Annotated in this window: 109 protein-coding genes (1 of these 109 running past the window's edge); 56 read left to right on the top strand and 53 right to left on the bottom strand. The window is 31.2% G+C overall.

Going from position 1 to position 115,343, the window contains the following annotated elements:
* The 7 genes from KQA_RS0207040 to KQA_RS0207005 form a co-directional block, all read left to right on the top strand.
* Window positions 1-147, top strand: the end of a protein-coding gene (locus KQA_RS0207040) for an ion channel (protein ID WP_010179498.1). Its footprint begins 774 nt before the window's first position; the window shows 147 of its 921 coding nt (coding positions 775-921); the start codon falls outside the window, past its left edge; it ends in the stop codon at window positions 145-147.
* 85 nt (window positions 148-232) lie between these two features.
* Complete coding sequence (locus tag KQA_RS0207035) at window positions 233-1,039, top strand: outer membrane protein assembly factor BamD (RefSeq protein ID WP_010179496.1); 807 nt, start codon at window positions 233-235, stop codon at window positions 1,037-1,039.
* Between the two features lie 8 nt (window positions 1,040-1,047).
* Entirely contained in the window at window positions 1,048-1,398 is a 351-nt protein-coding gene (locus KQA_RS0207030; RefSeq protein ID WP_010179495.1) for a DNA-directed RNA polymerase subunit omega, read from the top strand.
* A gap of 8 nt (window positions 1,399-1,406) precedes the next feature.
* Window positions 1,407-2,618, top strand: a complete 1,212-nt coding sequence (gene coaBC / locus KQA_RS0207025) for a bifunctional phosphopantothenoylcysteine decarboxylase/phosphopantothenate--cysteine ligase CoaBC (protein WP_010179494.1) — start codon at window positions 1,407-1,409, stop codon at window positions 2,616-2,618.
* The gene (gene porD / locus KQA_RS0207020) at window positions 2,611-3,498 is read left to right on the top strand and encodes a type IX secretion system protein PorD (protein ID WP_010179493.1); all 888 of its coding nucleotides are present in this window, start codon (window positions 2,611-2,613) and stop codon (window positions 3,496-3,498) included. Before coaBC ends, porD begins: the two co-directional genes overlap by 8 nt.
* Before the next feature lie 130 nt (window positions 3,499-3,628).
* Complete coding sequence (gene recN, locus KQA_RS0207010) at window positions 3,629-5,287, top strand: DNA repair protein RecN (protein WP_010179492.1); 1,659 nt, start codon at window positions 3,629-3,631, stop codon at window positions 5,285-5,287.
* Between the two features lie 96 nt (window positions 5,288-5,383).
* A complete protein-coding gene (locus KQA_RS0207005; RefSeq protein WP_010179491.1) occupies window positions 5,384-6,199 on the top strand; it encodes an enoyl-ACP reductase FabI in 816 nt (271 codons plus the stop codon).
* An 82-nt stretch (window positions 6,200-6,281) separates the two neighbouring features.
* On the opposite strand, the gene xylA is transcribed toward KQA_RS0207005, so the two are convergent.
* From xylA to fdhD, 3 genes are all read right to left on the bottom strand, one after another.
* On the bottom strand, window positions 6,282-7,607 hold the full coding sequence (xylA, locus tag KQA_RS0207000) for a xylose isomerase (protein WP_010179490.1): 1,326 nt from the start codon (window positions 7,605-7,607) through the stop codon (window positions 6,282-6,284).
* Window positions 7,608-7,617: 10 nt separating this feature from the next.
* Window positions 7,618-9,108, bottom strand: coding sequence for a xylulokinase (locus KQA_RS0206995; protein ID WP_010179489.1), 1,491 nt, complete (start codon window positions 9,106-9,108; stop codon window positions 7,618-7,620).
* A 456-nt stretch (window positions 9,109-9,564) separates the two neighbouring features.
* A complete protein-coding gene (gene fdhD, locus KQA_RS0206990) occupies window positions 9,565-10,395 on the bottom strand; it encodes a formate dehydrogenase accessory sulfurtransferase FdhD (RefSeq protein ID WP_010179488.1) in 831 nt (276 codons plus the stop codon).
* A 235-nt stretch (window positions 10,396-10,630) separates the two neighbouring features.
* Here fdhD and KQA_RS0206985 point away from each other — a divergent pair, with 235 nt between their 5' ends.
* Window positions 10,631-11,194, top strand: a complete 564-nt coding sequence (locus tag KQA_RS0206985) for a hypothetical protein (protein ID WP_010179487.1) — start codon at window positions 10,631-10,633, stop codon at window positions 11,192-11,194.
* Window positions 11,195-11,200: 6 nt separating this feature from the next.
* A complete protein-coding gene (locus KQA_RS0206980) occupies window positions 11,201-11,875 on the top strand; it encodes a TrmH family RNA methyltransferase (RefSeq protein WP_010179486.1) in 675 nt (224 codons plus the stop codon).
* Window positions 11,876-11,881: 6 nt separating this feature from the next.
* Here the strand turns inward: KQA_RS0206980 and KQA_RS0206975 are convergent, their stop codons facing one another.
* A complete protein-coding gene (locus tag KQA_RS0206975) occupies window positions 11,882-12,304 on the bottom strand; it encodes a LexA family protein (protein WP_010179485.1) in 423 nt (140 codons plus the stop codon).
* Window positions 12,301-13,551, bottom strand: coding sequence for a Y-family DNA polymerase (locus KQA_RS0206970; RefSeq protein WP_010179484.1), 1,251 nt, complete (start codon window positions 13,549-13,551; stop codon window positions 12,301-12,303). Before KQA_RS0206970 ends, KQA_RS0206975 begins: the two co-directional genes overlap by 4 nt.
* Window positions 13,552-13,737: 186 nt before the next feature.
* Between KQA_RS0206970 and KQA_RS0206965 the strand changes: the two genes are divergently transcribed.
* Window positions 13,738-14,976 (top strand): cytochrome-c peroxidase, encoded by a 1,239-nt coding sequence (locus KQA_RS0206965; RefSeq protein ID WP_010179483.1) that lies wholly within the window; start codon window positions 13,738-13,740, stop codon window positions 14,974-14,976.
* Between the two features lie 75 nt (window positions 14,977-15,051).
* Here KQA_RS0206965 and KQA_RS0206960 read toward each other — a convergent pair whose 3' ends face one another.
* The 8 genes from KQA_RS0206960 to KQA_RS0206925 form a co-directional block, all read right to left on the bottom strand.
* The gene (locus KQA_RS0206960; protein WP_010179482.1) at window positions 15,052-15,519 is read right to left on the bottom strand and encodes a hypothetical protein; all 468 of its coding nucleotides are present in this window, start codon (window positions 15,517-15,519) and stop codon (window positions 15,052-15,054) included.
* 157 nt (window positions 15,520-15,676) lie between these two features.
* Window positions 15,677-16,945: an MSMEG_0569 family flavin-dependent oxidoreductase gene (locus tag KQA_RS0206955; RefSeq protein ID WP_232285863.1), complete on the bottom strand. Its 1,269-nt coding sequence runs from the start codon at window positions 16,943-16,945 to the stop codon at window positions 15,677-15,679.
* Window positions 16,946-16,952: 7 nt separating this feature from the next.
* Window positions 16,953-17,231: an MSMEG_0570 family nitrogen starvation response protein gene (locus KQA_RS0206950; protein WP_010179480.1), complete on the bottom strand. Its 279-nt coding sequence runs from the start codon at window positions 17,229-17,231 to the stop codon at window positions 16,953-16,955.
* A gap of 3 nt (window positions 17,232-17,234) precedes the next feature.
* The gene (locus KQA_RS0206945; protein WP_232285862.1) at window positions 17,235-18,212 is read right to left on the bottom strand and encodes a sll0787 family AIR synthase-like protein; all 978 of its coding nucleotides are present in this window, start codon (window positions 18,210-18,212) and stop codon (window positions 17,235-17,237) included.
* Between the two features lie 12 nt (window positions 18,213-18,224).
* The gene (locus tag KQA_RS18650; protein ID WP_010179478.1) at window positions 18,225-18,845 is read right to left on the bottom strand and encodes an MSMEG_0567/Sll0786 family nitrogen starvation N-acetyltransferase; all 621 of its coding nucleotides are present in this window, start codon (window positions 18,843-18,845) and stop codon (window positions 18,225-18,227) included.
* Entirely contained in the window at window positions 18,842-19,960 is a 1,119-nt protein-coding gene (locus KQA_RS0206935) for an MSMEG_0568 family radical SAM protein (protein ID WP_010179477.1), read from the bottom strand. The genes KQA_RS18650 and KQA_RS0206935 overlap by 4 nt, the downstream gene beginning before the upstream one ends.
* Before the next feature lie 60 nt (window positions 19,961-20,020).
* Window positions 20,021-21,013 (bottom strand): Nit6803 family nitrilase, encoded by a 993-nt coding sequence (locus KQA_RS0206930; protein ID WP_010179476.1) that lies wholly within the window; start codon window positions 21,011-21,013, stop codon window positions 20,021-20,023.
* Window positions 21,014-21,163: 150 nt separating this feature from the next.
* Window positions 21,164-21,646 (bottom strand): MSMEG_0572/Sll0783 family nitrogen starvation response protein, encoded by a 483-nt coding sequence (locus tag KQA_RS0206925; RefSeq protein WP_010179475.1) that lies wholly within the window; start codon window positions 21,644-21,646, stop codon window positions 21,164-21,166.
* Between the two features lie 325 nt (window positions 21,647-21,971).
* Between KQA_RS0206925 and KQA_RS0206920 the strand changes: the two genes are divergently transcribed.
* Window positions 21,972-22,892: a helix-turn-helix domain-containing protein gene (locus KQA_RS0206920; RefSeq protein WP_040396159.1), complete on the top strand. Its 921-nt coding sequence runs from the start codon at window positions 21,972-21,974 to the stop codon at window positions 22,890-22,892.
* Window positions 22,893-23,026: 134 nt separating this feature from the next.
* On the opposite strand, the gene KQA_RS0206915 is transcribed toward KQA_RS0206920, so the two are convergent.
* The 7 genes from KQA_RS0206915 to KQA_RS0206885 all read right to left on the bottom strand — a co-directional run bounded on the left by KQA_RS0206915 (window position 23,027) and on the right by KQA_RS0206885 (window position 30,167).
* A complete protein-coding gene (locus tag KQA_RS0206915) occupies window positions 23,027-25,309 on the bottom strand; it encodes a lytic polysaccharide monooxygenase (RefSeq protein ID WP_010179473.1) in 2,283 nt (760 codons plus the stop codon).
* A 519-nt stretch (window positions 25,310-25,828) separates the two neighbouring features.
* Window positions 25,829-26,527 (bottom strand): SCO family protein, encoded by a 699-nt coding sequence (locus KQA_RS0206910; protein WP_010179471.1) that lies wholly within the window; start codon window positions 26,525-26,527, stop codon window positions 25,829-25,831.
* On the bottom strand, window positions 26,517-27,068 hold the full coding sequence (locus tag KQA_RS0206905; RefSeq protein ID WP_010179469.1) for a toxin-antitoxin system YwqK family antitoxin: 552 nt from the start codon (window positions 27,066-27,068) through the stop codon (window positions 26,517-26,519). The genes KQA_RS0206910 and KQA_RS0206905 overlap by 11 nt, the downstream gene beginning before the upstream one ends.
* Window positions 27,069-27,319: 251 nt before the next feature.
* Window positions 27,320-28,186 carry an OmpA/MotB family protein gene (locus tag KQA_RS0206900; RefSeq protein WP_010179467.1) on the bottom strand — a complete coding sequence of 289 codons (867 nt, stop codon included), beginning with the start codon at window positions 28,184-28,186 and terminating at the stop codon, window positions 27,320-27,322.
* A 60-nt stretch (window positions 28,187-28,246) separates the two neighbouring features.
* The gene (locus KQA_RS0206895) at window positions 28,247-29,257 is read right to left on the bottom strand and encodes a glycosyltransferase family 2 protein (protein WP_010179465.1); all 1,011 of its coding nucleotides are present in this window, start codon (window positions 29,255-29,257) and stop codon (window positions 28,247-28,249) included.
* 29 nt (window positions 29,258-29,286) lie between these two features.
* Window positions 29,287-29,709, bottom strand: a complete 423-nt coding sequence (locus tag KQA_RS0206890) for a GNAT family N-acetyltransferase (protein WP_232285861.1) — start codon at window positions 29,707-29,709, stop codon at window positions 29,287-29,289.
* Window positions 29,710-29,720: 11 nt separating this feature from the next.
* A complete protein-coding gene (locus tag KQA_RS0206885) occupies window positions 29,721-30,167 on the bottom strand; it encodes a type I restriction enzyme HsdR N-terminal domain-containing protein (RefSeq protein ID WP_010179462.1) in 447 nt (148 codons plus the stop codon).
* 73 nt (window positions 30,168-30,240) lie between these two features.
* Between KQA_RS0206885 and holA the strand changes: the two genes are divergently transcribed.
* The 20 genes from holA (at window position 30,241) to KQA_RS0206780 (ending at window position 47,756) form a co-directional block, all read left to right on the top strand.
* Complete coding sequence (gene holA / locus KQA_RS0206880; protein WP_010179460.1) at window positions 30,241-31,245, top strand: DNA polymerase III subunit delta; 1,005 nt, start codon at window positions 30,241-30,243, stop codon at window positions 31,243-31,245.
* Window positions 31,246-31,326: 81 nt separating this feature from the next.
* The gene (locus KQA_RS0206875; protein WP_010179458.1) at window positions 31,327-32,238 is read left to right on the top strand and encodes a 1,4-dihydroxy-2-naphthoate polyprenyltransferase; all 912 of its coding nucleotides are present in this window, start codon (window positions 31,327-31,329) and stop codon (window positions 32,236-32,238) included.
* A gap of 29 nt (window positions 32,239-32,267) precedes the next feature.
* The gene (locus tag KQA_RS0206870; protein WP_010179456.1) at window positions 32,268-33,311 is read left to right on the top strand and encodes an o-succinylbenzoate synthase; all 1,044 of its coding nucleotides are present in this window, start codon (window positions 32,268-32,270) and stop codon (window positions 33,309-33,311) included.
* A gap of 89 nt (window positions 33,312-33,400) precedes the next feature.
* Window positions 33,401-34,312, top strand: a complete 912-nt coding sequence (locus tag KQA_RS0206865; RefSeq protein ID WP_010179453.1) for a CPBP family intramembrane glutamic endopeptidase — start codon at window positions 33,401-33,403, stop codon at window positions 34,310-34,312.
* 102 nt (window positions 34,313-34,414) lie between these two features.
* Window positions 34,415-35,533, top strand: a complete 1,119-nt coding sequence (locus tag KQA_RS0206855) for an AMP-binding protein (RefSeq protein ID WP_010179452.1) — start codon at window positions 34,415-34,417, stop codon at window positions 35,531-35,533.
* A gap of 108 nt (window positions 35,534-35,641) precedes the next feature.
* Window positions 35,642-36,178, top strand: a complete 537-nt coding sequence (pyrR, locus tag KQA_RS0206850; RefSeq protein ID WP_010179450.1) for a bifunctional pyr operon transcriptional regulator/uracil phosphoribosyltransferase PyrR — start codon at window positions 35,642-35,644, stop codon at window positions 36,176-36,178.
* A gap of 7 nt (window positions 36,179-36,185) precedes the next feature.
* Window positions 36,186-37,112, top strand: coding sequence for an aspartate carbamoyltransferase catalytic subunit (locus KQA_RS0206845; RefSeq protein ID WP_010179448.1), 927 nt, complete (start codon window positions 36,186-36,188; stop codon window positions 37,110-37,112).
* 2 nt (window positions 37,113-37,114) lie between these two features.
* Complete coding sequence (locus KQA_RS0206840; RefSeq protein ID WP_010179446.1) at window positions 37,115-37,447, top strand: hypothetical protein; 333 nt, start codon at window positions 37,115-37,117, stop codon at window positions 37,445-37,447.
* Window positions 37,448-37,667: 220 nt separating this feature from the next.
* The gene (locus KQA_RS0206835; RefSeq protein ID WP_010179443.1) at window positions 37,668-38,576 is read left to right on the top strand and encodes a ribonuclease Z; all 909 of its coding nucleotides are present in this window, start codon (window positions 37,668-37,670) and stop codon (window positions 38,574-38,576) included.
* A gap of 62 nt (window positions 38,577-38,638) precedes the next feature.
* On the top strand, window positions 38,639-39,283 hold the full coding sequence (gene pdxH, locus KQA_RS0206830; protein WP_010179442.1) for a pyridoxamine 5'-phosphate oxidase: 645 nt from the start codon (window positions 38,639-38,641) through the stop codon (window positions 39,281-39,283).
* A 17-nt stretch (window positions 39,284-39,300) separates the two neighbouring features.
* Window positions 39,301-39,786, top strand: a complete 486-nt coding sequence (locus KQA_RS0206825) for a SixA phosphatase family protein (protein ID WP_010179440.1) — start codon at window positions 39,301-39,303, stop codon at window positions 39,784-39,786.
* A gap of 25 nt (window positions 39,787-39,811) precedes the next feature.
* Entirely contained in the window at window positions 39,812-41,914 is a 2,103-nt protein-coding gene (ppk1, locus tag KQA_RS0206820) for a polyphosphate kinase 1 (protein ID WP_010179438.1), read from the top strand.
* A gap of 6 nt (window positions 41,915-41,920) precedes the next feature.
* Window positions 41,921-42,814 carry a Ppx/GppA phosphatase family protein gene (locus tag KQA_RS0206815; RefSeq protein ID WP_010179436.1) on the top strand — a complete coding sequence of 298 codons (894 nt, stop codon included), beginning with the start codon at window positions 41,921-41,923 and terminating at the stop codon, window positions 42,812-42,814.
* Window positions 42,815-42,942: 128 nt separating this feature from the next.
* A complete protein-coding gene (locus KQA_RS0206810; RefSeq protein WP_010179433.1) occupies window positions 42,943-43,560 on the top strand; it encodes a porin family protein in 618 nt (205 codons plus the stop codon).
* Between the two features lie 147 nt (window positions 43,561-43,707).
* On the top strand, window positions 43,708-44,307 hold the full coding sequence (hisIE, locus tag KQA_RS0206805) for a bifunctional phosphoribosyl-AMP cyclohydrolase/phosphoribosyl-ATP diphosphatase HisIE (RefSeq protein ID WP_010179432.1): 600 nt from the start codon (window positions 43,708-43,710) through the stop codon (window positions 44,305-44,307).
* A gap of 136 nt (window positions 44,308-44,443) precedes the next feature.
* Window positions 44,444-44,635, top strand: coding sequence for a cold-shock protein (locus KQA_RS0206800; protein WP_010179430.1), 192 nt, complete (start codon window positions 44,444-44,446; stop codon window positions 44,633-44,635).
* A gap of 318 nt (window positions 44,636-44,953) precedes the next feature.
* Window positions 44,954-45,253: a thioredoxin gene (gene trxA / locus KQA_RS0206795; protein WP_010179427.1), complete on the top strand. Its 300-nt coding sequence runs from the start codon at window positions 44,954-44,956 to the stop codon at window positions 45,251-45,253.
* Window positions 45,254-45,259: 6 nt separating this feature from the next.
* Entirely contained in the window at window positions 45,260-45,937 is a 678-nt protein-coding gene (locus tag KQA_RS0206790) for an SDR family NAD(P)-dependent oxidoreductase (RefSeq protein WP_010179425.1), read from the top strand.
* 52 nt (window positions 45,938-45,989) lie between these two features.
* The gene (locus tag KQA_RS0206785; protein ID WP_010179423.1) at window positions 45,990-46,469 is read left to right on the top strand and encodes a peptide-methionine (S)-S-oxide reductase; all 480 of its coding nucleotides are present in this window, start codon (window positions 45,990-45,992) and stop codon (window positions 46,467-46,469) included.
* A gap of 24 nt (window positions 46,470-46,493) precedes the next feature.
* The gene (locus KQA_RS0206780; RefSeq protein WP_010179421.1) at window positions 46,494-47,756 is read left to right on the top strand and encodes an NAD(P)/FAD-dependent oxidoreductase; all 1,263 of its coding nucleotides are present in this window, start codon (window positions 46,494-46,496) and stop codon (window positions 47,754-47,756) included.
* Window positions 47,757-47,805: 49 nt separating this feature from the next.
* Here KQA_RS0206780 and KQA_RS0206775 read toward each other — a convergent pair whose 3' ends face one another.
* A complete protein-coding gene (locus tag KQA_RS0206775; protein ID WP_010179419.1) occupies window positions 47,806-48,279 on the bottom strand; it encodes a hypothetical protein in 474 nt (157 codons plus the stop codon).
* A 365-nt stretch (window positions 48,280-48,644) separates the two neighbouring features.
* Window positions 48,645-49,532: an AraC family transcriptional regulator gene (locus tag KQA_RS0206770; protein ID WP_010179417.1), complete on the bottom strand. Its 888-nt coding sequence runs from the start codon at window positions 49,530-49,532 to the stop codon at window positions 48,645-48,647.
* A 134-nt stretch (window positions 49,533-49,666) separates the two neighbouring features.
* On the opposite strand from KQA_RS0206770, the gene KQA_RS0206765 reads away from it, so the two are divergent.
* Window positions 49,667-52,228 carry a glycoside hydrolase family 2 TIM barrel-domain containing protein gene (locus KQA_RS0206765; protein WP_010179415.1) on the top strand — a complete coding sequence of 854 codons (2,562 nt, stop codon included), beginning with the start codon at window positions 49,667-49,669 and terminating at the stop codon, window positions 52,226-52,228.
* Window positions 52,229-52,288: 60 nt separating this feature from the next.
* Window positions 52,289-52,570: a DUF1272 domain-containing protein gene (locus KQA_RS0206760; protein ID WP_010179413.1), complete on the top strand. Its 282-nt coding sequence runs from the start codon at window positions 52,289-52,291 to the stop codon at window positions 52,568-52,570.
* A gap of 65 nt (window positions 52,571-52,635) precedes the next feature.
* On the opposite strand, the gene KQA_RS0206755 is transcribed toward KQA_RS0206760, so the two are convergent.
* Window positions 52,636-53,535, bottom strand: a complete 900-nt coding sequence (locus KQA_RS0206755; protein ID WP_010179411.1) for an EamA family transporter — start codon at window positions 53,533-53,535, stop codon at window positions 52,636-52,638.
* Between the two features lie 217 nt (window positions 53,536-53,752).
* Between KQA_RS0206755 and KQA_RS0206750 the strand changes: the two genes are divergently transcribed.
* Window positions 53,753-54,451 carry a TetR/AcrR family transcriptional regulator gene (locus KQA_RS0206750; RefSeq protein ID WP_010179409.1) on the top strand — a complete coding sequence of 233 codons (699 nt, stop codon included), beginning with the start codon at window positions 53,753-53,755 and terminating at the stop codon, window positions 54,449-54,451.
* Window positions 54,390-54,875, top strand: coding sequence for an Mpo1 family 2-hydroxy fatty acid dioxygenase (locus tag KQA_RS0206745; RefSeq protein WP_029209497.1), 486 nt, complete (start codon window positions 54,390-54,392; stop codon window positions 54,873-54,875). Before KQA_RS0206750 ends, KQA_RS0206745 begins: the two co-directional genes overlap by 62 nt.
* Window positions 54,876-54,973: 98 nt before the next feature.
* Here KQA_RS0206745 and KQA_RS0206740 read toward each other — a convergent pair whose 3' ends face one another.
* The 3 genes from KQA_RS0206740 to KQA_RS0206725 form a co-directional block, all read right to left on the bottom strand.
* Window positions 54,974-55,615 (bottom strand): response regulator transcription factor, encoded by a 642-nt coding sequence (locus KQA_RS0206740; RefSeq protein ID WP_010179405.1) that lies wholly within the window; start codon window positions 55,613-55,615, stop codon window positions 54,974-54,976.
* Window positions 55,602-56,363 (bottom strand): sensor histidine kinase, encoded by a 762-nt coding sequence (locus tag KQA_RS0206735; RefSeq protein ID WP_010179402.1) that lies wholly within the window; start codon window positions 56,361-56,363, stop codon window positions 55,602-55,604. The genes KQA_RS0206740 and KQA_RS0206735 overlap by 14 nt, the downstream gene beginning before the upstream one ends.
* 632 nt (window positions 56,364-56,995) lie before the next feature.
* Window positions 56,996-57,520, bottom strand: coding sequence for a hypothetical protein (locus KQA_RS0206725; protein ID WP_010179397.1), 525 nt, complete (start codon window positions 57,518-57,520; stop codon window positions 56,996-56,998).
* A 250-nt stretch (window positions 57,521-57,770) separates the two neighbouring features.
* Between KQA_RS0206725 and KQA_RS19520 the strand changes: the two genes are divergently transcribed.
* Both KQA_RS19520 and KQA_RS0206715 read left to right on the top strand, forming a co-directional pair.
* Window positions 57,771-60,467, top strand: coding sequence for a BspA family leucine-rich repeat surface protein (locus tag KQA_RS19520; protein ID WP_010179395.1), 2,697 nt, complete (start codon window positions 57,771-57,773; stop codon window positions 60,465-60,467).
* 239 nt (window positions 60,468-60,706) lie between these two features.
* The gene (locus KQA_RS0206715; protein WP_010179393.1) at window positions 60,707-62,779 is read left to right on the top strand and encodes a S8 family serine peptidase; all 2,073 of its coding nucleotides are present in this window, start codon (window positions 60,707-60,709) and stop codon (window positions 62,777-62,779) included.
* 124 nt (window positions 62,780-62,903) lie between these two features.
* On the opposite strand, the gene KQA_RS19870 is transcribed toward KQA_RS0206715, so the two are convergent.
* The 7 genes from KQA_RS19870 to KQA_RS0206680 all read right to left on the bottom strand — a co-directional run bounded on the left by KQA_RS19870 (window position 62,904) and on the right by KQA_RS0206680 (window position 71,605).
* Window positions 62,904-63,074 (bottom strand): T9SS type A sorting domain-containing protein, encoded by a 171-nt coding sequence (locus tag KQA_RS19870; protein WP_010179391.1) that lies wholly within the window; start codon window positions 63,072-63,074, stop codon window positions 62,904-62,906.
* Between the two features lie 120 nt (window positions 63,075-63,194).
* Window positions 63,195-63,764: an L-threonylcarbamoyladenylate synthase gene (locus KQA_RS0206705; RefSeq protein ID WP_010179389.1), complete on the bottom strand. Its 570-nt coding sequence runs from the start codon at window positions 63,762-63,764 to the stop codon at window positions 63,195-63,197.
* A gap of 94 nt (window positions 63,765-63,858) precedes the next feature.
* Window positions 63,859-65,313: a LamG domain-containing protein gene (locus KQA_RS20515; RefSeq protein ID WP_010179387.1), complete on the bottom strand. Its 1,455-nt coding sequence runs from the start codon at window positions 65,311-65,313 to the stop codon at window positions 63,859-63,861.
* A 484-nt stretch (window positions 65,314-65,797) separates the two neighbouring features.
* Window positions 65,798-66,778, bottom strand: a complete 981-nt coding sequence (locus KQA_RS0206695; RefSeq protein WP_010179385.1) for a Gfo/Idh/MocA family protein — start codon at window positions 66,776-66,778, stop codon at window positions 65,798-65,800.
* Window positions 66,765-68,444: a sodium:solute symporter gene (locus KQA_RS0206690; protein ID WP_040396154.1), complete on the bottom strand. Its 1,680-nt coding sequence runs from the start codon at window positions 68,442-68,444 to the stop codon at window positions 66,765-66,767. Before KQA_RS0206690 ends, KQA_RS0206695 begins: the two co-directional genes overlap by 14 nt.
* A 104-nt stretch (window positions 68,445-68,548) precedes the next feature.
* Window positions 68,549-71,026, bottom strand: coding sequence for a PIG-L family deacetylase (locus KQA_RS0206685; protein ID WP_010179381.1), 2,478 nt, complete (start codon window positions 71,024-71,026; stop codon window positions 68,549-68,551).
* 27 nt (window positions 71,027-71,053) lie between these two features.
* Window positions 71,054-71,605, bottom strand: coding sequence for a thioredoxin family protein (locus KQA_RS0206680; protein ID WP_010179379.1), 552 nt, complete (start codon window positions 71,603-71,605; stop codon window positions 71,054-71,056).
* Between the two features lie 228 nt (window positions 71,606-71,833).
* On the opposite strand from KQA_RS0206680, the gene KQA_RS0206675 reads away from it, so the two are divergent.
* Window positions 71,834-73,339, top strand: a complete 1,506-nt coding sequence (locus KQA_RS0206675; protein WP_010179377.1) for a DEAD/DEAH box helicase — start codon at window positions 71,834-71,836, stop codon at window positions 73,337-73,339.
* Window positions 73,340-73,423: 84 nt separating this feature from the next.
* On the opposite strand, the gene KQA_RS0206670 is transcribed toward KQA_RS0206675, so the two are convergent.
* Together KQA_RS0206670 and KQA_RS0206665 are read right to left on the bottom strand one after the other, a co-directional pair.
* Window positions 73,424-73,864 carry a thioredoxin family protein gene (locus KQA_RS0206670; protein WP_010179375.1) on the bottom strand — a complete coding sequence of 147 codons (441 nt, stop codon included), beginning with the start codon at window positions 73,862-73,864 and terminating at the stop codon, window positions 73,424-73,426.
* A gap of 70 nt (window positions 73,865-73,934) precedes the next feature.
* Complete coding sequence (locus KQA_RS0206665) at window positions 73,935-74,567, bottom strand: NAD(P)H-dependent oxidoreductase (protein ID WP_010179373.1); 633 nt, start codon at window positions 74,565-74,567, stop codon at window positions 73,935-73,937.
* 192 nt (window positions 74,568-74,759) lie between these two features.
* Here KQA_RS0206665 and KQA_RS0206660 point away from each other — a divergent pair, with 192 nt between their 5' ends.
* Window positions 74,760-75,830 (top strand): eCIS core domain-containing protein, encoded by a 1,071-nt coding sequence (locus KQA_RS0206660; RefSeq protein ID WP_010179371.1) that lies wholly within the window; start codon window positions 74,760-74,762, stop codon window positions 75,828-75,830.
* Between the two features lie 3 nt (window positions 75,831-75,833).
* Window positions 75,834-76,406: a DUF6714 family protein gene (locus tag KQA_RS0206655; RefSeq protein WP_010179369.1), complete on the top strand. Its 573-nt coding sequence runs from the start codon at window positions 75,834-75,836 to the stop codon at window positions 76,404-76,406.
* Window positions 76,407-76,415: 9 nt separating this feature from the next.
* On the opposite strand, the gene nhaC is transcribed toward KQA_RS0206655, so the two are convergent.
* A complete protein-coding gene (nhaC, locus tag KQA_RS0206650) occupies window positions 76,416-77,873 on the bottom strand; it encodes a Na+/H+ antiporter NhaC (protein WP_010179367.1) in 1,458 nt (485 codons plus the stop codon).
* A 97-nt stretch (window positions 77,874-77,970) separates the two neighbouring features.
* On the opposite strand from nhaC, the gene KQA_RS0206645 reads away from it, so the two are divergent.
* Entirely contained in the window at window positions 77,971-78,603 is a 633-nt protein-coding gene (locus KQA_RS0206645) for a CPBP family intramembrane glutamic endopeptidase (protein ID WP_010179365.1), read from the top strand.
* 7 nt (window positions 78,604-78,610) lie between these two features.
* On the opposite strand, the gene KQA_RS0206640 is transcribed toward KQA_RS0206645, so the two are convergent.
* From KQA_RS0206640 to KQA_RS0206625, 3 genes are all read right to left on the bottom strand, one after another.
* Window positions 78,611-80,902 carry a penicillin-binding protein 1A gene (locus tag KQA_RS0206640; protein WP_010179363.1) on the bottom strand — a complete coding sequence of 764 codons (2,292 nt, stop codon included), beginning with the start codon at window positions 80,900-80,902 and terminating at the stop codon, window positions 78,611-78,613.
* Between the two features lie 14 nt (window positions 80,903-80,916).
* Complete coding sequence (locus tag KQA_RS18635; protein ID WP_010179361.1) at window positions 80,917-81,696, bottom strand: DUF1853 family protein; 780 nt, start codon at window positions 81,694-81,696, stop codon at window positions 80,917-80,919.
* 292 nt (window positions 81,697-81,988) lie between these two features.
* The gene (locus KQA_RS0206625) at window positions 81,989-82,312 is read right to left on the bottom strand and encodes a YbaB/EbfC family nucleoid-associated protein (RefSeq protein WP_010179357.1); all 324 of its coding nucleotides are present in this window, start codon (window positions 82,310-82,312) and stop codon (window positions 81,989-81,991) included.
* 247 nt (window positions 82,313-82,559) lie between these two features.
* On the opposite strand from KQA_RS0206625, the gene KQA_RS0206620 reads away from it, so the two are divergent.
* The 6 genes from KQA_RS0206620 (at window position 82,560) to KQA_RS0206595 (ending at window position 90,165) form a co-directional block, all read left to right on the top strand.
* On the top strand, window positions 82,560-84,620 hold the full coding sequence (locus KQA_RS0206620; protein WP_010179354.1) for a S9 family peptidase: 2,061 nt from the start codon (window positions 82,560-82,562) through the stop codon (window positions 84,618-84,620).
* A gap of 87 nt (window positions 84,621-84,707) precedes the next feature.
* Window positions 84,708-85,748: a PLP-dependent cysteine synthase family protein gene (locus KQA_RS0206615; RefSeq protein ID WP_010179352.1), complete on the top strand. Its 1,041-nt coding sequence runs from the start codon at window positions 84,708-84,710 to the stop codon at window positions 85,746-85,748.
* A gap of 339 nt (window positions 85,749-86,087) precedes the next feature.
* Window positions 86,088-87,674, top strand: a complete 1,587-nt coding sequence (locus KQA_RS0206610) for a T9SS type A sorting domain-containing protein (RefSeq protein ID WP_157366612.1) — start codon at window positions 86,088-86,090, stop codon at window positions 87,672-87,674.
* Window positions 87,675-88,029: 355 nt separating this feature from the next.
* Window positions 88,030-89,139, top strand: a complete 1,110-nt coding sequence (locus tag KQA_RS20510) for a trypsin-like serine peptidase (RefSeq protein ID WP_010179348.1) — start codon at window positions 88,030-88,032, stop codon at window positions 89,137-89,139.
* A 106-nt stretch (window positions 89,140-89,245) separates the two neighbouring features.
* Window positions 89,246-89,536 carry a peptidase associated/transthyretin-like domain-containing protein gene (locus KQA_RS0206600; protein ID WP_010179345.1) on the top strand — a complete coding sequence of 97 codons (291 nt, stop codon included), beginning with the start codon at window positions 89,246-89,248 and terminating at the stop codon, window positions 89,534-89,536.
* A 56-nt stretch (window positions 89,537-89,592) separates the two neighbouring features.
* Complete coding sequence (locus KQA_RS0206595) at window positions 89,593-90,165, top strand: DUF4251 domain-containing protein (protein ID WP_010179343.1); 573 nt, start codon at window positions 89,593-89,595, stop codon at window positions 90,163-90,165.
* Window positions 90,166-90,780: 615 nt separating this feature from the next.
* Here KQA_RS0206595 and KQA_RS0206590 read toward each other — a convergent pair.
* The 11 genes from KQA_RS0206590 to KQA_RS0206525 all read right to left on the bottom strand — a co-directional run bounded on the left by KQA_RS0206590 (window position 90,781) and on the right by KQA_RS0206525 (window position 101,270).
* Complete coding sequence (locus KQA_RS0206590; RefSeq protein WP_010179341.1) at window positions 90,781-91,071, bottom strand: type II toxin-antitoxin system RelE/ParE family toxin; 291 nt, start codon at window positions 91,069-91,071, stop codon at window positions 90,781-90,783.
* Window positions 91,058-91,315, bottom strand: coding sequence for a type II toxin-antitoxin system ParD family antitoxin (locus KQA_RS18625; protein WP_010179339.1), 258 nt, complete (start codon window positions 91,313-91,315; stop codon window positions 91,058-91,060). Before KQA_RS18625 ends, KQA_RS0206590 begins: the two co-directional genes overlap by 14 nt.
* Before the next feature lie 1,074 nt (window positions 91,316-92,389).
* Complete coding sequence (locus KQA_RS0206580) at window positions 92,390-93,490, bottom strand: DUF4238 domain-containing protein (RefSeq protein ID WP_010179337.1); 1,101 nt, start codon at window positions 93,488-93,490, stop codon at window positions 92,390-92,392.
* Between the two features lie 28 nt (window positions 93,491-93,518).
* Window positions 93,519-93,929, bottom strand: coding sequence for a hypothetical protein (locus KQA_RS0206575; RefSeq protein WP_010179335.1), 411 nt, complete (start codon window positions 93,927-93,929; stop codon window positions 93,519-93,521).
* 3 nt (window positions 93,930-93,932) lie between these two features.
* Window positions 93,933-94,142, bottom strand: a complete 210-nt coding sequence (locus KQA_RS0206570) for a hypothetical protein (protein ID WP_010179334.1) — start codon at window positions 94,140-94,142, stop codon at window positions 93,933-93,935.
* A 157-nt stretch (window positions 94,143-94,299) separates the two neighbouring features.
* On the bottom strand, window positions 94,300-95,637 hold the full coding sequence (locus KQA_RS0206560) for a nucleotide-binding domain-containing protein (RefSeq protein WP_010179329.1): 1,338 nt from the start codon (window positions 95,635-95,637) through the stop codon (window positions 94,300-94,302).
* Window positions 95,634-96,149: a Pycsar system effector family protein gene (locus KQA_RS0206555; RefSeq protein ID WP_010179327.1), complete on the bottom strand. Its 516-nt coding sequence runs from the start codon at window positions 96,147-96,149 to the stop codon at window positions 95,634-95,636. Before KQA_RS0206555 ends, KQA_RS0206560 begins: the two co-directional genes overlap by 4 nt.
* Window positions 96,150-96,512 (bottom strand): LexA family protein, encoded by a 363-nt coding sequence (locus tag KQA_RS18620; protein ID WP_262482134.1) that lies wholly within the window; start codon window positions 96,510-96,512, stop codon window positions 96,150-96,152.
* Window positions 96,513-97,264: 752 nt separating this feature from the next.
* Window positions 97,265-98,923: a S41 family peptidase gene (locus tag KQA_RS0206540; protein ID WP_029209494.1), complete on the bottom strand. Its 1,659-nt coding sequence runs from the start codon at window positions 98,921-98,923 to the stop codon at window positions 97,265-97,267.
* 515 nt (window positions 98,924-99,438) lie between these two features.
* Window positions 99,439-100,200 (bottom strand): LytR/AlgR family response regulator transcription factor, encoded by a 762-nt coding sequence (locus tag KQA_RS0206530; protein WP_010179319.1) that lies wholly within the window; start codon window positions 100,198-100,200, stop codon window positions 99,439-99,441.
* A 5-nt stretch (window positions 100,201-100,205) separates the two neighbouring features.
* Complete coding sequence (locus KQA_RS0206525) at window positions 100,206-101,270, bottom strand: sensor histidine kinase (RefSeq protein ID WP_010179317.1); 1,065 nt, start codon at window positions 101,268-101,270, stop codon at window positions 100,206-100,208.
* Between the two features lie 656 nt (window positions 101,271-101,926).
* On the opposite strand from KQA_RS0206525, the gene KQA_RS0206520 reads away from it, so the two are divergent.
* The 6 genes from KQA_RS0206520 to KQA_RS0206495 all read left to right on the top strand — a co-directional run bounded on the left by KQA_RS0206520 (window position 101,927) and on the right by KQA_RS0206495 (window position 108,458).
* The gene (locus tag KQA_RS0206520) at window positions 101,927-102,229 is read left to right on the top strand and encodes a hypothetical protein (protein WP_010179315.1); all 303 of its coding nucleotides are present in this window, start codon (window positions 101,927-101,929) and stop codon (window positions 102,227-102,229) included.
* A 557-nt stretch (window positions 102,230-102,786) separates the two neighbouring features.
* Entirely contained in the window at window positions 102,787-103,476 is a 690-nt protein-coding gene (locus KQA_RS0206515; RefSeq protein ID WP_010179313.1) for an ABC transporter ATP-binding protein, read from the top strand.
* A 4-nt stretch (window positions 103,477-103,480) separates the two neighbouring features.
* Complete coding sequence (locus tag KQA_RS0206510; RefSeq protein ID WP_010179311.1) at window positions 103,481-105,979, top strand: TonB-dependent receptor; 2,499 nt, start codon at window positions 103,481-103,483, stop codon at window positions 105,977-105,979.
* Window positions 105,980-105,981: 2 nt separating this feature from the next.
* Window positions 105,982-106,188, top strand: coding sequence for a hypothetical protein (locus KQA_RS0206505; protein ID WP_029209493.1), 207 nt, complete (start codon window positions 105,982-105,984; stop codon window positions 106,186-106,188).
* Window positions 106,189-106,615: 427 nt separating this feature from the next.
* Window positions 106,616-107,818, top strand: coding sequence for a BamA/TamA family outer membrane protein (locus tag KQA_RS0206500; protein ID WP_050858529.1), 1,203 nt, complete (start codon window positions 106,616-106,618; stop codon window positions 107,816-107,818).
* A 28-nt stretch (window positions 107,819-107,846) separates the two neighbouring features.
* A complete protein-coding gene (locus KQA_RS0206495; protein ID WP_010179307.1) occupies window positions 107,847-108,458 on the top strand; it encodes a DEAD/DEAH box helicase in 612 nt (203 codons plus the stop codon).
* 227 nt (window positions 108,459-108,685) lie between these two features.
* Here KQA_RS0206495 and KQA_RS0206490 read toward each other — a convergent pair whose 3' ends face one another.
* From KQA_RS0206490 to KQA_RS0206480, 3 genes are all read right to left on the bottom strand, one after another.
* Window positions 108,686-111,271 carry a phosphoenolpyruvate carboxylase gene (locus KQA_RS0206490; RefSeq protein WP_010179305.1) on the bottom strand — a complete coding sequence of 862 codons (2,586 nt, stop codon included), beginning with the start codon at window positions 111,269-111,271 and terminating at the stop codon, window positions 108,686-108,688.
* A gap of 26 nt (window positions 111,272-111,297) precedes the next feature.
* Entirely contained in the window at window positions 111,298-111,780 is a 483-nt protein-coding gene (locus KQA_RS0206485) for an Lrp/AsnC family transcriptional regulator (RefSeq protein ID WP_010179303.1), read from the bottom strand.
* 69 nt (window positions 111,781-111,849) lie between these two features.
* Window positions 111,850-113,007, bottom strand: a complete 1,158-nt coding sequence (locus KQA_RS0206480) for a M14 family zinc carboxypeptidase (RefSeq protein WP_010179301.1) — start codon at window positions 113,005-113,007, stop codon at window positions 111,850-111,852.
* Between the two features lie 356 nt (window positions 113,008-113,363).
* On the opposite strand from KQA_RS0206480, the gene KQA_RS0206475 reads away from it, so the two are divergent.
* From KQA_RS0206475 to KQA_RS0206465, 3 genes are all read left to right on the top strand, one after another.
* Window positions 113,364-113,822, top strand: a complete 459-nt coding sequence (locus tag KQA_RS0206475) for a helix-turn-helix domain-containing protein (protein ID WP_010179300.1) — start codon at window positions 113,364-113,366, stop codon at window positions 113,820-113,822.
* Between the two features lie 208 nt (window positions 113,823-114,030).
* Entirely contained in the window at window positions 114,031-114,411 is a 381-nt protein-coding gene (locus KQA_RS0206470; protein WP_010179298.1) for a hypothetical protein, read from the top strand.
* On the top strand, window positions 114,411-115,208 hold the full coding sequence (locus KQA_RS0206465; protein ID WP_010179296.1) for a TerC family protein: 798 nt from the start codon (window positions 114,411-114,413) through the stop codon (window positions 115,206-115,208). The genes KQA_RS0206470 and KQA_RS0206465 overlap by 1 nt, the downstream gene beginning before the upstream one ends.
* The last annotated feature ends 135 nt before the right edge of the window (window positions 115,209-115,343 follow it).

Raw genomic sequence — 115,343 nt, 5'->3', positions numbered from 1 at the left:
TTTAATCAAGAACTTCATACGGTACATTCTTATTTATTTAAAAATATAAAAGTAGGCTACAAGTTCAAAAAAGCATTTCATTTTAATGATGAAGGAAAACTAGTTCTTAATCATGCTTTAATCGATGAAATTGAACCCGAATCGTAGAAAATTGTAACGAAAGCCTGTTAGCAACGTTAGTATAGTTCAAATTTATCTTTTTTAATCATACAGAAAAACTTACTTTTGCAGAATGTTTTTATACCACATAAAAAAAATAGTACCTATAGTAGTTGTTGCCTTAATGCTAAATTCATGTAGTGAATTCCAGCAAGTATTGAAAAAAGGCGATTTAGCAACTAAATTGAGTACTGCCGAAAAGCTTTACAAAGAAGGAGAATACAAAAAGGCTTTGCGCGTTTTTGATTTGATTACTCCTGCGTACAGAGGTAAACCTCAAGCAGAGCGCGTATTGTTTTATGAGGCAGATACGTATTATAATTTGCGTGATTATTACATAGCAAGTTATAAAATGGAACGTTTTGTGGCGGCATTTCCCAAAAGTGATAAGGCAGAGGAAGCATCTTTTAAAGCAGCAAGAAGTTTGTATGAACTTTCACCACGTTATAGTTTAGATCAAAAAGAAACGCTTGACGGCATTGATAAACTTCAGAATTTTATTAATGATTATCCTGAAAGTGAGTATTTAGAACAGGCAAATACCTATGCAAGTGAATTGCAAACTAAATTAGAAAAAAAGTATTATAGTATTGCTAAACAACAACACCATATGGAGTTGTACAAGTCGGCAATAAAATCTTTTACAAATTATTTGTTGGCATATCCAGGATCCGCATTTATTGAAAAAGCCTTGTTTTACAGATTGGATTCTGCTTATACATTGGCAATAAATAGTTATGAAGATTTAGTTTCAGAGCGTTTAAAAGAAGCTAAGGAATATTACGAAGCTTATGAAACGCATAGTAAGGATGAAGATTTAAAAAAGAAGGCTCAGAAAATTTTTGAGGATATTACAAAAAGGCTACAAGCTATTAATTAATACAGCGTATGGATCTTAAACAAAGTTCAGCATCAGTAAGTACATCAACGATTGATAAAAATTTAGTTGATGCGCAAACAGACAATATTTACGAAGCAATTTCAATTATTGCTAAACGAGCAACTCAAATTAACGCAGATATTAAAAAAGAGTTAATAGACAAGTTGGATGAATTTGCTACTTATAATGATAGTTTAGAAGAGGTTTTTGAAAACAAAGAGCAAATTGAAGTATCTAAGTTTTATGAAAAGCTACCTAAACCACATGCATTAGCAGTAGAAGAATGGTTAGATCAAAAAATCTACCATAGGAATACAGCTATAGAAAGTAACGAAGAAGTTTCAGGAGAAACGATCTAAGTTATTCTATGTCAGTATTAAAGAGTAAGAAAATTTTATTAGGAGTAACAGCAGGCATTGCAGCGTATAAAGCTGCAATGCTTGTTCGTGCTCTTATTAAAAAAGGAGCCGAAGTTAAAGTGGTAATGACTCCAGCGGCTAAGGATTTTGTTACGCCACTAACACTTTCCACACTTTCTAAAAATCCAGTACATTCCACTTTTTATGAAAAAGAAGATGAAAATGAACTGTGGAACAATCATGTCGATTTAGGGCTTTGGGCGGATTATTTTATAATAGCTCCGGCTACCGCTAATACCTTGTCTAAAATGGCTCATGGGAAAAGTGATAATTTATTATTAGCCACTTATCTTTCTGCCAAATGCCCTGTGTATTTTGCACCTGCTATGGATTTAGATATGTATAAGCATCCATCAACAGCCGAAACTTTTGAAAAACTGATTACTTTTGGTAATATTATGATCCCGGCAACTTCGGGGGAATTAGCAAGTGGGTTAGTTGGTCAAGGTCGTATGGCAGAGCCAGAAGCTATTGTTGAATTTGTAGAAAATGATATATTAGGGAAGTTACCATTAAAAGGAAAACATTTTTTAGTAACTGCAGGACCTACATATGAAGCTGTCGACCCAGTTCGTTTTATAGGAAATCATTCTACAGGCCGTATGGGTATTCAAATAGCAGAGGCTGCTGCAAATTTAGGAGCACAAGTTACTTTGGTTTTGGGGCCATCGGTATTAAAAGCTACCCATGATCAAATTCATACAATTAATGTAGTTAGTGCTGCTGATATGTTTATGGCAGTAAAAGAGGTTTATAATAAGGTCGATGTAGCTATAGCTTCAGCAGCAGTTGCGGATTACAAACCTAAAAATAAATCAGACCAAAAAATTAAGAAAAAAGAAGGTGATATGTTCATTGAATTAGAACGTACAACCGATATCTTACATTGGATGGGACAGCAAAAAGAAAAACAATTTTTGGTTGGTTTTGCCTTAGAAACTCAAAATGAACTCACGAATGCTAAAGGCAAATTGACGCGTAAAAATTTAGACTTAATTGTTTTAAATTCGCTGAATGATAAAGGTGCTGGTTTTAAAAATAAAACAAACAAAGTAACTTTTGTAAATCATAAATTAGAGACTAAAGCGTTTGATTTAAAAACAAAGGCCGAAGTTGCTGAGGATATTTTAAAAGAAATACAAGAACTACATTATGCGTAATATTTTCTGTTTGTTATTTTTATGTGTTTCAACACTAGTAGGAGCACAGGAGTTTAATGCTAAAGTGACTATTAACGCTGAACAGACAGGACAACCTAATTTAGCTATTTTTAAAACTTTAGGCACGTCACTTGAGGAGTTTATTAATAAGACTAGATGGACCGATGTGGAGTACCTGCCTCAGGAACGTATAGATTGCGGTTTTTTTATAAATGTTACTGCTTATAATAATAACTTTTTTGAAGCCACCATTCAAATACAATCATCTAGACCAGTTTACGATTCAGGTTATCAAAGTACTTTAGCTAATTTTAATGATAAAGATTTTTCTTTTGATTATTTAGAATACCAACCTTTGGTTTATAACCCAAATTCTGATCAAGGAAATTTAATTTCTGTTATTTCATATTATTTATATACCCTTTTGGGCATTGAAGCAGATACTCTTGAAAAATTATCTGGTACAGAACATTACCAAACGGCAAAACAAATAGTGAATATTGCCCAATCATCTGGAGGTAAAGGTTGGAGTGCATCTTCTGGAACAACATCACGCTACCGTTGGAATGAAGATATATTGTCGGGAACATTTAATGATTATCGTGAAGCTTTGTATACTTATCATATGGAAGGCTTAGATAAAATGTCATCAGATGCCAAGCAAGCAAAAAAGAAAATAATTGAAGCTATAGATGTCCTTGGTAAAGTAAATAAAAAGCGTTCCAATTCTTATGTAATGCGTACTTTTTTTGACGCAAAGTCTATTGAACTTTCTAGATTATTTTCAGGTGGTCCAAAAGTAGATATTTCAAAAACACTCGATCTTTTAAATTTTATGGCCCCTTCATATAAAACGGAGTGGTCTAAAATTGAAAATTAAGATTACTTTTTCAAAAACATAAGAAGAGGTTGTGTATAAAAAGTAAGGTTTTAATAAGCAAAAATGCGATCTACATTTTTTGTGTCAACATATTCTATAGTATCTTTAGCCTTCAAATAATTTAAAAAAAGTGCTTCAAACATTAACCATTCAAAATTTTGCATTAATTGAATCGCTACACGTTAATTTTACTAGTGGCTTGTCAACCATTACTGGAGAAACGGGAGCTGGAAAATCATTATTATTAGGAGCTTTAGGTTTAATTATTGGCAAACGAGTAGATACTTCAGTAATTAAAAATGCAGAAAAAAAATGTGTAGTTGAAGCTTATTTTAATGTATCCGATTATGAGTTGACTGCTTTTTTTGAAGAAGAGGATTTAGATTATGAAGAAGAAACCTGCATAAGGCGAGAAATCCTTCCATCGGGTAAATCCAGAGCTTTTGTAAATGATACTCCAGTTACTTTAAAGGTATTACAAAGTTTAGGTGAACAATTAATTGATATTCATAGTCAACATCAAACATTGGAAGTTACGCAACCCGAATTTCAGTTCTATATTTTAGATGCGCTAGCAAAAACGACTAAAGAGTTGGCTTCCTTTACCAGAGGACTGAAACAACTTAAATTGGCTAAAAAAGAACTTAAAGCGTTGCAAGAAAATGAATTGCGATTTAAAGAAGAATATAATTATAATTCACACTTATTAACCGAATTACTTGAAGCAGCTATTAAAGTTGAAGAGCAATCGGAATTAGAAGAATTACTTGAAAAATTAAGTAACACTGAAGAAATTCAAGAGCGTTTGGCATTTGCAGTAGGCAGTATAACTGCCGAAAGTCATGGTGCATTTGATCAGCTAACAGAGGCAAAGAATAGTATGCAAAAAATAGCATCCTATAGCTTAGCATATGATGAGTTGTTCAAACGTTTAGAAAGTGTGTGTATCGAGTTAGATGATTTGCGTTCTAGTATGGAACAGCAGGCGGAATTGGTTGATGCTGATCCACAAAAATTAGGATCAGTTAATGATCGATTACAATTACTCTATAATTTACAGAAAAAACATAGTGTTGGAACAAACGAAGAATTATTAAACGTTCAAAAAGTTTTACAAGAAAAAGTATCTGTAACCGAAAACATGCACGAAGCTATAGAAAAAGCACAGTTAGCAGTTTCGGATGTAGAGCGTAAATTAAACAGTTTGGCAGATAAAATTCATACTAAAAGAACTAAAGTGCTTAAGGGATTAACCAATAAGCTCGAAGATATTCTTGCCCAATTAGGTATGCAAAATGCTACTTTTAAGCCTGTTTTAGAACGTATTGATACATTTAATTCCTTTGGTGGGAATAGTTTTGAATTATTGTTTTCTGCAAATAAAGGAGGGCAATTTGGGACATTAAAAAAAGTGGCTTCTGGGGGAGAATTATCTCGTATTATGCTAGCTGTAAAAATGTTATTGTCGCAGTATATAAAATTACCTACAATTATATTTGATGAAATAGATACAGGAGTTTCGGGTGAGGTGGCACAAAAAATGGCTAATTTATTATATGATATGAGTGCTTCTCAACAGGTGTTTAGCATAACTCACTTGCCACAGATTGCCGCAAAAGGAAGTATTCAATATAAAGTATTTAAAGAGGATATAGATAATGTTACTTACACTCAATTAAAACAGCTTAATGAGTTAGATAGAATTGCTGAAATTGCAGAAATGATAGGAGGAAAGCAATTAACTGAAGCTGCGCAAGCACATGCGAAGTCCTTATTAGCAATTCAATAAAAATAGAATTAAAGTAGAATTAAAATAGTTAGGTTAAGAGTGTAGTGGTTTTACTATATTTGATCTATAAATTTGAGAACAATAACTTAAGATATCATGTCGTATAACTTATTAAAAGGAAAAAGAGGAATCATTTTTGGTGCATTGGATGAAAATTCAATTGCTTGGAAAACTGCTGAGCGTGTTTTTGAAGAGGGTGGTTCATTTGTACTAACAAATGCTCCAGTGGCCATGCGTATGGGGAAAATTAATGAGCTAGCAGAAAAAACAAATGCTCAAGTAATTCCAGCGGATGCTACTTCAATCGATGATTTAGAAAATTTAGTAGACAAGGCTACTGAGATTTTAGGTGGAAAAATTGATTTTGTACTGCATTCTATAGGAATGTCGGTGAATGTACGTAAAGGACGTCATTATACAGATTTAAACTATTCTTTTAGTGAAAAAGGATGGGATGTATCGGCATTATCGTTTCATAAAGTAATGCAAACACTTTATAAGAAAGATGCTATGAGTGAGTGGGGAAGTATTGTTGCATTGACTTATATGGCTGCACAACGTGTTTTTCCTGATTATAATGATATGGCAGATAACAAAGCATATTTAGAATCGATAGCACGTAGTTTTGGTTACTTTTTTGGAAAAGAAAAGAATGTACGTGTGAACACTATTTCACAATCGCCAACGCCAACAACAGCAGGTCAAGGAGTAAAAGGTTTTGATGGATTTATTTCTTATGCCGATAAAATGTCGCCATTAGGAAATGCCACTGCAATGGATTGTGCCAATTATACTGTTACTTTATTTAGTGATTTAACTAAACGAGTAACCTTACAAAACTTGTATAATGATGGTGGTTTTTCTAATGTAGGAGTAAGCCAACAGGTAATGGAACATTTTGTAGAAGAATAGATCAGACTTCACAACAATAACAAAAAAGCTATCCAATTTTGGGTAGCTTTTTTGTTTTACTAGGTTTTTATAAGTAGTATTATTAAACAAACTGACCTAAAATATTTTCAAAAAGTTCTTGTTTTCCACTTGTTGTTGCTAATTCACCATTTTTGTGAGCTATATCATATAAGTCTTCAAAAGAGAGTTGTCCATTTTCAAAAGCTTTTCCATTTCCAGAATCAAATGAGCTATAGCGTTTATTGCGTAATAGTCGATAATCCGATTCATTAATAATACGATCAGCAGCCAATAAGGCTCTAGCAAACGTATCTGCCCCTCCGATATGTGCTAAAAACAAGTCTTCCATATCAGTGGAGTTTCTTCTTATTTTTGCATCAAAATTAATACCTCCACCTTGTAGGCCACCAGCTTTTAAAAATACCAACATTGCTTCAGTAGTTTCTAGGACATTATTGGGGAATTGGTCTGTATCCCAACCATTTTGATAATCACCTCGATTGGCATCTATGCTTCCTAACATTCCGGCCTGAGCAGCTACATCCATTTCATGCTGCATGGTGTGATTAGCTAAAGTCGCATGATTAACTTCTAAATTTAATTTAAAATCGTTTTGTAAATCATGTTTATTTAAAAAACCAATAACTGTAGCGGCATCAAAATCATACTGATGTTTTGTTGGCTCCATAGGTTTGGGTTCAATAAAAAAGTTTCCTTTAAACCCTTGTTTACGTGCATAATCCTTAGCAGATTTTAAAAACTGTCCCATATGATCGAGTTCTCTCCCCATATCGGTATTTAATAAGGACATATAACCTTCTCGACCACCCCAAAACACATAGTTTTCTCCATTGAGTTCCATAGTAGCATCAAGGGCACATTTTACCTGAGCAGCAGCTCGGGCTAGCACGTTAAAATCGGGATTAGTGGCAGCTCCATTCATATACCTAGGATTTGAAAAACAATTGGAGGTTCCCCATAATAATTTTACACCACTAGTAGCTTGTTTTTGTTTTAAATAAGCAACAATTTCTTTTAACCGATCCTCAGATTCTTGAATGCTAGCTCCTTCGGCTACCAAATCAAAATCGTGGAAGCAGTAATATTCAAATCCCATTTTAGTAATAAATTCGAAGGCGGCATCAGCTTTATCCTTTGCTGCTTGTAAAGGGTCTGTAGCTTGATCCCATTCAAAATTTTGGGTGCCAGCACCAAAAGGATCTGCACCCTGACCACAGAATGAGTGCCAATAGGCTACAGAAAATTTAAAATGTTCACGCATGTTTTTGCCGGCTACGAGTTGATCGGGGTTATAAAATTTAAAGGCTAAAGGGTTTTTAGAGGTGCTTCCTTCAAATTTTATTTGATTAATACCTTTAAAATATTCTTTATTTCCTAGTGTTATCATTATTTAAGCTTTAATTAGTTTGATTAATTTTTGAGTTGAGTTCTTTTTTCCATGTGTTATATGCATGGGTGAGTTGTGTTTTTAACTCTTTTTTTGGGGTGTATTTTTTTACGAAATCATTTTTGTTCGATAGTGTATCCATCGAATTTTTATTGCTCTTTATGAAGGTTGCAGCTCGTGCAGCTCCAATGGCACCTGTAGTATTGTAAAGTTCAATATCAGTATTGATAAGCGTAGCAATGCTTGTCGAAAATATTTCGGATTGGAATAGGTTATCATTACCCGCTTTTAATACTTTAATGGGAGTATGATCATTTTTCATTATATCTATTCCATATACAAAAGCAAAAGCAATACCTTCAAGTGCAGCACGGCAAAAATGTGCTTTGTGATGCCTATTTAAATCAATATTTATAAAATGAGCTCCAATGTGTTTGTTTTTAAGCATGCGTTCAGCGCCATTTCCAAAAGGAAAAATAAGTAATTCATTACTTCCTATTGGGATTTTTTCAGCTAGGCTATTCATTTCATTATAACAGGAAACGTCAAAATTTTCTTTAACCCAACGATATAAAATACCCGCTCCATTTACACAAAGGAGTTTCCCTATTCTTGGATTATCAAACGTATGATTTACATGTGCAAAATTATTAATGCGTTCGTATTCATTGTTTTTTAAATTATCTGTTATAGCATAAACTACGCCAGATGTACCACCTGTAGCGGCTACTTCACCTGGATGTAGCACATTTAAGGCAAGTGCATTATTGGGTTGGTCACCTGCTCGGTATGCTATTTTTGTTCCAACGGCTAAACCAGTACTTTGGGCTCCTTTATTATTTATTGTGGCTTGCGTTCCAAAGGTTGATACAATAGTAGGAATCAATGTTTCTGGAATACCGTAGTGTTTTAATAAGGTTTTAGAAATTGAATGGGTTTTATAATCCCAAATAACACCTTCGGAAAGACCAGAAATAGTGGTGTTAATTTCTCCGCTAAGGCGAAAAGCTATATAATCGCCGGGTAGCATAAATTTATGAATTTGCTTAAAAATTTCAGGTTCATTTTCCTTAACCCATTTTAATTTTGATGCGGTGAAATTCCCTGGAGAATTTAATAACGATTCTTTACAATAATTTGTTCCGAGTGTTTCAAAAGCTTGTTTTCCAATAGCAACAGCTCTACTATCACACCAAATAATGGCAGGTCTAAGTAGGTTTCCTTTCTGGTCAACTAAAACTAGCCCATGCATTTGATAAGCGATACCTATAGATGTAATTTGATTGGGGAGTATACCGTTTTTCGTTAATAAGCGTTTGGTTGCATTACATACATGCTCAAACCAAAGTTCGGGATCTTGTTCGGCCCATCCATTTTGTAATGCAGTAATGTGCATTTCATTTTTAGGCTCTTGAATAATATCTAGGCAATGTCCCGTTTTATGATCGACTAATGCGGCTTTTATGGATGAACTTCCAATATCATATCCAATACTATACATTATTATTTATTTTTTAGCGCTCCATGAAAATAGTCTTTTTAATGAATGCTTGAAAATATTATAAACGACTAATGATTTATTTATCAGTAAGTATGCCTTTTTAAACCATTTGTTATAGGTTGGATTAGTTGAATATTATCAGGGAGAGACAATGATTAATTAATTTACAAGTATATAGCACAAAATAATTTTGGTTTATTTGACAAAGTGTGGTTTAAAAACTTATAGAGTGACTCAAATGTAAGTTGATTATCAATTTTTATATGATATTTATTTAGGTTTATATTGCCTTATTATGAAACTGAATTATTAGTTTTCAAATGGATCGAAATCTGGAATAATTGAGAAGAATGTATGCTATCTATACAAGGAATAAAACTTTAGTCTAATTTGAGCAAGAAATTAATAATCATAACATAGCAATATAAATTTTATTTTTTACAAATTTGTTTTAAGTCAAGTTTCAATATAATCAGGATTAGTATATATATTTAAGCTAGTACTTTTTACAAAACCAATTAAACAAATTCCAGCTTGTTGTGCAATATCAATAGCCAAACTAGTAGGAGCGCCGATAGCAACAATAATTGGAATACCTGCTTTTGCCGCTTTTTGAGCCATTTCATAGCCTATACGGCCGCTTAACACTGCTATTGTATTTTGAAAGGATTCTTTTTTTGTGAGTTGATATCCTATTAACTTATCAAAAGCATTATGCCTCCCTATATCTTCTTTTACGGTGAGTAAACTTCCGTTAGAAGTTACTAAAGCACAAGCATGAATCCCTCCAGTATGTTTAAAGAGTAATTGTTCCGATTTTAAAATTTGAGGCAATTTTAAAATAAGATCAATAGGGACTTTTCGAGTAAAAGTTTGTGTAGGTAGTATTTCGCATAATTGTGATAATAGTTGTTTGCCACACAAACCACAGCTGGAGTTACTTAAAAAGTTACGTTTTATATGATCTAAATCAACAACAACCTCTGGTTTAAGCGTGATTTTAAGCTTATTTTTTTGATTTTCTTCATTTGAGCTGTTACAGTACCTAATATGTTCTATATCATCAATTGTGCTAATTATCCCTTCGCTGTAAAGCAAACCAATTGCCAATTCATAATCATTACCAGGACTACGCATAGTAATAGTAAGTGGAGCCTCTTGATCTTTTCCACTATGTATAAGTACAATTTGCAAGGGTTCTTCGATAGCAATTAAATCATCTGTTTGATGCTTATTTCCATTGGAATACTTAATAATACTATAGTTTTTTAATGCTATTGATGACATTGATCGTTTTTTGAGGTTAAGCCTGAATTGTGAATCAATTTTTTATTAGTTGTAAAATGTATTTTTAACTAGGGTTAAAATTAATCTTTTTGGAATTCTTTTTTAGACAACTTTTTATCCATTTACTTACCTTTATTTTCTTTACAGTTTCAATTTTTAGTTTTAAAATTGTATATTATAGGGTTTATTGAATTTTGTCAGAATAGTAGTATATTTACGGCTTAAATTCTGCTTTATGAAAAAGATTATTTTAGTAACGTTAGCTTTTGTGACTAGTTTAACATCTTTTAGTCAATTAGCAAATACTGATCCTTTACTGGTGAATGCTTCTATTTTAAGGAGAACCCTAAAAAAGGATACGCTTGAAAAAAAGATTCCCAAAAAAGAGACTTCAGCAAAAGAAGAAATTAAAAGATCAACATCTAATAAAACAGCAGTAACTCCAAAGTTAAACGAAGCCCCGAAAGAAAAGCCTGCATTAATCGAAGCGAAAAAAGAAAAAGCAGTAGTTGCTGTTGAAAAAAAAGGACTTCAGCTTTTAGCTATAGAAAACAGATTAGATAAAGATTTTTTTAGTGTACAGCTAGCAGCTTCAAAAGTGAATATTAAAGAAGGTTTTTTTCAAAATAGCCCTGTATTTTATACTAAAATGGAGGATGGTTTTTATCGTTATTTTTCTGGAAAATTTAGTACCCTTTCTGAAGCAAAAGCATATGCTAGAAAAATACATGCGACTACAAAATTTGATAAAGCTTTTTTAGTTAGGCTTAAAAATGGTGTAAAAATACCATTAAAATAAGCTTTAATGTATACAGAAGAATTAATAGCTTATCTTGAAAGTTTTTTAACAGAAAGACGCCAACAAAATAATCACCGTGTACTTAGTGAGCGTACTCGGCATTTTACGGTTGCCATTGAGGATGTATACCAGTTACATAATACAAGTGCAGTTATGCGTAGTTGTGATGTGTTTGGAGTACAAGATGTTCATGTAATTGAAGAACGTAATGTGCGAAAAATTGATCGCGAAATAGCTATGGGAGCTCAAAAATGGGTCGATATTTATCGATACCATTCAACCAAAGCTTGTGTAAGTTCTTTAAAAGAAAAAGGCTACCAAATAGTGGCTACATCACCACATGGTAGTAATTGTGTGACATTAGTTGATTTTGATATTTCAAAACCTGCTGTATTCTTTTTTGGAAAGGAAGATACTGGCTTAAGTGATTATGTACTAGATCAATCGGATGTACAACTAAAGATTCCTATGTTTGGTTTTACCGAAAGTTTAAATATTTCGGTTTGTGCTGCTATTATTTTACAACATGTAACTCAAGAATTACGAAAATCTACTACCAATTGGAGATTGACTCCGCAAGAGGTTTTGGAAAAACGCTATGATTGGGTTTGTAAGGTGCTAAAGAGTCATGAGCGTATTATTAAGCGTTATCACGATCAAAAAGAATCGGATGATGCGTAAGCAAGTCTACACCTTTTTTATTACATAAGTAACAATACCCCAAATAATAAGTTCGCTTCCTTCGGAGATTTCAATTTTTTCATAGTCTTCATTTTCAGGAATAAGTGTCACTTTTTTATTTTCTATAGCTAGCCTTTTTACGGTAAACTCATTGTTTAAATAACAAACAGCAATATGATTGTTTTTTGGAGGAATGCTCCGATCAATAACCAATAAATCCCCATCATCCAAGCCTGCGTTGATCATAGAAACTCCTTGGACTCGAGCATAAAAAGTGGCTTCTTTATTTTGGATTAATTTGTCATCAAGACTCAATTTTTTTTGAGTAAAATCCTCGGCAGGAGAGGGGAAACCAGCAGAAATACCTGTATCAACAAAAGTGATTTTTTGTTGTTTTCCTTTTTGAGGTTGATATAATGTGACTCTCATTTTACGGTTAAAATATCATCCCAATTTGTAGTATAAGAAGGTGAAAGGCGTTCTTGTTTCATTTTCCACTTTTTTCCCAAGTCTTGCGAAGCCAAGCGTATAGGCTCATTGTATTTTTGATTCATGGCATCTATAGATTTCATTAATGCAATGTGTCGTGTATCTTCGCTACTAAATAAGTTTAATTGTCTGTTTGTATTAGGAGTAATTCCCATAATGATAACTCCTACTTTTTTATAATAATAACCCGATTTATAAATATGTTGCAAGGCTTTAATAGCATATTGAGATATTGTAATATTAGAATCACTTGCATAAGGCAAATTAAGCGCAATACTATTGGAATACTGTTTTAAATGCGTACGCTTTTTATTGGTTTTAATAAATACATAAACCACGTTAGCCACAGAATTTTGTCTTCGTAATTTTTCGGCGCAAGTAATAGCAAAAGTTACAATACGCTCTTTAATGAGTTCCCAGTCTTTTGAAATAATTTTTAAAGTACGTGTAGTTGCAATAGCTTTTTTATTCTTTATCTCATCTAATTGTAGTGTAGGTTCACCACATAAATCTTTAAACAAACGTAATCCAACAATGCTAAATTCCTTTTGAATGTAATCTTTTGGGAGTTGTGTAAACTCATAAGCATAATTAATATTTTTCAATTTTAAACGAGTACTAATAGCTGCTCCAATACCCCAAACAGCTTCAATTTTTGTCCATTTTAAAGCTTTTATACGTTTTTCTTCGGTGTTTATCACATATACTTCTTGAGTTTGATTTTTGAATTTTTTAGCAATTTTATTGGCTATTTTAGCTAAGGCCTTAGTTGGAGCAACACCTATACTAATGGGCATTCCTAAATTTTGAAAGACTTCATTTTTTAATTGTAAACAATAGGCACCCAAATCGTAATTGTCATAGCCTATAAATTGAACAAAAGCTTCATCAATAGAGTATACTTCTATATCAGGGCTATACTTTTCAATAATTGTCATAATACGCTGACTGATATCTCCATAAAGTGCATAATTGGACGAAAAAACATGAATATTATGCTGCTTAAATACTTCTTCATATTTATGGGTAGAAGCTCCCATGGGAACGAAAGCTTTGGCTTCATCACTACGCGCTATAATGCAGCCGTCATTGTTGGAAAGTACAACAATAGGTTTTTTAATAAGCGAAGGTTTGAATATCCGCTCGCAACTCGCATAAAAATTATTACAATCAATTAAAGCAAACATATCGCAAATTTATGGAAATAATCCAATAATGTGGATTATTTCCATAATATTATGTATTTTATTAGTAAGAATTAACTTGTTAAATAAATATTAATTAAATTAAACCTTTGTGCTCACTTATAGTCTAAAAAGGCAAAGAAACATATTGTATTTGTATGTATTTACTAACCCATTAACCATTTAACTATGCAAAATAAAAGTAGAAAATATAATAACATTACTATTTTAATTAGTTCATTTGCTATCCTATTTGGCATGATATCGTGTACCTCTGATGAGAGTGAATTAACGACCGTTAATAACCAGTCTACAGAAAATGATGACGGGAATGTTGTACTAGGTAATGAAGATCCAGTAAGTATTTTGAGTAATTATTTTAATGAAACATTGAATTTAGAACGTTTACAGAATTATGAGAACCAAATTGTTCCTAATTATATAATAAAGGATAATACTGGTGATAATGAAATCACTAATGCAAAGGCAACATTAGGCCGGGTATTATTTTATGATAAAAAATTATCTTCAAACAATACTATTTCCTGTGCTTCTTGTCATAAACAAGCTTTTGCCTTTGGGGATACAGATATAGTAAGCCAAGGAGTGAATGGTACAACTGGTAGACACAGTATGCGTTTAATTAACACTCGATTTTCTGATGAAGTTCGCTTTTTTTGGGATGAACGTGCTGTAAGTTTAGAAGGTCAAACCACGCAACCTATTCAAGATCATTTAGAAATGGGGTTTAGTGGACTGGATGGAGCTCCTTCTTTGAATGATTTGATACTTAAGCTAAATGCATTAGATTATTATCAAGAGTTAGTCAATTTTGCGTATGGTGATATGGTAATTACAGAAAATAGAATTCAAGAATCATTAGCGCAGTTTATAAGGAGTATCCAATCCTTTGATTCAAAATATGATAGAGGAAGGGCAAATGCGGTAAATGAAGGGCAGGACTTTTCAAATTTTACCACACAAGAAAATTTAGGAAAACAATTATTTTTATCACCGCCTAATATGGGAGGAGTAGGCTGTGCTGGTTGTCATCGAGTTCCAGAATTTGATATTGATCCTAATTCGAGAAATAATGGTGTAATTGGTGTTTTTGGTACCAATGAAATAGATGTTAGTGTAACAAGAGCTCCTACGTTGCGCGATATTTTTAATGCATCGGGAACATTAAATGGTGCATTAATGCACGATGCTAGTAAAACAACTATGCGTCAAGTTTTAGAACATTATAATGCTATTGATCCAACTGGGAATACTGATTTGGATAGAAGATTACGAGGTGGACCAGGAGAAAATGGGCAACGTTTAAATTTATCAGATGATCAAATGTTAGCTTTAGAGGCTTTTATAAAAACGCTTTCGGGATCGGATGTATATACTAATGAAAAATGGAGTGATCCATTTTTGTAGGTCTATATTAGACCAAATGGTACTACGACGAATATAAAACGTATAAAATTGTACTAATTGATTACCTATTAAATTTTATTTATTACTTCCGAAGCTAATTATGGGATCACTTGATTTAAAGATACCAAGAACTTGACGATTATTTTCTTGATCAAGTTCTAAAGTGATTATAATCTTATCATCGGTATTATTATAAATAAAAGAACGTTCATCTTTAGTTATATCCACAAATTTTATTCCTGTTAATGGAGGAATATTATCACTGAAATTAATAGTATATTCTTGGCAATTAGATCCTGATTCCGATATAGTAAGGTTTAGTGTGCCAGACTCAGTATTCACATTTGGAGTGATTAATTTTCCTGTGTAGGTTTTTAAGAAATCCGTTGGAATTGTTGCAATATTAGTTGGGCAAGAGGCGTCAGGATTATTCGAATTAGGGTCATTAGAACTATCATCACTAGAACATGCAGTAATCAATATTCCTAAAGTGAAAAATAATGTAAGTATATGATGATTTACAAAGGTTAATTTCTTCTTCATTTTATAAAATTTAAATTAATTTGTGATTAATTTTATTCTACAAATTAAGGTATTTGAAGCTGAAATCAAAAAAACATTAAATTGTAACTCATAAACAAATTGGGTAAAACTATATTACATAATTTCACCCAATTTTGAATTTATTAATTATAAAAGATTACTTTTTTGTCAAACAAGTTTCTACAATTTCATCATTAAAAGCACTTACAATGTGATTGCTAATGTATTCGGCATCCTGTGCTACATGTGAAAATCGACCAGAGCCCCATGTGTGTAACCAAGGTAATCCAATAAAGTACAAGCCAGATTCTTCGGTAACACCACGTTTGTAAGTAGGGTAACCTCTTTGGTCATATACTTTAGGGAAATCTACCCATTTAAAATCGACCTTAAAGCCAGTACACCAAATTACGGATTTTATACCTTCGGCTTTGTAATCTATAGGAGCTTCGTTGTCAATATTTGGCTCCCACATAGCCTCATAACGTGTTGGTTCTGGAGCTTCAATATTATTGATTTCAATATATTTATCAATATTATTTTGAATACGCTCATAAGTAGCATCAGCAGCATCTAAATTTTCCTTTAAATCATTGTTGAAAGAAATACTACCATTTTCAACGGGACCAATTTGTCCTCGTAATTGTACTCCTTCCGAAGCTAGTTTACGTAAATCAATATCACGTCCACCGTCTCTTCCCGTAAGGTAATGATTGGTTTTATGTCGAGCTTCTTCTGGATCGGGGTGCATTTCAATAGGCTGATCGTAATACCCCATATCTTCTAACCATTCTACAGCATCTTTTCCTCGATAAGTACGTGGAGCTCTAGGAGCAGTCCCCACACTTAAATATACTTTTTTACCTGCAATATGCAAATCTTCGGCAATTTGAGCTCCCGATTGTCCAGAACCTACAACAAGTGTTGCGCCTTCGGAGAATTGTTCAGGGTTTTTATAGTCTGCCGAATGAATTTGGGTAATACTATCATCAAAGCCTTTGGACATTGGTAAAATGTTAGGAATATGGTAAGCACCAGTGGCAATAATCACTTTGTCGGCTGTAAAATTACCAATGGAAGTATCTACATTAAAAACGCTATTTGTACCTTTTTTATATACTTTATGAACCTCTACATTGCCTTTAATTGGAGGATTAAAAGATTCAGCATAGCGTTTTACGTAGTCAACAATTTCATCTTTAACCATAAAGCCTTTTGGATCATTTCCATCATAGTCAAAGCCAGGCAATCTGCATTGCCAATTAGGAGTTACTAAACAGAAAGAATCCCACCTGCGTTTGCCCCAAGAGTCTCCAATTTCTCCTCGGTCTAATACCAAGTGATTTATATTTTCCTTTTTTAAACAATAACTTGCCGACAAGCCTGCTTGACCCCCTCCAACAACAATAACTTGATAGTGATTCATACTTTTTCTATTTAATTGATACAATTTTTACTTTTTTTGAATGTTCATAAGTTTGACACAATTCATTTATTCGATGTGATTCTGCTTGCGCAGAAGTACAGGCATAACCATACTTTTGGCGTACTCGTTCACTAGCTTCATTTAAGGCAGTGTTACATGTACTTAGAAATTCCTCGACTGTAATTTCTTGTCCCGATGAAAAATAGTCTTCTACAATACTTGATGGAGAATAAACTTGATCTGTTTTATTATCGGGCCATTCTATATTTACGTAAGTTACTGGCATGTACTAAAATTTTATTTTTTGTTCTTTATAATTTATAATCAGTTCTTTTTGCGATGTAATGGTTCCAATAGCATCACAATTGATTCCTTTTTTGGAAAAAATGGATTGAATTTCAGCTACATTTTCTTCGCTACAGCTAAATAAATACCCATAACTAGGAAAGCTAACTAACCATTTTTCCCATAATACGCTATCTGGTTTGGTAATGCTTTCTAGATTTATTTCTACCCCTATGTTTGATGTATTCATAAGCATGTAGATGGTTCCAATAACGCCGCCCATGCTGACATCCTTACATACATTACTCAAGTTTTTATTGGCTATTTGATGTGGGAGCCTTACTATTTCTTGAAGTTTTTTGGCATTACTAGTGGTACTGGCATTCCAAAAAGGATATTCTTTGTAATAAGCCCCATTTTGATCAATGGCTAATAATAGTTTTTCGTTAGGTTTTGCATCAAAACTTGTCAATAGGTTTTGAGTTGCTTTTCCCATAACGGATACACTTAATGCTTTGTTTTGGGAATGATAACAAGTGTGTCCGCCAACAATGGGTACTCCATATTTTTCAGAAGCGGCAAGCATTCCTTCCCAAATTTGAACGCTATCCTCGGCATTTTTTGAATAAATAGTATCTGTTACCGCTATTGGCAATCCTCCCATAGCACAGATATCACTTATATTTACCATAACTGCGGAATAGCCAGCAAACCAAGGATCAGCATTTAAAAAATTTTCAATAATCCCCTCGGCCGCAAATAATAAATGACTCCCATCGGCTTGAGGAATAGCAGCAGTATCATCGCCAATTTTTATAGCTGTCTGTTGCTGTTTTGATTCGTTACTAAAATAAACACTACTTGCTACTGAGTTGCCAATACTTTTATGAGTTTCACTAATATTTTTTTTGTCTAAAATACTTTGGTGATTCCTCAATTTGCTAATGCAATCTTGTATGTTTTCTAACTCAGTAATCATCATTTTTTTTATTAATTAGGCTACTTTTAATAGTTTAATTAATACTTCGCTATTGGCAACAGTCGAAGTATAAATAGGAGTTGCTGGATAGGCATCTAAATCGGCTTCCATTAAAAAGTGTTTTACTCCATGTAATTCAATTTGGTCAACTACATTCCAGTGTAAACGCTTAAATAATTTCACATTTTGTTCCTGTACATGGGCAGAAAATTTGTCACAACCAATATAATTTGCTAAGGATACTGCTCTATAAATTAAACCAGCAGCAATAGACATTTGATACAGTGGAGAGATTTTTTTATCTTTAAATAGGTTAGGGCACACAAATTTTGAAAACGTGCGATAGTCTTTAATTACTCCAAGTCTACCACCAAACCATTCTCGTTCTTTAGTTTCAAAAATGCGAACTACACCGACAACTTTATCGGGCGAACCCAAGTAATGATTTAAGGCTATGATAGGAATAGAGCAGTAGTCATTTTCGTCATAATCAGTATTTTCAAAAAGCTGTTGTTCTTTGCAAAAGATTTGCTTTCTAGTTTCATAATAAGCATCTAATTGTGCATTATTACTAGGAATATTAATATCTATAAAATCTAATCCCGTTTCTTGTTTTTTTGTTTGGAAATATATCATGCGCTGTATTTTTTTTCAAAGCTTGCTAATGTGGAACAAGCGCCACATTTAGCACAACCAGATTCTAAAGTGTCCGATGTCATTTCGGCTTTGACTAAAGCCTCGGCTAAAGGATCTAAAATTCCATGCATATATTCCTTTTCAGGTGAAGCATGATTTTCCAATGGTGTATTTCGGATGGGGACAAAAGGTACTACAAAAGGATACACGCCAATAGCAATTAATTTTTCAGACATTTCTAAAATTTCTTCTTGGGTGTCACCTAAACCAGCTAAAATGTATGTGCTTACATTTCCTTTACCAAATACGCTAACGGCTTCTTTAAATGCTTTAAAATAAAAATCGAGTGATACACTGGCTTTACCAGGCATTATTTTATTTCGAACACGATCAGTAACTGCTTCCAAATGCATACCTATGGAGCTAGCTCCAGCTTCTTTTAACATGCAAAACCAGTTAAAATCATCAGGCGGTTCACATTGTACCTGTATGGGAATATCAACAACTTCTCTTACAGCTGTAACACTCTCAAAGAGTATTTTAGCACCACGATCACTGCTGGCAGGTGTACCTGTGGTCATTATAAATTGAGAAACACCATCAAGTGCTACAGCGACTTTAGCCACTTCGGCTAAATGATGTGGTTTTTTGTAGGCAATAGTAGTATCATATTTTAATGATTCACCTATGGCACAGAATTGGCACGATGTTTCTTTTTCTTTGTAACGAATACAATTTTGAAGTACTGTGGTAGCTAAAACATCCTTACTATGTAGTCGCGCAATTTTCCAAAAAGGAATACCGTCGGAACTTTCTTCTTTATAAAATTTGGGTTCACCTATAAACCTAATGGTAGTGAGTATTTTACCCTCTTTTTTTAATGAAGCATACCCCATTTTTGATGGAGTAGTGGCTACAAAAGGAGAGTTTTTAGCTGCATGACTAAATACAGGGATCATAATCGTGGTATTAAAAATAGTCACTGCTTTATGATCTGTTGGTCCAGCTCCCCCTTCACGAACGCTAAGGTCCTGTGAACCTTCTAAACGAATGCCTTGTGTTTGAATATCATTCAGTAATGTATGATTGTCTTGTAATGTTAATGTATTATTCATAGTTACTGTATTTTAAAGTCTCAATAAAGGGATAATTCTTTTTTTGTCTTTGTAAGAAGTTTAAAAGCTATTTTCTAAAGGAATCTCTTGTTGATTTGCCTCCTTATTGCTCATTAAGTCTTGGCTTTCATACATTAAATTCTTAGGTCTTTTATCAATATTAAGTGATAAAAGTTCGGGTCTTGAATAATGTCCTACGGAATCCATCATTCGCTTTCTTTTGGTAATTAATGACATATCCATTTCGGCATATACAATACCTTCACCTTCGGTTAGTACATCGGAAATAATTACTCCTTCGGGAGAAATAATAGCAGTAAAACATCCTTTATCAAGTACTTTCTGCATTTTTTCATCACCTGTAATTTCTTGTACTTGTTCTGGGTGTAAAAAACCTGTAGAGTTAATTACAAAACATCCAGATTCTAGGGCATGATGTCTCATAGTAACCTCCATTTGATCGGCAAATATTTGGCCCACCATAGATCCTGGAAATTGACTACAATGAATTTCTTCGTTATCATTCATAAGCGCAAAACGAGCTAAAGGATTGTAATGTTCCCAACAAGCTAAGGCGCCAATTCGACCGATCGAAGTATCTACTGCTTTTAAGCCACTACCATCGCCTTGTCCCCAAATCATACGTTCATGATAGGTTGGTGTTATTTTTCGGCGTTTTAATACCAATTCACCTGTGGTATCAAAAACCAGTTGCGTATTGTATAAAGTGCCTTTGTCACGCTCATTTACTCCCAAAACAACTACCATTTGATGTTCTTTCGCTAAGCTTCCTATAAAATCAGTAGATTCACTTGGTACTACAACACTTTCTTCATAAAGTTTAGTGTGGTCTTTACGGATACTAACTGCAGGTTTTATAAAAGAAAAATAAGGATAGTTTGGTACTAAAGTTTCAGGAAAAACAATAATATCAGTATCATGTTTACTGGCTTCTACTATAGCATCTGCCACTTTACCTAAGGTCCCAGACCTACTTTCGAGTACAGGGGCTATTTGAACTGCTGCCGCTTTTACAATGGTTTTTTTGAACATTATTTATTTGATATTTTACCTTATTATTAATCTTAAAAAACTTTAAATAAGGACATATGACTATTACACTGGGATTATGGTTAGAACTTTGTTATGAGTTTATATCTTAAATTCCTTTTAATCATATGTCCTTTTAAATAGAAAATGGGTCTACATCGTCCAAGTATGTAATACAAAAGCATTTTCATTTCTATGAATCAACTGAATATCCATTACATCTAAAGGACTTATTGGTTGGATGCCTGGTAATAATGAAGGCTCACCGTGACCATATAATGCTTGTAAAGCAAAACGACAAGCATATACTTTACCACCTTCGTCCATAAATTTTTTCAAACGAGCAGCATAATTTTGATGACCAGGGAAGGCTTCACTACCTAATGTTGGAAAACCACGTTGAATACCTAAAGTAACTCCAGGTCCGTATAATAAAATTGAAGTTTCAAAACCTTTACGTTGTAATCTAGTCGCAGATAAAATATTTACTAATCCGATAGATCCTTCAAAGGCTACGGTATGAAATGTTACTAAAGCTTTTTCACCTGGTTTCGCTTTTACATCTTCAAATACTTTGTCTTCATAGTCCACAAAAAAATCTCCGTCTTTGTGCATTGCTTTTTCTACTGTTGGCATAATTTATATTGTTTTAAATTGATAATACAAACATATATTACTTAAGTATTTTTTGTACGGTACGGAACTAACAAATAATAGCACAAATTGAACTTTTTACATGTGTAATCTGTTTTTAATGATTTTTTTGTAAGAAAAAAGGGTTTTTTAAAGCTTTATTTCTTGTTAAATGTTAATTAACATTACTATAATGCAATTGAGGTTGCTAAAGATTAATTTTAAGTATTTGTACTTATTTTATAAGGTTTTAATTTTATTTACGACAATAAATAAGTATTTATGCTTTTTGAAAGAGTATTGATATTAATGTTTAGTTCCCCCTTATATGAATTCAAGTCTTCCTGTTTTTAAAATTTCAAATTTTGATGATTATAATAACTGTATGAAGTTTGAAAGCAATTTTTATATCAGAAATTTTAGAGAACATGTTCAGGAAAACTTATTCATAGAAAAACCGCATGGCCATGATTTTTACCTAATTTTATTGGTTACAGATGGTACCGGAAAGCATACCATTGATTTTTTAGAGTACGAAGTATCAGAAGGGGCAATGTTTATTATTTCGCCTGGACAAATTCACCAATGGAATGTTTCTGAAGATGTTGATGGCTATATTTTATTTTTTACTAAAGATTTTTTTCTTCATGATTTTAATACAGATAGGTTAACAAACTTTCCTTTTTTTAATTCTACGTTTAGTTCGCCATATGTAAAGCTGACCACTAAAGAAAAAGATGAGATTGTACTCAAGTATGAATTGATTTATAAGGAATATCAAAATAGGTCATTGAAATATCAGGATATGATTAGAATGTATTTAAATGCAATGTTTATTGAATTGTCTAGAATTTATCCTGAAAAAGAAGAAACAAGTACTTTGTATGGTTATGATTTATTGCAATTACACCGCTATGAAGCTTTAGTAGATAAATATTTTAAAATGCATCGTCCAATTTCCTGCTATTCAAAAAAAATGAATATTACAGATAGGCAATTGAATTATTTATGTAAAAAAACAGTAGGGAAGAAGCCCTCTGAGATAATGACGGATCGTATTATTTTAGAAGCCAAACGATTGATCATACATTCAGATTTATCAATAGCCTCTATAGCCGAAGAATTAAATTACAAGGATAATTCCTATTTTATAAGGTTGTTTAAAAGAATAACGAAACAAACACCAGAACAGTTCAGAAACGAGCAATATAATCGATATGAAAAGTATTGGTTATACCGAGAACAATAATTTCACCCGGGTTATGAAATAGAACTTCGTTATGAATAATTGAATGCTAAGTCTTAAATAAAACAAAACGACCTTCTATTTTAGAAGGTCGTTTTTTATTGAGAAAATTATTTGAAAGAATATCAAACAATATGTTATTCAACTATTAATTTTAAAGTACGACTTGTACCAGAAGCATTTAAAACTCTTACTAAATAAAAGCCTGAAGTCATACCAGAAATATCTAAAGATATATTCGTAGTATTTTCACTAACATGTAAAGATTTTACCTGTTTACCAGTAAGATCCGAAATAGTAATTACACTATTCTTTAAATCTACATTATTAAGTATGGATATACTTGATACTGCTGGATTTGGAAATATAGTGAAATTTAATTCTTCAGTTGTATTTTTTGCTCCAGATGTATTAGTTGAACAATTAGGAGCTGTTGCAGAATTACTAAAGTAAATAGTAAAGTCATCAGCTACCAATACAAAGTTTCCATTGTCAATGCTTGCATAATAATCACCATCTAAACCAGTAATACCAGTATCGGTTAAAGTGATTTCAGAATTTGATTCATTAAAGTTTTGAATAGCATCTGAGAAATCAATATACCAAGGAGCTACGTTTAAGTTAAATGAAAATTGGTATAAACCATTATTTGCTAAATCCCAATTTACTGTAAACCTAGTTGCATTGTCTAAATTTGGTCCATTAGTACCCAATACATGTATATATTCATAGGAATCAATTATAGTGGTTAATGGGCTGCTTATTGGAGCACCAAAATTACAATCACCTGTCGGAGTTCCTATAATTGTATCGTCGTCTTCATCTTCATCATTTTCATTAACAATAATGTTGACTGAAGCTGTATCTGAACCTCCATTACCATCAGTTACGGTTACCGTAGCGGTGTAATTACCTGTTGTAGTATAAATATGTGTCGACGTAGCACCTGATCCTGTATTTCCATCACCATAATTTATACTATAAGTCAAATCATCTCCATCAGCATCAGTGGAACCAGATGCATTAAAAGAAACTGATAAAGGACTAGTACCAGTAGTTACATCGCTTGTTAAAGCAGCAACTGGAGCTGTATTTGTAGGAGTTACTACTACAGGAGAACCATCACAATCTGGAGTAGTATCAGAGTTACTAAAGTATATGGTAAAGCCAAATTCAGTTGAAACTAGAACAAAATTATCACCATCAAGTGTTACATAATAAGTTCCGTCTAAACCATCGATATTAGTACCTGTAATGGTTACTTGAGGCTCAGCAGCATTGAAATTATACGTGGCATCGGAACCTAAATCAATGAACCAACTTGGGAAACCATTATTTGTATTTAATGAAAATTGATATAAACCATTATTTCCGAGATCCCAATTAATGTTGAAACTGGCAACATTGCTTAAGCTTGGACCATTATCACCTATAACATGAATATTTTCATAAGAAGAATTAATAGAAGGTAATGCACCTGCTAAAGGAGTATCAAAAGTACAAACTGGTTCTACACAATCCGATTCAACTACTAGACTTATTGTTTCTACAGAAGGAGTACTAAATTGTCCATCACTTACTGTTAAAGTAACAGTTGCACTGTCTAAATTAGTGTAACTATGAGAAACTTCAACTCCTTCAGCTGTTGTTCCATCACCAAAATCCCATGAATATGTTAATGCATCACCGTTTGGATCAGATGAATTAGCCGCGCTAAAACTAACATCTGGACCACCACAACGACCATTATCACTAGTAAAAGTAGCAATAGGAGGTAAACTTACCTGTGAGTTAGCTCCAAAATCAACATCACTAGTTGAGTAAAAAGCTTCAGGAGTAAGTGAGCGTTGCCAAACACTAAAAATAACATGTTTACCTGAGCGCTGTGGTAATACAACGTCAATATTATCGGTAGCTGATGCTGCTCTAGGATCTGTACGAACTAAGCGCTCCAAACTATCCCAAGTTAATGGTTGGTCTGGAGTCCAATCGGCTTTTGTGATGTATACATCATAGTATAATGTTTGATGTGGAGCAGTATTTGTCCAAGTTACTGTAAAAGGACCTGGTTTAACAGGTGTAGTAACCCAGTCATCTCTTACTTGGTCTAAGCCTCCATATTTATCAGGTCTTCCTGCACTAGCTAAATTACCATCTGGTAATATAATACGATGTCTTCCGCCAGCATCCATTCGAGCTACCTCATTCCAGTCATAAAAAGCCTGAGTTCCGTAACCTAAAATAGCTGCTTGACAAGCTGGTGAATCTGGACTTTCAGGATTTTCTTGGAAACAAATCCATACACGACTTGGCGGATTTGTTACTGTACCGTGAGCAAAAATTGATTGGCCCGAAATTAAAAATAATGCCATGGCCATAGCTCTAATAAAATAATTGTTTAACAATGTGTTCGATTTCATAATAATTTGTAGTTGTTTAAGTTAATGTTCATATTATTTGCATATCTCTATACCATATAACATGATTATAATTGAATTTTGCGTAATAAAAGCATCGAAAACAGCAGTTTTTAGTTTAAAATTTTAACAAGCCCTTAAAAAATTAAATACTGTTTGAGCTAAAAAGACACTTACAAAAAAATCATGTATACATAACTGACCTATACGAAAATAATTTTTTTAAACCAAATTATAATCACAAAAGTAAAAAACCCTACAAACTTTTTATGTAATCAGGTTCTAATGCAGATTAATGTTTTTTTTGGTAATAATTATTCTCCGAATATTATTGAAATGAATACGGAGTTTATACTAAGGATTATTTTAAAATCGGGTTTGTATATTTTACTTAAAATTAATATACAAATACCTATATATCAATTATTTATAGTTAAAAATTACAAAAATTCATAAATGAAAAAGTAATAATGTTGTTTTTTTGAGAAAACTAATTTTAGGTAAGTGGAATAGGATAGCAACTTATTCCTTTTTTAAGATATTAATATGCCTTTCTATACGTTTAATTTCTGTAGGTAATGTTCCGCTATATACCCCACGAATATGGCTATTTTTGTCTACAAGTATTAAATTTTCGGTATGTATAAAACGATTAGCATCTTTAGTTTGTTTGTACAAATCGTCAGCAAAATAGGCTTCTCTAGCTAACTCATAAATTTTTTCTTTATTACCAGTTAATAAATACCATTTTTCTGGATTAATATCTTGGCGTTCACCATATTCTTTTAAAACTTCTACAGTGTCAACACTAGGCCAAACGGTATGGGAAACTAATTTAATTTCATCATCTTTAGCATATATTTCTTGTAATTCCCTCATATTTTTAGCAAGTTGTATGCAAATGTTAGGGCAAGTTGTAAAAAAGAAGCTAGCTACATAAATTTTACCTTCTAAAGTTTTGTTAGTAATCTCATTACCTAATTGATTTTTAAAATTAAAACTAGGAATTTTATGTACATCTTTTAACTCACCATCGTTAGGCAACCAAGTTGGATTAAAATCAGGAGTATTAAAATAGGGTAACTTTTTTACATCAATTTTTGTCGAAATCTGAGTATCAGTCAATTCACTTTTAAGTAGTTTTTTTTCCGACTTTTGTTTGCACGAAACAAAAAAAATAAGAGCTAAAAATAGTGGTGTAAGGATTTTATTATTCAACATTAGTGATAGGTTTACAATTTTTTGATTCAATTAATCCAAAGCGTTCCCCATTGATTACTGTATAGTTTGCTTTAATTCTTCCTGTGGCATCCCAAATTTTTTGCTTCCCATCCTCTTTACCATTTATATAGTTAAACTTTTTAAATAACTGTCCATTACTATACCACTCGTGTAGTATGCCGTTGTAATTAGCATTATTATCAAAGTGATATTCATACTTTAGCTGATCTTTATTCCACCATGCACGGTGCGTTCCCGATTTTTTACCTTGAGTATAAAATCGTTGTTCTGCTAAATCCCCATTAAAAAAAAACTTTTGTTCAATTCCATCTTTTTTACCATTTACATAAGTGCTTTTATACATAATGAGAGTATCTGTTTTTGAAAAAAGCATTCCAGTATAAGGTTGTTTTTTGTAGAGCATTTTACCATTAACTAAGCTTAGTTCCTTATTATTAATATCCAAATTAGTGACTTTAGTTTGACATGCACTAAACAAAATAAACAAGACTAAATATTTTATTTTTGAAATAACAAACATTGAATTATTAATTTATTCTTAGATAAAGCATTGGACTACAATTATGATAATTTAGTTAGGAATTACTTGATAAACAATACATGAACGTGAAATTTATCTAATTTATTATAAGGTTATGAATAGCTTGTTAAAAATAGATAAACTTTATTCACTCAACATTTGCTTTTAAAATGCATGGGGTTCAAATAAAAAAAAACTCCTTCAAATTTTAATTTGAAAGAGTTTTTAAACAATTATTATTTAATAAACTTCTACTTTGAAGCCGAAGTAGCTTTTTTCATACCATCTTCGATCATGTCATAAAACTGATCTAATTTTGGTAGTACTACAATTCGAGTACGTCTGTTAGCTGCTTTATTGCTTTTGGTAGTGTTATCCTTTAATGGAATATAGTGACTACGACCAGCAGCTGTTATACGGGCAGGATCTACGTTAAACTGATTTTGAAGTACACGTACTACCGATGTAGCACGCTTAACACTTAAATCCCAGTTATCAAGTAATACTCCTTTTTTATAGGGAACATTATCGGTATGACCTTCAACCATAAAGTCAATATCCTTTTTATCATTTACCACTTTAGCTACTTTACCAAGTACAACTTTTGCTTTACTACTAACATTATAGCTTCCGCTTGTAAATAATAGTTTATCTGATATGGATATGAAAACTACACCTTTTTCAACATTTATTTCAATATCCTCGTCATTTAAGTTGCCTAAAGCACCTTTTAGACTGGTTACTAAAGCTAAAGTAACAGAGTCTTTTTTGTTTATGGCATCACGCATGGTTTTAATCTGCATGTCCTTTTCTTTAATACTTTCCAAAGAGCGCTCTAAGTTTTCAGCTTCTTTTTTAGAAAGTGTTGCCAAATCACCTACATTATTTAAAAGTGAGGAGTTTGTGTTTTTAAGTAAGTCAACTTTTTCTTTGTACACTTTCAATGAACTATCAGCAGCCGCCTTTTCTTCATTACATATATTCAATTTTACAGTTGCTTTATCCAATAATTCTTTGGTACGCTTCTGTTTTGCCTCTAATTCAGCAAATTTCTTTTTAGCTACACATGATGAAAACAGTAAGGGGATACATGTTCCAATGATCAACAATTTCTTCATAAATAAGATTTTAATTTCTCTATAAAAATAGAAACACTATAATAATAACGACTAACGGAATTAATAATTACGTTTTTTTTTAACAAAATAATCGAAAACAATACTCTTGGAAAAGTATTTTCGCGTTTTTTTTTGGATTTTTTTTCTTTTGTTCAGTAATACTGGTAAATGTACGTAAAAAGAAAGATGTGCTTTAAAAATAGTGTAACATTGTTTTAAATTTCCTTGAAGTAAAAAACGCAATGCAGCAACACCATCCAATAGCATACGAACAAACAGGATATATACTACAGAAACACCTTTGTGGTTTTTTAGAATTGTGAATAAAGAGTTTCTAAAGTTTAAAAAAGTCTTTCTGGGGTTATTGTAGGATAGCGAACCGCCACCCACATGTAATACCTGAGATTTCCCTGTATAAAATACCTTTTTGCCTTGGTTATGAAGTCGCCAACATAAATCAATTTCCTCTTGGTGTGCAAAATAGTCAACATCTAAACCGCCGGCATCCCAAAAATTATTTTTCCGAATAAATAAACAAGCTCCTGAAGCCCAAAAAACAGGAATTTCATCATTATATTGACCTTCATCCTTTTCAATGCTATCAAAAATTCTACCTCGGCAATAGGGGTAGCCAAACTTATCCATAAAGCCTCCGCCAGCTCCTGCATATTCAAAGTAGTTTTGATTTTTGTAATCTAAAATTTTTGGTTGAATAGCAGCTATATTTTGATCTAAATCAAATAGCTTTTTTATGGAAAATAGCCAATTTTTAGTTACCTCAATATCACTATTTAATAAGCAATAAAAATCTTCATGTATTACTTTAAGTCCTTCTTGGTAACCTCCTGCATAGCCTTTGTTTTCTTTTAGTGATACAATTTTTATTTCAGGATAATTTTCAGTCAACCAAACTACAGAATTATCAGTGGAGGCATTGTCTATGACATAAATAGTAGCGTCCTCACTATGTTGAATAACACTTGGTAAAAATTGTGATAAAAATTGTTGTCCATTCCAATTGAGTATTACAATGGCAAAATTGGAAAAACTTGTATTTGGGACTGCTGTCATTAGTATTTGTTGAGTATTTTTTATGTTTGTTATTGAGTTAAAAATGGTTTTTCCATAATTACATATGACATATTATTTTTAACAAATGTATGTTTTGTCTCTTGTAATCCAAATTTTTTATAAAATGCTATTTTTTCTATTCTTGCATTACACCAAATTTTTGTTATTTTTTGGTTTTTGGCTTCTCCAATAACATAATTCAATAATTGAGAACCATAACCTTTTCCTTGGTAATTTTTTAATGTGGCAAACTTTCTAAACTGAGCTGTTTTTTGATCTGGAATAATGAATAATGATAGGACAGCAATTAATTCAGAATCGACAAATAATCCATAATGTATTCCATTTTTATCCTTTGGCAACTTAACGTAATCTAATGGCATGTTAGGCCACATTACTCTATGTCTTATATTCCAGGTAAGTTCGACAGGAATCGTTTTTATTAGTATCAAACTATAAAAAATTAGTAATTAAAAGCAGGAAGTTCCGGGATAAAATGATAAGCTTCATTTTCATAATCGATTTGGCAATAATAATGTGTTAAACCATTAGTGACCATTTGGTAATTTCCTTTTAGGGTAAGGTTATAACGCGCAATTTGATCAAAAGCTTGTTGTGTTATTTTAATTTTAGGAGCTTTACATTCCACTAATAAATGAATACTTCCATCGGAATTGTATACAACCACATCATAGCGTTTAATGGTACTATTTACTTTGATCACTTTTTCGACATTAATAAGTGATAATGGATAGTTTTTATCTGTTATTAAAAAATGAACTACATGTTGGCGTACCCATTCTTCAGGGGTTAAAACAATGAATTTTTTACGTACTACATCAAAAATAGAAGTTTTATTTTCGCTACTTTTGACTCGAAATGAATAGGCAGGAAACGTTAATTGTTGCATGCCGTAATAATAGTAAATTTAGCACACATTTACTTTAAAAGTAATTTAAGTTTTTTGTGTTTTAATCAATAGCGTGGACGAAGCAAAACGAATTATAACCGATATTAAAGCTGGAAATATAAAACCTATTTATTTTTTAATGGGGGATGAGCCCTATTTTATTGACAGGCTTACAGAGTATATTCAAAACAATATTTTAGCTGAACACGAACGTGATTTTAATCAAACGATTGTTTATGGAAAAGATACTACTGTCCCAGATATTGTTTCCATGGCAAAACGCTTTCCGATGATGGCCGAACGACAGGTGGTTATTGTTAAAGAAGCTCAGGATTTATCGAGATCCATTGATAAACTGGAAAGTTATGCCGAAAACCCTTTAGCAACTACGGTATTGGTTTTTTGTTATAAATATAAAAAGTTAGATAAACGTAAAAAAATTACTAAAATAATCGCAAAAAATGGACTTGTTTTTGAGAGTAAAAAGCTTTACGAAAATCAAGTAGGAGATTGGATTCAACGCGTGCTTTCGGGGAAAGGTTTTAGTATTGATCCAAAAGCGGCACATATGCTAGTTGAGTTTTTAGGGACAGATTTGGGTAAAATTAATAATGAATTAGAAAAACTTCAGCTCATTTTGCCAGCTGGAACCACTATTACACCTCAAGCTATTGAGCAAAATATTGGAATTAGTAAGGATTTTAATGTATTTGAACTTACCAAAGCCTTAGGCACTAAGGATGTTATTAAAGCACATCGAATTTGTAACTACTTTACTCAAAACCCCAAAGAAAAACCTTTGGTGGTTACAGTTTCTTTATTGTTTAGCTACTTTTCTAAAGTGATGCAGTATCATGGTTTAACAGACAAAAGTGAAGCTTATGCTGCCTCGCAATTAAAGGTGAATAAATTTTTTGTAAAAGATTATATCTCAGCTGCCAGAAATTATCCCATGCGAAAAGTGAGCTATATTATCGAAAAAATAAGAGCTGCTGATGTTAAAAGTAAAGGAGTAGGGGCAAGCCCCTTAGCACAAGGTGATATTTTAAAAGAATTATTGGTGCAGATATTAAATTAGTTAGTAGCAACAAGTAATTTATAATAAATACTTAATTGAGTATCGTTTATTATTTGCCAAAAGCCAAAAATCAACAACTAAATGAACATAAACATTACATCCTGGTTACAAGCAGCCCGATTACGAACGCTTCCGCTTTCGGTTTCGGGAATTATTGTAGGTTCTGCTGTAGCTGCTTTTCAAGGATTATTTAATACATCTATTTTTATTGGAGCTATTGTAACCACTATAGGTTTACAAGTGTTATCTAATTTTGCAAATGACTATGGTGATGGTGTAAAAGGAACAGATAATGAGGGTCGTATAGGTCCGAAAAGAGCTTTACAAACGGGTGCTATTTCTATCAGCGCCATGAAAAAGGGAATCATAATAACTGCTGTAATTACCCTGATAGCTGCCTTAATTCTAATTTATGCCGCGTTTAAAAATAGCGAAATCGGTTATTCCATACTATTTGTAGTATTGGGTTTGGCCTCTATTGCAGCAGCTATTAAATATACCGTTGGTAAATCTGCATATGGGTATAGTGGTTTTGGTGATATTTTTGTGTTTTTATTTTTTGGATTGTTGAGTGTAATGGGAAGTTATTTTTTATACGCCAAACAAATTTATTGGCCATTATGGATGCCCGCTATTAGTATAGGCTTGTTAAGTACCGCTGTACTTAATTTGAATAATATGCGAGATCGAGAAAATGATCAAGAAGTGGGTAAAAATACTCTTGTAGTTAGTATGGGCTTTGCTAAAGCTAAAAAATACCATTACAGTATAGTGATCATTGCAATGTTAAGTATGCTAGTATATACTTTTTTAACAGCTACCGAAATTAGTCATTGGATTTACATCGTTTGTTTTGCTCCACTCATAAAACACTTGCGTTTTGTTCAACAAACAACAGCTCCAGTAACATTAGATCCCGAACTTAAAAAAGTAGCTTTAACTACCTTTAGTTTAGCCTTATTATTTAGTTTAAGCCTATTAATTTGGTCATAATCTAGTTTAATTAGATCCCTTTTTATTACATGAAAGCAACTTGTTTTAAGCACATATTAGAATTTAAAAGACCTAGTGGTACCTCCAGAGGGGTATTAAAAACAAAGGAGACTTGGTTTATTAAGCTTACGCAAGAAGCTAAGATCGGTATAGGGGAGTGTGGTATTTTAAGAACTTTGAGTATTGACGATCGACCTGATTATGAAACTAAGCTACAATGGGTTTGTCAACATATCCATTTAGGAAAGGATAAGTTGTATTCTGAATTACGAGAATTTCCGAGTATTCAATTTGGTGTTGAGCAAGCATTTTTATCACTAAATGCTCAAACTCCATTTGAATTATTTCCGTCAGATTTTACAAAAAGTAAGGCTCCAATTTCGATAAATGGATTGGTTTGGATGGGGGATAAGGATTTTATGAAACAGCAAATTTTAGAAAAGCTTGAACAAGGTTTTAATTGTATTAAACTTAAAATAGGTGCTATTGATTTTGAGTCCGAAGTGTTGTTATTGAAATTCATTCGCTCTCAATTTTCGGAAAAAGAAATTGAAATAAGAGTAGATGCTAATGGCGCCTTTTCTTCAGCGGAAGCTTTACAAAAGCTAGCAATACTGAGCAAATTTAAATTACATAGCATTGAGCAACCTATTGCAGTAAATCAACACGATAAAATGTCCGATTTATGTTTAAGAACCCCTTTGCCAATTGCTTTAGACGAGGAATTAATAGGTGTATTTGATACGGAAGCTAAGCAAGAATTAATAGAAAAAATTAAGCCTCAGTATATTATATTAAAGCCAAGCTTAGTAGGAGGTTTTAAAGGAAGTAAGGATTGGATTTCTATTGCAACAGCACATATGATTGATTGGTGGATTACCAGCGCTTTGGAAAGTAATGTAGGCTTAAATGCGATTTCTCAATTTACGTATACGCTTACTAATTCATTACCACAAGGTTTAGGAACTGGTGGCTTGTATACCAATAATATAGATAGTCCATTAACTGTTAAAAATGGAACTATTTTTTATGATACCGAAAAAACATGGGATCAAACAATTCTTGATAACTAGTGTATAAAGTAAGTTTCTTTCGAAACTTTTTTGTGGTGAAAATGGTATTTTTAATACAAAGGAATAGCTAATTTAATTTCAAGTAAATAATGTTTTTAACACAAGTAAAAACTTTTCCAAGAACCGAATTTTGGAGGTATATTTTAGGTTTTATAATCATTGCAGCATTTTATTTTATAGGACAGGCTCCAATTACATTAGCTTGGGTAGCTAAATTAGGGGTGGACGAACTTCAAGATACAGTTCAGGATCAATTGTATTTTATTTTTGATTCGAACACCACCTTGTTTTTAATGTTATTAATGTTTGTAATCACCCTTTTGGGGATTATCCTAGTGGTGAAAAAAGTGCACAAGCAGGATTTTGTAACCTTGGTAACAAGTCGCAAAAAAATAGATTGGAAGCGCGCTTTTTTTTCTTTTGGATTACTAGCAATATTTGTCTGTGTAACCACATTTATAGGTTATAAAGCATCTCCTCAAGATTTTGAATGGAATTTTAATTTACCTAAATTTTTAGGGCTATTTGTTATAGCTGTAGCATTACTGCCTATTCAAACCAGTGTTGAAGAACTTATTTTTAGAGGCTATTTAATGCAAGGGTTGGCTAAATTTTCAAATAATCGATTTTTTCCTTTAATATTAACCTCAATCATTTTTGGAGCCATGCATTTGGCTAATCCTGAAGTGAGAGAGTTGGGATACATCACTATGGTATTTTACATTGGAACTGGCTTGTTTTTAGGTGTTATTACGCTTATGGATGAAGGTATGGAATTGGCCTTGGGTTTCCATGCAGCAAATAATTTGGTTACTGCATTATTGGTTACCTCGGATTGGTCCGTATTGCAAACCAATTCGGTATTAAAAGATATCTCAGAACCTTCGGTAGGTTTGGAAATACTTACTCCTGTATTGGTATTGTATCCAATATTCATTTTTGTTTTTGCTAAACGTTATCATTGGAATAATTGGAAAACCAAATTATTTGGAAAATTATAAAGATGCAGATAAATAGTTAGAATTAAGTGTTTTTACATTTTGATAACAATAATTTTTTTCAAATTTCACAATTATAAAATTTGCAAAAGCTATTTTTAACATATGTTTATTGAAGATAAATTTATAACACCAGATCTGCATCCCTCTTTTTTGTTGAATAATAAATCGTATTCTAAAATTACGTTAGAATCTTATGCGCATCATTTAGTAAGAACAGGTGAGGAGTTTGAAGTTGAAATTGGTGATTTTTTATTAGATTGGTTAGATGATTCCGCTACTATTGAAGTTAAAACCTCTGGATCTACAGGTGTTCCTAAAAAGATAGAAATTCATAAAAATCAAATGATTAATAGTGCTAAGGCTACGGGTACTTTTTTTAAAATGCCCGAAGAGTCAAATGCATTATTATGTTTATCGGCAAAGTATATTGCTGGTAAAATGATGCTAGTACGCGCTATGGTTTTAGGGTGGAAATTGGATGTAGTAGCCCCAAAATCAAATCCTTTAGATGATTTGTATAAACAGTACGATTTTTGTGCTATGGTACCCTTGCAATTAGATAATTCTATAAATCGATTACATTTATTAAAGAAGTTAATTGTCGGAGGCGGGGCTATACCCGAACACTTAATAGTGCTTGTACAGGGCTTACACACCAAAATTTATGAGACCTATGGCATGACCGAAACAGTAACCCATGTTGCTGTACGTAGAGTAAATTCAAAAAAGAAAGAAAATAAGGATTGTTACTTTAAAGCTTTACCACAAGTAGTTTTGTCAACTGATGAGCGAAATTGCTTGGTAATAAAAGCTCCTATGTTGAGTACTGAAACTATTATAACCAATGATATTGTTGATTTGCTAACCTTTAAAAAATTCTTTTGGAAAGGTCGTTTTGATAATGTGATCAATAGTGGAGGGGTAAAATTACATCCCGAACAAATTGAAAAAAAACTACAACTAATAATTAGAGAACGTTTTTTTATCACTTCGCGCGAAGATGCTAAATTGGGGGAGAAATTAATTCTAATTATCGAAAATGTAAATGAAGCCTATACTATTGATACTTATTTTTTTAAAATCAATAACCTAGATACGTTGGATAAATATGAGGTTCCAAAAGAAATTTATTTTCTTGAAAATTTTATAGAAACCAATACAGGTAAAATTCGCAGATCAAATAATGTAGCGCAACTTTTTGATGTACTTAAAAAAGTATAATTGTCCTTTTGAATGTTTTTTATTAGCAAAATTTAAAGTTGTCATAGTATTAAAGTAACTTTTTAACTATTTTTGTGTAAGTCCAGATTTGGAAACACATTCTTATTTATGAGTCAAAAAGTACTACTTACTGGAAAAGAGGTAAACATTATATTACATCGTTTGGCTTGTCAACTTATTGAAAATCATACTCATTTTAAAGACACCGTTCTTGTAGGTTTACAACCACGAGGTAGTTTTGTTGCAGAACGTTTAAAGCAAATCCTTGTTAAAGAATATGGAATTGAAGATTTAAAATTAGGTTTGCTTGACATTACTTTTTTTAGAGATGATTTTAGAAGGAGTTCACAACACTTAGAAGCCAATAAAACAACCATCGACTTTGTAGTCGAAGATAAACGTGTTGTTTTTATTGATGATGTGTTGTATACTGGTAGAAGCATAAGGGCAGCATTAACCGCCATACAATCATTTGGTAGGCCAGCTGAAGTTGAGTTGTTGACTTTAATTGATAGGCGTTTTAGTAGACACTTACCTATTCAACCTAATTACAGAGGAAGGCAAGTAGACGCTATAAATGAAGAACGTGTAAAAGTGAACTGGAAGGAAAATCAAGGAGAAGACGTAGTTTATCTGATAAAATAATAGTTGTATGAGCGAATTAAGTGTAAATCACTTATTAGGAATAAAGTATATCAATGAAAAAGATATACAGCTTATTTTTGAAACTGCCGATCATTTTAAAGAGGTGATTAATAGACCTATTAAAAAAGTACCATCACTACGTGATATTACCATTGCCAATTTGTTTTTTGAAAATAGTACACGTACCAGACTTTCATTTGAATTAGCAGAAAAAAGACTTTCAGCCGATGTTGTCAATTTTTCTGCAGCATCATCTTCTGTTAAAAAAGGGGAAACTCTGATTGATACGGTGAATAATATTTTAGCTATGAAAGTGGATATGGTGGTGATGAGACATCCCAATCCTGGTGCTGGTGTATTTTTATCTAAACATATTGATGCATCAATTGTGAATGCAGGTGATGGGGCTCATGAACATCCTACTCAGGCCTTGTTGGATTCTTACTCAATAAGAGAAAAATTAGGTGATGTAACTGGTAAAAAAGTAGTTATTGTAGGAGATATTTTGCATTCACGTGTGGCGCTATCTAATATTTATGCATTACAGTTACAAGGAGCTGAAGTAATGGTATGCGGTCCCAAAACCTTAATTCCTAAATATATTGATAGTTTAGGGGTAAAAGTAGAAACGAATCTAAAAAAGGCCTTAGAATGGTGTGATGTTGCCAACATGCTTCGAGTACAAAATGAACGTATGGAAATATCTTATTTTCCTTCGACTAGAGAATACACGCAGCAGTATGGAGTAACAAAATCCCTGTTGAATAGTTTAAATAAAGAAATAGTAATCATGCACCCAGGTCCCATAAACCGTGGTGTCGAAATAACAAGTGAAGTAGCTGACTCTAACCAAGCCATTATATTAGATCAAGTTCAAAATGGCGTTGCCATTCGTATGGCTGTGATTTATCTATTGGCTTCTAAAATCAAATAATTATGATTATAGAACATATTAAAAGCACAACCGTAATTACTCAAGAAAAATTAACTTTAGCTAAGTTTGTTTCTCGTTTAAATGAAGTTTACGATGAATTTAGTAATAACAATTTAGTAATTAATCTTTTCTCTTTGGCTTCTTTAAAAGCTAGTGATTTAAAAGAATTTGCGCTTTTATCAGAAAAGCATAAAACAAATAATCATTCATTTGTACTAGTTATTGATGCTGTTCCTTACGAAGATATTCCTGACGCATTAACTGTAGCACCCACCTTACAAGAAGCTCATGATGTTATTGAAATGGAGGAAATTGAACGAGATTTAGGCATATAAAAAAAAATCTTTTAAATGAATTCAACATCAGTGAGGCTTAGGTTATAGAAAATAGAAGCAAGATTTAAATTTTATATATCCTTTTTTCAATAGCTTATACCAATTCGGAGGTGATATAATAGTTTGAAAAATAGTATTTGTTTTATGAATATATCACCTCTGGATTGGTAGTAACTATTCTATTCTATGTATTCTATTTTCTTTACTCTTAAATATCATTATGAAATTAACCATCTTAGGCTGTTATTCGGCAACACCTCGTATGCTTACTAATCCAACCTCACAGGTATTAGATATTAACAATCATTTATTTTTAATTGATTGTGGTGAGGGTACACAAGTACAGCTAAGGAAACATAAAATCAAATTTTTTAGAATAAAGCATATTTTTATATCTCATCTCCATGGGGATCATGTTTATGGTTTAGTAGGCTTAATTTCCACGTTTAAAATGTTGAAACGTGAAGCGGCATTGCATGTATATGGTCCAAAGGGAATAAAAGAAATGATAACGGTACAATTAAAACTTTCAAATTCATGGACAGATTTTCCGTTGCATTTTCATGAATTAGAAGCTAAAACCTCTGAAGTTATTTTTGAAGATGAAAAGGTTAGTGTTAAAACCATTCCATTACAACATCGAATATATTGTAATGGTTTTCTTTTTACGGAAAAGCCCAAAGACCGAAATTTAAATTTGGGTGTAGTATTAAATTATGGAATTGATGTTGCTTATTATAATTCTATCAAAAAGGGAAAAGACATTAGGTTAGATTCGGGTAAGGTAATTCCAAATGCGGAGTTAACTTTTGATCCAGTACCTGGAAAAAGTTATGCCTTTTGTAGTGATACTAAATACGATGAGGAAAAAATACCATTAATTAAAGACACTACGGTACTGTATCATGAATCTACTTTTTTGGAAAGTCACGAACATTTATGTGAATTTACAGGTCATAGTACGGCAAAACAAGCTGCAACAATGGCAAAAAAATCAAATGTTACTAATTTACTACTAGGTCATTACAGTACCAGGTATGGTAATATTTCTATGTTTAAAGATGAAGCTCAAACAATTTTTAAAAACACGATGTTAGCCGAAGATGGAAAAGTTTTTGAGTGGAAGTAATTTTTTACAAATTGCTAACAAAATAACTTGATATAAATGTTAAATTGCATGAAAAGCTAACTATGAATTCTGATCTATCAGACTACCGAAAATCATACGAAAAAGGAGCATTACTCGAGGGTAATTTACCAGATAATCCTATAGATTTATTTAAGGAATGGTTTAATGAAGTAGATCAAACTGATGGCGTAGACGAAGCCAATGCAATGACAATTGCTTCAATAGGATCCGATGGTTTCCCAAAGAGTAGGGTAGTATTACTAAAACATTTTGATACCAATGGTTTTGTTTTTTATACCAATTACAATTCCGAAAAAGGAAAAGCCATTCAAAATAATCCCAATGTGTGTCTTTCTTTTTTTTGGCCTAATTTAGAACGACAGGTGATTATAAAAGGTATTGCTACAAAACAATCCGAAAAAATTAGTACAGCGTACTTCCATTCAAGACCAAGGGGGAGTCAATTAGGGGCATGGGCATCAGATCAAAGTACGGAGATCGATTCCAGAGAAATACTCACTCAAAGATTAAAGGAATTAGAAAATCAATATAAAGAAAAAGAAATACCTAAACCACCTCATTGGGGAGGTTTTGTAGTAGCTCCACAAACTATTGAGTTTTGGCAAGGAAGGCCAAATAGATTACATGATAGAATGCTTTATAAAACAACAAATAATAACTGGAATCATAAACGTTTGGCCCCATAATTACGAGTGTAAATTTTATGAAAAAAATATATTTTATTAGGCACGCAAAATCATCTTGGGAAGAACAAGTTGAAGATCATGATAGACCATTAAGTGAACGCGGATTTGATGATGCTATTATTATAAGTAATGAGCTACTAAAAAAGAAAATTAGTGTTCAAAAAGTATTTTCAAGCACGGCAAAACGAGCAAAAACAACAGCTGAAATCATCACATCGGCATTACAAATTCCTACGGAAAATGTAATCTATTCAAATGAACTATATAGCTTTAATGGAATATCAGTAAGTAAGTTCATTAAAGAATTACCCGATGATTTAGATACCGTACTTATTTTTGGACACAATCCGGCATTTACTATTTTAATAAATAGCTTAGGAAGTCAATTTTTTGCAAACATTCCAACATGCGGAACAGTATCGATTACTTTTGAAAGTAATCGGTGGTCTGGATTAATTAAAGGTAAAACCGAATTTCATATCTTCCCGAAAGATTTTAAATAACTTTTTTATTTTCCAGTAACAAGTCATGGTTAAAAATAACTATCAATATATTAATAGAGAAATTAGTTGGTTGCAATTCAATGCCCGTGTATTACAAGAGGCAAAGGATAAAAGTGTTCCATTACTGGAAAGGTTGCGCTTTATTGGAATTTTTTCTAACAATTTGGACGAATTTTTTAAAGTGCGTTATGCCACTGTACAGCATATTGATCTCGCCGGTAAATCGGGTAAACGAGCATTACGGGGGATGGATGCGCGACAATTATTGGAGGAAATTACCAATATTGTTATTGGACAGCAATCTGAAAGTTTACTGATTATTCGCAAAATACAAGAAGAGCTGCAAAATCATAATATATATGTAATTAAAGAACATGAAGTCACTGCTGAACAAGGGGTATTTTTACGATCTTATTTTTTAAATAAAGTGAGTCCGGCATTAATGACTTTTATGCTTGATGATTTAGAAGATTTTCCTCATTTAAAAGATAGCGCAGCTTATTTAGCCGTAAAATTAACCTTAGCAACGGTATCTTCAAAAATGGAACTTGAAGGTACAGAAACAAAAACGGAAGAAAAAGATAAGTTATATGCGTTAATAGAAATCCCTAGAACCATTGAACGTTTTGTTGTACTGCCTGTAGGTAAGGATGGTAAGGAATATATTATATTTTTAGATGATTTAATACGCTATTGTATGGATCAATTGTTTAGTATTTTTGATTATACATCGGCATCTGCTCATATGATAAAAATTACGCGTGATGCGAAGTTGGATATTGATAATGACTTTAAAAAAAGTTTTATTGAAAAAATATCTAAAAGTGTTCAATTAAGGAGAGATGGTGATCCTGTACGATTTGTATACGATAAAACTATTGATTCGGATACCTTAACATTCCTTATGGATAAAATGAACATTGAAGATACCGATAGTATTATCCCAGGAGGAAGATATCATAATCGTAGGGATTATATGAAATTCCCTGTGTTAGGTCATAAAGACTTGGCATATCAACCTATTGAGCCGCTTTCGATAAAAGGTTTAGATTTAAATTCTAGTCTTTTTAAAGCCATTGCCGAAAAAGATTATTTATTATATGCCCCTTATCAAAGTTTCTCCTATTTAATAAAATTTTTAAGAGAAGCTGCATTAGACCCCAAAGTAACAAGTATTAAAATAACGATATACAGGCTTTCAAATGTTTCGCACATAGCTAGTTCACTTATTAATGCTGCTAAAAATGGAAAGGAAGTAGTAGTGCAAATTGAATTGCAAGCACGTTTTGATGAAGAAAATAACATCAAATATGCCGAGAATTTACAACGAGAAGGAGTAATCCTTATTTTTGGAGTTCCTGGTTTAAAAGTGCATTGTAAAACCTGTTTAGTGGAGCGTATGGAGGATGGAAAATCAAAACGTTATGGGTTTATTAGCACAGGTAATTTTAATGAATCAACAGCTAAAATTTATACTGATTACACATTATTCACGAGTAATTCAGCCATTTTAAAAGACTTAAACAAAGTATTTAATTTTTTTCAAATCAATTATAAAGTAAGTAGATACAAGCATTTAATTGTTTCTCCACATTATACCCGTAAAAAATTATACGAATTAATTGATAAAGAAATTAAGAATGCATTAGATGGTAAAACATCCTTTATTCGTTTAAAATTGAATAGCCTGAGTGATTATGATATGATTGATAAATTATATGAAGCCAGTAATGCAGGAGTTAAAATAGATTTAATAATTAGGGGAATCTGTTGTTTAATTCCTGGAATAAAAGGAATGAGTGAAAATATAAAAGCCATTAGTGTTATTGACAAATTTTTAGAACATCCACGTTTATATATATTTGCCAACGGAGGTGATACTAAAATTTATATTTCATCGGCCGATTGGATGACTCGAAATATAGATCGAAGAGTGGAAGTAGCTTGTCCTATTTATGATGAGGATATTAAACAAGAGTTGATTGAAACTTTTAATATATGTTGGACGGATAACGTTAAGGCACGTGTTTTAAATGAAACACAGAATAATACTTACGTGAGAAATGATTTGCCTAAAAATAGATCTCAAATCAGTTTATATGAATATTATAAAAACAGAGTAAACTAAAGTATAGTGATAGAAATTAAAAAATATGGCGCCATAGATATTGGTTCAAATGCAGTACGACTATTGATTGGTTCTGTAACCACTATGGATGGAATTAATCCGCGATTTAAAAAAACTAGTTTAGTGCGTGTGCCGATACGTTTAGGAGCAGATGTTTTTGTTGAAAATAAAGTATCTGAAGCTAATGTTGAGCGTTTAATAGATGCCATGAAATCATATCAATTACTTATGAAAACGCATAACGTAAGTAAATTTAGGGCTTGCGCTACGTCGGCAATGCGTGATGCAGAAAATGGAGCAGAAGTAGTTAAAAAAATAAAGGAGGCATCGGATATTCAGATCGAAATTATTGATGGGAAAGATGAAGCAGCTATCATAGCCATGACCGACTTAACAGAATTAACTAGTTCCGATAGTTCCTACCTATATGTAGATGTTGGAGGAGGAAGTACTGAATTTACCGTATATCATAAAGGGAAAAGAAAAGCGTCTAAATCTTTCAAGTTAGGTACAGTACGATTATTAAATAATTTAGTTTCCGATGAGCAGTGGGATACGGTGAAAAAATGGATAAAAATACACACTAAAGATTTTGAAAAAATATCTTTGATAGGTTCCGGGGGAAATATAAATAATATCTTTAAAAATAGTGGTAAAAGTATGGGTAAGCCACTAAGTTATATGTATTTGGTTTCTTATTACCAATTATTAAAATCATTAACTTATGATGAGCGTGTTTGGGAGCTAAATTTAAACCACGATAGAGCCGATGTAATTGTACCAGCAGCTAAAATATTTTTATCTGCAATGAAATGGAGTAAAGCCCAACATATTTATGTTCCTAAAATTGGATTAGCCGATGGAATTATAAAGTCATTGTATAATGAGGACAGCAAATAATTTTGTAATTAACTGATTTTTCGTACATTAGACCTGATTTCGGGGCTAAAAATTTGTTTATTTACATGGTTTTTATTTTAAAAACCTAAGTTTGTTTTAAATTTTAAACAATTAAAAAGATTTTAGATATGAATAAAAAAATACTTTTACTTTTAATTTCCTTATTGTTAGGATCAATTGCTATTCAAGCACAGCAGAGTAAATATGGTTTTAGATTAGGATTAAATTATAGTGACATTGATTTTGATGATAATAGCTCGGGTATATTTGGAGGAGATAAAGATGCTAGAATAGGTTTTGCTGCAGGTTTTTTTGCCACTTATTTTTTATCTGAAAAATTTAGTATACAGCCCGAAATTCAATATTCATCACAAGGGGAAAAAACGCAAGTTTTAAATAAAGAATCAGTTAATGTAGCAGCTAATAATCCGCGTTCATTTGATCGATTAAATTATGGAGTATTACAAGTTCCTATTCTTTTTAATTATCATATAACTAATAATCTTCATATTTCTGTTGGTCCACAGGCAGGGATTCTTATATGGGAATGGGAAAGAGCAGGGAATTATGAAATTTTTCAATTTTCAGGTATTGGTGGTATAGGCTATTATTTTACGGATAATTTAGGAGTTGATTTAAGAGCTTCATATGGGTTAACCGATGTTATAAAAACAAATAGTACAAGTACTTTTGATGCTACTGGTGTAAATCACTATTTACAATTAACATTATCATATCGACTATAAATAAGATATAATTTCAATATTAAAAAACGCCTGAACACTTATTCAGGCGTTTCTTATATTAATTAAATTACAATTTAATTGGTAATATTTGTAGGTTAGTAACATTAAACCGAACTTTGTCTGTTCAATATAATATGATCTACATACATGGAAATTGATTTTTCTAAAAATAATGACGGTTTAGTTCCGGTAATTATTCAAGACTCAAAAACACGAAAAGTACTTATGTTAGGCTACATGAATAAAGAAGCCTACGATAAAACAGTAGATACAAATAAAGTTACTTTTTTTAGTAGAACTAAAAATAGATTATGGACTAAAGGAGAGGAAAGTGGAAATTTTTTACACTTAGTCTCTATTAAAAATGACTGTGATAATGATACTTTATTAGTCGAGGTCACACCAGCTGGACCAACGTGTCATACAGGGACAGATACTTGTTGGGCAGAAGAGAATACGACAAATTATGGATTTCTATCAAATTTAGAAGCCATTATTGCGGATAGAATAGCCACAGCAGATACTAAAAAGAGTTATGTAGCTTCATTATTAGCAAATGGGATCAATAAAGTAGCTCAAAAAGTAGGTGAGGAGGCTGTTGAAGTAGTTATTGAAGCTAAGGATAATGATGAAGCATTATTTTTAAATGAGAGTGCTGATTTATTATTTCATTATTTAATTTTACTTCAAGCTAAGGGATATAAGCTAGAAGATGTTGTCAGTGTGTTAGAAAAAAGACAGAAATAGATTACAAATCGTTATTTTTAAAACTGATTTTCAGTTTTTTTAGATAATTTTCAATAAAATGTAACAGCATATTCAAAAGTTTTGTATTTTGGCTCAATCTTTGAATACCCAGAGATAATAATTAAAATACATTACAATGAGTAAAGGAACAGTAAAATTCTTCAACGATTCAAAAGGATTCGGATTTATTACAGAAGAAGGTTCAAACAAAGATCATTTTGTTCACATTTCAGGTTTAATTGACGAAGTTCGTGAGGGCGACGAAGTTGAATTTGAATTAACAGAAGGTCGTAAAGGATTAAATGCAATAAACGTAAAAGTTATCTAAACATATACGCTTAAAGTTTTTTCGAAACCCATCACAATTGTTGATGGGTTTTTTAATGGGGTATGTTAGCGTGTTTTTTTATTATGGATAGTCAATAATTGTAAATAATTTTACATTTTGACGTCTATTTAACTCGAATTATGTATTGAAACTTTGTCATGAGGCTGTGATATACAATAAATACTAGTGTTTTCTTAATTTCAGCATATCACAGTTATGGTTAAATTAAAAAACACAGTTTACGATAGTATTTGAAGTAGATCGCAGACGTAATAGATTTTTTAATGCATAATTCGGGTTTAATTATAAATGTAAACTATGAAAAGTAATTTTAAAGATATTATAAATTCAAAAACACCTGTGTTGGTTGATTTTTTTGGAGAATGGTGTGGTCCTTGTCAAACCTTAATGCCCATTTTAAAAGAGGTTAAAGATGAGTTAGGGGATGCTATAAAAATCGTTAAAATTGATATTGATAAAAACAGAGCATTAGCCGAAAATTTCCAAGTGCGTAGTGTGCCTACGTTAATTTTATTTAAAGAAGGAAAAGCACATTGGAGAAAATCGGGTGCCTTACCAAAAAATGCAATTATCGACGTGATAAACACGCATGCTTAATTTAAAATGAGTAAAATAGTTTTAATAACAGGAGCAAGTAAAGGGATAGGCCTTGCTTTAGCAAATAAAATGCTTAAAAAAGACCTTGTTGTTATTGGAACAAGCAGAAATGGAGAATTTAACGAGATTATTGCGCACAAAAATTTTTATTCTTTAAAACTTGATCTGTCAGAACAATCTAGTATTGACAATGCACTTGTAACGATTTTAAAAAAATTTAAGCATATAGATATGTTAATCAATAATGCTGGAATTGGACCCGATTTAGATACGAATTATCCAGAAAAAATTTCGTTTGAAAAAACATTTCAAGTAAATGTTACAGGAACAGTTTTCTTTACAGAAAGTTTAATAGAAATAATAAATTTTAAGGGTTGTATTATCAATATTTCTTCAGAAATGGGAGCTATATCTAATTGCAATCGAGTAGATTCTGTAGCTTACCGAATGTCCAAAAGTGCATTAAATATGTATACTAAAATTCTAGCTAATAGGTATAAAGATACGCTTAGAATAGCATCTATACATCCTGGATGGGTAAAAACTACAATAGCAGTAGATAACAGTATAAACGGTAATTTAACACCCGAACAATCTGCAGCTAATATCTGTGATTTTATTGATAGTGATTTCAAAAGTGGTGTGTATTGGAATACAGAAACTAATTCAGCACTTTTATGGTGAATTAATCTAAATTATTTTATTTTAAGCTTATTGATGGTTTTAAGAAAATAATATGTTAGAAACAATTGGTTTAGGTGGGGGATGTCATTGGTGTACCGAAGCTGTTTTTGAATCTTTAAAAGGTGTTACCCAAGTTAATCAAGGCTATATTGCTTCTATCGATCCTTATACTTCTTTCTCAGAAGCTATAATTATTGAATTTGATCCTCAAATTATAGCATTAGCTACTTTGATAGAAATTCATTTGCATACGCATCAAAGTACTAAAAATCATTCTCGCCGAGACACCTATCGGTCTGCTGTATATTTTTATACAAATCAACAGAAACATCAAATAAATACGATTATGAGTAACCTACAAGTTAAATTTGAAGGGAAAATAATCACTAAAATTATACAATTCAATAAGTTTAAAGCTTCAAGGGCAGAAATTCAACATTATTATAAAAAGAATCCAGAAAAACCTTTTTGTAAAAAATATATAATACCTAAATTATTACTTTTACAGGATAAATTTCCCACACATGTATAATGTGGTTATTGATTGTTTTATATTATGGCGAATAAACAAATTGTAATTATTGGTGCTGGTTTTGCAGGAATTTCAATGGCAAAAGCTTTAAAAAATAAAGGTACCGATGTATTAGTTTTAGATGAAAACAATTATCATAATTTTCAACCTTTATTATACCAAATAGCTACAGGTGGATTAGAGCCATATAGTATTGCATACCCTGTTCGTCGAATTTTACGAGGGTGTAAAAATATTCGTTTCCGTATGGCAAAAGTTACTAAAATTGATGCGCAACAAAAAGCCTTAGAAACATCGCTAGGAACTATAAAATACGATCGTTTAATTATTGCTACAGGTAGTAAAACGAATTTTTTCAATTTTACCGAAGAAACTAAAAAGCACTTACTCTCGTTAAAAAGTGTACCGGAAGCATTAGATATTAGGAGTTTTATTTTTCAAAATTTAGAACGTGCCTTAGTGAAATGGGAAGGTGAAACCGTTGATGAAATTATTAGTATTGCTGTGGTTGGAGGTGGACCTGCAGGTATAGAAGTTGCTGGAGCTTTGGCCGAAATGAAAAAACATGTAATACCGCGTGATTTTCCAGATTTAGATGTGTCTAAAATGAAAATACACCTATATCAATCTTCTTCAAGATTATTAAAGTCCATGTCCGAAGAGGCTTCTTCAAAAAGTTTAGAATTTTTAGAGGCTATGGGAGTTGACGTTAAATTGAATTCACGTGTTACAGGTTATGATGGAGATTTACTAGATTTAAAAACCGGCGAAAAATTTAAAACAGATACTGTTATTTGGGCAGCAGGAGTAAAGGGAACCTTAATTGATGGACTGCCTGCCGATGCTATTGTGCGTGGTGATCGTATAAAAGTAAACGAGTACAATCAAGTAATAGGAAATGATGCTATTTATGCTATAGGTGATGTGGCTTGTCATATTAGTGAAAAGAATCCTTACGGTTTACCAATGCTTGCTCCAGTAGCACAACAACAAGGAGCATTATTGGCAAAAAATATAGTAGCTACGTTAAAGGGTAAACAAATGACTCCTTTTGAATATAAAGACAAAGGATGTATGGCAACTATAGGAAGAAATAAAGCGGTGGTAGACTTACCAAAATTTAAGTTTCAAGGTGCTTTTGCTTGGTATGTATGGATGTTTGTACATATTTTTTCGCTAGTTGGTTTTAGAAATAAATTAGTAGCAATAATTGACTGGATGTCTAATTACTTTACCTATGATCGTCCACTAGGGCTTATTATAAGACGTTTTGATAAGTATAAGTAACATCTATTTGTTTAGTAAACCCAATAAAGATTTATGAGCTTGCCTCAGGTTAATAAAAAAGAATTTTTTCATCAAAGGATCTTCCTTTTACTTTTACATCATAGCGCGAAATAGGTAAGCTAATATTAGTCATATTACTTTTATAACCTTTATAAACAGATTTTCCTGAACTATCATAAATCCATATTTGGGGATCACCTTGTATTTTTTTTAGATAATCAACTTTTTCTAAACTAACATTATTAAAGTTTGATCTCTTTATTATATTCTTGGATTCAATTCCTTCAGCATATTTACAAAAAATATAGCTGTCAAGTATTTTGGGGTAAATTTTACTATCTTCTTCAACTTCAATACTGCCTGATAATAGAATAATCACATTATTAAATACAAAACCAGATTTATTACTGATCCTCATATTTTTTCCAGTAATAATAATTTCTTCGCGAGTATTGTACTCCCTTTTTAACGTGTTTCCATCAATAATTAAATTTCCCTTTATATAGGATAATTGATTGGTCATGTCAATATATTTTTGTGAGAAAGTGAATGTACTAATTAAAAAAAACGAAAATAAAATTGTTGTCTTCATTAAAATAATGATCTTAAATTAGGGCTTGGAAGACAAAAATATTAAATAGAATTAGTCATACAAATTACTATGCACACCTAATAAACAGCGTAACATAAATTTAATATAGCCACAAATTATAATTAGAAAAATGAACTAAATATTAACATATACATATTAAAATAATAACAAATAAAGCTTGTTATATTTAAGCTTTTGATTTTCATTCTTTTAAATGTGACATCAAAAATATTGATTGGTATTTAGGACTTTAATTTAAATCGATTACAGGTGTGTTAATATTTAATTAATTGATTTTAAATTGAATGAATGTGATTTTTTCGATATTGAAATGGAGTGTATCCCACTAATTTTTTAAATTGTTTATTAAAATAGGGCGTAGAATTATAGCCACATTCAAAACCAATTTCTTTAATAGCATAATCGGTATTTGCTAATAATTTTTTGGAAACATCAATTCGAATACTATTTAAATAATTTGAAAATGTAGTATTTGTTTCATTTTTAAAGAATCTACAAAACGATGAAACGGTCATGTTAGCTATTTCGGCACAAGTTTCAATATGGATTTCTTTTTTATAATTCTCCATCAAAAATTCATGAATTTTTAGCATTCTGTTCGATTTAAAATAGAAGCTTTTCTTTAAATAATTTTCAGAAACTAATAATTCATAATTAGAAAGGCTAATTAAATTCAAAATCTTTAATAATTGAATTAATTGATCAAAAGGATTCAGCTTAGGAATTTCTCTAAGTAAAAAATTAATTTCAGTCTTATGTTTCCCCGTAATTTTTAACCCACGTTCCGAATAGCTAAGTGCTTTACGGACTCCTTTTAATTCGGGAACACTAACAAAAAAAGAACCAAAAATTTCTTTATTAAATTGTACATATATGGATTCACAAAATTTTCCAGAACCTTCTTTTAAAAAGCTTTTATCAGGAATCCATGCATGTGGTAATAAACCACCTAAAAGCACTAAATCATCAGGTTCAAATTGATCTACATGATCTCCAACGAGTCGTTTTCCATAACCTTCAGTAATTGATAATAGCTCAATTTCTGGATGATAATGCCATGCTCCACTAAAATAAGGTTGTTTATATATTCCCGTATGAAAGGAAGAATGTTGTGGTTTCGTAATTTTTTCTAATGAAACAGAAATTTGATCAGATTGACTCATACCAAAACTATTGAATTGACAAATAAATATAATTTAGTGCAAATTTAGTATAATTTACATCAACTGTATTGTTATAGTTTTATACTAAATTATCCTTTTTGATAAAATAAGTCACTTAGGTAAAAAATAAGTCGATGAATTTCTTTCAAATTTTTTTCTATTATTTGTTAAAGTTATGTTTCCTTTTAACTTTTATAAACTGTTCTAAGCCATCCCCAAAAACAAGAGAGGTTATTGATTTTAATGCCAATTGGAAATTCCATTTAGGAATTGTAAAAAATGCTCATTTAATAGCTCATAATGATTCCAAATGGGAAAAAGTAGATATACCACATGATTGGAGTATAGATTCGGGATATAAAAAAGATGGTGCCACCGCTTGTAGCACGGGATTTGTTATAGGTGGGGTAGGTTGGTATCGAAAAAGTTTTAAACTGACAAACAAAGACAAAGCAAAACGAATTGTTATTAAATTTGATGGTATTTATAACAATTCAAGTGTTTGGATAAATGGAGTTTTATTGGGATATCGACCTAATGGTTATATCGGTTTTTCATATGATTTAACCCCTTATTTAAATTATAATAATGAAAATAATGTAATTGCTGTAAAAGTGGATCATGCTGCTTATGCAGATTCACGTTGGTATACAGGTTCGGGAATGTATAGAAAAGTAACATTATTAAAAACTAATTCGTTACACATTAAACAGTGGGGAGTTCAAATAATAACGAACAAGGTTGAGCCACTGTTGACTCGTATTACTGTAAATACACAAGTAAACAATAGTACTGTTTCTAAAAAAGAGAACTTAAGGTTGAAGTATCAGATTTTAAGTGCTTCAGACCATGAATTAATAACCGAAAAAGAAGGTGCTGTAAATGAATTCTTAACAACATTAGAAATACAAAAACCTCATTTATGGTCTATCAATAATCCGTATTTGTATAATTTAAAGGTAAGCTTGTATGCTAATTCAACTAAAGTAGATGAAGTAACAGTAAGATTTGGAGTTCGCTATTTTAATTTTGATGCCGATACAGGCTTTTCATTGAATGGAAAAAAAATGAAATTAAAAGGAGTGAACTTGCATCATGATGCAGGTGCACTTGGAGCTGCAGTTCCCAAAGCTATTTGGGAATATCGTATACAAAAACTCAAAGAAATAGGAGTTAATGCTGTTCGTTTATCACATAATCCACATGCAGAAGAATTACTAGAGGTGTGTGACGAATTAGGTATTTTAGTTATTAATGAGGCTTTTGATGAATGGAATATTCCTAAAGCTAAAAGTAAAGTATATTTAGGTGATAATGCTGCTACAGCAGAAGCTACAAAAGCATACCCTACTCATTTTGATAAGTGGGCAGAAAAGGATTTGAAGGATTTAATTAAAAGAGACTTTAATCATCCATCTGTAATTATGTGGAGTATAGGCAATGAAATTGAATGGACTTATCCGCATTACACCAAAACGTATAATGATGTTAATGCTAAGCAAGAATACTTTCGCCATACACCAATTTATGATTCATTAATTATAAAAAAAGTTTTTGCTAAAAATTTAAAAGCTAAGAAGGATCCATTAGTTACTTATGCCAATAAATTGAATTATTGGGTTAAAGAAATAGATACGACCAGGCCTGTTACTAGTGGTAGTGTACATCCCTCTATTGGTTTAGCAAGTGGTTATGGTGCTGCAGTGGATGTATATGGATTTAATTACCGAGCAGTAGAATATGATGTAGCACATAAAGCCTATCCAGATTTGAAAATTGTAGGTTCTGAAAATTGGGGAGCTTATTCGGAATGGAAAAATTGTGTGGAGCGCGATTTTGTTGCCGGAATTTTTATTTGGACTGGTTTTGCTTATTTGGGAGAGGCTGGTCCTTGGCCACGAAAAGGCTTAAATATTTCCTTATTTGATTTTGCTGGATTTAAAAATCCAAGGGGCCATTTTTTTGAGTGTATATGGAATGACACACCTAAAGTCTACTTGGTAACTACACCTGAAACAGCATCGGAATTTTCATTTTCGGATCAAACGGGTTGGGAGTTTGATATGCAGTTAAAAAAGCCACCTTTATGGGGGAATTTACGTTTATGGGAATGGTATAAAGTCTATTCTAAATGGAACTATTCACCTAATGAATCAATTATTGTTCAAACCTATACCAATTGTGACGAAGCTGAATTATTTTTAAATAATCATTCACTAGGAAAACAGAAACGTTCCGATTTTTCTGAGGATAATATTATTAAGTGGCAAGTTCCTTTTCGGGAAGGGAAACTATCGGTAAAAGGATTTAATAATGGTGTTGAAGTTGCCAATTATGAATTAAATACCACTAGTGATATATCAAAAATTGAATTGACTTCAAATAAAAAAGTAATGCAAAATAGTGGTTATGATGTTAATGTTATAACGCTTCAACTTTTAGATGGAGCCGGTCACTTAGTTACTGATAAGGATATTGAAATTGATTTTAAGATCGATGGTCCTGCAAAAAATATAGGAATTGATAATGGTTGGGAAATGAATATACAACCACATAAATCTAATAAAATAACCACACACAATGGTAAGGCAGTATTATTTATACAGTCAACCAAAAAAGAAGGTATCATTGAGGTAGAAGCCTTTTCAAAAAAATTAATTTCAAATAGTATTTCTATTAATAATAAACATCAATAAGGTTTAGTATATTTAATATAACGTATTCATAAATAACTCAATTAATAATTTTTATTCAAAATGTTAGCGATAAGACCTACTTGTGAAAACTGTGATAAATTACTCCCAAATACTAGTAATGAAGCTATGATTTGTAGTTATGAATGTACATTTTGTAAAGATTGTGTGGATCAGGTTTTAAAAAATGTATGCCCTAATTGTGGTGGTGGCTTTGAAAAAAGTCCTACACGTCCATCGGGTCAATTATTAAAATATCCTCCTCAAAAAGAAAAAGTGTTAAAACCGGTAGCTATAAATAGTTTTTTAGAAAAAAATATAAATGTTGATCTACGAGAAAGGTAATTCATTTTATATATGATATCAAAAAAATAGAAGAAATATAGTGGACTATCTAGTAAATATTATTTTTAAGAATACAAGATTAAACCAACACCCAACATGATACCAAATAAAGGAATTAGTTTTTTACGTTTGTTTTTTTCTTTGAAAATAAGTCCACCTACAACAACCGAAATTAATATTTGACTTCTTTTTATTGCAGAAAGTAGCATGATTAAAGCTTCGGGATTTTGTAATGCTTTAAAATAAAAATAGTCCGCGGTTTGTAATAAAATTCCAACCGCAGGTATAGACCAACGCCATATAAATTTTTGTCTTTTTTCTTTATAAGGAAACCAAGTAAAAGATAAAATAACTACTAAAATGAAAATGGTATAAAAACAAAACCAAAACTGTAATGTTTGGGGAGTTAACTTTAAATTTTGAATTAAAAATTTATCATATAAACCACTAGAAGCTCCTAAAAAAGTGGCTCCTATAATAGCAAAAATCCATTTGTTCTTTTTGAATACAATTCCTTCTTTTTTTCCAATTCGAGAGTAGAGTAGTACCGATAAAATAATAAGGAAAAAACCAATCCATTGCCATAAATTAGGGCTTTCATGATATATAAAGATAGCTCCGATAAAAGTAAAAAAAGGTCCCGCAGATCGAATAGGAGTAACTATAGTTATAGGTAAGTATTTTAAGGCTTGATAAGCTAATACCCATGAACATGCCATTATTATTGATTTTATAAAAATAAAACCATGTGTTTGCCATGATATGTGAGCAATATAAAATCCAGTTGCTTTAGCATACTCTGGAAAAAAATACGAAATAATAGCAAAGGGGAGTAGTAACAAAAAACCAGCTGTAATAGTTCCAAGTAGTACGGGAAATATTTCATTATCCTTTACAGCATGTTTTTTACATAAATTATGTAATCCTAAAAATAAAGCGGCCGAAAGTCCTAAATACATCCACATGGCCGCGAAGATACTTTTTAATCTTTAAGTAATTCTAATCTACTTTACATTCAATTAGTATTTTTAAAATACAACCAGTCAAGTAAATTAATCACGAAAACGTTGTAAATTAACATTGTTACTTTATTTAATAATTTTATAACAGTCTTTTATAGTATTGCTTGTGTTTCTTATAAACATATATTAATTTTAGGTGAGATAAATTGGTTAACCAACTATGACACAAGAAATCAAAAGCAAAGTAATTTGCTTATATAACAAGTATGGATTATCATCGGTTTCCATGCAACAGTTAGCTGAATCTATAGGAATTAGTATTGAAAATTTACACAGTCATTACAAATCTAAAGAGGAAATATTGATCTGCATTTATGAAGATATGTATGCCGAATCATTACATTTTTCAATTCCTAAAAATGGATATATTACATTAGATCATATTGAAAATGTTATGCTTAAATATGAGGGGCTTCAAAATAAATATTCTTTTTTTTATAATGAACTTGTGTATATAATACGAAACTATCCTACGATAGCTAAGCTACATAGTGAGTCTAGTATTCAACGGTTTAAAGAAGCTAGAAGTTTAATTAATTATTATGTTGAAACAGGTAGATTTTTACCAGAAAATAGATTATCTAGTTATAATAAATTAATTCATTCTTTGTGGATGATTGGTACTTTTTGGCAGTCACAACGTCAAGTAATAAATTGTGACGAATATATGGCTAGTAAATGCCATTTTGTTGAAATGCATTGGAATGTGCTCATTCCTTTTCTAACACAAAAAGGATTAGATGAGTATGCCCAAATCAAAGAAAATAACCTAAAAAGAAAAAAAAATACTGATCAAAATGAGAAAAATAGACAGTCTTTTAACAGAATATGGAGAAAGTCACCAAACCAAGTTGAATAAAATTATACATTATTTTTGTGTACCGTCAATTTTTTTTAGTTTAATTGGATTATTAGCTTGTATACCTGTAGGGAATGAGATAAAAAGTCTTTTTCCAGTTTTTGTAGCTCCCTACATTCATATTGGATCACTAATTATATTTTTAGGCCTTTTTTATTACCTTACTTTTTCAATTCCACTTTTTATAGGAATGTTCATTTTCTCTACCTTAGTTTTGTTAGGAATACATCAAATCGAAATAATGAATTTAGCTCCACTGTGGAGTATAATGCTATTTATATTTGTTATCGGCTGGATTGTTCAATTTATTGGACATAAACATGAAGGTAAAAAACCTTCCTTTTTTAAGGATATTCAATTTTTAATGATAGGACCTGCATGGACAATGAGTCATGTGTTTGAATTAATGGGGATAAAATATTAAAATTTAATCGAGTTCAAATAATTATTAGGTTAAGGGAATACTACTATTGTGTTTAAAACTATTTTAATAGATGTATTAAAATCGAATATCATGCATAACTATAAAATTTCAACAATTTTATGTTTAATAGCATAAATGACTAAACCGATTCTGTTTTTTGTATGTAATTTTTCAAAAAGGGCATCTCTATATCCGTCAATTGTTTTAGGGCTTAAAAACATTTTCTCAGCAATTTCTTTATAAGTCATTTCGGAACATACCAATTTTAAAAATGTAATTTCACGTTCTTTTAATTGTATTTTATTGGAATTGCCATTTAGTGAGTTCATTAATATAGTAGAAACATCTTTGGTGTAATAGAATCCACTATTCATAAGTTCCAGTAAGCCTTTTTCTAAAATAGTTTTTTGTACATCTTTTAGTAAATAGCCTTTAGCACCAGCCCTTAGCATTTTAATAATGGTTTCTTCTTCATCTTCCACCGAAAGGGCTAATACTTTTATTGATGGATATAATTTGGTAAGCTGTTTAGTGGTTTCAATACCGTTCAAAATAGGCATATTCACATCCATTAGTATAATATCGGGTATTATTTTTTCTGAAGCTATTCGATCCAATAATTCTTGCCCATTACAGCACAAATATTTGGTTGTAAATTGTTGAAATGAATTCACTAAACTACTTATAGCTTGAGCCAATAAAATATGATCATCAACAACTACTACACTAAAAGTTTCCATGAGGTATAATATAAGTTATAGTCAATTTTGTTCCTTCGTTTATTGAAGAAGTTATTTCTGCAATAGCACCTATAAGTTGTGCTCGTTTGGCAATATTTGTTAAACCAATCCCTAATTGACCGGTTTGATTGCTATTAAACCCAATCCCATTATCACAAACACAAATTTGTAATTGCTCTTGTGTATAATTTAAATTTAAGCATAATTCTGTTGCTTTAGCATGTTTAATTGTATTAGATAAAAACTCTTGTAAAATTCTAAATAATACAGTTTCAACCTTAGGATCTAAAACAATAACTTTCCCTGCAATTTTCAATGATGATTTTAAGTAATTCAATCGATTAAAGCGATCTATTTCTTGTTGTAAAGCATCCGTAAATGAAATAGCTTTTAAGGCTTCGGGATTAGCTAATTTAGATAATATTCTAAGCTCCGTGAGTGCTTTGGTCAGGGTTTGATCAATGGAATCCTTAGTATCATTATTTTGTATTTGTAGTTTAGCCAAGGTTATTAGTTGACCAATATTATCATGTAATTCCCAGCTAATATTTCTAAAGGCTTCTTCTCTTATTTCAATTTTAGAAGAAGTAATTTCTTTTTCAAAATGTTTTTCAGTTTCTTTTTGTTTTAGTAGTAATTTATTTTTTCGTTGTTGAAATATAATAAATAGGGTAACCAAAACAATTGCAATAATAATTGCAACTATTGAAAGCATTAAAAATAATTCAGTTATTTGCTTTTCATCCATTTAAAGCCTAATATATAACAGGTGTAAGTTACCCAATTTAAAAGAGTTACAATAATAGAATAGCTCAATTCGGTAATATTTAGGTATTTAAGTAGGAATACTAAGGGAAGCATACCTACAAAATAAATAATGTTTCCCATAGTAATCCAAAAAGGCAAGTTGGTTTTTAAACTGAGTACTTTTTCACTGTTTAATAATTGAAAATAATAAAAAAAAGAACATATGATTATGGCAATTGATGCGCTAAAAAAATTTATAGTTTGTAACGAATTTGTAAAGCCCTCTTTGTAAAAAGAAATCATAAGAAAAATGAAGTATCCTAAAGCTAGGATTATAAAAAACAAATCTTTTTTCCTTTCTAAAATTTTTCTGTACCAGTTTATAAAAAAGACAAAATAAAAAATAAATAAGCTATTGTATATAAATAGGTTACTGTATGTTGTGTTGTATGCGATCACAGTTCCCAATGTATCTACTAAAAATACGATCAAAAAGAAATAAATAAAATTATGCTCTGTTGAATATTTGTATTTATTCCAAAAAAGTATGGCAACTATCACTGTTATTAATTCAACCACATGTATGCTTAATAAAAAATATTGGGGATATTTCATATACTTATCGTATTCTATTTATTGTGCAGCTAATTCTTTAGGAGGATGACCGGCTCCTCCTAAGTTTAAGGCTTCGACATTGTCCATGTTTTCACTTATTTCATGTGCAGGAGGTTGCATAAAGTACCCCGCTTTAGGATCTTTTTTTATACTTGTGGTTGTGGGTACAGCAAATAACGTAGTAAAACCTTTATTGTCTTTTGTATCTGGGTAAACCCCCAGATAAAAGCGCAATCCAAGTTCTTCATATCCTTTTTTATCTGCTTCTTTTTCAACATATGTAATGTATTTTTTAATTCTATCCAGAGAAAACCATATTTCTCTTGAATCTTCAATACCTAAAGAATCAAAACCAAGGGCGTTATTTATTATTCTATGTCGTGTAGATTTGTACCTTTCTTCTAATTCATTGGCTTGTTTTAATGTTATTGTCCCCTCTATTTTTTCAGGTTTTCTAGACTTACTTTCACATGAATTACATGCTACTGCATTAATAAAAATCCCTAGTAAAATTCCTCCATTAATTACACTTTTAAGTTTCATGATATTAATTTTAAAGTTGGTATTATGTTAATGCAATGTACTATTATTAAGGATATTAAATTAGGGTGTTTTCCCCCTTTATGTACAGTTGAATGGCCTGTTTATTTAAAAAAAATAGGATTTTGGTTTAATTATTTCGCATTTCAAGATTCTAGGTAATGCTTATGTCAAGGCAAATATAATAACTCCAAAGGGGTAGGGTTATTAATAACTTAAGCGTTTATAAATAAACACTAAATTAATTAAACTAATGAAAAAGACATTTAAACTGAACTACCTTATATTTTTATTGGGTTGTTTTATGGGGTATTCTCAATATCCAACCGATGCCATGGTGATGAAATTTGAAACTACTTTTGCGTCGGAGTCTGTATTTGTAAATACATCAACAGAAATTGAAGACTATGATTTTAATATTGATTGGGGCGATGGTACCCAAACAAATAGTACGGGGGATTTTGCGAGCCATACATTTGAAAATCCTGGGCAATACGTGGTTCAAATTACAGGGAGCTTTGCAAAGTTAGATTTTCAGAACACCAATAGTTTGATTTCTGTGGAACAATGGGGAACCAATTTGTGGAGTGACCTGTCTAACATGTTTGCAAATTGTACAAATTTAGAAAGTATCAATGCTACTGATGCTCCTAATATAGGCAAAGGAGCACGCCTTTTCAGAACTTTTTATAATTGCTCTTCATTAAAAGAAGCAGCTATAAATCATTGGGATGTAAGTAATGTAACTTCGCTATGGTCTGCTTTTGAAAATGCTTCCTTATTTAATAGTCCTTTGAACAATTGGGATGTAAGTAATGTTGAAAACTTAATTGCAACTTTTAAAGGGACTGAAATGTTTAATCAACCTTTAGATTCATGGAATGTGAGTAAGGTAACAAGAATGTCAGACACATTTAGTAATTCTAATTTCAACGGGGATATAAGTAGTTGGAATGTCTCCAATGTTACCGAAATGAAATCAACTTTTTCGGAAAATAAAGCCTTCAATCAAAATATAAATGAATGGAATGTGGGTAAGGTAAAAGATTTTTCTGGGATGTTTGAAGCCTCTAATTTTAATCAACCATTGAATAAGTGGAATATGTCGGGAGCTATTAATTTAACAGCCATGTTTAAAAATAACATAGTTTTTAATCAAAACATTAGTAACTGGAATACGTATACTGTTAAAACTATGAAATCCTTGTTTGAAGGCACTAACTTTAATAAACCTATTGAAACTTGGAATGTTATGAATGTAAATAATATGTCGGCCATGTTTAAAGGTAATAGCGCTTTTAACCAATCTATGGCATCTTGGAATGTTACTAATCTAATAAGTGCAAAAGAAATGTTTAAAGAAGCAATAAGTTTCAATCAAAATATTGATAGTTGGAATACAAAAAGCTTAATACATGTAGAACAAATGTTTGCCCTCGCAGAACTCTTTAACCAACCCTTAAATAATTGGAATGTGAGTAGAGTAAGTAGTTTTGTAGGAATGTTTGAAGGAGCAACTAGCTTTAATCAACCCTTAGATAACTGGAATTTAAAAAGAGCTAGATCTTTTGAATCTATGTTTAAAAATACCCCTAGTTTCAATCAACCGTTAGACATGTGGGACATGAGTAAAGCGCTTTATATGGATGAAATGTTTTTTGCTTCTAGTTTTAATCAACCGCTAAATGATTGGGATGTGAGCAAGGTAAAAGATTTTGGGTCTATGTTTAAAAATTCTCTTTTCAATCAACCCATCAATAACTGGAATGTAGAAAATGCTTTTAGATTATCTTCAATGTTTGAAAATTCTAATTTTAATCAGCCTTTAAATAGTTGGAATGTCAGTTATGTGCAAGAGATGTCCCTTATGTTTAGCAATTCAAGTTTTAATCACCCCTTAAATAATTGGAATGTTTCCGAAGTTTACGATATGTCTGGAATGTTTACTGGAAGTGCATTTAATCAGCCAATAGATAACTGGGATGTAAGTAATGTAGAAAATATGTCTGATATGTTTAGTGGAAGCGCATTTAATCAGCCTATAGGTAACTGGAGTGTAAGTAATGTGACTAATATGTCTGATATGTTTAGTAGAAGTGCATTTAATCAGCCTATAGATAGTTGGGATGTAAGTAATGTTATTAATATGTTTGGAATGTTTACCGAAAGTGCATTTAACCAACCTTTAAATTCATGGGATGTACGTAATGTTGAAAATATGTCTTCCATTTTTGCAGTTACTGAATTTAATCACCCCATAGATAATTGGAAATTAGACAGTGTAACTGATATATCTTATATGTTTACTGATAATGCTGCATTTAACCAACCTTTAAATTCTTGGAAATTTAACTCAAATTTTCTAGATTTTGGTCTAGAAGGAATGTTTAATAATGCTACTTCTTTTAACCAACCGTTGGATAATTGGTTACTTCCAAAAGAAGGTATGAGTCTTGCCTTATTCTTATCAGGTTCAGGAGTATCTACTGAAAATTATACGAAAACATTGGTAGGCTGGGCAACAAACAACAATATTCCTTTTGATATTTACATTGAAGCCGAAGGTGTTACTTATTGCGAAGATGCCATAGGAGCCAAAGAAAAATTACAAAATGAATTTGGATGGAACTTTTTAGATGGAGGAGTAGATGATAATTGTATTGATAGTACCTCTGCTAAATATCTTTTAGACGCTAACATTACTACTGAAGATACTGCTTTTGCGATCTATAACAAAAGGGATCAAAAAATTGAAATAAATGGGCATCATATATCCAAAATAATGTTGTATAACATTTCAGGCCAACTTATTGCTGCAAAAAATAATGAAGAAGAACTTACTACTAATAGAAGCTTTTCTACAGAAACCTTAAGTGCAGGAGTATATATAGTACTTGTACATTTTGTAGATTTTTCACAAACAAAATCCTATAAAGTAACCATCTATTAAAAAGTGTTGCAAGCTCTAAAAAATAAGTGCTTGTGATTTACTCTATAAATATTAAAATATAGTATTCAATATTTAATTGTTATTAGCCTTATATGCATAATCTAAAAAAGTATAGTAATTGTACGCATGAGTGGTAATGATAATAAATAGTTAACGCTACACAAAATTTAATTAAAATGATAGCATTCAGTCTTAAACATAAAACTTTCTTGTGTCTAATTTTTATTTTTACAAATATCTTGGCACAGGATTATCAGCTTACTGAAAATCAGAAGCAAAAAATTAATTTTAATAGGAATAACACAAAGTTAGATCCCCTTTTTAATGAGATTATAAATAAAGGTAATTCCGATAAATACATTCATTTTGTAGCAAATCCAAACACTACTTGTAAGGAATTAAAAAAATCACTTATTCAAATTGGTGCAAAAGATTGTATAGTTTTAAATCATATAGTTTGTGGTAAAATTAAAGGTTCGGACTTAGAAAAAGTAAACCGATTATCGCAATTAAAATCTATTATACCTTTAGAACGAGGAGAAACAAATAGTGGAGTTGTAAAAACGGAAGGAGATGAACTCATTTTTAGTGATATTGTAAGAAAAGATTTTGGTTTTGATGGATCAGGTATAAAAATTGGGGTAATATCGGATAGTTATAATAGATTAGGTGGAGCAGCAGAAGGCGTTGCCAATGGAGACTTACCAGGCATAGGAAACCCCAATGGGTATACTAAACCTGTTCAAGTACTAAGAGACGATCCCATTTTTGATGATGAATTTGACGGTGACGATGAAGGAAGAGCGATGCTAGAGATTGTTCATGATATTGCTCCTGGAGCCGAGTTATATTTTTATTCGGGGGTAGAAAATATTTTTTCAATGGCAGATGGTGTAAGGGCACTTGCAGATGCAGGTTGTCATATTATTGTAGATGATCTTTCATATAATTTTTCAAATTATTTTATGAATGGCCCTGTAGGACTTGCTATAAATGATGTAGTATCAAAAGGCGCCATATATTTTTCGTCCGTAGGTAATAGAGGAAGGTCTTCTTATCAGGCACCTTATAAAGATTCTGGTAAAAAAGGACCTAATGATGGTAAACTACATGATTTTGGTAATGGAGAAACTGTATTACGTATTCAAGTTCCTCCATTGAAAACAGTTACTCTGTACTTTCAATGGGAAGACACACAACCTACTTTATCTGAAATTCGCTTACCGTTTACGAAAACTGATATCGATTTTTATGCATTCGATACACAAACGGGAGAATTAATTACCTCTAGTAACAGACCAAATATAAGATTTCTAGAAAACTTTGAGCAAATTAGCATTAACAATACATCTATTCTACCAAGAAATGTAGATTTACTTATAGAGTTAAAAGAAGGTAGAATACCCAGGATGTTAAAATTTATTGATCGTTTTGATAATGTTATTTTTACAACAAATAAAAACACTTTTGCAGGAACTGCATCTGGTCATCGCAATGCAGAAGGATGCATAAGTGTAGGTGCTTCTTCTTTTTTTAATCATCCTAATTTTAATGATTACAGAGAAGAAGCAGGCTTGGAAAAATTAGATTTGATAAAAATTAATGGTTTTTCTAGTGCAGGAGGAACCCCCAAAATGTTAGACGACTTAGGTAATTTTATTGCACCAATTGTACCAGAAGTGCCATTTATAGTAGGACCAGATGGTGGACAAAACAGTTTTTTTGGATTAAATGGACCTAGGACTTTCGATGATGATATTATTTTAAGATCGGAATTTAAAAGATTTTATGGTTCTTCTGCTTCGGCTCCGCATGTAGCAGCTGCTACGGCATTACTTTTACAAGCAGATAATACGTTAACCAGTAGCGAGGTAAAAGATATTCTTAAAGAAACAGCAACAGATATGGATGATCCCATAACTGCTGAGTTTGATACTGGATTTGATTATGGCACAGGCTACGGATACCTTAACATACTAAAAGCAATAGAAAAAGTTACTGATGGAAATACGCTTTCAGCTACAGATAACTATAAAAATTACAGAGAAACAACAGCGCAAGTGGACGTATATCCCACTTTATTTGAATCGGAACTTTCATTAAATTTGAAAAATGTGAATTCTGGCTATTATACTGTTCAAATATTCAATATTCAAGGAAAAATTGTTTTTAGTAATGTGTACGATGTTAAAAGTAATAATTTTAATACAAAATTAAACCTAGAAAAGTATCCTAGCGCTCCTTTAATTCTTACCATAAAGAATAAAAATTCTGGAGAACTAGTACACAACCAAATCGTCTTTAAAAAGTAGAACTTGGCATAGGTGAATAAGTATTGCTAAGCTTTTTGTTATTCTAGTTAAAGAATATTGCTGTAGCGAAATATAAAAGGGAGTGAACTATTTATAATTAAAAAGTAGTGAGTGTTAGCATTCACTACTTTTTAATTAATTGTTTCACAAATGTGCCTCCTTTTTTCATTATTTTTATAATGTACTTACCAGACGATAATTTTGAAATATCAATACTATGTCTTTTGGGAGATAGTTCTTTTGTCTTTATTATTTTACCATTGAGGTCAAATAAACTAATGTTTTCTATAATCATAACCACAAAATTTAATTAAAGTAAATTACAAACTTTAATTTATAAAAAAAATATATATTTTGTGATTTTTTTAACAATATTTAATACTTGTATCATATTCATTTTAAGCTAAATAGTGATCTATTGTCTTATTACTTTAACCGTAGCATTGGAACCTATTTTTATAATAGCCGATGGTTTTTTATGCTTACTATTTAAAGGTAATTTACACACATAATCAACCAACTTGATTAATTCTGGGTCAATATCTTCAAAGGATTTAGGAGCAGGTTGTCCGCTAAAATTAGCAGATGTCGATACCAATGGTTTTTTAAATTTACGTATTAATTTCCCAACAAAAGGATCTCTAACCACGCGTATTCCTAACGAATTATCAGATGAAATGATATTTTCGGCCACCCTAATAGGATTGTCATAAATAATCGTAGTTGGTTTTTTAGCATACTTTAAAATATCATAAGCAACTTCTGGAACATCCTCTACATACTGCTGTAACATTTTAAAATCACTCACCAAACAAAGTAGTGATTTATCAGCTCCTCGTCGTTTTATTTTATTTAATTTATCTATGGCTTCACTATTAACAGCATCGCAGCCCAACCCCCATACAGTATCTGTAGGATATAAAATGATTCCTCCACGTTTAAGATGTGTAATAATGGTTTCGGTTTCTAATTTTAAATCGATCATGTTCCTATCAAAATTAATGAGCTGCAAAAATACTTAAAAGCAAATAGGTATTAGTCCTTTTGATAAAACATAATTTTATATTAAAAAATAGTAATTAGTCTTTTGCTGTATAAGCTTGAGTAGCTAGTTTATCATCAAATAAAACATTTATGTAATAAAAGCCTTTAGGAAGTTTTGATACATTCAATTTAGTTGTTTTATTATCTATAGTAAATTCTTGAAACAGATTTAATTTATGAGTAAGAAGTTGTACCTTATTGATATATTTATCACTCGTAATTTCGAGAATATCATTTTCATCTTTTGTTTGATGCATTGTGAACGATTGATAATCTATATTTATCGAGTTTTCTTTTACAGTAACTTCTTGATTCATAAGATTTTCCTTAATTAAATTATTATGTGTTTTTAAGGAATCTGTAGGTACTTTACTATTATTTTCAATTTTAGCAACTTCAATACTAGTTCTTTTAACTATTTCAGGGATTGTATTATTATTAATGGCTTTTGTTTGGGCTACTTGCTCAGTTTCTGTTAAGGTATTTACACTAATAGACTCCCTATTTTCAATAATACTAGGTGATATATCATTAGAAACGATAGCCTTTTCTTCATTAACTTCTTTATTTTTTTCTAATTCTTGTTGTTTTTGTAAGCTTAAAAACTCATCAGTCATAACTGGTTTGTATATTCTAATCCAATCAACCAAAAAGGTATTTTTCTCAATATCTTTTAACTCTTTTTTAGAAGGAGTTAACCCGTTACTAGCCCTCCATGTCTGATCTTCTGCATTAATTATGATATCCATTTCTTTATATATTCCTTTTGTTTCAGAATAATTATTTGGATCAATTACATCCATACCTTCAACTACTCGAACTTTTTCTCCATCAATATAGTATTCTAATGTAAAAGGGTCTTTCCAATAAATTCCTACACGAACCCATTTTTCATGCCAGGTTGTTCCATTTGAAAAATACCAACTATCATCATCTGTAGGTTGATAGTCTTCAAATGGACTACGTTTAAACATATGATGACTAAGATGAATTCTTTTTGAATACCATTCATTATTTTGATTATCGGAACCGTATGCTTCAATAATATCTATTTCTTGGGTGTCATCGGGACTTAACATCCAAACAGCACATGAAAGGGATGAATTACTAATTTTTACTTTAGACTCAACAAATACAGGATACTTAATCCTAACCTTTGATGTTATACAGCCGGTATTAATTTTTTTACTTCCTTTTTTTTGACCAGCTTTAATTTTAAGATATCCATCAGATATTTCAGAAAAATTCTCATTCCATTCTGTTAGACCAGGACCTTTCCAAGGGTTGTGAAAAGAATCGACCCATCTATTTTTAAACGTAAGATTTTTGGAATTTCCCAATGCTTGATAATTAAAATCATCCGATTGAGGGTGAAGTTTCCATTTATATCCTTCATCTAATTTTACGGGAACATCAATGTTCTTCCAATCTTGTGAGAACAATAAATTATTAATTAAAAAAAGAAGTGTGAAAGTAATTGTTTTATTCATATTCGTTTTTTTTTGTATTAATATCATCTACCATTTCAAATTACAAATGGTATAAATTCTTTTAACTAATTGTAAATTAATGTGAATGTTTCTTGCTAAAAGTTAAAAGACTATGTATAAAGCATGAAAAAAACGTTAAAATGCTTATTTTTTGGGTTTAACGTATTTAAATCCTGTTTTTTCATTTAAAAAAAAGGATTTAAATGCTTAATTTATGAGCTATTTTTAATCTCAGAAGCTTAGTTATAAGTTGTTTATCAAATATAAAATGTGATGATGTAACTAAAGAGAAAATACACATACAATTTTAAAATTACTTATAAAATGTGTATGCTGTTTCCTATAACTTTTTATTTAATTTGTTACAAAGATGCATAACTAAACATATCTTAAAAAGAATACGGATATTGATAAATAAGTTAGGTGTTACATTGATAATGTATAATTGAGTTTAAAACCCTTTTTCAAAAATTAAAAGTTATTATTAGTAAATAACTCCAATTTCCTGAAGTACTATATCTAAATAAGTGGCTAGTTCTATGCTTTTGGCATGAGACATTACAGAACTTTCAATGTTTTTATTATGGAATAACTCTTGAACATGAGTTGCCTCAAATTGATAACCTGATCCTTGCGTATTTTTTGGATAAATTATTTCATTGCCATCACTTTCAATGACTTTTAGGTCAGAAGGACCATAAAAATTTGGACCTAAAATAGCTACTCCTTGTTCAAATTGAATATAAATCTCTGTAGGCGTATTTTCTAAAAGTGTAGATTTTAATTCAGCCTTAAGTGATTTTGGGTAATTAAAATTAATAATACAGCTTTCATCAACTCCTGTTTGACCAATAATTGCATTTGTAGTGATACTTGTTGGTTTTTTAAGTAAACTTAAACAGGCAAAAATAGGGTAGATACCAATATCCAGAATACTACCGCCACCTAAATTTTTATCAAATAAACGACTTGTGGGTATAAAGTCCGCTTTAAAACCAAAATCAGCTTTAAATGAGATTACTTTTCCTAATTTTTCAGAATCAACCAATTCCATTAAGCGATTAAAATTAGGTAAAAAAGCAGTCCACATTGCTTCCATTAAAAACACCTTATTTTTTTTAGCTAAATCACATAATTCTGTTACTTGATTAGCATTCATACCCATTGGTTTTTCGCATAAAACAGCTTTTCCATAAGTAATGCATAATTTGGCATTTTCAAAATGAAATACATGTGGTGTAGCAATATATATGATATCAATATCTGGATCTTTAGCTAAAGTTTCATAACTACTATAGGCTTTATTTGCAGCATATGTTGTTTTAAAAGCTTCAGCTTTATTTAAATCCCGACTGGCAACAGCATGTAAAATTGCATTTGGCACAAAAGCTAAATCACTAGCAAATGTGTTTGCTATATTCCCTAATCCTATAATTCCCCAGCGTGTTTGTTTAACTTGTTGCAAATTTGTTTGATTTAAAAAGATTGATAAAAAAAGCTAAAAAAATTACGAGTAGGCAGCCTAAGGCATTTAGCCACAAAAAGGGCAAATAATCCCCGAAATAAACACCAACAATAATGACTTGCGTAATTAATGCTGCTATAAATACCGCATTGGATGTTATTCTTTTGAAGAAAAAGGCGATTAGAAAAATCCCTAAAATATTCCCATAAAAAATAGATCCTATAATATTTACCAATTGAATTAAATTATCAAAAAGAGGAGCGATACAAGCTACTAATATGGCTATAGCTCCCCAAATTAAGGTTGTTAATTTGGTCAAATTCATAAGAGCAGACCCTTTTTTTGGTTCTTTTACATTGGGCTGGTATAGGTCGACTACCGTAGTAGTCGCTAAAGCATTAAGTTCCGAAGCTGTTGATGACATAGCAGCCGAAAGTATAACTGCTAACAATAAACCAATGAGCCCTTTAGGTAAATGATGGAGTATAAAATGGATAAACACATAATCTTTATCATTTGACTCCACGTTAGGAGCTACTTGCTTAATTAATGCAATTGATGTTTCTCTATTCACTTTTAATTTAGAATTAACCAACTGCAATTGACTTTTTAAATTAATTTCATTTTTAGTTTCATTATAAGCGGTATAAATGGCTTTTTTTGAATTTTCTAAGGCTGTTTTCTCTTTTTTTAAGGTGGTATAAGCCGAAGATTCAGAAGAGTTCATCATCGCTTTTTCAACCTCGGGATTAAAACTAAGAGGCGCTTCATTAAACTGATAAAAAATGAATACCATAACCCCTACAAATAATATGAAAAATTGCATGGGCACTTTCAATAAAGCATTAAACAATAATCCTAATTGACTTTCTTGTACCGATTTACTTGATAAATAACGTTGTACTTGGCTTTGATCTGTTCCAAAATAAGAAAGCATTAAAAAGGTTCCTCCAATTAAGCCTGTCCAAATGGTATATCGGTTTTTTAAATCGAATGAAGTATTAATTAAATCAATTTTATCATTCGCCTTAGCCAAACTGAAAGCTTTGGTCAAGGTTATATCGGCCGGTAATGACCAATAAATAATTAAAAAAGCAGTAAACATACCCGCAAAAATTACTGCCATTTGTTGTTTTTGGGTTACTGTTACCGCTTTTGTTCCTCCACTAACAGTATATATAATAACCAAAACTCCTACACAAATATTCAACCAAATTAAAGGCCAACCTAATACCACTGAAAGTACAATGGAAGGCGCGTAAATAGTGATGCCAGTAGCTAATCCACGTTGAATTAAAAATAAAACAGCAGTGAGTACACGAGTTTTTCTATCAAAACGAGATTCTAAATATTCATAAGCTGTATATACCTTTAGCTTTTTATAAAGCGGGATAAAAACCAAACAAATAATTACTATAGCTAAAGGAAGTCCAAAATAAAATTGGACAAAGCCCATACCAGAAAAGTAGGCTTGTCCAGGAGTTGATAAAAAAGTAATAGCACTGGCCTGTGTTGCCATTACAGAAAGCCCAATGGCCCACCATGGTGTTTTTTCGTCTCCTTTAATATACTCATGTGCTGTGGTAACAGCTCTGGTTTTCCATACACCATAACCTACTATAAACCCTAAAGTAAGTAAAAGAATTGACCAATCGATTCCGCTCATAAAACTTTGACTATTTTGATAACCAATAAAAGAAAACAATATAAATTAGATTGGCTACCAATACCCATGTATACCATTGTTTCCACTTAAAATTAGACTTCATTTTACAAGTTAATTATGTTAACTAATAATTTATAGGCTCCTGTAACCCCTTTAGGTAATTCTCTAAAAAAACTAATTCCAGTGTACACAAAATGACCTTTTCCATAATCACTTACTAATAAACTTCCTTTTGTTTGTACCTCATCAACATCATGCATTCCTAAAATAGGGGTAAACTCCTTACCCCATTGATCAGGGAAATACAACCCACGTTCTTGTACCCAATTATTGAAGTCTTGAGTTGTAATTTTATTAGGCATATTTAATACTGGGTGTTTTGGAGCTAAAAAAGTGACTTTAGCGGTTTCATCAGTAACTCGCTTTCGCGAAAGCGTAAAATCATAAGGAAAAAAGCTATTCGTAGGAGCAACGCTACCTCGATAAGGTTTTGTGGTGTATTGAACAATTACGGTTCCACCAGCTTTTGCAAATGAATGAAACTTGTTTTTGTTAGTGACTAGCTGCGGGAATTTGTTTAGGGCACGTATTCCTAATATAATGACATCAAAACCACTTAAATCAGTGGTATGAAAATCGGTAGCATGAATTGTAGTTATTTCAAAACCTAATTGACTCAAATTTGTATCCACACTATCACCAGCACCTTGAATATAGGCTATTTTTTTGCTTCCAGTAGTTACAGAAAAATTAATTAATCGTATTTCTGATTTATGAATAATTTGTTGTTTGGGTATATGCGTATATTCAATATGCTCTGCATAATTACTAAAACTATTTCCATTAGTTGTTACAGCTGTAATTTTTGCTAGGGTACTTGCTGTATCTAATGGAGGTATTACCTTAAAAGAAAAGGATTGCTCATTTCCTTTTGTGATACTAAAATCAATTTTTTCGGGTTGTATAATCCAATTATCGGGAACATCAATACTCAAAGTTCCCTTTTGATCCTTTGTAGCAGCTAATAAAGAAACACTTACTTCTTTTTCATTTTGTTTAGGAAATAAAACCAATTCTTTTTCGGGGCGTACACTAATTTCGGGAACCACAAAAAGTGGTTCATGTATTTCACCAGTAACACGGTCTCTATATTTATAGCGTATTTGTTTGGTTTGTGAAATTAGATATCCGTCTACATTTAAGTTAAAAGTAACACTAAATGGGGAAGGAGTTTGTGGTAATCCTATGTTTAAATTATTCTCTACCGTATACATTCCTAATGAATATTCTTTAGTCAAATAATAAGGAGTAGTGTACTTTTTATTAGGTAAATCCACCGTTGATTGATGTTTAACCACTTTATTATTCGCTAACTTTTGTGCTATTCCCAATTGTTTAGTATTGAAATAGGCATTTTCTAAAGTTACGGGGTAAGAACTTCTATTTACCGCTTCGATATTAATTTCTAATGAGTCTACAGGTGATATTTTAGCTGTGTTAGTATAGGCATTTAAATAAATACCTAAGCAATCGGTAATAATGTTTTCTAAAAGAGGTAATTTTTCTTTTTTCCAATAGGAATCCTCTAACTGAGTTATTTTTTTATGAATTTTAAGTAATTCAGTAACATTGGCACTAGGGGTGGTAAAATTAAAATCAGCTAATAATTCACTTAACATTTCGGCAACAATAGCACCCCCTTTGGTACGTTTCCAGCTGGTGTCAATACCATCAAAAAAATTAGTAGTCGATTTTTTCCCTTTTATCAGTTCGAAATATTCTTTTCGTTCTCCTCGACTCGATAAGGTTCCAAATCCTTGTGATTTATGTTGACTTCGGCTTAAAGCTGCAATTTCGGTATTTGATTTTCCTAAACTAGGGTAGTAGTTTCCTACATCAATGGAAATATCTTTAGTCACCGAATTTTCAAAATCTTTTTTGTTTTTAAAAAACCATGATGATTTATTTAAATAAACGGCTTTAGGTTTGTGAGCAGTCGTATGCTTTAACTGTTCAGGGAATTTTAAGGGATCTGAAACTGCATCAAAAGCTTCAACACTAATCATTGCAGATGTTGTATGATGCCCATGTGTGGTACCCGGTGTACGATGATCAAAACGATTAATAATTATATCTGGTTTAAACTGACGGAATGCCCAAACTACATCATGTAATAATTTGTCTTTGTCCCAAAATGTAAAGGTTTCCTTCGGATTTTTTGAATACCCAAAATCATTAGCACGAGTGAACCATTGTTCACCACCATCAATACTACGAGCAGCCAGTAATTCTTGTGTTCGAATTACCCCTAAAGCTTCTCGCAATTGTGGGCCAATTAAATTTTGTCCACCATCGCCTCGAGTTAGTGATAAATAAGCCGTTGTGGCATGTACATGATTCGCAAAATGAGATATTACGTTTGTATTCTCGTCATCGGGATGTGCTGCCACATACATCACCTTTCCTAAAAAGGCTACTTTTTGGAGTTTTTGATAGATTTCAACACTAGTAATTTCTTTTTTTTGTGCATAAGCCTGAAAGCACAGACTAGCTACTAATCCAATAAGTATTCTTTTTTTCATAAACAATTTCTCCCGTAAGGGCTATTTTTATTTCCATTTAATGCCACAACCAATACTAGGCAGTTGAGGCTCGGTATATGAGTTGGTTAAAATAATACTATCCAAAGCCTTAGCTAAATCTTCGCCAGTTGCAGTACCCATGTTAGGTCTTGTGGCATCAAAACGACCACGATAAGCCAGCTTAAGATCTTTATCATATACAAAAATATCAGGTGTACATTCTGCTCCATAAGCTTTAGCCACACTTTGATCTTCGTCGTATAAATAAGGAAAACTATACTTGTTTTCTAAAGCAAAAGTGGTCATTAATTCTGGCGCATCTGCAGGATACTTTTCAATATCATTACTACTAATAGCTATAAAGTTAACGCCTTTAGTTTGATATTTATTTGCTAATAAGGATAATGCTTTATTAATATGGATAACAAATGGACAATGATTACATATAAATAATATAACAGTAGCCTTATCTGATTTTAATTCATTTAAGCTTGTTAATGAATTAGTTACTGTGTTCAGTAAATTAAAATCTGGGGCTATTGTTCCCAGCGAAACCATCTGTGATTCGGTTGCTGCCATTTTAAGTGTTTTATATTGTTTGAAATTTACGAATTCTGATAATTTTTTTATTGAAATTAACGGATATTTAATAATCTCACTAATTATAATTTAAAATCATATACCAGAATTAGTAAAATACTTTTAATGACGTAATTATGATAGATTATTCCAAATGTTTGATTTTTTTAGCACAGGTAACTAAAATAAAGTAGTACTTTTGTATTCCCAATTTTTAAACTTGGTTACTTGCAAGCGATACAAAAAACATCTGGTATTAAAGAATTATATCCTTATCAAAAGGATGATATTAATAAAATATTTGACCGAATTAATAATAAACCCGTTGGTTATAACTTGTGTTATCAATTACCAACCGGAGGAGGTAAAACAGTAGTTTTTTCCGAAATTGTTAGAAGGTATATTAAAGAAGAACAAAAAAAAGTATTAATACTTACGCACCGTATTGAATTATGCAACCAAACTTCTAAAATGTTAGAAGGATTTGGAGTTACCAGTAAGGTAATCAACAGTAAGGTTAAAGAAATTCCAAACGAGGAAGACTATATGTGCTTTGTAGCCATGGTTGAAACCTTAAACAATCGCTTAAACGAAGAAAAAGTAGAGTTTAAGAATCTTGGAATGGTTATTATTGATGAGGCACATTACAATTCATTTAGGAAGTTATTTAGGCATTTTGAGCATTGCTTTATTTTAGGTGTTACGGCAACACCTTTAAGTTCAAATATTAAAATGCCAATGAAGGATAGTTACCGCGAGCTTATTTGTGGTCAGCCTATTTCTAATCTTATTGAACAAGGTTTTTTAGCAAATGCGGTTACCTATTCATTTGATGTAGGATTAAGTACGTTAAAAGTAGGTATTAACGGAGATTATACCGTTAAATCTTCCGAAGATTTATATTCTAATGCCTTTATGCAGGAAAAGCTATTATATGCTTACTACCAAAAGGCCAAAGGAAAAAAGACCTTAATTTTTAATAATGGTATCAATACTTCGGTACAAGTATATGAAACCTTTAGAATGGCTGGTTTAGATGTACGACACTTAGATAATACACATAGTAAACAGGAACGTAAAGAAATTTTGCGTTGGTTTAAAGAAACCCCAGATGCTATTTTAAGTTCGGTAGGTATTTTAACCACTGGGTTTGATGAGCCAACTATTGAAGTAATTATATTGAATAGAGCAACAAAATCATTAACACTATATTTTCAAATGATTGGGCGTGGGTCTCGATCATTACCAGGAAAAAAGGAATTTAATGTTATTGATTTAGGAAATAATGCTGCGCGTTTAGGCTTGTGGAATGCTGATGTTGATTGGCAGAAAATTTTTAGATTACCAGATTATTATTTAGAGAATCTAGTAAGTGACGATGAAATTGAACGTCAATTTAAATATGTAATGCCTCCAGAGGTGAGAGCCGAATTTGCCAAGTCAGAGGATATTTCATTTGATGTGAAACAAGAATACGATAGTGTGGTTAACAATGGCGAAAAATCAAAAATGGTTTTAGAGCGCTCTATTGAACAACATGCAAAAATTTGTGTTGAGAATAGTGAAGATGTATTTGATGCACGTATTTTAGCTAAGCTTTTAGATGAAGAAATTGAATATCGTATTCGTATGTATTCATATTGTATAAGTAATAGTACTAAAAACTATCGTAGTTGGCTAGAGGAAGATTACAAACGCAAGCTACGTTTACGCATTAATCAATTGATAGATTAACTTATCGTATCGTATATTACAAACACAAAAGCCACTTTATTTCTAAAAATAAGGGGCTTTTTGTATAGTTATTATTTATTATTTCTATTTCAAAATACTTTCTAAAAAACGAAAATGTCCCGTAGTATCTCTTAATGAGCTATAAGCCGAAATACTATTTAATACTTTTCCAGAACTCGATAAGCCAATAATAGTTGGAAAGGATTTCTCTGGGTTATATTTTTTGATCAGCTTTTCATTTTTTTCACGTTGTTCTGGAGTAATAATATCTTGTCTAAATGGCAAATCAACCATTAATAAAACAAGTTTATCAGCTTTTTCAATAAATTTTTCCGATTTAAAAAAATCTTCTTTTAATTGTTTACATGGAGCACACCAATCACTTCCTGTAAAATAAACAAGAATGTTTTTGTTTTGTTCTTTTGCTAAATTTTTAGCAGTGTTCAAATCAGTTTTCCAATCTAAATCTTGAGAAAAACCAGTTACCGAAATTAAAATGAAAAGACTAAAAAGAAGCTTCTTCATGAAATAAACATTTATATTGATATTAAATAGATAGTATTCTGCAAATTTCTTGCCAATATAAAAAAAATCTTTAAAAAATTGTTTTTACAATATCATTTAACGGTCTGCGGACCTTATTTATTTTTGCAGAAATATCATTTTTAGCTCGGATACCGATTGGTAATAATAATACTGCAGATAAATGATCTTTATCTAACTCAAGTATGTCGTCAATTTCTTTGGGTATAAAGCCTTCCATAGGGCAGGAGTCAACCTTTTCTATTGCGCAAACCGTAAGTAAATTTCCTAAGGCTAAATAGGCTTGTTTAGTTGCCCAAAGTTTAGTTTCATTTTTAGATTTAGATTCAAAACGATTAATTAATACTTTACCGTAAGCATCAATTTCATCATGTCCATCGGGTCTTAATTCCTTCGTGTTTTTTGAATGGGCTTGTATAAATTCTGTATCTACATTATTTTCAATACACAAAACCAATACATGTGAAGCTGTGGATACTTGCTCTTGATTAAAAGAAGCTAACTTCATCTTTTTTTGAAGCTCCTTATTTTTAACTACAACTAATTTTATGGGTTGTAACCCATATGAAGTGGCTGTCAAGTTAAAAGCCTTGCATATACGCTTTATCTTTTTATCATCAATTGAAATTGAATCATCAAATTTTTTTGTTGCGTAACGCCATTCAAGGCTTTCAATAATATCCATGTTTATTTTTTTGCAAAGATAAAGTTTAATTAAAGTAATTTGATCATGTAGGACTATTAATTATGTGCAGTATTTTGTACTTCCGTACTTGTCTTAAAATGGTTTGTTTATAAAAAACAAATACAAAATCGTGTATTAAAATTATATTGATTAAATTTAGTAGTTGTTTGATAGTCAGTAAATTTTACTCTTATGAAGTCAGTTTTATTAAAAAACAAATCATATTCACAGAATCTATCGCCTTTTTTTAATAAAGGCTTATCAAATACTAATGGCATTCAAAAAAAGGAAATGCCCTTTTTTAATAAGAATATTCACAATATTGAGCAGTATGATCACTTTTTTGAAAAAAATAATAATTCGAAATTAGTACCTACAGTACAAAAAAAATGTGCTCATTGTGAAAATGAAGACAAACTTCAAAAAGAGGCTCAAAATTCTGTAAGCGATTCTTCAATTAGGAACAATGATGTGCTTTCCACTGGATCAAATACCATTGAAAACAAAATAAATAATGCACAAGGAGGTGGTAATACTTTAACCGAGCCCACTAAAGCAGAGATGCAATTGGCTTTTAATGCCAATTTTAACACGGTAAAAATTCATACAGATACTAAAGCTATTGATATGAATAATCAAATTGGAGCCAAAGCCTTTACTTATAAAAACGATATTTTCTTTAATAAAAATAAATATAATCCGACATCAAAAGAAGGAAAAAAACTTATTGCACATGAGTTAACTCATGTTGTACAACAAAATCCATCAATAAGTAAAAATAATACTACGGGCATAGTAAAACCAAGTATTCAGCGTAATTTAGAGCCCCCAGGGAATTGTTTACGTGGTATACATGACGGCTATCAACGTAGTGTTAAAGCTTGGTGTGATCATCCATCGGGTAGGGCATGTACTGCAGGGGATTCGTGTAGTAGGCTTCAACAAAAAATACGAAGAAATCAAATGTGTGCTCTAGCCAGAAATATTATCAACGTTCGCTGTTATGATGGTGGTGATTTAGGACACCGTATTGCCGAACGAGATGCTAGACGTGCTCAGGGTACATGTATGGCTATTTATAGAGCTAAATGTGAACGAAGAGAACCACCTAGAGTGCCTGTTCCAATCCCAGAAACAAGTCCCGATTTTATGGAACGCATGTCACAAATTACAGGGCTTACTGGAGCAGCTTTGATATTGTATTTAATCGTATCCGAAGGAAGTAGACTTTTTCCTCCAAGAAATCTTGTCCCTATACCTTAAATTATGACATTAACTTCAAAAAAAGTGATTCAAGATATTGCTACTGCTTTTGCAGAAAGGAGTTTACCTGTAGAGGACTCTGTTTTTTTTTCTTTTTCTTCAGAAATTGATACAAAAAAAATAATAACTACAGCTAAAACAACTTCTTGGCTTAATTTTCCACACGAATTAATTTACAGCAACCCAGAGGCGCTTAATTATACAACATCAGCAGCTTTTACATATTTACTCCCTGCATATTTAATTCAATCCATAGCCATGTATTCCCAAACAGGGATTCTAACTACAAGTATATTAAGTAATTTAACTCCTCCAGACCAAACTGATGCAGATCAGTTTAATGAACTTTTAGACGATTTATCTGATGAATTAGGCATTTATGAAGATTCATCGGCTGCATTAATGGGAGCTGATGATGAAATTTTAAATTTATTCAATGATCGTGTAAATTTATTAAATGTCAATGAAAAAAAAGCAATCAAATACTACCTACTCTATATAGCAGAATTTCATGGAGATGATTTTCCATTATTCGGGCCAAAACAAGCTCTAGATCGCTATTGGATAAATTTTTAGAAAAAGTAATTAGCTATTCTTTTGTATTAACGCTCTAATTTTGATCTTAAAAACGGCAAAAATTAGCGTCATAAATGGACTAATCCAATTAAAAATGGCAAAAATGGCATAATCAACTACATCAACTCCTAATGTTTTGGCGTGAAATGCACCGCAGGTATTCCATGGAATTAAAGCAGAGGTTACTGTACCCGAATCTTCTAAAGTTCTACTCAAATTTTCTGGAGCTAATTTTTGATCTTGATAAGCATTTTTAAACATTTTTCCCGGCACCACAATGGAAAGGTATTGGTCGCTAGCAGTCACGTTTGTTAAAATAGTAATTCCAGTGGTACTCGCTATTAAACCAGCGGTGCCTTTAGCTATTTTTAAAATAGCTGTACTTAATGTACTTAAAGCACCAATGGCTTGCAAAGTTCCTCCTAAAACCATGGCACAAATAATTAACCAAATAGTCCCTAACATGCCTTGCATACCACCAGCACTAAAAAGGTCTTGTAGTAATGGATTAGTCGTTGGTATACTTATGTCATTTGTTAGTGCCATTAACACTCCTTTATATGCAGAAATTACATTAAAAGAAGTGGCTTCAGTCACTTGAAGTATTACTTTAGGTTGCGCTATACAAGTTGCTATTCCTCCTATAATCGAACCTATCAATAAACTAACTACAGCAGGTACTTTTTTTACAATTAAAATAAAAACAGCTAAAGGAACTAAAAGCAACCATCCAGATATATTGAAGGCACTTTTTATATCCGTTTCAAAAGTATTCGAAGTAATATTTTCGGGCGTATCCAATGTAAAACCTAAAATAATAAAGAACACTAAGCTTATAAGAATGGACGGAATAGTGGTCCATAGCATATATTTAATATGCGTATACAAATCTGTACCAGCTATAGAAGCTGCTAAATTAGTCGTATCCGATAATGGAGATAATTTATCACCAAAGTAAGCTCCAGATAAAATGGCTCCAGCGGTCATTCCCACTGGAATGCCTAATGTTTTTGAAATCCCAATGAGCGCTACACCAATAGTCGCACTTGTTGTCCACGAGCTTCCTGTTGCCAGCGAAACAATAATTGAAATAAGTACACAAGCAACTAAAAATATTTTAGTATTAAGTAATCCCAATCCATAATATACCATAGCCGGGATAACTCCGCTAGATAGCCAAGTACCAGTAAGTGCACCAACCATAAGTAAAATCAACAATGCTTCAGAAGTGATACTGATTTGTTTTTTTATGTTATCAATAATAGTAGCGTAAGAAACTTTTTCAGAAATCCCAATAAGTGCCGCTACAGCCGCGGTAAAAAGTAATATAAACTGGTTGCTACCACTTAATGCGTCGTCACCAAAAACATACACTACATTAAAAAAAAGAAGGACAATAAGTAAAATCATAGGAAGCAAAGCCTTCCACAAAGGTAAATTTGGTCTAATCGAAGTATTTATTGGCATATATCAATATAAATGTTGAAATTAGAAGGTATATAAACCGAACTAAGTATTGGTTTAATAACCGTATAACGTAAATGTAACATTTTAGTTGAAAATAATGATATCAACCAAATCCTCTAGATTTTTTGAATTACTACTTCTCTTTTTTATTTTACCCATATTATTAGCGCTACCCATGGTTAAATGGATTAAATTAAGTGCCGTAGGAATTGCTTTACTATATGTTGGTTTTCTTGTGTTTAGCACTTATAAATTCCGTTTTAAAAAACCTAATCAACCTTCTAAAAACTTTAAATTACGGGTACTTCTAGTTAGTTTGTTATTATTTGTTTCTGGAATAATTTTAATAAAACTTTATGATAAAAGTCTACTGTTTCAAGTGGTTAAACAAAAGCCAGATCTTTGGATAGTCATTTTATTTGTCTATACCTTTTTGTCTGTCTTTCCGCAAGAGGTTATCTACAGGAAATTTTTTTATGAAAGATATCATCATTTAATAGCGAATAAGAAACTATTTTTTCTGCTAAATGTAAGTTGTTTTGCGCTTTGCCATTTGTTTTTAAAAAGTATCCCGGTATTAATTATAACCTTTATAGGAGGTTGTTTTTTTGCATATACCTATGAAAGAGAACAAAGTATTACTTGGGTTAGTTTAGAGCATGCCCTTTATGGAAATTTAGTTTTTACTTTAGGTTTGGGGGAAATGCTAGCTTTTCCGGGAGCTAGATAGCATAAAACTATCTCTTTTTACCAAAAAGACGGTTTAAAAAACCTTTCTTTTTTTGTTGCCTATCAAAGCGTTTACGTTTTAGTTTATCTTTTTTTGTAAATAGCTTTTTTAAAAAGTTAGGGTCTTTATATGCCACACAGTTTAATGCAGCCTTATTTTTAGGTGCTATACGGAATCGCGAATTTGTATATTTTTTGTATTTAGCCTCTTTATTTAACATTTGAAACCACTTAGCAAAAATGGGTAATGCCGAATTGGCTCCTTGACCAATTCGCGTATTGGTAAAGCCTACGCTATGGTGATCAGCTCCAACCCAACAAACAGAAACTAACTTAGGAGTAACTCCAACAAACCAACCATCTTTATTATCTTGGGTTGTTCCTGTTTTTGCTGCAATATCATTCTTAAGTTTATAAGTGCTACGTAATCGTTTTGCCGTACCACTATCTGTAACTCGTTGCATCATAGCAACAAGTTGTTGCCGTGTATTTTCTGTAAAAGCCTTTTCGGATTTTGTTGCCGGTTCAAATGTTTCTAATATGTTTCCTGAAGCATCTTCTATTTTAGATATATAATAAGGAGTAGTGGCACTACCTTTATTAGACAACGTAGTATAGGCTTTTGCTAGTTCTAAAACATTCAATTCCGCAGTACCTAAGGCTAATGAAGGTACTTTTGGAAGTTCTGATTCAATACCCATTTTATAAGCTAAATCAATAGCAGTATCAATCCCAACATAATTTAATAATTTTACACTAATTACGTTTAAGGAATTACTCAGTGCAGACCAAATAGCATATTCTTTAGAACTATCGGTTGCAGAAGAAGCATTTTTAGGTGTCCAGTTATCTAAATCTTCATAAGTAATAGGTGCATTTGAAATATAACTACAAGGCGAATAGCCTTGTTCAAGTGCAGCGGCATAAACAATGGGTTTAAATGTAGAACCTACTTGGCGTTTACTTTGACTGACATGATCATATTTAAAATGTTCAAAATTAATACCTCCAATCCATGTTTTGATTGCACCTGTAGTAGGTTCCAATGAAACAAATCCAGTATTTAAAAATTTATAATAGTGTCTAATGCTATCTAGGGTAGAGGCAGTGACTACTTTTTTACCCTTCCAAGTAAACCATTCAATGTCATGAGGTTCACTCATTTTTTTTATAATCTGTTTTGCAGATAGCCCTTTTTCCTTTAATTTTTTGTAAGCATCAAGTTTAATTAATTCTCTACTTATGAGATTATTTTTCTTTATCCATGGCGCATTTTTTCCGTGGGATCGTTCAAAATCAGCTTGTAATTTTGCTAAATGTGATTGCATGGCCTCTTCGGCCAATGCTTGCATACCAGCATCAATTGTGGTATGTATTTTTAGACCACTATTATATAAATTGAATTGTGTTTTATGTTCCGTATTGTATTTTTTTACCCATTGCTTCAGTTCTCTTTTAACTTGTTCTCTAAAATAGGGCGCTAAACCTGTATTATGACTAAAAGTTTGATAATCTAGTTCCAAAGGGAGCAGCTGTAATTTTTTACATGTAGTTTCATCTAGGTATTCGTACTTTTTCATTTGATTAAGTACTACATTCCTTCTTTTCTTACTTTTTTTGGGGAACAGCCTTGGGTTATAATAATAATTCGTTTTTAGCATCCCGATCAGAACAGCACCTTCATCAATACTTAACTGATGTGTTGACTTGTTAAAAAACTTTTTAGCAGCACTTTCAATACCGAACGTATTATCACTAAAAGGGACTGTGTTTAGGTAATGTGTAAGTAATTCCTCTTTGGAATATACTTTTTCTAATCTATTTGAAATAATGATTTCTCTTATCTTATGAATTACAATACCAAATTTCCCAAAATTTTTACGCGGAAACATGTTTTTTGCTAATTGCTGTGATAAGGTACTACCACCACCAGCAGATTTATTTTGTAACAGAATTGATTTTATTAATACGCGAAATAAACTCAAATTATCCACCCCCTGATGCTCAAAAAAACGTACATCTTCGGTGGCAACTAAGGCATTAATAACATGTTTTGGAATTTGTTTAAAGGTGATCGGTTGTCTATCGGTAGTGTAAAATTTACCTAATAATTTATGGTCACTACTTATGACTTCGGTAGCTTTACTTTGTTGTATTTCGGTTAATTGCTTTTGAGAAGGTATTACTCCCCAAAAACCTAAGTAAATACTTCCAAAAAGAAGCAATAAAGCAACCGCACCCACCACAAAAAGTTTAAATAAAAACTTATATAAGCGCTTTTTAAGCGTTCTTTTATTCATAAAATTAAATATTCCTAAAATTGTTGATAAGGAACAATAATGTAACGTTTATATTGTCCTTCATATTGAGTCCATACCATAATTGCTTGCTGAGCTTTCATAAATTCTTGAATTTGAGGAATAGTTTCATCTAATAAAAACCATTCTTTTTGTGTTTCAGGAAAACGAAGCCAATCTTGTTTTTGAGGACAAAAGTAAGTGGTTTTAGATGTATGTAAACTCAGAAATTTATTAAAAGTTAAATAGTGTCCTGCAATACATTCATTATTAAACAGCTTCAATGTTTTATCAAAATCTAACGGAACAAATAGCCAAGCTTTAAAACAAACACGTTGCTTTATTTCTTCTGGCGAAAGCCCTAAAGTATTTAGATAATCAACTGTAATAGGATGATGTAATAGGGGGAGTTGTTTTTGTTGTAATTTTTCTATTTTATTTTTTAACGAATCATTCCTATTCGGGCCAATCCAAGCATCAATAGTATCCACATCAAATTCGGGTTGGTATACATAAAACTTTGTTACTAATTCAATATGGAAATAGTCCCCCGATACGCTATTTTTTATAATTACATCTAGTTCACCAATAGTACGTTTGTCTTCTATTATTTGGTGATTTTCAAGACATATTTTTAAATTGGGTGTACAACTTACCCAATCAGCAAAAAGACATTCGGCTAGTTTACCTAAACGTTTGTTTTTAGGTATGGTAGTTAATTTTTGTGGAAATTGATCAAATGTTGTTGATCTAAATTGAATAAGGCTGTTCAATTGATCAGTCCATAACAAAGGCATATGACAATAGCCTTTAAAAAGGTTTTCTATATGATTGGTTGTTGCTGGAATTTATATCTGAATTAACCTAACTTACCTAATAACCAATAAATAATAATAAAAATAATTACCGTGGAAAAACAACCGCCTCCCAGCTTTTTAGACCCATAAGCTGCAATAAGGGCTCGTATAATTTTATTCATTGTTTACTTTTTTATGTATTGTTTAAATATACTGAATTTAGGTTGAAGACTAAAGGTTAAATGTAGAAGTATATTTAGTTCCTCAACCCTTAGCCTTTAACCTCAAAACACTACATAAATTTATCCATTCCCGGAATATTTGGAAGGCCATCTTTCGCGGCTGCGGCCAATTCCGCTTCATTAATACTAGTGGCTTTAGCTATGGCTTTATTTAGCGTTAAAATTAAATAATCTTCTAATTGCTCTTTGTCTTCCATTAATTCATCAGCTACTTCAATTCTTTTTATGGTTCTATTAGCTGTTAATGTTACTTTTAACAAACCATCAGAACTTTGCTCATCAATTAAAACAGTGTGTAATCGCTCTTTAGTTTGGGCTACTTTTTCTTGCGATTCTTTTAACTTATTCATCATACCCATCATATCTCCAAACATAATCTTCTTTTTTAATTCGTAAAATAGAAAGCTTTTAGGGGCTTTTTTTAATAATAGTTCATTTATTAGTGATAAATACCATTAAATATATCAAGCATAAACTTTTAAATGTAAAAGCTAACAAATTGATCACAGAAACTTATCAACCATCAAAAGTAAAAAAATGTTGAAATATAAATTCGTTTTTTGTAGTCAGTTTTTTAGAGTTTGAATAAATTGTGGGTTATTAAAAAAGACACACTTTCTATTGAAAACTACAGTAAGCCTACCTAAGGCAAAAATTGTAAACAAGGAACTTAACGTACATAATGATCCCCGAATTGACTCCTACTTTTGGTTAAACCAACGTGAGGACAAAGAGGTAATAGATTATTTGGAGACGGAAAACGCTTATTTTAAAGAAAATATGCGTCATACCGAAGATTTTCAGAAGTCTTTATTTGAAGAAATGAAAGCTCGAATAAAAGAAGATGAAAGCTCTGTTCCCTATAAACATAATGGTTATTGGTACATTACTAGGTATGAAAAAGGGAAAGGTTATCCCATTTATACACGTAAAAAGGAAACTTTAGATGCTCCTGAAGAAGTTTTATTAGATTGTAACGTTGAAGCTGAACCACATGAGTATTATAAAGCAAGAGGCTTATCGATAAGTCCGGACAATACTATGATGGCTTTTGGAGTTGATACTGTGAGCAGAAGGCAATATATTATTAAAATCAAAAATTTAATAACGGGAGCCTATTTTGAGGAAACTATTGAGAATACTACCGGTAGTGTTACTTGGGCAAATGATAATAAGACCTTATTTTACACGTTAAAAGATCCTGAAACTTTACGATCTTATAAAATTTGTAGACACTCATTAGGAACATCTGTGACTAAAGATGTAGATGTTTATGAAGAAAAAGATGATACTTTTGATGTATTTGTTTATAAAACTAAATCTAAACGATATATATATATAGGATCGAGTGCGACGTTAACTTCAGAATATCGTTATGTAGATGCGAATACACCTTTTGAGGATTTTATCATTTTTCAAGAACGAATTCGTGGATTAGAATATGGAATGGCACATTATGATGGGCATTTTTATATTTTAACGAATGCCGATAATTCCACCAACTTTAAGCTAATGAAGGCTAGGGAAGGGGCTACCGAAAAGAAATATTGGGAAACAATTATACCGCATAGAGAGGAAACCTTGCTTGAAGATATTGATGTATTTAAAGACTATTTGGTGCTTAGTGAACGTACCAATGGATTAAATCACATTCGTATTATGCGTTGGGATGGTTCAGTAGATTACTATTTACCATTTGATAATGAAACTTATACTGCCTATTCAAGCATAAATATTGAATTTGATACAGAATGGTTTCGATACGGTTATAACTCTTTAACAACACCCACATCTGTTATTGAATTTAACATGCGCACGCAAGCATTTAAAATTCTTAAAGAACAAGAAGTATTAGGTGGCCAATTTGATAAAACTAATTATGATTCTGAACGTGTATGGGCTACAGCAAATGATGGGACCAAAATCCCTATATCATTAATATATCGAAAGGGAATTAAAATGGATGGTTCGCACCCCTTATTACAATATGGCTACGGGTCGTATGGACATACTATTGACCCTTACTTTTCAACAACACGCTTAAGTTTATTAGACCGTGGTTTTATTTATGCTATAGCCCATGTAAGAGGAAGCGAATACTTAGGTCGATCTTGGTACGATAATGGTAAGCTATTAAAAAAGAAAAACACCTTTACCGATTTTATTAATTGTTCCGAATTTTTAATAGAACGAGGATATACGAGTGCACAACACTTGTATGCCATGGGCGGTTCAGCAGGTGGTTTATTAATAGGAGCTGTTATAAATATGAAACCAGAATTGTATAAAGGAGTAATTGCCGCTGTACCTTTTGTTGATGTAGTTACCACTATGTTGGATGATACTATCCCTTTAACAACAGGAGAATATGATGAATGGGGGAATCCAAATGAAGCTGAATATTATCATTATATGAAAGCTTATTCTCCCTATGATAATGTAACCAAACAAGCCTATCCAAACATGTTAGTAACTACAGGTTTACACGACTCGCAAGTACAATATTGGGAGCCAGCAAAATGGGTAGCAAAATTGAGAGAATTAAAACAGGACGATAATAAATTACTTTTACATACGAATATGGAAACGGGGCATGGAGGCGCTTCTGGTCGTTTTGAAGCATTGAAAGAATTAGCTGAAGAATATGCTTTTTTATTCGATTTAGAAGGAATTACAAAGTAATAATTAAAAAATCCGTAGATTTGCATCGCCTGCAAAGAAATGGATAATTAAACATTTTATCCTATCTTTAGGTAACAAAACAATTTTATGAAAGACGATATACAGGCTTTTAATAGTGTACTTGATTTAATTGGGAATACACCTCTCGTAAAATTAAACAAGATCATAGAGGGAATACCTGGTAATTTTTATGCTAAAGTAGAAGCTTTTAATCCGGGACATTCTACAAAAGACAGAATTGCACTTTACATAATAGAAGAAGCTGAAAAAAAAGGAATTCTTAAACCAGGGGATACCATTATTGAAACTACCAGTGGAAACACCGGTTTCAGTTTAGCTATGGTAAGTATTATTAAAGGTTATGAATGTGTTTTGGCAGTGAGTTCAAAATCATCAAAAGATAAAATTGATACCTTAAAAAACATGGGAGCAAAGGTATATGTTTGTCCTGCAAACGTAAGTGCCGATGATCCTCGTTCCTATTACCAAGTAGCCCGAAGATTACATTCTGAAATTAAAGGATCTGTTTACATTAATCAATATTTTAATGAGTTAAATATGGACGCTCATTATAAATCTACTGGACCCGAAATATGGAATCAGACAAAAGGAAAAATCACACATTTAGTAGCTTGTAGTGGTACCGGAGGAACAATTTCGGGAACGGCACGTTATTTAAAAGAACAAAACCCTAATATAAAAATATTAGGTGTAGATGCTTTTGGATCTGTATTAAAAAAATATCATGAAACTCGAGAGTTTGATGATAAGGAAATTTATCCCTACCGAATAGAAGGTTTAGGAAAAAACTTAATCCCAACTGCAACCGATTTCGACATTATTGATACTTTTGAAAAAGTAACTGACGAAGATAGTGCGCATACTGCTAGAGAATTAGCTCTTAAAGAAGGGATGTTTTTAGGCTACACAAGTGGTGCAGCCATACAAGGCGTAAAACAATTTGCCGCTCATGGTTTGTTTGACGCTAATAGTAATGTAGTAATCATTTTACCAGATCACGGATCAAGATACTTGAGTAAAGTATTTAGTGATGATTGGATGAACAAACAAGGATTCTTTGATAGTGTAAGAGAAGGAAATACTACTGAAATACAATTTGTAAGATAATTTAAAATACTTTTCACATATAACAAACCACTTAAATTAGTTTTTAAGTGGTTTTTTTATGGGTTAATTGAAATTATAAATATCTGAAATTCAATATATTAACATAAAATAAAGCACTTTAAAACGGTGAAACAATTATCTTTAACCAAAATTCTATAACAGAACTGCATTAAGAGAGTATTGAAATGCTTTAACATGTACTTTCTTAATGTTAACATAGCACTCTATAGGTAAATAAAAAAGTATAGAGAAGCATTTGGTTTTGTAGAGGTTTTGATAAGAAATAGACTTTCTTATAGAATTTGAGTTCAAACTAATTAAAACTAACGCACTATAGTTATGCTTCATTTTTATTTTATATATGATCTCCGTCGATATATTTGTTTGGTGTTATTCTTTATTTCATTTAGTTTAAAATCCATGACTCCTGGTGTTCCCGTTTATGATACTAGTGGAAATAATTATATAGAATATATCCCTGGTAATTTACCAATAATAATATCGGCTCCGCACGGTGGTGTTTTATTATCTGGGGAAACTATAGGAGAAATTTTTTATTCGGATAATGATGCCGATTTACCAGACAGAACTTGTGGCATAAATGAAAGAGATGATAATACCGAAATTTTAATACGTGAAATTCAAAAAGAGATTTTTACACAAACAGGTTGTTATGCTCATATTATTATAAATCGTTTACACCGATCAAAATTAGATCCTAATCGCGCTTCGGTTGAAGCGACCTGTAATGATACAGATGCTAAATTTTATTGGGATGCTTTTCATGATTTTATTGATACAGCCAGTACTGATGTTGAAACAAATTGGGGTAAGGGTTTATATATTGACTTACATGGACAAAGTCATTCTATACCTAGGGTAGAGCTAGGTTACAACATTTCAAGTAGCGAACTCAATAATTCGAATTTAAACAGTAGTTCAATTATAAATAATTCATCTATAAAAAATTTAGTAGCTACTAATTTGACCAATATATCTCATGAAGATTTAATTAGAGGAAATAATAGTTTTGGAGCCAAGCTAAAAAATATTACAGCAAGTTTTTATAATAATAACGTGAATGCAAATTGCGGTTCAAATGTAGGTTATAGAGCCTTACCTAGTAATTATGTTTTCGAAACAAGTTCGAGTTGTAATGATACTAGACCTTTTAATAATGCTTATTTTGATGGTGATTTTTATAATAATTTAAGACACGGATCTGCCAATATAACGGTTGATGACGGCAATGGAGGTACAACAGGTGGGGCTGGAACTATTGATGGTATTATGATAGAGGTGAACCGAAGAGTAAGGGATTTAGGAACTTATGATGGTCGTTTTTTTGATAATAGACCTCAAACCTTGGTTCCTTTTGCAAAAGACTTTGCTAGCGTAACTTTAGATTATATGAATACACATTATAATGATTTTACTAGTTTTAATTATAATGCTAATGAATACACTATTTCAGATGCCAATCCTATACCCAATATTGAAGGTATCAGCGGGGGAGAATTTTCTAGTTCAGCGGGTTTAGCTATAAATATTTCAACTGGTGAGATTGATTTAGAAAACTCCGATACTGGAAGTTACAGAATTACTTATAGTATAAATAACTGTAGTTTTTTTGATTCTTTTCAGGATATAGAACTCATAGATACTACTTTAAATACAGCAAATAATGAACTTGAAAAGCTTTTATTTATTAATAACCCTATAAAAAATGAGTTAACTATTTACACACGTTTGAAATCTATTACCAAAATACATATCCATAATTTACAAGGGAAAATTATAAAAACTATTTCTTTTAATAACGACAAAACTGTTTACTTAAATGATTTATCACCTAATATTTATATGATTTCTTTTAGTGATGTCAACAATCAAATATTGGCATTAAAAAAAATAATTAAAATTTGATTAGTAGTGTCTGATAAAGGTTCAGGATCACTTTGTATCAACAAACATGAACTTAAGTTATATATAAATAAAATTTAATCGAACAATAATAAATTTGAATATAAAATAATTCCTATTCATTTTAACTACTTAAACCATTATAAGGTTAAAGTAGTTGAAGTCACTTATATACACTTCTTCTCAATAGGTGTTTTCTCCCTATAGTTTACAAAATTTCATCTTTATAAAAACAGGATTTTAACTTCTTACAATTAGTATTTAACCTTCTTATAATAATATACTTAGAGTCTAATTTTGGAATATCAAATTATAATTGATAGAGAATTAATAGGGTATTCACATAAAATTTTGAATTATGAAAAATAATGGAGTATATGAATCTGATACTATGTATGATGAAAATGTATTAGAAGAATCATTTGAAGGAGCAGTATCAACTAAAAGAGTAACTCATGACGAAGCAGAAGAGGATCTGGAAGAACGCCTAAATGCATCAGATTATGAGGAAGTGACAAGCACAGAAGAAACCACATTAGAAGAGGATTTAGATGTTGAAGATCCATTTGAAGGAGGAGAAACTAGTGCAGAAGAAAATGAAGCTTATGAAAATAATAGTAGTCAAGAAACTTTAGAGCAGGTGAGTGGCTATGATTATTCGATTGTTGACCAAGAAGAAAGTTTTACTGAAACTAGTGCAGAAGAAAATGCTTTAAGTGCCTATTATGCCAGTTATGATGGTGCCGATTTAGAAACCTTAATGCGAACCGAAAGTGGTCAGAGAATGATGCAAGAGGTAGTGATAGGTAAAGATGATCGCAAAAAAATTAACGCAACAAAAAAGTATCCATGGCGCGCTATATGCTCATTAAAAATCAAAGCTAAAGATGGTACAAATTGGATTGGTACCGGTTTTTTAATAGGTCCACGAACAGTAATTACTGCAGGGCATGTTGTATATATGCACAAACATGGGGGCTGGGCTAAAAGTATTGAAGTGATCCCAGGACGTAATGGTTCCAGTAAGCCTTATGGATCATGTAAGACAAGTCATTTCCATTCGGTAAAAGGTTGGACCAAAAAGAAAAAAAGAATCAATGATTACGGAGCTATCATTCTGCCAAAAAACTGCAAATTGGGGAATAAAGTAGGCTATTTTGGCTATGCTAAATACAGCTTTTTTAAATTATTAGGACTAAAAGTAAATTTATCGGGCTATCCTGGCGACAAACCTAGCGGTACACAATGGTGGCATTGCAGAAAAATTAAATTAGTCACGGCACGCACGTTAGTATATAATATTGATACTGCTGGAGGACAAAGTGGCTCTCCTGTTTGGAAATATAAAAATGGAAAACGCTATGTAGTTGGTATACATACCAATGGTTCAAAATTTGGTAATTCGGCAACCAGAATTACATCTGCTGTGTATAAGAATCTTAAAAATTGGAAGAATAAGTATCAATAATTAATTGAGGGAGTCTGTGGTAAAGCAGCATTTATTATTAAGGTAATAAGTGCTGTTTTTTTTGTATCACCTAAGGCTATACTTTAGAAACTAAAACAATTATAATATGTATGCTATTACCGGAAAAGTATTTGATAAAGTAACAGGGTTAGCTATTAATGAAGCAGTAATTTCAATACATAGCATTAATGGATTTTCAAATGATATCGCTCAATTAACTAACGAACAAGGTATTTTTAAATGGAGTGATCTTGATAAAGGGAATTATGAAATTAAAATTATCAAAGAAGCTTATCTGCAGCAATCAATTTTTATCAATGTAAGTGAAATAACGAATCACAATAATAATGATGAAATAATTAAAGAAGTGACTATTTTACTTGAAAAAAGCTTATAAAAAGGTTAATATGATGTAAAAATGTTATTTTGAATAGTACCTTGTAAAGAAAAGTCATGAATTACTTATTTAAATTATTGATTATTTCTTCTTTCATAGGAGTTGTTTCATGTAAATCAAGTGAGGTTACTAATCAAAAAAAAGCAGATCAGTTTGTTAAATTACAGGAATTAATAGAAAGTAAATCTTATCAAATTGACATTAATGCTATTTATCCATTTAATACAGCGGCAACTACACAGGTATTAAATAACATTTTATTTCAAACAGGAAATTCTGCAGCTAGAATTGATGTGCGTGGGAATGGTAATTACATTAAAATTTCTGATGATAAAGTAAAAGCAAATCTTGCTTTTTTTGGTGAAAGACAGATTAGCGGAAATTACGGCCGTACCGATGGAGGAATTCAATTAGATGATAGCGTACAAAAATATACGGTAACTAAAAATGATAAAAAGAAAACCCTAAGCATTAAATTTAATGCTAATGATGGTATAGAAAACTTTAGTGTAACAATTATCGCGTCTATAAATATGAGAGTAAGTATTGGTGTAAATTCATCTCACTTAAATCGTATTTCATATGATGGGACTATAGAAACTTTGGAGGAGGGATTTAATGATTTATGAAGTGTTGGAGTATTTGTTATAATATTCTATTTTACATAATATAAATTATAGGACACGCAATAATATTATTAAAGTCCGGTGGACTTTTAATATTGTTGGCGAGTTGTAGCGTTGGAGAAATTTATGACTTAGGTTTAGAAACTTTTCTTTATCCCGAAGCATCAACACGCTATTTATATAATTCATACACTGGATCAATTATATAAATCCGTGTATAAATGTCATATTCCGTACAATGGTTCATAATTTTTGAAATACGCGATTCTCAGAAACATCTCGTTTGACACACTAGTCCTATAATTAGACATTATGTAAAATTGCCGCTAGCAAATGCTCTATTGTTTTTTAAAAATAATTATGCTGAGCAATAATTATTTTAAATACAATTTGCCAACGCTTTCCAGCTGCATAAAAAAGCTAACCTTTTAGATAGCTTCATAATTCTCGTATTTAATAATAATCTTGCAAGATTATTTTCTAGGACATTCTCGTTAGGTAATCAGGGATTTCCAAAGCAAAGTTATCAAGATATGCATCGGGACAGGCTATAACGCAGGACATTCTAATTAAAAAAAACGTGAGTTTTATTGTAATTATATAGAGAAAAAGATATAGCTATAAATTCTTTTCATAATCCATACTTTGGTTCAATACACGAACAATTAGAATATCTATATCTGTGACTAAATAAAAAATAGTGTGAGATTTATACGAAAACCTTTTTAAAGATAAAATAAATTCAGATGCATCACGACCAAGTGTAGTATTATCCGCTAATACTTGAAACAGCGTATGCATTCCTAATAAGTATGCTTTGGCTTGTTTTAATCCAAATGTTTCAATGCCATATTCATACATTTTGGCAAGATCAATTTCAGCTTTTCCTGATAATTTATAAACGCCCATCTGCTCGCATTCGGTTTTCAACTTCCTTCATAATATCTGGAACGGATTTATCACTAACACCACTTTCCATACCTTCAGTTATAGCTGCTTTGAGTGCTGAAAATTTGGCGTTTTTTAGTTGATCTCGTCTTACGAGATCACGAAGATATTCACTATCATTAGTAAACTCTCCTGTTGTGATTCGTGACTTTATCCATTTATCTTGCTTTTCTGTAAATGTTATTGTTTTTCTAATTGTAGACATAATGACTTGTTTTAAATAATCATACTATTGATGCAATATAGTATAGTTAATCACATATTGCAAAATTATAGAACTCAATTTCATACATTCAACAACTATTCCCATTCCATACACATTTTGTCTCCACGCTTCTGCCCTAGCTACAAAAAGAGTATTCTATTATAGTTGCCAAAGAAATTTTTGGGATATGAAAAAAATCTAAAAAGAAGAATCGTTATTTACAATCGTTTTTCTCCCAAAGCAAAGTTACATAACGCAGAACATTATAGGACACGTAATAATATTATTAAAGTCCGGTGGACTTTTAATATTGTTGGCGAGTTGTAGCGTTGGAGAAATTTATGTTTAGGTTTAGAAACTTTTCTTTCTCCCGAAGCATCAACACGCTATTTATATAATTCATACACTGGATCAATTATATAAATCCGTGTATAAATGTCATATTCCGTACAATTGTATAGAAATTTTCAAATACGTGATTTATCAGAAAGATCTCGTTTGACACATTAGTTCTATGATTAAATGCCCTCGATGGTTTTTTTAAAATAATTATGCTTCGCAGTAATTTTTTTAAACACAATTTCCATCCGCTGTCCAAAAGCTCAAAAAAGCTAACTTTTAGTTGTGCATATAATTCGCGTATTCAAGGAAATGTACGTTTAATTTTTTTTACAGTTATGAACTCATAATATTTATCATTTTCCTTGATACGGCAAAGTGTACTTTGAGCGAGTTGGCGTGTTGGAGAAACAAAAAAATCAAGGCTAGCAGAAACCTTCGGAAACACGGGCGAACGTTAAGAAAATGTCTGGGAGACATTTTTAGTGAGTAGCGAGCCTGTGGCGTTGGCGCTCAATCGCTATATTTTAGAAAGCATTGGAACGTTTTAAGATTGCTTTGAACTCGTTTTAAACTTTCTTATTCTTAAGAATATGTATTGCTAGCTCTCTAAAATATTTACGCTCATTCAACTATTGTTTTAACCAAAGTTTTCTGAGGCCGTTTAGCCACCACACTTCATCTGGGTAAAAACGCACGCTATATTTTACATAATAAAATTATTTATTTACAGTATCAATAAAGACCTTTTGCTTTCATCATAGCTATGTGTTTTTTTAAATTCCTATCATCTTTAAAATAAGGATGCTTTTCCAACTTTTTATATTCATTAATGACATTTTTAGAAAAACCTTCCTTTTCTGTCATTGAAAAAACTCGTTGCATCTTCTCGGCTCTATATTTGGCTTTTTTTAAAAACTTTTCTCCATTTTTCTCATCTTCATAATGGTCTTGTATTTTAAAATGAATATCTATATTTCCTGATTTACTTAATAACCAATTTTCAGCATTGGATTGTGTTATTGTGTTTGTGGTAAATGTGAAATCTTTATCGTGTATTAATCTATTTATAACGGTATCTCCATCTTCGTAAGTATTTGGATGAATTTCTAAAAAATGATATGAATCTAATGGAAGAGTTATTACTGAATTAACATCAAATAGTCCTGCAAATTGATTAGTTTTCATATGTCTGATAGAAACAGGATTATCACAGGTTATTAAAGGAGCTGTTTTATCTTCAATTTCTATTACATTAATTACACAACCATATTTGAAGTTAACGAATTTCATCCATTGTTCAAGATGCTTAACGTGAAATATAATTTTATTATCTTTTTGAAAATCCTTTTTAATACTTTCGATATCATCTTTATGAAATTTCACTTTTTTACCAAAATAATTTAAGCTTACAACCCCATCCTTATCTGCATAAGGAATGGCATTATCTAATATTTCGTTGGTAATTTTATTATATTGGTTTAGATAATGTGGCGTTCTAAAATATAAAGATAAGCAGACGTATAATATCTGAAACTTCAGATTTTTATCTACTTTTTTTATAGATTTATCCGTAAGAATTTTATAAATATTTGGGTATTCTGCATCTACATTATCTGCATAGTACTTTTCTAAAGCAAACTTTTTTGTTTCGTCTTTAGTTTCTATGGTATAAATATGCTTCTCTAAACAAATATCTTTAGTACTTAAATCTTTTAGTAGTACTTCATCATCTAACTTGTAACCATCGACAACAAAAATTTTTTTTCCTTTTTCTGTAGCAAAATTCTTTAAGTATGAACGAGGTATATAGTGCTGTCTTATTGGTTTTGACATTATTATAATTTTTAAAGATATTATAAAGCTAATCTTTTAGTGTATCAATCATATTCTCTAAAGCGTATTTAACTAGTTTTGGAATTGCATTACTAGATACTTTAATTTCCCAATTGGATAAGCTGGGCATTAAACTTACTTCGTTCTCTATAAATATGTTGCTGTTAGATTGCGTTAAATCTTTTGATGGAATTAAATAAATAACCTTCGGTGCTGCATCTATTACCAATACTAAAGCAGCAAACAAGTTATCTTTTAATTCTCCTAAATCTTGTTTTGCTATTTTAATACTACGTTGTGTGGTGTCTAAATCTATAGATTGTAGGTATATTTCTTTAGTCTTAATTAAAAAATTGACTCCTTCCCTCCCATTCTTTTTCGAATATAATTCTAGGTTAAAAGTTTCTAATTCAGATTTTAGAAAGTCTAATGTATTCATTATTTAGTCATAAGAATATTTGGCAAACCTATTTATGAAACTATTTAAACCTTTGCCTCTAACGGCTAATGTTTTCATCTTTTCTACTTTATACACACCAGCCTTCACATAACTATATTTATATATTTTAAAAGAATTAAATTTTACTAAAATATAATCAAGACCTACTTGATAAGCCTTTACTCCAGAATCTCTATTTCTATACCTTTCCATTTTAATTCTTATTATTTTACTTTTTTCTTCGTTTAGGAGACTTTAGTGATGGTGTTGTTTCCTGGCGTATCTTTATTATCTCTTGAACGTCTATCTGGTTTTCCAGTTGATTTTGTAATTCTTTTTGGTCCTGGTTTAAGTGCCATAATTTTTGTTTTTAATTTAATATATCATTTAAGTTTATTTCTGTATCCGATTTATCATCTACATAAATAGGAAATTTGAGTACTCTATTATTTGAATGTTCTCTTTGAATGGTACATTTTAGGTAATGATTTCCATGATAACCTGCTTGAGCGATACAAAATGTTTTATTTAGATAAAAATTTTCAAAATTATGTTGCTCTTCATTTGCCAATTTTGCTTCTTTACCCGAATTAAATGCTTCCCAAATTATTTTCTCATAAGGTTTTTTGTGATAAGGAGAACCATTAATCATTAACTGATATTTGATATATTTACCTTTAAGAATTGAATAATTATTTTCATAATATTGAGACGCTGTGCTTTCTTGTTTTAGCTTATAAACACTGGCTTTAAGCGTAAAAGGATTATCAATAATTTCTAATTTTCCACTTCCATTTTGTTTGTAAAATGAAAAACTATTTAAGTATTTCTTCCAGTTAAAATCATACTGACGATAATTAAGCTCTGAAGATTGTATTATATATTTATCTTCAACAGTTTGACCATTCTTTACAATTGTTGGTGTGCTTATATAATCTTCTTTCATTTCTATTGCATCAACAAGGTTTTTGCCAATTCTAATGGAATTTACAGATGCTTTATTCTGTAATTTAGCTGCTAAATCCGTATGTAGGCTTGTTGTTGTTAGTTCGTTACAATTAGCAACGCCATAATGAGACCACATTACTTTTTCATCAGTTCCATAATCTAAACCAACTCTAATTTTTATTGGGTCAAGTCCATAACTTTCAAAGGCTGAGGATAAATCTTCAGAAACTACTTGACATAAAACACTAGCTGCATTTAATGAGTTTATAATACTATTATTGGGATTAGATTTTTTTCTTACAAACTGTACAAATACTGCATCTCCCTGTAACCTATGGACATGTCCTCCAAAGTGAGTAACTACATTTATACAAAGTGTTAATAAAGTATCTTTGATTAGGCGTACTTCTTCCAATGAATATTTAAGTGCTAATCGTGTTGAACCTTTAATATCTACAAACATAGAAACACAATGATGGTTTAGTGTTTGATTGTGTTCTAAATATTTAAAATCAGGATGATTACCTATTGTTACACTATCGAATGAATATTTATTTGGTCCAAAATATTTTTTTAATTGATTTGAGTCAAACTCTAATATTGTTTTAGAGTCAGGCTCTATTGTTGTAGGTAAAGAGGAAAAAGTTTTTGTACTTTCATTAAGTAACATGTAAGGCGATTTCATTCCTTTTTGAAATCTCTGCTCTGACCTACTAAGTACACTTTCTATACCTGATTTATAATTTTTAAATAAACTCATGCTATCTTTATTATAATAATTGTTAATAGCAGAATTAATTGAATAAAAACCAATCTAATTGACCAACTAATTCTGTTATATTTTGTTTTCAAACCTTTTGATATTGCATAGATTTGCTTCGCTATGTCTTTACATACCTTTTTATCCTTTTGTTCTTTATATTGTGTTAAAAAATCTTCTTCGTTCATATCTGCAATAGAATTAAAAAACACTAAAGAGTGATATTTTTTACTGCTTGAATTATTTGTTTTTAAAAAAGGAAATACAGCTGCAATTGTAAAAGCAATACTTATTATTCCTAGAATAAGTATTAAAACTAGCAATACTTTTGTCCAGCTTTGAGCCTTACAATTACTAAACTCAACTATAGTATTAAAGCTAGTAACTATAAAACCAAATAAAAACGCACTAAAAGCTAATAAAAAGTTCCCTTTACTATTAGCACCTTCTATATAATGGTCGAACCTATTTAATACAAACCTTGATTGTTCTATTTCTTTTGTTTCTTGCATTTATAATTTTATTATTTCCTCTACAACCCCTTGGATTCTAAAATCGCTTGTTAATATTATCGGTTGATGTATTTTATTCGTTGATTTTGATTTTAAAATAACCATTCCTCCATTCCTACTATATTCTTTAACTGTTGCTTCCTCATCAATAAGAGCTAACACTCTATCTCCATTATTAGCATCTGGTTGCTGTCTGATTAGCAATAAATCTCCATTATTGATACCACCCTCATTCATTGAATCTCCTTCTGCTCTTAATAAAAAGTATTTATATCCACTTTTAATCATTTCTACAGAAATTGAAACTTCTGCTTCAATATTTTCATCTGCAAAAATTGGCATTCCACATGCTACACTTCCAATTAAGGGTATTTTTACAGTTTGTGCTCTAGAACCAAAATCTTCGGGTATTTCAAAATCAACAATCTGATAACTACCATCCGGCTTCTTCCTTAATATTTCCTATTCTTCAAGGCTTTTCAATAAAACTGCTGATGAACGAGGTGATTTATATCCCAATCCAATCATTAGTTCATGTACACTTGGTATCCTTCCTTGATGAATAAATGAATTTCTAATAATCTTTAGAGCCTCTAATTCTTTATCAGATAAATTATAAAACATACATAAATATACACTTTACATACACTTGAAAAATATTTATAAACCATTAGTTATAAAACAGTTATTATAACATTTGTTAAATTATTGATGTAAATATAACTTGGGTATAAACTGTTTCCTTGTGGATTTCCGTAATGACAAGAAACTTTGTGCTAATATTCCCATTCCATACACATTCCCACTTCGCTCCTATCGTCGCTTCGGGCAAAATGTATTCCATCACAGTTGCCAAAGAAACATTTGAGAAGAAAAAAATAAAGAAGATTTGTCTTTAGTATTGTCTGTACTCCACCTCGCTCCTATTTACTTTAGCTCCATGATATTCCTAAACAGCAAAACGATCACTATTTTTTTATTTTCTAAGTCTTTTTAATAATTAGTTTAGATTTTTTAACCAAATTCAATAATGAATAAGTGCAAAAAGTTAAATTCGTTTACTTTTTGCACTTATTCCTTGAATTCAAGCTAAGTAAAATTTTACACCTCTGTAACTACAATTTTTCTATATCTAGTAACATCTCTTTTGCTGCTTTGCTTATTGTTCCATTGGTATCTAAAGAAATAGCTTTTCTTAATGATTCCTTTGCATTATTTGTATCATTAAGCAAAGTATAAGCATTTCCTAAATTTTTATATGTTATGGCTGAGTTTGGAAATAATTGTGAAACCATCAAAAAAACTTGAATGGAAGCCTGAATTTGCGGTATGCGACCAGTTTGCATTAAAAAATTGCCACTTTTATTTAATTCTGCTTCAAAATCATAAAACTTATAAAGTGGATCTTGTATCATTTTTGGTAATTCTGTTGCTAGTTTTTCTGTTTGTCCGGATAAATATAAATCTGTTATATATTCCATAGGCTCGGGCTTAAAATCGGGGATATTAAAAGTTAAAGCGGCTTCTAATACGGGATCTTGATTATTAACATATTCATCAAAACTTATAGCAACAGGGATACTTGGAGCTATCCAATCGGCATTTTCTAAAGTAGATTTATCTTGCCACCATAAATAAGATAAAGAGACATCAATAGCACTGTTGGGGAGTTTTACAGGTCGATTATCACCCCAAAAATTAACATTTTCCGCTGTTGGTTCTCCTACAAAAATAACATTAGTGTAATTATCCATTTCATTAACCAAGTTTTGACAAGCAGAAAAAGTTCGTTTCCCAATAATAACAAATAGATTTCCTATTTTATTTATCTTTTCAGATTTAATAATGCCTTTAATAACATCTTTATTTAAATAGTTATTTCCACCTCCATTTAAACGCACATCAATAATTAATTTCTCTACATCATTAGTTTCTATTTCATTAAAAATACGGGAGTAAAAATCCTTAGTACTTTCTTTAGCATCATCACCAATCCAACTATGTCTTATGTATATTGTTTTTTTAGTTGTTAAATATTCTGAATAATAATTTTTATCTAATTTCTTTAAATATAATGGAGTAGTAGATTGATTTCTTGCCTCTAACCAGTTTTCATCTTGCTGAACATATCCTTGCTGTGTAGGTATTCCTTCTCCGGCCTCCATCACTGTAAAAGATTGTGTAAATACGTTACCTTTTTTTTCTAAGGTAAGTGACACTTCTTTTGAAAGGGTTTCTGTTATTTTTTGGGCATGTAATACTTCGGTAATCCCCAAATAATTGATCCCATAAGCTTTAAAAAATTGAGAATTTTCAGCACTTACGGTAGGTGCTATCTTTTTTAAAGCTTCTGCTATTGGCATATTGTTTATTTTTAAAACTTTAGCCCCTAATGCTTTTTTATAATCTTTATGAACTCCTTGAATATAAATACCATCTTTAAAATATTTAAGGTTAAATGGTAAGTAATGAAAATTTATATTTTTTTGATTGTAAAAAAATACTCCAGTATGTCCATATTTGAATGAAGCTATTAATCTAGTAATTCCAACTTTAATTTCATGAGATTCTAAATTTGGAATAGCCTTATAAAGTGCTTCTACCTGGGAATCAAAATCTTGTTTTGTTGTTTTTACAAAAAGAAATGAATAATCTTTATGTATCGTATTTTGAATAAAGCGAAGGTCTTCTTGCCATTGTTCTATGGTTAAAATCTTTTGAGACCATAGTTGAGAAAACATTAAAAAACTTAGGATGATTAGTGTTTTTTTCATGATGATTTTAAGTTAGCGTTTATTAAATTTAGAGTTAAGAATTTGCTTTTTTATTTCGAAGCCTGTTTAGAAATTTCTGGGTGACTATGTAGATCTCTCCTAATCTTAACCAGACTAGTATAAATCTCATCTGTTTTAGCTACTATTTTTTGATAATTATCAATGTTTTTGTCTGACTGTGTTTTAACCCGAATTATGTATTGAAACTTTGTCATGAGGCTGTGATATACAATAAATAGTAGTGTTTTCTTAATTTCAGCATAGCACCGTTATGGTTAAATTAAAAAACACAGTTTACGATAGTATTTGAAGTAGATCGCAGACGTAATAGATTTTTTAATGCATAATTCGGGTTTAAGTATTCCTGTAGTAAGGAAAAATACTAGTGTTATAAATTTTAGATTCATGATATAATGGTTAATAATTATATCACAAATATTATTTTATTCCGTTGTTTTAAATAGTACTTATTGTTGAAACGTTGTTTTAATTACTTGAAATGTAATAGGCGCGGTTTATCTGTTCATCCACTCCTTAAAATCAGGCGTTTTTTGTCTACTAACAATAAATTCTTGGTCCCTAGGATTTAACAATGATAATTTAACACTATGATTAAAATAAGGTTCTATTTTTTGAATTGAAATTTTGGATATAATCTGTCCCCTATTAATTCTATAAAACTGAGTATCTTCTAAAGAACTAAATAATTGATCCATAGTCTCATCTATAATATAACGCTTGTTAGTATGGGTAATTCCAAAAGTGATACTATCTTGCGAATACATATATAAAAGCTCTGATACTCTTATTTGTATAAAACCACTTCCCTCTTTTACTAATATTCCTGTGCGTTTTTGTTGAGTCTGCATACTACTCAATAGCTCTTTTAGAATATTTGGTTCAATAGTTTTTTTTGATTGATTTTTATATTTTGAAAATTTGTTTAATGCAGTGTCTAAATCACTTTGCTTTATTGGTTTTAGTAAATAATCGATACTATTTACTTTAAATGCTTGAATGGCATATTGATCAAAAGCAGTAGTAAAAATAATGGGGGCAGTTACTTCTATTTTCTGAAAAATCTCAAAACTTAAACCGTCTGCTAATTGAATATCCATGAACACTAAATCCGGAGTCTTATTTTTTCTAAACCAATACACCGTATCTTCAACAGAATCGATAACAGTTAGTACTTCAAAATCAAAAACACTTTTGTTTAATAAATTTTGTAATTGACTTGCAGCACGGGGCTCATCTTCAACAATTAGTATTTTCATAATTTTTATTTTGATGATTTTAATAATGGAAGAGAAACTATGAAATACTCTCCATCATTAGTAATAATTGGCGTTTTACTTGATATAAGTTGGTATCGTTTTTCAATATTCTTTAACCCTACTTTTGTTGAGGCTATTTGAGTTGATTTTACTTGAATTTTATTGCTTACTACTAAATTATCATCTTTAATAGTCACGGTAACAAGTAAGGGTTTTGATTTAGAAATGATGTTATGTTTTATAGCATTTTCAAGTAAAAGCTGCAAACTCATAGGTACTATCATAACCAAAAGTTTATCTATTGGAATATTCCAGTTTAGCTTTAAGCTATCCCCAAATCTTTCTGATTGAATATGAATATAGGCTTTAGCAAATTTTAACTCTTTTTCTAAGGAAATTAAATTTGAATTACCAGACTCAATGATAAAACGGTAAACATCTGCTAGGTTATCCACAAAACCTTTAGCATCTTCTTTAGAATCTTGATCAATAATATCTCGTAATGTATTCAAACTATTGAATAAAAAATGAGGTTGTGCTTGATTTCTTAGGGTGTCTAACTGTGCCTGAATCATTACTTGTTTTGCCTGCTCTTCTTCTCTAATTGACTTTTTTAGTCGTACATAATAATAAATCGCCTCATATATTGCCATTATCATAATGGTGATTAATATAATCGGTATAAGTATTTTCAACTGTACTTTATGACTAGCATTTAGACTAAATAAGTTTAAAGTCATTGAGAGTAAAGCACCACCAACAAAATCAACAATTATTACAGTACTAATTATTGCTATAAGAAAGATGCTAATACGTTTTACATCATCTCGAAAATGAGGATATTTTTTTCGTAAAGAAATTAAAATAAATCGTATAATAAACCAATCACAAATGGTAAAAAACAAAGAAACACTCCAACCAATAATAACGGACATTAAAGAATTCCTTTCTAATGGATCACTAAAAAGATAATTTGTGATTAAACTTATAATTAGAATCCCAACCAAACTAAACCAAGTATCATTAAACCCTAAATATGGTATACGTTTGTTTTTGCTTACTAATGGCATAAATGTTTATTTAGTGGTAGTATACTTTGTTTTGCTTGATATAATAAAAATCCAATTTAAGCAGTAAAATACTAATCCATAATACTGCTAATAATTATCTGATTTTATTTAAAATTTAACCTTTTGAATTCGCACTCATACGAATAACGGAATTATTTGTATGGCATACAAACTAAAAAAAGTTGTTTTTTAAACACTTCAAATATCTAAAAAAACACTAAGTAAGTAAAGCTATAATGTTTTGAAATGTCGTATTATATTCTTGAACTGTTACACTTTTAGTTTTGCTCCCATGGCATCGTAAATATTGGTGTTTTTGAGTGAAATTGTGTGACTGAAAACAAAAAATTAAGACGGTACACAACTTTAAAAATAATATAAAACTTGAACGCCTTATTTTTTGACCTGAGTGTTACATTGTATGGTCCCTAAATTATGGAGACAATAACTACGGTCATATGTTTCACCCCACTCTACCAAACTAAAGAACTGAGCGACAGCAGTCTATTTTTTTCGTAAAATTATATCCTTTAAATTTTCAATAATGTAATGATTTGTACTAAAAAATAGCAATAGAAGAATAACCTTACTTCTTATAATATTTTAAATAAATCCGCATTAATAATTTAGATATTTAGTTACTTTTATGGTGTTAGATGAAAAGCGCTAAAAACTATATTGCTTTGTTTTTTATCGCCTTGTTTTTATTATTCAAGGTGACAGGATTACATGCGCTTTCGCATCATAATGATGAGAAAGACATACAACATTGTGACATTTGTACGGTATCATCAGCAATTAATTTTACTCCGCTACTAAAAACAGAAGTTACCGTTTTACCAGATGCGGAATATTTATTTATAGCGCAAAAACTAAATGCGAAAACTTACATTTTTGCTTTTCATAAAAAGCATTTATCAAGCAGCCTTTTTACAAGGCCTCCTCCACTATTTTTATAGTCCATTTTGTATGTAGTATTTCCCTTATTTATAAGGCTATACTTGTATACTCAATTTATTTATCATTTTGTCTAGTAATTTCCACCTAATGTGGAATGCATTTGAATTTTATGCTGAATAATTAAACCTATTCTTTTGTACGGGAACTTTATAATAAAGAGTCAATTACATTACGGATTAGTGTTTATTATTTTTTGCATACTACTACTATACGTAAATCCGGATTATGAATTAGAAAGTCTATTCCATATCGAAACCGCTGTAAAATCAAGAAAACACTTGATTTTATTAAGCTTTCAATACGCATAGCGAAGTTCTAATGTATAATCATGGGTAAATTGAAAATACCTTGAGACGTTTTATGATCTGACTAAAATTTAGATATCAAATATTTTTTAGTCACATCATTCAATATAATATAGAGCTACACATACATCGGACGCATCCTTATTTAACAAGGATGCCTTTTCAATAGATTTAACACACCTAATTATTATGAACTGCATATAAGTATAGGTGATTTACGATACACAGATAATTTTAATTTATTAAACGTTATGTTGAAAGCAACTAACATTAGCAAGTCCTACAACGGGAAAATTGCATTAAAAGAGGTTTCATTTGAAGTCTCTAAAGGTCAAATATCTTGCCTTTTAGGTCAGAATGGCGCAGGTAAAACAACCACCATCAACATTTTTTTGGGCTTTATTTCCAAAGATGGCGGTCAAGCATTTGTTGCCGATAAAGAGATCGGGAAAGATGATACCAATGAGCTTACGGACTATATCCCCGAAACAATGCAACTCTACGGCAACCTTAGCGGTATTGAAAATTTAGATTTTTTTAGCCGTTTGGCAGGATTTAAATACACCATAAATGAATTAGAGGCTTTTTTAACAAAAATAGGACTGCAATCAGATGCTCAGCACAAAAGACTTGCTACGTATTCCAAAGGAATGAGACAAAAAGTGGAAATTGCTGTAGCAATAGCAAAGAATGCCGAGGTCATTTTTATGGACGAGCCTACCTCTGGTCTTGACCCTAAAGCCACTGCCGAATTCACAAAAATTTGTAAAGAATTGGCCGCCATGGGGAAAATAATCTTTATGGCCACACATGATATTTTTAATGCTGTAGAACTAGCATCTACCATAGGTATTATGAAGGAAGGCACCTTTGTACAACAACTGAAAGCTAATGAAATAAATGCTGGAGAATTAAAAAAACTTTACTTAGAAACCATTTAAAATTATGAAAAATTATAGTATCATTATATTGTTATTGATAGCAATAAACACCTCATTTGCCCAAATTTCGGTTAAGGGTAAAATTGTTGACGTGAATAGTCAACCCGTATTAGGAGCTACTGTTTCGTATTCCAATCAAAGTAAAGGAATAACTAACGGTACTGTTACGCAAGAAAACGGAAGCTTTACTTTTGAACTTAATCAAACAGGAAATTATCAAATAAATATTAGTTACGTAGGTATGCAAACTTTGAGTTTGCAAAAAACTATTGACCAAAAACAAGACTATGACCTAGGGACATTAACACTACAGGAAAGCGAAGAGCAATTACAATCTGTAGAGGTTATTGGTAGAGCTCGAACGGATTATAATAGTGACTATTCGTTTTCGGCAACCAAAATAGCCATTAAAAATAAAGAATTACCTCAAGCCGTTGCAACAGTTACCAAAGAGTTAATCGCCGACCGACAAGCATTTCAATTGGTCGATGCTGTAAAAACAGTGAGTAATGTTTCTGCTACAGGCTTATACAATCATTTTAATATTCGTGGAATTACTCAGGCCGATGATGGACAAGTACTTAACGGCATGCGTACGCGTCAGTATTATTTTTTGCAACCCATCACCGCTCACCTGGAGCGTGTTGAAGTTATTAAAGGACCTAGTTCTGTTACCTTTTCTAGTGCAGACCCCGGAGGAACTATAAATATGGTAACTAAAAAACCACTAACTAAAAAATTTAGCGAGGTTTCATTAGCTACAGGTAGTTTTGGTACCTTAAGAGCTACTGCTGATTTTACAGGTCCATTAAATGTAGAAAAAACATTATTGTATCGATTCAATGCAGCTTATCAAGAAGCAGATTCATTTAGAGATGTTGTAAACAATAATGCCATCTTATTTACTCCTTCTTTAAGTTATGTCCCTAATACTAATACATCATTAAATGTGGAAATGATTTATAATAATGCTGAAGGAAATCTAGACAGAGGACAGCCCATTTTTGGTTCCATTAATGGTGAATTTGACATTAATAGTACACCTATTACAAGGAATGTAGGTGCTTCTAGTGATCATTATAAGACTAAAGAAATTATTTTCATGTCTAGTTTTAATAAAAAGTTTACTGAATACTTTGGTTTTAGTGCCCAATTCATGAAACAAACATGGGAGGAAGATTTAGCGGAACATAGAGTTGATGGTACCGCAGTAGGTATTGATGGGAATGTAATTAATACTCTGGCAAGATTAAGGTATGATGAAAGACAACAATTTTGGGAAACCGATAACTTTAGTGCTTTTTTCACTTACGATATTAAAAGTGATAACGTTACTAACAAAATATTGATAGGGTATGATGCCTCTCGTTGGGAAAGAAAAACTGGAGCTGGATGGCTAAGAGCCAGAAGGTATTTAACAACAGATGGACGTCAATCTAATTTTGATGCAAGTAAACCTGAGGATTTTCAACAAACGACTTTTGGTGATGCAACCATACCACTCCCAGCTGTTCCTCATTTTAATTTAGAAGACCCATTTAATGGTGCCAGAAATACCAATGATTACAAGCTTTCTGAATTGACAATTCCAGCAAACTTGACTACATCCGATGGGATCTATATCCAAAATCAATTTAAACTAGGTAAATTTTCTGCTTTATTAAACTTACGATATGAATGGTTTAAAGATATATTTGAATACAAAGGAGATGAACAAAAATTTAAAACAAAAGCATTTGTACCAAGGTTAGGTTTAACTTATGAAGTTACTGACAATATTAGTGCCTACACTACTTATTTAGAAGGTTTTCAGCCCCATACCAATACCGTATCATTATCTCCAACTGCCGAGGGTTTCTTTTGGGGAGGTTCTCCAGGAAGATTTGATCCCCTAGAAAGTAGTTTAAAAGAAATCGGTGCAAAAGGTGAATTTTTAAACGGTAAAATATTTGCCAACTTTTCAATTTTTGAGATCATTCAAAAAAATATTTTATTAGGTGATACTTTTGATTTAGAAACCTTAACAACAAGAGGTGAACAACGCAGCAGAGGGTTTGAAATGGATGTTTCTGGTTATGTGACTCCTAACTTTCAACTTACTGCATCCTATGGTTTTAATGATGCTAAAATTATAGAAGATGCTATTGAGGAATTTAAAGGAGAACGTATTGGAGGTGCACCAAAAAATACAGCTAATTTTTGGGGGCGTTATGATTTTGTGGATGCACCTTTTAGAGGTCTCGGAATCGGTTTTGGTGTTCAATATGTAGATGAAAGATATACTTGGTACAACCCAACTTATGCTACAGCTAGAGTATTACTACCCGATTACACAGTATTTGATGCAGCTGTATATTACAGACCAAATAATACAAAGATCCAGTTGACACTAAAAGTAAATAATTTGTTTGATAAAACACATTGGTTAGGGGGGCTTAATCCTTCTAGGTTAGGTCCAGGAACTCCTAGGAATGTTTTACTTAATGCTACCTATAAATTTTAGGTATGAGAAAAAGTATCCTCTATTTGTTGGCTAGCCAACTATGGAAAGATGCCTTTAGATCCAAAGTGATGAATATAGCTTTGGGTCTAATGGGATTTTTATTAATTTTTTCGACCTATACAAGTTGGAAAAACTATCACGACCAAAATCATACTAGAGATGCCATATTCTCTCTTTTATGGTTTAACGGTATCAATCTAATTCAGTAATAAAATCCATAGCTTTTTTTATATTAGTGGCTTGTAAAACTATTTTCTTTGTTTGTTCGTCTTCACCATCAGAACTTACTAAACCAACAACTTTTCCTGTTTATAACCGATCATTTTAATAACGAGACTTTTATTCTTATGTGACTATAAAAAAATAATATGTAGAATTATTTTCATCTATTTTAGTAACACTTCACAATAAACACTTACCTACCAAATCAAAACTATTGTTAACTGCTAAAAATTAAACAATCAATTATAACAATATTTAAATCGTTAGTAGTCAAAAAAACTAATTTAAAATTCCGATTTTTTTATCATAGTAATTATAAATTTAATTAGCATAGCATAAATTATAGCTGTTTATTTGCAGATTATAATTTAGTTAAAAAACGATTACATTAAATTGGCACCAAATAAATTTTCTATGGAGTGTATTTCCAGAGTTTTTCTGTTAATAAATAAAAGTATTATAGGCGCATGTTGTATTTTATTACCTTCGTTGGTAATAGCTCAAAATAATGAGGTAGATGAAATTGAAGAAAAATTCGAGAAATTTAAAGAACTCTTTACCTTTTATCCTAATAAAAAGAGAGTAGCGAAAGACTCTTCATTATATTTATCAAAGGTCATAGTTGCACCTATCGTAAGTTTTTCTCCCGAAACAAGTTTAGGCTTGGGAGTGGGATCAAAATATTTATTTAAATTCAAAGGTAGTGGAGAAGAAACGAGAACTTCAAATATGCCTATTTCATTACGATACACATTGAACAATCAGTTCATATTTTTTTCAGGTTTTGAAATATTTACCAATCAAGAAAAATGGGTGATTGAAGGAAATATACTTTTTCAAAACTTCCCTAGACTTTTTTTTGGTATTGGTCGTGATACTCCAGAATCTAATGAAGAAATTTACGATTCTTATCAGGCTTTATTTGAACCGATCTTTTTAAAGCAAGCTTTTGCAAAGCACTTATTTTTGGGTGGTGGTATTCGTTACAATCATATTTTTAATGTTGAAATTGAAAATGATAAATTATTAGCTCAAACTCAACCTTTAGGTTTTAATGGTTCTACATCTGCAGGAGCAGAATTAGCAGTACTTTATGATAGTAGAAATAATATTTTGAATGCTCAAAATGGTGTTTATTTTGAATTTACACATGGTTTTTATGGAAAAGTATTAGGAGGAACACATAAATTTCAACTCACTCGTTTTGATTTTAGATATTTTAAAACATTAACTAATGACGCTAAAAATATATTAGCTTTTCAAATGCTTGGTCATTTTTCACATGGTAATATTCCGTTATCGGAATTGGCTTTACTTGGAGGACACGAAATTATGCGTGGTTATATTGAAGGACGCTATATTGAACGTAATTTACTAGCCGGTCAAGTAGAATATCGCAAACAATTTAAAAACTCCAGAATAGGTATGGTTGCCTTTTTAGGAACAGGAGATGTTGCCAGAAATGTATCGAACTTTAAACTTAATAACCTTAGACCTAATGTAGGCGTTGGGCTTCGTTTTTTATTGGATAGAACCGAAAATTTAAACATCAGATTAGACTGGGGATTTGGAGACTCGTCTAATAATGTTTACTTAAATTTAGCAGAAGCATTTTAATTAGATTGAAAACTTATTTTACTATTATATGCCTTTTAAAAAATTACACCCTCATTTACAAGAAAAGCTTGAAAACTTTGAAATAGTAACTCCTACTCCATTTGAAAATAAAAGTATTCCTGTAATTAAAAGCGGAGCCAATGTTTTTTGTACGGCTCCAAAAGATGCAGGAAAAACAACCACACTTATCCTTACTACATTGCAAAAATTAAAGTGTGAAGCAGTTGGAAATGCACCAAGGGCAGTAATACTTGTAGAAAATAAAGAAAAGGCTTTAGTAATGTATGATGCTTTTTTAAAATACACCAAACATACTTCATTACGCGTTTATGTAGGCTATGAGCAACTCCATATTGATGTTCAAAAATCTGAAATATTTATGGGTGTCGATATTTTGATTTCCACTCCTAAAACAATGAATAAATTGTTTTTATTAAATGGAGTAAGTATCGCTCAATTAAAAATATTTAGTGTTGATGATGCAGAATACTTAACTCAAGATTGGGCATATACTACGTTACTTTCAATTACTCAAAGTATCAAAAAATGTCAATTTGTTTTGTATTCAGAAAAAATACCTCCAAAATTAAAGCGCTTTGAATCTTATTTTATGGAGTATTCGAAAAAAATATCATTTTAACCTGAAATATGAAATAGAAAATAATCATCGATAAATATATTCCGCAACTACTATAGTTTATACATAGTCACATTGGCAACAATTAATAAAATTAGATATCATACTTATTATCAATAGATAATAAGTATGATATCTAATTTACATTAATACTGTTGATTTAAACCAAAAAAAAATCAGAAGTTAATTAAAACTTCTGATTTTTAAAATTTAGTATAATTAGCAGTTAATTATGCTGAATTACGACTTGCATTAATGTTACCAAATAATGATCTAGTAACCATTTTTTCATATACTTCAAAAGTATCTTTATCAATTTCACCTGTACGTTGCATATCTTGAATTTTTTTCAAGGCATATTGCTGTATGGTTAATAATGGTAATACGATTGACTCTCTTATTTGAATAGAGGCCTTACCTACTGGCTCATTTTCCATAAGTTCATCAAATCCAGAAACTTTTAATAATAAACGCTTAGTCAATAAGTATTCTTTATGAATAATATCCCAGAAAGGACCAAATTCAGGATCTTTTTGCATGTAAGCCGTAAGCTCAAAGAAAGATTTTGTTAAACTCATCATACTATTATCCAATAATGTTCTAAAGAAAATAGAATCCTTATATAAGGTAAGTACTTTGTCAAATTCTCCTTTATCCTCAAAAGCTTTTATTGCCGTACCTACTCCAAAAAATCCAGGAACATTTTGTTTTAACTGACTCCAGCTACCCACAAATGGAATGGCTCTAAGGTCACCAAACTTTAATTCACTACTTGAACCTCTTTTGGATGGTCTACTACCAATATTGGCTTTAGCATAAAATTTTAATGTACTCATACGCTCTAAGTATGGTAAAAACTTTTCATGCGCTTTAAAATCAGAATATGTTTTGTAGCTGATATCAGCTAACTCCTGCATAGTTTCTCGATTTTCTTCTTTTATAATTTTTGTAGGATTGGTAAACAATTCATTTGATATACCTGCGCCTAATAATTGTTCTAAATTATATTGACAAGAATCAATAGTACCAAAGTTAGAACTAATTGTTTGCCCTTGAACAGTCATTTGAATTTCTTCATCCTCAATTGTTGGACCTAATGATGCATAAAACTGATTTGTTTTTCCTCCTCCACGTGCTGGTGGTCCACCTCTTCCATCAAAAAAGACCACTTTTATTCCGTGATTTCTGGACATTTCTGTTAAAGCTTCTTTGGCTTTAAAAATACCCCAGTTAGCCATTAAGTAACCACCATCCTTGGTGCCATCGGAGAAACCTAACATAATTGTTTGTTTCATTCCTCGGCGTTTTAAGTGTGCTAAGTACTGTGGATTTGTATATAACTGCTCCATTACTTTATCGGCAACTTCTAAATCAGGAACTGTTTCAAATAATGGAATGATATCTAATGTTGGATTTTCCCATCCACACATATTTACCATTGAAAAAGTTTCCAATACATTTTTAGCACTTCCGTTGTTACTAATAATATATCTGTTAGCTCCTCGCTCTCCATTTTCTGCCTGAATCTTTTTCATCGCATATATAGAACCAATTGTAGCTCTAGCCATGTCATCTTTTAAATCTTCAGGTTTAACCGATGCACTTACTTTAGAGAGTATTTTCATTTGCTCATCTTCGGAAAGTTCCTCATAATTATCAGGGAAAATTCCTAAACCAGCAGCAGTAACTTCTTTTATAATCTCTGTAATTACATTATGATGTACTCTAGAGTCCTGACGGATATCCAAAGTTCCAAAATGGAAACCAAATAAATTAACTTTATTTATTAAACCATCAAGATCTTTTAAATAAAGACTATTATGCTCATCAATTAAGGCTACTCTTATAGCTGCCAATTCCGCTTCAAAAGACGCTAAAGTAAATACAGAATCTTTTGATGGATAATAAATGTTTTGATATAGCTGATGCTCTAAATCATTAATCTTTTCTGGTAATTCACCAAAAGTAATTTTTCGCTTCAGCTTACGAATATCTTTATAATAATTTGAAAGAATAGATGTCTTTAATTTTTCGGCAACCTTAAGTGTAATCTCGGTAGTTACAAACGGATTCCCATCTCTATCCCCTCCTGGCCAAAAACCTAAATTAATAATATCATTGTCTAAAGTTTCTCCATCAAATACATTTTGTTGGATGTAATTGTAAATTGAACTTACCGAATGATAAAATACATTTTCTAAATACCATATTAAACTAATAGCTTCATCATATGGTGTTGGTTTTTCTTTTTTAAAGAATGCTGTTTTACCTAATTGAGCTAATAAACGTTTAATGGTCAATAAATCATCGACACGAATAGCTTTATCCAAATCACGAATGATTCCCAAAACAGTACCTGGATAAAATTGAGTTGGGTGTGCAGTAAGTGTAGGACGTACTTTAAAAGTCTTCAAAAACTCCTTCATTGTACTCATTAAGCCTTTCTCTGCAGCCTCTTCTTTTAAACTCCTTAGCGTACCGCGACCAACCATGTTGTTTACCTTAGTAAACGCAGCATCTTCAATAGCATCAAAAAGCACTACTTGTCTTTCAATGTATTGAATAAAACGGAATAATAATGTATTCTTTTCTTCATCATTTGGGTTGTGTTGGTACAACTCAAAAAAGTTTTCTACAATTTGAGTTGGTGTCTGCTTTTCTGCAAAACCTTTATCACAGACTTCTTTAAAAAGTGGTAATAAAACCCCTGTATTTGTTACCTTATCAAAAGGCAACGTCATAAAAATACTATTGTATATCTGGTATTTAGATAGAACGTCCTGATTAAAACGTTCTATTTTTGGTTCTCTCGCCATTTGTTGATTATTATTTATATAAATAATTAGTTCATTTCATTAAAAATGGAATGCATCAATCGTTTCTTATCATTGATACTTTCTTCTAATGAAATCATTGTTTCTGTTCTGTACACTCCTTCAATATCATCAAGCATAAAGATGATTTCTTTTGCATGATTTGTATCCTTTGCTCTTATTTTACAAAAGATATTAAATTTACCAGTAGTTACATGTGCTACAGTAACATAAGGGATATCATTAATACGTTGCAATACAAATTTAGTTTGCGATGTATTTTGAAGAAAAATACCTACATATGCAATAAAAGAGTATCCTAATTTAGTGTAATTCAAAGTAAGTGAAGATCCTTGGATAATTCCAGCCTCTTCCATCTTTTTTACACGTACATGAACAGTACCTGCTGAAATAAGTAATTTTTTTGCAATATCAGTAAATGGTGTACGGGTATTCTCGATAAGCATATCTAAAATCTGATGATCTACTTCATCTAACTTAAACTTTGCCATAAGTATTTTTTAATTTGGTTGATTGAAATGCAAAAATAGCAGTTTTATCCTGTACTAAAAGGATTTTATTTACTTTTTTATCGGAAATACTGAGAATTTTTCATTATTAATACTTAAGTATTCCACTTTATCCCCTATTTCTAGTTTTTCTAAAACGTTATAAATTTTGATATCCTGTATATCAAAATCATATTCAACATGCCCATTTTCAGTAATTTGCGGTTCAATTTGTGCTATAATTGGAATAAAATTTAGCTTATTGTCTATAAGCGCTTCTTTATATTGTATAGAAATAGCTACTTTTTTATCTTCTAAAGGATAATTTCTTATAATTATATCCTTAAAACACTTCCCATTTTCAGGAATATCAAAATAAGCCTCGTAATTATTAACTGTAATTCCATTTGTTGAAATAAATTTCAAAGCCGTAATTAAAGATAAATACATCCATTTACGTGTGGTTTCACGTTCATAATCATTGGGGTGATGACCTGCTTCAAACAAAATAGTCGTATAGCCATTAAACTCCATGGTATCACCGGTACAATTAATATTAAATCCATCATCATACCTACCTACACAGCCCGGAATTACAGTTTGTAAGGCTTTATTCATTTCGGCTATAATGCGCATCCCCTTCTTTCTGCTATCGGTTATACTGCGTTCTTTATTACTGGCGGGTGATAAAAAAGAAACAATAGCACTTTTAGCAACTTCACCGGCACTAAAAATAGTACGTTGTCCATGTAAATTAAAGGCGACTATCGGTTTTACTTTTTCTACTACCGATTTGAATAGTTTACTTTCCGCTTGACTTAAGTCTTGAGCATCTCTATTTAAATCAATCTTGTTATAATTTACTCTAGTATATGCCAAAGCACCATCGGGATTTAGCATTGGTATAATATAAAGAGTACATTCTTTAAGTATTTGGACTGCTAACTCATTACTAGCATCATTCAAAAAGTGAAATAAGTCAAATAAGGCTTTAGTTGTGGTACTTTCATTCCCATGCATCTGAGACCAAAACAATAATCGTTTGGCACCCGAACCTACTTTTATTAAATGTATGGGTAATTTATTTTCAGAGACTCCTATTTGATCAATAGTAAATTGATCTTTCCATTTGGTTAATAAAGGTTGAATATCGCTTTGTGTAATATATCGACCATTTAATGAAGCTTCTTTATACTCAGAAAAACTTGTAATTATTTCAGCTGTTGTCATGTAAAATTTATTCGTTGCTATTGCAAAAATACAAAGACCATTTTAGATCACCATAATTTAAAGTTACAATTGTAAACAAGAATAAAGACACAATTGTAAACTAAACAGGTTTCAGTTCATGCCATTTATTTTAGATTGATGAGCCCTTTTAGTTACAAAAGTAAACATCTGATTAAAAATACTTAGTAAGTTGATTCTCAGTAAGATTAATAAATACTAAAATGCTAATTTTCAATTACTTAGTAGCTTTATATAAAGTTTTACTTTAAGTAATGTAAGAGTTGTTACTTTATTTTGCTTGAAGATAAATAAATGTTTACATTTGTAATAACTATTCAAAAATCAACTTGTTTACAATGATAAACAATCAAGAGTTTACAATTCGTCTACAACAGATACTCACCCATTACAGGCTATCTGCATCAGCTTTTGCTGAAAAAATGGGTGTTGGCCGCTCCTCTATTTCACATATAATTTCCGGAAGAAATAAACCTAGCCTTGAATTTGTTTTGCATATTCTAGAAAATTTTTCTGAAGTTACTTTTGAATGGTTGATGTATGGAAAAGGAAATTTTCCAAAATCAAATGAAACGACAACTCACCTATTTTCCGAAAAAAAAATAACCCCAGAAATAAGTACTACAGAAAACAAGCCCCTAAAAAATAATTCTAAAGATTTATTTTCAAATACGCCCGCAATTCCAGAACAAGATAAATCACAAACAAATGAGTCTAATAGCATAAGTGATACAACCGATGTTGAGCGTGTGATCATTTTTTATAAAAATGGAAAATTCAAAGAGTATAAAAACTAAAAAATGAATCATAAATAAGCAATAACAACCTTATATTACATTGGATATTGTCATTACAGAAAATTTAGAAGCTTAAAAAGATCCTAATTCATACACTTATAAGTAGACTAATTTTAGAATTCTGGGCAAGAATTTAGTGCTTACGTTGCACTCTTTACAAATTTGAATTATTTTTATCTTTTATTGATCATTTTAATTTTTACATTTTATGTCCATATATAAAGGACTTTTATTAGGGATCTTTTTTTTATTAAATAACTGTGCTAAAGCCCCAGAAAGGAATTGTAAAAAATTTAAAACGGGAACTTTTGAGTTTCAAACTTTATTAAATGGTGAATTGGCTACCACACGATTTGTAAGGAATGATTCAATTGAAATTGATTATTTTCAAGGAAAATCGGATACATCAAGTATACGTTGGATAAACAATTGTGAATGTGTACTAAAAAATTTACATCCTAAAAACAGAAAGGAGCGTAAAGCTTTACATTTAAAAATATTAACCACCAATAAAGACACCTATACATTTGAATACGGCATGGTAGGCGCATCAAAAAAACAACAAGGAACCGCTAAAAAAATAAACTAATGTTCGAAATTTTTTCTTCTGCCGATGCTTGGGTAGCTTTACTAACCCTTACTTTTTTAGAAATTGTATTAGGTATTGATAATATCATTTTTATTTCAATTGCCTCGAGTAAATTACCTGCTGAGCAACAAAAAAAAGCGACAAATATTGGTTTGATCTTGGCAATGAGTATGCGTATTGTGCTTCTTTTTGGCATTTCATATTTAGTCGCTATGGAGGCTCCTTTTTGGCATATAAATTTACCCTGGATTGAAGCTGGAATAAGTGGTCAAGCCCTAATCTTATTTGGTGGAGGTTTATTTTTGTTATATAAGAGTGTTCACGAAATACACGAAAAAGTAGATGAAGCTGGTGAAGAGGAAAAAGAACTGGAAGAAAAAAGTGCTTCTAGTTTAAGTAAAGCCATAGTGCAAATTACTCTTATTAATGTTGTTTTTTCCTTTGATTCTATTTTAACTGCTGTTGGTATGACAAATGGGTTGAGCAAAAATCCAAATGATGCGCTACTATTAATGATTGTGGCTGTAGTGATTTCAGTAATAATAATGATGCTTTTTGCTACACCTGTTGGCCGATTTGTAAACAAACACCCTTCGGTTCAAATTTTAGGATTGTCATTTTTAATTTTAATTGGTTTTATGCTAATTGCAGAAGCAGCTCACTTAGCACATTTAAAAATATTTAATGAAGGTGTGGGAACTATACCTAAAGGTTATTTATATTTTACTATTGCTTTTTCATTGTTTATTGAGTTTTTAAACTTTAAACTTCGTAAAAAGAACAAAACAGTTTCCTAGTAGCTAAGTCAAATATAACTAATACTAAAAAAGACCGCTGATTGCGGTCTTTTTTTAGTTAAATACTTTTCTGTAAATGTATCCATCCGAGCAAACACATATTTTAAATTACACAGTTGTGTTTTAAGTTTGAAG

It is taken from the genome of Aquimarina agarilytica ZC1 (assembly GCF_000255455.1).
GTDB classification, from domain to species: Bacteria; Bacteroidota; Bacteroidia; order Flavobacteriales; family Flavobacteriaceae; genus Aquimarina; species Aquimarina agarilytica.
This window is presented reverse-complemented; position numbering and strand designations above follow the sequence as displayed.

Bases quoted from the DNA above. Each gene is read 5' to 3' on its own strand.
- KQA_RS0207035 (WP_010179496.1), top strand. From the start codon at position 233: ATGTTTTTATACCACATAAAAAAAATAGTACCTATAGTAGTTGTTGCC.
- KQA_RS0207030 (WP_010179495.1), top strand. From the start codon at position 1,048: ATGGATCTTAAACAAAGTTCAGCATCAGTAAGTACATCAACGATTGAT.
- coaBC (WP_010179494.1), top strand. From the start codon at position 1,407: ATGTCAGTATTAAAGAGTAAGAAAATTTTATTAGGAGTAACAGCAGGC.
- porD (WP_010179493.1), top strand. From the start codon at position 2,611: ATGCGTAATATTTTCTGTTTGTTATTTTTATGTGTTTCAACACTAGTA.
- KQA_RS0207005 (WP_010179491.1), top strand. From the start codon at position 5,384: ATGTCGTATAACTTATTAAAAGGAAAAAGAGGAATCATTTTTGGTGCA.
- xylA (WP_010179490.1), bottom strand. From the start codon at position 7,607: ATGATAACACTAGGAAATAAAGAATATTTTAAAGGTATTAATCAAATA.
- KQA_RS0206995 (WP_010179489.1), bottom strand. From the start codon at position 9,108: ATGTATAGTATTGGATATGATATTGGAAGTTCATCCATAAAAGCCGCA.
- fdhD (WP_010179488.1), bottom strand. From the start codon at position 10,395: ATGTCATCAATAGCATTAAAAAACTATAGTATTATTAAGTATTCCAAT.
- KQA_RS0206985 (WP_010179487.1), top strand. From the start codon at position 10,631: ATGAAAAAGATTATTTTAGTAACGTTAGCTTTTGTGACTAGTTTAACA.
- KQA_RS0206980 (WP_010179486.1), top strand. From the start codon at position 11,201: ATGTATACAGAAGAATTAATAGCTTATCTTGAAAGTTTTTTAACAGAA.
- KQA_RS0206975 (WP_010179485.1), bottom strand. From the start codon at position 12,304: ATGAGAGTCACATTATATCAACCTCAAAAAGGAAAACAACAAAAAATC.
- KQA_RS0206970 (WP_010179484.1), bottom strand. From the start codon at position 13,551: ATGTTTGCTTTAATTGATTGTAATAATTTTTATGCGAGTTGCGAGCGG.
- KQA_RS0206965 (WP_010179483.1), top strand. From the start codon at position 13,738: ATGCAAAATAAAAGTAGAAAATATAATAACATTACTATTTTAATTAGT.
- KQA_RS0206960 (WP_010179482.1), bottom strand. From the start codon at position 15,519: ATGAAGAAGAAATTAACCTTTGTAAATCATCATATACTTACATTATTT.
- KQA_RS0206955 (WP_232285863.1), bottom strand. From the start codon at position 16,945: ATGAATCACTATCAAGTTATTGTTGTTGGAGGGGGTCAAGCAGGCTTG.
- KQA_RS0206950 (WP_010179480.1), bottom strand. From the start codon at position 17,231: ATGCCAGTAACTTACGTAAATATAGAATGGCCCGATAATAAAACAGAT.
- KQA_RS0206945 (WP_232285862.1), bottom strand. From the start codon at position 18,212: ATGATGATTACTGAGTTAGAAAACATACAAGATTGCATTAGCAAATTG.
- KQA_RS18650 (WP_010179478.1), bottom strand. From the start codon at position 18,845: ATGATATATTTCCAAACAAAAAAACAAGAAACGGGATTAGATTTTATA.
- KQA_RS0206935 (WP_010179477.1), bottom strand. From the start codon at position 19,960: ATGAATAATACATTAACATTACAAGACAATCATACATTACTGAATGAT.
- KQA_RS0206930 (WP_010179476.1), bottom strand. From the start codon at position 21,013: ATGTTCAAAAAAACCATTGTAAAAGCGGCAGCAGTTCAAATAGCCCCT.
- KQA_RS0206925 (WP_010179475.1), bottom strand. From the start codon at position 21,646: ATGCCAACAGTAGAAAAAGCAATGCACAAAGACGGAGATTTTTTTGTG.
- KQA_RS0206920 (WP_040396159.1), top strand. From the start codon at position 21,972: ATGAATTCAAGTCTTCCTGTTTTTAAAATTTCAAATTTTGATGATTAT.
- KQA_RS0206915 (WP_010179473.1), bottom strand. From the start codon at position 25,309: ATGAAATCGAACACATTGTTAAACAATTATTTTATTAGAGCTATGGCC.
- KQA_RS0206910 (WP_010179471.1), bottom strand. From the start codon at position 26,527: ATGTTGAATAATAAAATCCTTACACCACTATTTTTAGCTCTTATTTTT.
- KQA_RS0206905 (WP_010179469.1), bottom strand. From the start codon at position 27,068: ATGTTTGTTATTTCAAAAATAAAATATTTAGTCTTGTTTATTTTGTTT.
- KQA_RS0206900 (WP_010179467.1), bottom strand. From the start codon at position 28,186: ATGAAGAAATTGTTGATCATTGGAACATGTATCCCCTTACTGTTTTCA.
- KQA_RS0206895 (WP_010179465.1), bottom strand. From the start codon at position 29,257: ATGACAGCAGTCCCAAATACAAGTTTTTCCAATTTTGCCATTGTAATA.
- KQA_RS0206885 (WP_010179462.1), bottom strand. From the start codon at position 30,167: ATGCAACAATTAACGTTTCCTGCCTATTCATTTCGAGTCAAAAGTAGC.
- KQA_RS0206875 (WP_010179458.1), top strand. From the start codon at position 31,327: ATGAACATAAACATTACATCCTGGTTACAAGCAGCCCGATTACGAACG.
- KQA_RS0206870 (WP_010179456.1), top strand. From the start codon at position 32,268: ATGAAAGCAACTTGTTTTAAGCACATATTAGAATTTAAAAGACCTAGT.
- KQA_RS0206865 (WP_010179453.1), top strand. From the start codon at position 33,401: ATGTTTTTAACACAAGTAAAAACTTTTCCAAGAACCGAATTTTGGAGG.
- KQA_RS0206855 (WP_010179452.1), top strand. From the start codon at position 34,415: ATGTTTATTGAAGATAAATTTATAACACCAGATCTGCATCCCTCTTTT.
- pyrR (WP_010179450.1), top strand. From the start codon at position 35,642: ATGAGTCAAAAAGTACTACTTACTGGAAAAGAGGTAAACATTATATTA.
- KQA_RS0206845 (WP_010179448.1), top strand. From the start codon at position 36,186: ATGAGCGAATTAAGTGTAAATCACTTATTAGGAATAAAGTATATCAAT.
- KQA_RS0206840 (WP_010179446.1), top strand. From the start codon at position 37,115: ATGATTATAGAACATATTAAAAGCACAACCGTAATTACTCAAGAAAAA.
- KQA_RS0206835 (WP_010179443.1), top strand. From the start codon at position 37,668: ATGAAATTAACCATCTTAGGCTGTTATTCGGCAACACCTCGTATGCTT.
- pdxH (WP_010179442.1), top strand. From the start codon at position 38,639: ATGAATTCTGATCTATCAGACTACCGAAAATCATACGAAAAAGGAGCA.
- KQA_RS0206825 (WP_010179440.1), top strand. From the start codon at position 39,301: ATGAAAAAAATATATTTTATTAGGCACGCAAAATCATCTTGGGAAGAA.
- ppk1 (WP_010179438.1), top strand. From the start codon at position 39,812: ATGGTTAAAAATAACTATCAATATATTAATAGAGAAATTAGTTGGTTG.
- KQA_RS0206810 (WP_010179433.1), top strand. From the start codon at position 42,943: ATGAATAAAAAAATACTTTTACTTTTAATTTCCTTATTGTTAGGATCA.
- hisIE (WP_010179432.1), top strand. From the start codon at position 43,708: ATGGAAATTGATTTTTCTAAAAATAATGACGGTTTAGTTCCGGTAATT.
- KQA_RS0206800 (WP_010179430.1), top strand. From the start codon at position 44,444: ATGAGTAAAGGAACAGTAAAATTCTTCAACGATTCAAAAGGATTCGGA.
- trxA (WP_010179427.1), top strand. From the start codon at position 44,954: ATGAAAAGTAATTTTAAAGATATTATAAATTCAAAAACACCTGTGTTG.
- KQA_RS0206790 (WP_010179425.1), top strand. From the start codon at position 45,260: ATGAGTAAAATAGTTTTAATAACAGGAGCAAGTAAAGGGATAGGCCTT.
- KQA_RS0206785 (WP_010179423.1), top strand. From the start codon at position 45,990: ATGTTAGAAACAATTGGTTTAGGTGGGGGATGTCATTGGTGTACCGAA.
- KQA_RS0206780 (WP_010179421.1), top strand. From the start codon at position 46,494: ATGGCGAATAAACAAATTGTAATTATTGGTGCTGGTTTTGCAGGAATT.
- KQA_RS0206775 (WP_010179419.1), bottom strand. From the start codon at position 48,279: ATGACCAATCAATTATCCTATATAAAGGGAAATTTAATTATTGATGGA.
- KQA_RS0206770 (WP_010179417.1), bottom strand. From the start codon at position 49,532: ATGAGTCAATCTGATCAAATTTCTGTTTCATTAGAAAAAATTACGAAA.
- KQA_RS0206765 (WP_010179415.1), top strand. From the start codon at position 49,667: ATGAATTTCTTTCAAATTTTTTTCTATTATTTGTTAAAGTTATGTTTC.
- KQA_RS0206760 (WP_010179413.1), top strand. From the start codon at position 52,289: ATGTTAGCGATAAGACCTACTTGTGAAAACTGTGATAAATTACTCCCA.
- KQA_RS0206755 (WP_010179411.1), bottom strand. From the start codon at position 53,535: ATGTGGATGTATTTAGGACTTTCGGCCGCTTTATTTTTAGGATTACAT.
- KQA_RS0206750 (WP_010179409.1), top strand. From the start codon at position 53,753: ATGACACAAGAAATCAAAAGCAAAGTAATTTGCTTATATAACAAGTAT.
- KQA_RS0206745 (WP_029209497.1), top strand. From the start codon at position 54,390: ATGAGAAAAATAGACAGTCTTTTAACAGAATATGGAGAAAGTCACCAA.
- KQA_RS0206740 (WP_010179405.1), bottom strand. From the start codon at position 55,615: ATGGAAACTTTTAGTGTAGTAGTTGTTGATGATCATATTTTATTGGCT.
- KQA_RS0206735 (WP_010179402.1), bottom strand. From the start codon at position 56,363: ATGGATGAAAAGCAAATAACTGAATTATTTTTAATGCTTTCAATAGTT.
- KQA_RS0206725 (WP_010179397.1), bottom strand. From the start codon at position 57,520: ATGAAACTTAAAAGTGTAATTAATGGAGGAATTTTACTAGGGATTTTT.
- KQA_RS19520 (WP_010179395.1), top strand. From the start codon at position 57,771: ATGAAAAAGACATTTAAACTGAACTACCTTATATTTTTATTGGGTTGT.
- KQA_RS19870 (WP_010179391.1), bottom strand. From the start codon at position 63,074: ATGATTATAGAAAACATTAGTTTATTTGACCTCAATGGTAAAATAATA.
- KQA_RS0206705 (WP_010179389.1), bottom strand. From the start codon at position 63,764: ATGATCGATTTAAAATTAGAAACCGAAACCATTATTACACATCTTAAA.
- KQA_RS20515 (WP_010179387.1), bottom strand. From the start codon at position 65,313: ATGAATAAAACAATTACTTTCACACTTCTTTTTTTAATTAATAATTTA.
- KQA_RS0206690 (WP_040396154.1), bottom strand. From the start codon at position 68,444: ATGAGCGGAATCGATTGGTCAATTCTTTTACTTACTTTAGGGTTTATA.
- KQA_RS0206685 (WP_010179381.1), bottom strand. From the start codon at position 71,026: ATGAAAAAAAGAATACTTATTGGATTAGTAGCTAGTCTGTGCTTTCAG.
- KQA_RS0206680 (WP_010179379.1), bottom strand. From the start codon at position 71,605: ATGGCAGCAACCGAATCACAGATGGTTTCGCTGGGAACAATAGCCCCA.
- KQA_RS0206670 (WP_010179375.1), bottom strand. From the start codon at position 73,864: ATGAAGAAGCTTCTTTTTAGTCTTTTCATTTTAATTTCGGTAACTGGT.
- KQA_RS0206665 (WP_010179373.1), bottom strand. From the start codon at position 74,567: ATGGATATTATTGAAAGCCTTGAATGGCGTTACGCAACAAAAAAATTT.
- KQA_RS0206660 (WP_010179371.1), top strand. From the start codon at position 74,760: ATGAAGTCAGTTTTATTAAAAAACAAATCATATTCACAGAATCTATCG.
- KQA_RS0206655 (WP_010179369.1), top strand. From the start codon at position 75,834: ATGACATTAACTTCAAAAAAAGTGATTCAAGATATTGCTACTGCTTTT.
- nhaC (WP_010179367.1), bottom strand. From the start codon at position 77,873: ATGCCAATAAATACTTCGATTAGACCAAATTTACCTTTGTGGAAGGCT.
- KQA_RS0206645 (WP_010179365.1), top strand. From the start codon at position 77,971: ATGATATCAACCAAATCCTCTAGATTTTTTGAATTACTACTTCTCTTT.
- KQA_RS0206640 (WP_010179363.1), bottom strand. From the start codon at position 80,902: ATGAATAAAAGAACGCTTAAAAAGCGCTTATATAAGTTTTTATTTAAA.
- KQA_RS18635 (WP_010179361.1), bottom strand. From the start codon at position 81,696: ATGCCTTTGTTATGGACTGATCAATTGAACAGCCTTATTCAATTTAGA.
- KQA_RS0206625 (WP_010179357.1), bottom strand. From the start codon at position 82,312: ATGTTTGGAGATATGATGGGTATGATGAATAAGTTAAAAGAATCGCAA.
- KQA_RS0206615 (WP_010179352.1), top strand. From the start codon at position 84,708: ATGAAAGACGATATACAGGCTTTTAATAGTGTACTTGATTTAATTGGG.
- KQA_RS0206610 (WP_157366612.1), top strand. From the start codon at position 86,088: ATGCTTCATTTTTATTTTATATATGATCTCCGTCGATATATTTGTTTG.
- KQA_RS20510 (WP_010179348.1), top strand. From the start codon at position 88,030: ATGAAAAATAATGGAGTATATGAATCTGATACTATGTATGATGAAAAT.
- KQA_RS0206600 (WP_010179345.1), top strand. From the start codon at position 89,246: ATGTATGCTATTACCGGAAAAGTATTTGATAAAGTAACAGGGTTAGCT.
- KQA_RS0206595 (WP_010179343.1), top strand. From the start codon at position 89,593: ATGAATTACTTATTTAAATTATTGATTATTTCTTCTTTCATAGGAGTT.
- KQA_RS0206590 (WP_010179341.1), bottom strand. From the start codon at position 91,071: ATGGGCGTTTATAAATTATCAGGAAAAGCTGAAATTGATCTTGCCAAA.
- KQA_RS18625 (WP_010179339.1), bottom strand. From the start codon at position 91,315: ATGTCTACAATTAGAAAAACAATAACATTTACAGAAAAGCAAGATAAA.
- KQA_RS0206580 (WP_010179337.1), bottom strand. From the start codon at position 93,490: ATGTCAAAACCAATAAGACAGCACTATATACCTCGTTCATACTTAAAG.
- KQA_RS0206575 (WP_010179335.1), bottom strand. From the start codon at position 93,929: ATGAATACATTAGACTTTCTAAAATCTGAATTAGAAACTTTTAACCTA.
- KQA_RS0206570 (WP_010179334.1), bottom strand. From the start codon at position 94,142: ATGGAAAGGTATAGAAATAGAGATTCTGGAGTAAAGGCTTATCAAGTA.
- KQA_RS0206560 (WP_010179329.1), bottom strand. From the start codon at position 95,637: ATGAGTTTATTTAAAAATTATAAATCAGGTATAGAAAGTGTACTTAGT.
- KQA_RS0206555 (WP_010179327.1), bottom strand. From the start codon at position 96,149: ATGCAAGAAACAAAAGAAATAGAACAATCAAGGTTTGTATTAAATAGG.
- KQA_RS0206540 (WP_029209494.1), bottom strand. From the start codon at position 98,923: ATGAAAAAAACACTAATCATCCTAAGTTTTTTAATGTTTTCTCAACTA.
- KQA_RS0206530 (WP_010179319.1), bottom strand. From the start codon at position 100,200: ATGAAAATACTAATTGTTGAAGATGAGCCCCGTGCTGCAAGTCAATTA.
- KQA_RS0206525 (WP_010179317.1), bottom strand. From the start codon at position 101,270: ATGCCATTAGTAAGCAAAAACAAACGTATACCATATTTAGGGTTTAAT.
- KQA_RS0206520 (WP_010179315.1), top strand. From the start codon at position 101,927: ATGAAAAGCGCTAAAAACTATATTGCTTTGTTTTTTATCGCCTTGTTT.
- KQA_RS0206515 (WP_010179313.1), top strand. From the start codon at position 102,787: ATGTTGAAAGCAACTAACATTAGCAAGTCCTACAACGGGAAAATTGCA.
- KQA_RS0206510 (WP_010179311.1), top strand. From the start codon at position 103,481: ATGAAAAATTATAGTATCATTATATTGTTATTGATAGCAATAAACACC.
- KQA_RS0206505 (WP_029209493.1), top strand. From the start codon at position 105,982: ATGAGAAAAAGTATCCTCTATTTGTTGGCTAGCCAACTATGGAAAGAT.
- KQA_RS0206500 (WP_050858529.1), top strand. From the start codon at position 106,616: ATGGAGTGTATTTCCAGAGTTTTTCTGTTAATAAATAAAAGTATTATA.
- KQA_RS0206495 (WP_010179307.1), top strand. From the start codon at position 107,847: ATGCCTTTTAAAAAATTACACCCTCATTTACAAGAAAAGCTTGAAAAC.
- KQA_RS0206490 (WP_010179305.1), bottom strand. From the start codon at position 111,271: ATGGCGAGAGAACCAAAAATAGAACGTTTTAATCAGGACGTTCTATCT.
- KQA_RS0206485 (WP_010179303.1), bottom strand. From the start codon at position 111,780: ATGGCAAAGTTTAAGTTAGATGAAGTAGATCATCAGATTTTAGATATG.
- KQA_RS0206480 (WP_010179301.1), bottom strand. From the start codon at position 113,007: ATGACAACAGCTGAAATAATTACAAGTTTTTCTGAGTATAAAGAAGCT.
- KQA_RS0206475 (WP_010179300.1), top strand. From the start codon at position 113,364: ATGATAAACAATCAAGAGTTTACAATTCGTCTACAACAGATACTCACC.
- KQA_RS0206470 (WP_010179298.1), top strand. From the start codon at position 114,031: ATGTCCATATATAAAGGACTTTTATTAGGGATCTTTTTTTTATTAAAT.
- KQA_RS0206465 (WP_010179296.1), top strand. From the start codon at position 114,411: ATGTTCGAAATTTTTTCTTCTGCCGATGCTTGGGTAGCTTTACTAACC.